The 109,077-nt window shown below is 72.1% G+C and carries 113 protein-coding genes and 1 riboswitch (1 of these 114 running past the window's edge); of the genes, 48 read left to right on the forward strand and 65 right to left on the reverse strand.

Features of this window, described 5'->3' with window-relative positions:
• The first annotated feature begins 13 nt into the window (after positions 1-13).
• The 4 genes from OG406_RS02595 to OG406_RS02610 all read left to right on the forward strand — a co-directional run bounded on the left by OG406_RS02595 (position 14) and on the right by OG406_RS02610 (position 2,723).
• Positions 14-841: an alpha/beta fold hydrolase gene (locus OG406_RS02595; protein WP_329183672.1), complete on the forward strand. Its 828-nt coding sequence runs from the start codon at positions 14-16 to the stop codon at positions 839-841.
• The gene (locus tag OG406_RS02600; protein WP_164375735.1) at positions 825-2,081 is read left to right on the forward strand and encodes a PP2C family protein-serine/threonine phosphatase; all 1,257 of its coding nucleotides are present in this window, start codon (positions 825-827) and stop codon (positions 2,079-2,081) included. The genes OG406_RS02595 and OG406_RS02600 overlap by 17 nt, the downstream gene beginning before the upstream one ends.
• Positions 2,078-2,434 (forward strand): STAS domain-containing protein, encoded by a 357-nt coding sequence (locus OG406_RS02605; RefSeq protein WP_329183674.1) that lies wholly within the window; start codon positions 2,078-2,080, stop codon positions 2,432-2,434. The genes OG406_RS02600 and OG406_RS02605 overlap by 4 nt, the downstream gene beginning before the upstream one ends.
• 133 nt (positions 2,435-2,567) lie before the next feature.
• On the forward strand, positions 2,568-2,723 hold the full coding sequence (locus OG406_RS02610; RefSeq protein WP_179165558.1) for a DUF6131 family protein: 156 nt from the start codon (positions 2,568-2,570) through the stop codon (positions 2,721-2,723).
• Here OG406_RS02610 and OG406_RS02615 read toward each other — a convergent pair.
• The 3 genes from OG406_RS02615 to OG406_RS02625 all read right to left on the reverse strand — a co-directional run bounded on the left by OG406_RS02615 (position 2,714) and on the right by OG406_RS02625 (position 4,710).
• Positions 2,714-3,931, reverse strand: coding sequence for an RNA polymerase sigma factor (locus OG406_RS02615; RefSeq protein ID WP_329183676.1), 1,218 nt, complete (start codon positions 3,929-3,931; stop codon positions 2,714-2,716). The two genes, OG406_RS02610 and OG406_RS02615, sit on opposite strands and share 10 nt — an antisense overlap.
• An 8-nt stretch (positions 3,932-3,939) precedes the next feature.
• On the reverse strand, positions 3,940-4,347 hold the full coding sequence (locus OG406_RS02620; protein ID WP_266852192.1) for a YciI family protein: 408 nt from the start codon (positions 4,345-4,347) through the stop codon (positions 3,940-3,942).
• Between the two features lie 177 nt (positions 4,348-4,524).
• Positions 4,525-4,710: a CsbD family protein gene (locus tag OG406_RS02625; RefSeq protein ID WP_081224446.1), complete on the reverse strand. Its 186-nt coding sequence runs from the start codon at positions 4,708-4,710 to the stop codon at positions 4,525-4,527.
• A gap of 316 nt (positions 4,711-5,026) precedes the next feature.
• On the opposite strand from OG406_RS02625, the gene OG406_RS02630 reads away from it, so the two are divergent.
• Positions 5,027-5,791 carry an SDR family NAD(P)-dependent oxidoreductase gene (locus tag OG406_RS02630; protein WP_164375732.1) on the forward strand — a complete coding sequence of 255 codons (765 nt, stop codon included), beginning with the start codon at positions 5,027-5,029 and terminating at the stop codon, positions 5,789-5,791.
• A 64-nt stretch (positions 5,792-5,855) separates the two neighbouring features.
• Here the strand turns inward: OG406_RS02630 and OG406_RS02635 are convergent, their stop codons facing one another.
• Together OG406_RS02635 and OG406_RS02640 are read right to left on the reverse strand one after the other, a co-directional pair.
• Positions 5,856-6,464, reverse strand: coding sequence for a TetR/AcrR family transcriptional regulator (locus OG406_RS02635; RefSeq protein ID WP_329183678.1), 609 nt, complete (start codon positions 6,462-6,464; stop codon positions 5,856-5,858).
• Between the two features lie 120 nt (positions 6,465-6,584).
• Entirely contained in the window at positions 6,585-7,016 is a 432-nt protein-coding gene (locus tag OG406_RS02640) for an ATP-binding protein (protein WP_266619129.1), read from the reverse strand.
• A 213-nt stretch (positions 7,017-7,229) separates the two neighbouring features.
• Here OG406_RS02640 and OG406_RS02645 point away from each other — a divergent pair, with 213 nt between their 5' ends.
• On the forward strand, positions 7,230-7,604 hold the full coding sequence (locus OG406_RS02645) for an STAS domain-containing protein (RefSeq protein WP_266619127.1): 375 nt from the start codon (positions 7,230-7,232) through the stop codon (positions 7,602-7,604).
• 33 nt (positions 7,605-7,637) lie between these two features.
• On the opposite strand, the gene OG406_RS02650 is transcribed toward OG406_RS02645, so the two are convergent.
• The 6 genes from OG406_RS02650 to OG406_RS02675 all read right to left on the reverse strand — a co-directional run bounded on the left by OG406_RS02650 (position 7,638) and on the right by OG406_RS02675 (position 13,227).
• Positions 7,638-8,255, reverse strand: coding sequence for a TOPRIM nucleotidyl transferase/hydrolase domain-containing protein (locus OG406_RS02650; protein WP_329183682.1), 618 nt, complete (start codon positions 8,253-8,255; stop codon positions 7,638-7,640).
• A gap of 133 nt (positions 8,256-8,388) precedes the next feature.
• Positions 8,389-9,351, reverse strand: a complete 963-nt coding sequence (locus tag OG406_RS02655) for a virginiamycin B lyase family protein (protein WP_329183684.1) — start codon at positions 9,349-9,351, stop codon at positions 8,389-8,391.
• A 237-nt stretch (positions 9,352-9,588) separates the two neighbouring features.
• On the reverse strand, positions 9,589-11,100 hold the full coding sequence (locus tag OG406_RS02660; protein ID WP_266850226.1) for an MFS transporter: 1,512 nt from the start codon (positions 11,098-11,100) through the stop codon (positions 9,589-9,591).
• A gap of 237 nt (positions 11,101-11,337) precedes the next feature.
• Positions 11,338-11,658 carry an NIPSNAP family protein gene (locus OG406_RS02665; RefSeq protein WP_164375723.1) on the reverse strand — a complete coding sequence of 107 codons (321 nt, stop codon included), beginning with the start codon at positions 11,656-11,658 and terminating at the stop codon, positions 11,338-11,340.
• Positions 11,659-11,834: 176 nt separating this feature from the next.
• Positions 11,835-12,755 carry an SGNH/GDSL hydrolase family protein gene (locus tag OG406_RS02670; RefSeq protein WP_329190619.1) on the reverse strand — a complete coding sequence of 307 codons (921 nt, stop codon included), beginning with the start codon at positions 12,753-12,755 and terminating at the stop codon, positions 11,835-11,837.
• A gap of 256 nt (positions 12,756-13,011) precedes the next feature.
• Positions 13,012-13,227: a hypothetical protein gene (locus OG406_RS02675; RefSeq protein ID WP_081224452.1), complete on the reverse strand. Its 216-nt coding sequence runs from the start codon at positions 13,225-13,227 to the stop codon at positions 13,012-13,014.
• Between the two features lie 158 nt (positions 13,228-13,385).
• Between OG406_RS02675 and OG406_RS02680 the strand changes: the two genes are divergently transcribed.
• Complete coding sequence (locus OG406_RS02680) at positions 13,386-13,943, forward strand: pyridoxamine 5'-phosphate oxidase family protein (RefSeq protein WP_329183686.1); 558 nt, start codon at positions 13,386-13,388, stop codon at positions 13,941-13,943.
• A gap of 58 nt (positions 13,944-14,001) precedes the next feature.
• Here OG406_RS02680 and OG406_RS02685 read toward each other — a convergent pair whose 3' ends face one another.
• From OG406_RS02685 to mgrA, 10 genes are all read right to left on the reverse strand, one after another.
• Complete coding sequence (locus tag OG406_RS02685) at positions 14,002-14,370, reverse strand: hypothetical protein (protein WP_329183688.1); 369 nt, start codon at positions 14,368-14,370, stop codon at positions 14,002-14,004.
• Between the two features lie 3 nt (positions 14,371-14,373).
• The gene (locus OG406_RS02690) at positions 14,374-14,589 is read right to left on the reverse strand and encodes a hypothetical protein (protein ID WP_081224455.1); all 216 of its coding nucleotides are present in this window, start codon (positions 14,587-14,589) and stop codon (positions 14,374-14,376) included.
• Between the two features lie 300 nt (positions 14,590-14,889).
• Positions 14,890-15,498, reverse strand: coding sequence for a sigma-70 family RNA polymerase sigma factor (locus OG406_RS02695; protein WP_266850233.1), 609 nt, complete (start codon positions 15,496-15,498; stop codon positions 14,890-14,892).
• Positions 15,499-15,719: 221 nt separating this feature from the next.
• A complete protein-coding gene (locus OG406_RS02700; RefSeq protein ID WP_267049688.1) occupies positions 15,720-16,409 on the reverse strand; it encodes a hypothetical protein in 690 nt (229 codons plus the stop codon).
• Positions 16,410-16,541: 132 nt separating this feature from the next.
• Positions 16,542-17,072 (reverse strand): copper chaperone PCu(A)C, encoded by a 531-nt coding sequence (locus tag OG406_RS02705; RefSeq protein ID WP_323179370.1) that lies wholly within the window; start codon positions 17,070-17,072, stop codon positions 16,542-16,544.
• Positions 17,073-17,080: 8 nt separating this feature from the next.
• Entirely contained in the window at positions 17,081-19,399 is a 2,319-nt protein-coding gene (locus tag OG406_RS02710) for a heavy metal translocating P-type ATPase (RefSeq protein ID WP_329183692.1), read from the reverse strand.
• A complete protein-coding gene (locus OG406_RS02715; RefSeq protein ID WP_164375716.1) occupies positions 19,399-19,665 on the reverse strand; it encodes a hypothetical protein in 267 nt (88 codons plus the stop codon). Before OG406_RS02715 ends, OG406_RS02710 begins: the two co-directional genes overlap by 1 nt.
• Positions 19,666-19,968: 303 nt before the next feature.
• The gene (locus OG406_RS02720) at positions 19,969-20,628 is read right to left on the reverse strand and encodes a DUF5134 domain-containing protein (protein ID WP_329183693.1); all 660 of its coding nucleotides are present in this window, start codon (positions 20,626-20,628) and stop codon (positions 19,969-19,971) included.
• Positions 20,629-20,686: 58 nt separating this feature from the next.
• Positions 20,687-22,156, reverse strand: a complete 1,470-nt coding sequence (locus OG406_RS02725) for a PepSY-associated TM helix domain-containing protein (protein WP_329183694.1) — start codon at positions 22,154-22,156, stop codon at positions 20,687-20,689.
• Between the two features lie 297 nt (positions 22,157-22,453).
• Positions 22,454-23,503: an L-glyceraldehyde 3-phosphate reductase gene (gene mgrA, locus OG406_RS02730; protein ID WP_329183696.1), complete on the reverse strand. Its 1,050-nt coding sequence runs from the start codon at positions 23,501-23,503 to the stop codon at positions 22,454-22,456.
• Positions 23,504-23,744: 241 nt separating this feature from the next.
• Here mgrA and OG406_RS02735 point away from each other — a divergent pair, with 241 nt between their 5' ends.
• The 4 genes from OG406_RS02735 to OG406_RS02750 all read left to right on the forward strand — a co-directional run bounded on the left by OG406_RS02735 (position 23,745) and on the right by OG406_RS02750 (position 26,977).
• Positions 23,745-24,464: a DinB family protein gene (locus OG406_RS02735; RefSeq protein WP_329183698.1), complete on the forward strand. Its 720-nt coding sequence runs from the start codon at positions 23,745-23,747 to the stop codon at positions 24,462-24,464.
• Between the two features lie 91 nt (positions 24,465-24,555).
• On the forward strand, positions 24,556-25,131 hold the full coding sequence (locus OG406_RS02740) for a DUF6197 family protein (protein WP_329183700.1): 576 nt from the start codon (positions 24,556-24,558) through the stop codon (positions 25,129-25,131).
• 225 nt (positions 25,132-25,356) lie between these two features.
• Complete coding sequence (locus OG406_RS02745; RefSeq protein ID WP_329183701.1) at positions 25,357-26,358, forward strand: ArsR/SmtB family transcription factor; 1,002 nt, start codon at positions 25,357-25,359, stop codon at positions 26,356-26,358.
• A 199-nt stretch (positions 26,359-26,557) separates the two neighbouring features.
• Positions 26,558-26,977, forward strand: coding sequence for a CBS domain-containing protein (locus tag OG406_RS02750; protein ID WP_164375711.1), 420 nt, complete (start codon positions 26,558-26,560; stop codon positions 26,975-26,977).
• A 46-nt stretch (positions 26,978-27,023) separates the two neighbouring features.
• Here the strand turns inward: OG406_RS02750 and OG406_RS02755 are convergent, their stop codons facing one another.
• Positions 27,024-27,650: a sugar O-acetyltransferase gene (locus tag OG406_RS02755; protein WP_329183703.1), complete on the reverse strand. Its 627-nt coding sequence runs from the start codon at positions 27,648-27,650 to the stop codon at positions 27,024-27,026.
• A 500-nt stretch (positions 27,651-28,150) separates the two neighbouring features.
• Positions 28,151-29,425, reverse strand: coding sequence for an MFS transporter (locus OG406_RS02760; RefSeq protein WP_329183705.1), 1,275 nt, complete (start codon positions 29,423-29,425; stop codon positions 28,151-28,153).
• Between the two features lie 78 nt (positions 29,426-29,503).
• Here OG406_RS02760 and OG406_RS02765 point away from each other — a divergent pair, with 78 nt between their 5' ends.
• The 3 genes from OG406_RS02765 (at position 29,504) to OG406_RS02775 (ending at position 31,542) form a co-directional block, all read left to right on the forward strand.
• A complete protein-coding gene (locus OG406_RS02765; RefSeq protein ID WP_081224469.1) occupies positions 29,504-30,061 on the forward strand; it encodes a TetR/AcrR family transcriptional regulator in 558 nt (185 codons plus the stop codon).
• Between the two features lie 177 nt (positions 30,062-30,238).
• Entirely contained in the window at positions 30,239-30,610 is a 372-nt protein-coding gene (locus OG406_RS02770) for a BlaI/MecI/CopY family transcriptional regulator (RefSeq protein WP_329183707.1), read from the forward strand.
• Positions 30,607-31,542 carry a M48 family metalloprotease gene (locus OG406_RS02775; RefSeq protein WP_329183709.1) on the forward strand — a complete coding sequence of 312 codons (936 nt, stop codon included), beginning with the start codon at positions 30,607-30,609 and terminating at the stop codon, positions 31,540-31,542. The genes OG406_RS02770 and OG406_RS02775 overlap by 4 nt, the downstream gene beginning before the upstream one ends.
• A 57-nt stretch (positions 31,543-31,599) precedes the next feature.
• Here OG406_RS02775 and OG406_RS02780 read toward each other — a convergent pair whose 3' ends face one another.
• The 6 genes from OG406_RS02780 to OG406_RS02805 form a co-directional block, all read right to left on the reverse strand.
• Positions 31,600-32,508: a TauD/TfdA dioxygenase family protein gene (locus OG406_RS02780; RefSeq protein ID WP_329183711.1), complete on the reverse strand. Its 909-nt coding sequence runs from the start codon at positions 32,506-32,508 to the stop codon at positions 31,600-31,602.
• A 451-nt stretch (positions 32,509-32,959) separates the two neighbouring features.
• Positions 32,960-33,331 (reverse strand): DUF2255 family protein, encoded by a 372-nt coding sequence (locus OG406_RS02785; protein WP_164375704.1) that lies wholly within the window; start codon positions 33,329-33,331, stop codon positions 32,960-32,962.
• A 209-nt stretch (positions 33,332-33,540) separates the two neighbouring features.
• Complete coding sequence (locus OG406_RS02790) at positions 33,541-35,076, reverse strand: CYTH and CHAD domain-containing protein (protein WP_329183712.1); 1,536 nt, start codon at positions 35,074-35,076, stop codon at positions 33,541-33,543.
• A gap of 114 nt (positions 35,077-35,190) precedes the next feature.
• Positions 35,191-35,988, reverse strand: coding sequence for an SDR family oxidoreductase (locus OG406_RS02795; RefSeq protein WP_164375702.1), 798 nt, complete (start codon positions 35,986-35,988; stop codon positions 35,191-35,193).
• Positions 35,989-36,090: 102 nt separating this feature from the next.
• Positions 36,091-36,627, reverse strand: coding sequence for a VOC family protein (locus OG406_RS02800; RefSeq protein WP_388647574.1), 537 nt, complete (start codon positions 36,625-36,627; stop codon positions 36,091-36,093).
• A gap of 57 nt (positions 36,628-36,684) precedes the next feature.
• Complete coding sequence (locus OG406_RS02805; RefSeq protein ID WP_327407814.1) at positions 36,685-37,701, reverse strand: phosphotransferase; 1,017 nt, start codon at positions 37,699-37,701, stop codon at positions 36,685-36,687.
• A gap of 507 nt (positions 37,702-38,208) precedes the next feature.
• On the opposite strand from OG406_RS02805, the gene OG406_RS02810 reads away from it, so the two are divergent.
• Positions 38,209-38,814 (forward strand): hypothetical protein, encoded by a 606-nt coding sequence (locus tag OG406_RS02810; protein ID WP_164375701.1) that lies wholly within the window; start codon positions 38,209-38,211, stop codon positions 38,812-38,814.
• 180 nt (positions 38,815-38,994) lie between these two features.
• Here the strand turns inward: OG406_RS02810 and OG406_RS02815 are convergent, their stop codons facing one another.
• On the reverse strand, positions 38,995-39,798 hold the full coding sequence (locus tag OG406_RS02815; RefSeq protein ID WP_329183716.1) for a DUF427 domain-containing protein: 804 nt from the start codon (positions 39,796-39,798) through the stop codon (positions 38,995-38,997).
• A gap of 179 nt (positions 39,799-39,977) precedes the next feature.
• On the opposite strand from OG406_RS02815, the gene OG406_RS02820 reads away from it, so the two are divergent.
• On the forward strand, positions 39,978-40,775 hold the full coding sequence (locus OG406_RS02820; protein WP_329183718.1) for a class I SAM-dependent methyltransferase: 798 nt from the start codon (positions 39,978-39,980) through the stop codon (positions 40,773-40,775).
• A gap of 49 nt (positions 40,776-40,824) precedes the next feature.
• Here OG406_RS02820 and OG406_RS02825 read toward each other — a convergent pair whose 3' ends face one another.
• From OG406_RS02825 to OG406_RS02840, 4 genes are all read right to left on the reverse strand, one after another.
• Entirely contained in the window at positions 40,825-41,757 is a 933-nt protein-coding gene (locus OG406_RS02825; protein WP_329183720.1) for a hypothetical protein, read from the reverse strand.
• Between the two features lie 218 nt (positions 41,758-41,975).
• Positions 41,976-42,425, reverse strand: coding sequence for a response regulator (locus OG406_RS02830; protein ID WP_081224483.1), 450 nt, complete (start codon positions 42,423-42,425; stop codon positions 41,976-41,978).
• Positions 42,422-44,032 (reverse strand): sensor histidine kinase, encoded by a 1,611-nt coding sequence (locus tag OG406_RS02835; protein WP_404122351.1) that lies wholly within the window; start codon positions 44,030-44,032, stop codon positions 42,422-42,424. Before OG406_RS02835 ends, OG406_RS02830 begins: the two co-directional genes overlap by 4 nt.
• Before the next feature lie 53 nt (positions 44,033-44,085).
• The gene (locus OG406_RS02840) at positions 44,086-45,303 is read right to left on the reverse strand and encodes a PP2C family protein-serine/threonine phosphatase (RefSeq protein ID WP_404122353.1); all 1,218 of its coding nucleotides are present in this window, start codon (positions 45,301-45,303) and stop codon (positions 44,086-44,088) included.
• 235 nt (positions 45,304-45,538) lie between these two features.
• Between OG406_RS02840 and OG406_RS02845 the strand changes: the two genes are divergently transcribed.
• Positions 45,539-46,213, forward strand: coding sequence for an alpha/beta fold hydrolase (locus tag OG406_RS02845; RefSeq protein WP_329183725.1), 675 nt, complete (start codon positions 45,539-45,541; stop codon positions 46,211-46,213).
• 453 nt (positions 46,214-46,666) lie between these two features.
• Positions 46,667-47,557 carry a glycoside hydrolase family 19 protein gene (locus OG406_RS02850; protein WP_329183726.1) on the forward strand — a complete coding sequence of 297 codons (891 nt, stop codon included), beginning with the start codon at positions 46,667-46,669 and terminating at the stop codon, positions 47,555-47,557.
• Positions 47,558-47,678: 121 nt separating this feature from the next.
• On the opposite strand, the gene OG406_RS02855 is transcribed toward OG406_RS02850, so the two are convergent.
• A complete protein-coding gene (locus OG406_RS02855) occupies positions 47,679-48,227 on the reverse strand; it encodes an HAD domain-containing protein (protein WP_329183727.1) in 549 nt (182 codons plus the stop codon).
• 177 nt (positions 48,228-48,404) lie between these two features.
• Complete coding sequence (locus OG406_RS02860) at positions 48,405-48,920, reverse strand: hypothetical protein (RefSeq protein WP_329183729.1); 516 nt, start codon at positions 48,918-48,920, stop codon at positions 48,405-48,407.
• A 402-nt stretch (positions 48,921-49,322) separates the two neighbouring features.
• Here OG406_RS02860 and OG406_RS02865 point away from each other — a divergent pair, with 402 nt between their 5' ends.
• The gene (locus OG406_RS02865; RefSeq protein ID WP_266850254.1) at positions 49,323-49,742 is read left to right on the forward strand and encodes a VOC family protein; all 420 of its coding nucleotides are present in this window, start codon (positions 49,323-49,325) and stop codon (positions 49,740-49,742) included.
• Positions 49,743-49,833: 91 nt separating this feature from the next.
• Here the strand turns inward: OG406_RS02865 and OG406_RS02870 are convergent, their stop codons facing one another.
• The 7 genes from OG406_RS02870 to OG406_RS02900 all read right to left on the reverse strand — a co-directional run bounded on the left by OG406_RS02870 (position 49,834) and on the right by OG406_RS02900 (position 55,468).
• Positions 49,834-51,753, reverse strand: a complete 1,920-nt coding sequence (locus OG406_RS02870; protein ID WP_329183731.1) for a glycoside hydrolase family 5 protein — start codon at positions 51,751-51,753, stop codon at positions 49,834-49,836.
• Between the two features lie 132 nt (positions 51,754-51,885).
• On the reverse strand, positions 51,886-52,467 hold the full coding sequence (locus OG406_RS02875) for a sugar O-acetyltransferase (protein ID WP_329183732.1): 582 nt from the start codon (positions 52,465-52,467) through the stop codon (positions 51,886-51,888).
• Between the two features lie 75 nt (positions 52,468-52,542).
• On the reverse strand, positions 52,543-53,277 hold the full coding sequence (locus OG406_RS02880) for an endonuclease (protein ID WP_329183733.1): 735 nt from the start codon (positions 53,275-53,277) through the stop codon (positions 52,543-52,545).
• 32 nt (positions 53,278-53,309) lie between these two features.
• The gene (locus OG406_RS02885) at positions 53,310-53,651 is read right to left on the reverse strand and encodes a DUF6343 family protein (RefSeq protein ID WP_329183735.1); all 342 of its coding nucleotides are present in this window, start codon (positions 53,649-53,651) and stop codon (positions 53,310-53,312) included.
• 98 nt (positions 53,652-53,749) lie between these two features.
• Positions 53,750-54,184 (reverse strand): hypothetical protein, encoded by a 435-nt coding sequence (locus OG406_RS02890; RefSeq protein ID WP_329183737.1) that lies wholly within the window; start codon positions 54,182-54,184, stop codon positions 53,750-53,752.
• A gap of 116 nt (positions 54,185-54,300) precedes the next feature.
• Positions 54,301-54,594: a DUF5133 domain-containing protein gene (locus OG406_RS02895; protein WP_329183740.1), complete on the reverse strand. Its 294-nt coding sequence runs from the start codon at positions 54,592-54,594 to the stop codon at positions 54,301-54,303.
• A gap of 31 nt (positions 54,595-54,625) precedes the next feature.
• Positions 54,626-55,468, reverse strand: a complete 843-nt coding sequence (locus tag OG406_RS02900; protein WP_266620437.1) for a SigB/SigF/SigG family RNA polymerase sigma factor — start codon at positions 55,466-55,468, stop codon at positions 54,626-54,628.
• Positions 55,469-55,866: 398 nt separating this feature from the next.
• Between OG406_RS02900 and OG406_RS02905 the strand changes: the two genes are divergently transcribed.
• From OG406_RS02905 to OG406_RS02920, 4 genes are all read left to right on the forward strand, one after another.
• A complete protein-coding gene (locus OG406_RS02905) occupies positions 55,867-56,484 on the forward strand; it encodes a DNA polymerase ligase N-terminal domain-containing protein (protein ID WP_329183741.1) in 618 nt (205 codons plus the stop codon).
• 189 nt (positions 56,485-56,673) lie between these two features.
• The gene (locus OG406_RS02910; protein ID WP_329183743.1) at positions 56,674-57,234 is read left to right on the forward strand and encodes a (2Fe-2S)-binding protein; all 561 of its coding nucleotides are present in this window, start codon (positions 56,674-56,676) and stop codon (positions 57,232-57,234) included.
• Positions 57,231-58,223: an FAD binding domain-containing protein gene (locus tag OG406_RS02915; protein ID WP_329183744.1), complete on the forward strand. Its 993-nt coding sequence runs from the start codon at positions 57,231-57,233 to the stop codon at positions 58,221-58,223. Before OG406_RS02910 ends, OG406_RS02915 begins: the two co-directional genes overlap by 4 nt.
• A gap of 47 nt (positions 58,224-58,270) precedes the next feature.
• Positions 58,271-60,367, forward strand: a complete 2,097-nt coding sequence (locus tag OG406_RS02920) for a xanthine dehydrogenase family protein molybdopterin-binding subunit (protein WP_329183746.1) — start codon at positions 58,271-58,273, stop codon at positions 60,365-60,367.
• A gap of 267 nt (positions 60,368-60,634) precedes the next feature.
• On the opposite strand, the gene OG406_RS02925 is transcribed toward OG406_RS02920, so the two are convergent.
• Positions 60,635-61,429, reverse strand: coding sequence for an RNA polymerase sigma factor SigF (locus OG406_RS02925; RefSeq protein ID WP_329183747.1), 795 nt, complete (start codon positions 61,427-61,429; stop codon positions 60,635-60,637).
• Positions 61,430-61,645: 216 nt separating this feature from the next.
• On the reverse strand, positions 61,646-61,978 hold the full coding sequence (locus OG406_RS02930; protein WP_329183748.1) for a DUF6479 family protein: 333 nt from the start codon (positions 61,976-61,978) through the stop codon (positions 61,646-61,648).
• 256 nt (positions 61,979-62,234) lie between these two features.
• On the opposite strand from OG406_RS02930, the gene OG406_RS02935 reads away from it, so the two are divergent.
• Entirely contained in the window at positions 62,235-62,423 is a 189-nt protein-coding gene (locus OG406_RS02935; RefSeq protein ID WP_164375518.1) for a hypothetical protein, read from the forward strand.
• Entirely contained in the window at positions 62,420-62,689 is a 270-nt protein-coding gene (locus OG406_RS02940; protein WP_267049647.1) for a DUF4190 domain-containing protein, read from the forward strand. Before OG406_RS02935 ends, OG406_RS02940 begins: the two co-directional genes overlap by 4 nt.
• 37 nt (positions 62,690-62,726) lie before the next feature.
• Here the strand turns inward: OG406_RS02940 and OG406_RS02945 are convergent, their stop codons facing one another.
• Both OG406_RS02945 and ligD read right to left on the reverse strand, forming a co-directional pair.
• Positions 62,727-63,005, reverse strand: coding sequence for a hypothetical protein (locus OG406_RS02945; RefSeq protein ID WP_329183750.1), 279 nt, complete (start codon positions 63,003-63,005; stop codon positions 62,727-62,729).
• 253 nt (positions 63,006-63,258) lie between these two features.
• Entirely contained in the window at positions 63,259-64,188 is a 930-nt protein-coding gene (gene ligD / locus OG406_RS02950; protein WP_329183752.1) for a non-homologous end-joining DNA ligase, read from the reverse strand.
• 343 nt (positions 64,189-64,531) lie between these two features.
• Between ligD and OG406_RS02955 the strand changes: the two genes are divergently transcribed.
• The 8 genes from OG406_RS02955 (at position 64,532) to OG406_RS02990 (ending at position 72,967) form a co-directional block, all read left to right on the forward strand.
• On the forward strand, positions 64,532-65,560 hold the full coding sequence (locus tag OG406_RS02955) for an MDR family NADP-dependent oxidoreductase (protein ID WP_329183753.1): 1,029 nt from the start codon (positions 64,532-64,534) through the stop codon (positions 65,558-65,560).
• Between the two features lie 77 nt (positions 65,561-65,637).
• Positions 65,638-66,015 carry a MerR family transcriptional regulator gene (locus OG406_RS02960; protein WP_267049644.1) on the forward strand — a complete coding sequence of 126 codons (378 nt, stop codon included), beginning with the start codon at positions 65,638-65,640 and terminating at the stop codon, positions 66,013-66,015.
• Positions 66,016-66,239: 224 nt separating this feature from the next.
• Positions 66,240-66,350: riboswitch (SAM riboswitch) on the forward strand.
• 35 nt (positions 66,351-66,385) lie between these two features.
• Positions 66,386-66,505, forward strand: a complete 120-nt coding sequence (locus OG406_RS02965; protein WP_323178221.1) for a putative leader peptide — start codon at positions 66,386-66,388, stop codon at positions 66,503-66,505.
• Between the two features lie 286 nt (positions 66,506-66,791).
• Positions 66,792-68,414: an ABC transporter substrate-binding protein gene (locus tag OG406_RS02970; protein ID WP_267049643.1), complete on the forward strand. Its 1,623-nt coding sequence runs from the start codon at positions 66,792-66,794 to the stop codon at positions 68,412-68,414.
• 8 nt (positions 68,415-68,422) lie between these two features.
• On the forward strand, positions 68,423-69,382 hold the full coding sequence (locus OG406_RS02975; protein ID WP_267049642.1) for an ABC transporter permease: 960 nt from the start codon (positions 68,423-68,425) through the stop codon (positions 69,380-69,382).
• Entirely contained in the window at positions 69,379-70,326 is a 948-nt protein-coding gene (locus OG406_RS02980; protein ID WP_164375526.1) for an ABC transporter permease, read from the forward strand. The genes OG406_RS02975 and OG406_RS02980 overlap by 4 nt, the downstream gene beginning before the upstream one ends.
• The gene (locus OG406_RS02985) at positions 70,323-72,146 is read left to right on the forward strand and encodes a dipeptide ABC transporter ATP-binding protein (RefSeq protein WP_404122052.1); all 1,824 of its coding nucleotides are present in this window, start codon (positions 70,323-70,325) and stop codon (positions 72,144-72,146) included. Before OG406_RS02980 ends, OG406_RS02985 begins: the two co-directional genes overlap by 4 nt.
• Positions 72,143-72,967 carry a DUF1684 domain-containing protein gene (locus OG406_RS02990; protein WP_327407836.1) on the forward strand — a complete coding sequence of 275 codons (825 nt, stop codon included), beginning with the start codon at positions 72,143-72,145 and terminating at the stop codon, positions 72,965-72,967. The genes OG406_RS02985 and OG406_RS02990 overlap by 4 nt, the downstream gene beginning before the upstream one ends.
• Before the next feature lie 135 nt (positions 72,968-73,102).
• Here the strand turns inward: OG406_RS02990 and OG406_RS02995 are convergent, their stop codons facing one another.
• Complete coding sequence (locus OG406_RS02995) at positions 73,103-73,417, reverse strand: WhiB family transcriptional regulator (RefSeq protein ID WP_164375529.1); 315 nt, start codon at positions 73,415-73,417, stop codon at positions 73,103-73,105.
• A 270-nt stretch (positions 73,418-73,687) separates the two neighbouring features.
• Complete coding sequence (locus tag OG406_RS03000) at positions 73,688-74,386, reverse strand: YoaK family protein (protein WP_329183760.1); 699 nt, start codon at positions 74,384-74,386, stop codon at positions 73,688-73,690.
• Between the two features lie 326 nt (positions 74,387-74,712).
• Between OG406_RS03000 and OG406_RS03005 the strand changes: the two genes are divergently transcribed.
• The 4 genes from OG406_RS03005 to OG406_RS03020 all read left to right on the forward strand — a co-directional run bounded on the left by OG406_RS03005 (position 74,713) and on the right by OG406_RS03020 (position 77,156).
• Positions 74,713-75,945, forward strand: a complete 1,233-nt coding sequence (locus tag OG406_RS03005; protein WP_267049639.1) for a low temperature requirement protein A — start codon at positions 74,713-74,715, stop codon at positions 75,943-75,945.
• A 105-nt stretch (positions 75,946-76,050) separates the two neighbouring features.
• Positions 76,051-76,308 carry a hypothetical protein gene (locus tag OG406_RS03010; protein ID WP_164375532.1) on the forward strand — a complete coding sequence of 86 codons (258 nt, stop codon included), beginning with the start codon at positions 76,051-76,053 and terminating at the stop codon, positions 76,306-76,308.
• A gap of 292 nt (positions 76,309-76,600) precedes the next feature.
• Positions 76,601-76,957, forward strand: coding sequence for a PRC-barrel domain-containing protein (locus tag OG406_RS03015; RefSeq protein ID WP_164375533.1), 357 nt, complete (start codon positions 76,601-76,603; stop codon positions 76,955-76,957).
• A gap of 25 nt (positions 76,958-76,982) precedes the next feature.
• Positions 76,983-77,156: an HIG1 domain-containing protein gene (locus OG406_RS03020; RefSeq protein WP_203661881.1), complete on the forward strand. Its 174-nt coding sequence runs from the start codon at positions 76,983-76,985 to the stop codon at positions 77,154-77,156.
• A gap of 69 nt (positions 77,157-77,225) precedes the next feature.
• Here the strand turns inward: OG406_RS03020 and OG406_RS03025 are convergent, their stop codons facing one another.
• From OG406_RS03025 to OG406_RS03040, 4 genes are all read right to left on the reverse strand, one after another.
• A complete protein-coding gene (locus OG406_RS03025) occupies positions 77,226-78,728 on the reverse strand; it encodes a pyridoxal phosphate-dependent decarboxylase family protein (protein WP_164375534.1) in 1,503 nt (500 codons plus the stop codon).
• A complete protein-coding gene (locus tag OG406_RS03030) occupies positions 78,725-80,092 on the reverse strand; it encodes an MFS transporter (protein ID WP_164375535.1) in 1,368 nt (455 codons plus the stop codon). The genes OG406_RS03025 and OG406_RS03030 overlap by 4 nt, the downstream gene beginning before the upstream one ends.
• Positions 80,089-80,748, reverse strand: a complete 660-nt coding sequence (locus OG406_RS03035) for a TetR/AcrR family transcriptional regulator (RefSeq protein WP_164375536.1) — start codon at positions 80,746-80,748, stop codon at positions 80,089-80,091. The genes OG406_RS03030 and OG406_RS03035 overlap by 4 nt, the downstream gene beginning before the upstream one ends.
• Positions 80,749-80,974: 226 nt before the next feature.
• On the reverse strand, positions 80,975-82,198 hold the full coding sequence (locus OG406_RS03040; protein WP_164375537.1) for a serine hydrolase domain-containing protein: 1,224 nt from the start codon (positions 82,196-82,198) through the stop codon (positions 80,975-80,977).
• 316 nt (positions 82,199-82,514) lie between these two features.
• Here OG406_RS03040 and OG406_RS03045 point away from each other — a divergent pair, with 316 nt between their 5' ends.
• Together OG406_RS03045 and OG406_RS03050 are read left to right on the forward strand one after the other, a co-directional pair.
• Positions 82,515-83,855, forward strand: coding sequence for a PP2C family protein-serine/threonine phosphatase (locus tag OG406_RS03045; RefSeq protein WP_164375538.1), 1,341 nt, complete (start codon positions 82,515-82,517; stop codon positions 83,853-83,855).
• A gap of 181 nt (positions 83,856-84,036) precedes the next feature.
• Positions 84,037-85,038, forward strand: a complete 1,002-nt coding sequence (locus OG406_RS03050) for a zinc-binding dehydrogenase (protein WP_164375539.1) — start codon at positions 84,037-84,039, stop codon at positions 85,036-85,038.
• A gap of 15 nt (positions 85,039-85,053) precedes the next feature.
• Here OG406_RS03050 and rox read toward each other — a convergent pair whose 3' ends face one another.
• Positions 85,054-86,478, reverse strand: coding sequence for a rifampin monooxygenase (gene rox / locus OG406_RS03055; RefSeq protein ID WP_329190623.1), 1,425 nt, complete (start codon positions 86,476-86,478; stop codon positions 85,054-85,056).
• A gap of 524 nt (positions 86,479-87,002) precedes the next feature.
• Between rox and OG406_RS03060 the strand changes: the two genes are divergently transcribed.
• Positions 87,003-88,814, forward strand: coding sequence for an arabinofuranosidase catalytic domain-containing protein (locus OG406_RS03060; RefSeq protein ID WP_329190625.1), 1,812 nt, complete (start codon positions 87,003-87,005; stop codon positions 88,812-88,814).
• A 117-nt stretch (positions 88,815-88,931) separates the two neighbouring features.
• Here OG406_RS03060 and OG406_RS03065 read toward each other — a convergent pair whose 3' ends face one another.
• On the reverse strand, positions 88,932-89,747 hold the full coding sequence (locus OG406_RS03065) for a hypothetical protein (RefSeq protein ID WP_329183770.1): 816 nt from the start codon (positions 89,745-89,747) through the stop codon (positions 88,932-88,934).
• Between the two features lie 246 nt (positions 89,748-89,993).
• On the opposite strand from OG406_RS03065, the gene OG406_RS03070 reads away from it, so the two are divergent.
• Positions 89,994-91,388 (forward strand): PhoX family protein, encoded by a 1,395-nt coding sequence (locus OG406_RS03070; RefSeq protein ID WP_329183772.1) that lies wholly within the window; start codon positions 89,994-89,996, stop codon positions 91,386-91,388.
• A gap of 86 nt (positions 91,389-91,474) precedes the next feature.
• On the opposite strand, the gene OG406_RS03075 is transcribed toward OG406_RS03070, so the two are convergent.
• Positions 91,475-92,212, reverse strand: a complete 738-nt coding sequence (locus tag OG406_RS03075) for a YoaK family protein (RefSeq protein WP_329183774.1) — start codon at positions 92,210-92,212, stop codon at positions 91,475-91,477.
• A 159-nt stretch (positions 92,213-92,371) separates the two neighbouring features.
• Between OG406_RS03075 and OG406_RS03080 the strand changes: the two genes are divergently transcribed.
• Positions 92,372-92,794 (forward strand): hypothetical protein, encoded by a 423-nt coding sequence (locus OG406_RS03080; RefSeq protein WP_164375543.1) that lies wholly within the window; start codon positions 92,372-92,374, stop codon positions 92,792-92,794.
• 51 nt (positions 92,795-92,845) lie between these two features.
• Here OG406_RS03080 and OG406_RS03085 read toward each other — a convergent pair whose 3' ends face one another.
• Positions 92,846-94,441 (reverse strand): glycerol-3-phosphate dehydrogenase/oxidase, encoded by a 1,596-nt coding sequence (locus OG406_RS03085; RefSeq protein ID WP_329183777.1) that lies wholly within the window; start codon positions 94,439-94,441, stop codon positions 92,846-92,848.
• Positions 94,438-95,046 carry a TetR/AcrR family transcriptional regulator gene (locus tag OG406_RS03090; protein ID WP_267049637.1) on the reverse strand — a complete coding sequence of 203 codons (609 nt, stop codon included), beginning with the start codon at positions 95,044-95,046 and terminating at the stop codon, positions 94,438-94,440. Before OG406_RS03090 ends, OG406_RS03085 begins: the two co-directional genes overlap by 4 nt.
• An 84-nt stretch (positions 95,047-95,130) precedes the next feature.
• On the opposite strand from OG406_RS03090, the gene OG406_RS03095 reads away from it, so the two are divergent.
• Positions 95,131-96,720 carry an FAD-binding oxidoreductase gene (locus OG406_RS03095; RefSeq protein ID WP_329183779.1) on the forward strand — a complete coding sequence of 530 codons (1,590 nt, stop codon included), beginning with the start codon at positions 95,131-95,133 and terminating at the stop codon, positions 96,718-96,720.
• A gap of 92 nt (positions 96,721-96,812) precedes the next feature.
• Positions 96,813-97,694: a diacylglycerol kinase family protein gene (locus OG406_RS03100; protein ID WP_266619016.1), complete on the forward strand. Its 882-nt coding sequence runs from the start codon at positions 96,813-96,815 to the stop codon at positions 97,692-97,694.
• Between the two features lie 34 nt (positions 97,695-97,728).
• Here OG406_RS03100 and OG406_RS03105 read toward each other — a convergent pair whose 3' ends face one another.
• Together OG406_RS03105 and OG406_RS03110 are read right to left on the reverse strand one after the other, a co-directional pair.
• A complete protein-coding gene (locus tag OG406_RS03105; RefSeq protein WP_164375548.1) occupies positions 97,729-98,682 on the reverse strand; it encodes a L,D-transpeptidase in 954 nt (317 codons plus the stop codon).
• Positions 98,683-98,895: 213 nt separating this feature from the next.
• Positions 98,896-100,347 carry an MFS transporter gene (locus OG406_RS03110; protein ID WP_329183782.1) on the reverse strand — a complete coding sequence of 484 codons (1,452 nt, stop codon included), beginning with the start codon at positions 100,345-100,347 and terminating at the stop codon, positions 98,896-98,898.
• A gap of 410 nt (positions 100,348-100,757) precedes the next feature.
• On the opposite strand from OG406_RS03110, the gene OG406_RS03115 reads away from it, so the two are divergent.
• Positions 100,758-102,677 carry a CASTOR/POLLUX-related putative ion channel gene (locus tag OG406_RS03115; RefSeq protein ID WP_329183785.1) on the forward strand — a complete coding sequence of 640 codons (1,920 nt, stop codon included), beginning with the start codon at positions 100,758-100,760 and terminating at the stop codon, positions 102,675-102,677.
• A 244-nt stretch (positions 102,678-102,921) separates the two neighbouring features.
• On the opposite strand, the gene OG406_RS03120 is transcribed toward OG406_RS03115, so the two are convergent.
• Complete coding sequence (locus OG406_RS03120) at positions 102,922-103,092, reverse strand: DUF5670 family protein (RefSeq protein ID WP_329183787.1); 171 nt, start codon at positions 103,090-103,092, stop codon at positions 102,922-102,924.
• A 298-nt stretch (positions 103,093-103,390) separates the two neighbouring features.
• Between OG406_RS03120 and OG406_RS03125 the strand changes: the two genes are divergently transcribed.
• Positions 103,391-104,179, forward strand: a complete 789-nt coding sequence (locus OG406_RS03125) for an SAM-dependent methyltransferase (RefSeq protein WP_081224532.1) — start codon at positions 103,391-103,393, stop codon at positions 104,177-104,179.
• Positions 104,180-104,240: 61 nt separating this feature from the next.
• Here OG406_RS03125 and OG406_RS03130 read toward each other — a convergent pair whose 3' ends face one another.
• Positions 104,241-104,639, reverse strand: a complete 399-nt coding sequence (locus OG406_RS03130) for a DUF4440 domain-containing protein (RefSeq protein WP_267049633.1) — start codon at positions 104,637-104,639, stop codon at positions 104,241-104,243.
• 83 nt (positions 104,640-104,722) lie between these two features.
• On the opposite strand from OG406_RS03130, the gene OG406_RS03135 reads away from it, so the two are divergent.
• On the forward strand, positions 104,723-105,073 hold the full coding sequence (locus tag OG406_RS03135) for a hypothetical protein (RefSeq protein ID WP_164375553.1): 351 nt from the start codon (positions 104,723-104,725) through the stop codon (positions 105,071-105,073).
• Between the two features lie 109 nt (positions 105,074-105,182).
• Here the strand turns inward: OG406_RS03135 and OG406_RS03140 are convergent, their stop codons facing one another.
• Together OG406_RS03140 and OG406_RS03145 are read right to left on the reverse strand one after the other, a co-directional pair.
• A complete protein-coding gene (locus OG406_RS03140; protein WP_329183790.1) occupies positions 105,183-105,800 on the reverse strand; it encodes a phosphotransferase-like protein in 618 nt (205 codons plus the stop codon).
• Positions 105,801-105,925: 125 nt separating this feature from the next.
• Positions 105,926-106,744 (reverse strand): alpha/beta hydrolase, encoded by an 819-nt coding sequence (locus OG406_RS03145; protein WP_329183793.1) that lies wholly within the window; start codon positions 106,742-106,744, stop codon positions 105,926-105,928.
• Positions 106,745-107,103: 359 nt separating this feature from the next.
• Here OG406_RS03145 and OG406_RS03150 point away from each other — a divergent pair, with 359 nt between their 5' ends.
• Positions 107,104-108,168: an Lrp/AsnC family transcriptional regulator gene (locus OG406_RS03150; RefSeq protein ID WP_329183795.1), complete on the forward strand. Its 1,065-nt coding sequence runs from the start codon at positions 107,104-107,106 to the stop codon at positions 108,166-108,168.
• 581 nt (positions 108,169-108,749) lie between these two features.
• On the opposite strand, the gene OG406_RS03155 is transcribed toward OG406_RS03150, so the two are convergent.
• Positions 108,750-109,077 carry the final stretch of a DUF2470 domain-containing protein gene (locus OG406_RS03155; RefSeq protein ID WP_329183797.1) on the reverse strand. Its footprint extends 377 nt past the window's final position, so the window shows 328 of its 705 coding nt (coding positions 378-705); its start codon lies beyond the right edge, outside the window; its stop codon occupies positions 108,750-108,752.

Consider the following 109,077-nt stretch of genomic DNA (forward strand, 5'->3'; position numbering starts at 1 on the left):
CGAGGATGTGCCCGTGGACGTACGGCGCAGGAACCATGTGACCGTGACCGGACGAGCCGGCGCCCCGGTGGTGGTGCTGGCGCACGGTTTCGGATGCGACCAGAACCTGTGGCGGCTGGTGACACCGGCCCTGGAGCGCGACTTCGCCGTCGTCCGCTTCGACCACGTCGGCGCGGGGAACTCCGACCTGGCGGCGTGGAGCGAGGAGCGGTACGCGACGCTCGACGGATACGTCGAGGACGTACTGGAACTCTGCCGCGAGCTGGCCCTCGGGCCCGTGACGTTCGTCGGGCATTCGGTGAGCGCCATGATGGGCGTACTCGCCGCCGCCCGGGAACCCAAGGCGTTCGCGGGACTGGTGCTCCTCGCACCGTCACCGTGTTTCGTCGACGACCCGGAGACCGGGTACCGGGGCGGATTCAGCGCCGGGGACATCGAGGAGCTGCTCGAGTCGCTGGAGGCGAACTATCTGGGCTGGTCGGGTGCGATGGCGCCGGTCATCATGGGCAATCCCGAGCGGCCGGAGCTGGGTGAGGAACTGACCAACAGCTTCTGCCGTACGGACCCGGGGATCGCCCGGGTCTTCGCCCGGGTGACGTTCCTGTCCGACAACCGGGCCGATCTCGCGTCGGTGGCGGTGCCGACGCTCGTGGCGCAGTGTTCCAGCGACGCGATCGCCCCGCCGGAGGTGGGCGCCTTCGTCCACGCGCGGATCCCCGGCAGCCGCCTCGTCACGCTGAACGCCACCGGCCACTGCCCGCAGCTCGCCGCCCCCGAGGAGACCGCCGCGGCGATCACCGCGTTCGTGAAGGGGCTGCCGGACGATGGGCCAGGCCAGTGATCATGACGAGTGCGGCACGGACGGCGGACCGGTGGACGAACAGGCCCAGTTCTCGGCCCTCCTGGAGGACAGCGCCGAGGACCTGTACGAGCACGCGCCCTGCGGCTACCTGTCCACCCTGTTGGACGGCCGGATCGCGAAGGTCAACACGACGCTTCTGAACTGGCTCGGCTACCGGCGCGACGACCTGCTGGGCCGCAAGCACTTCTCCGACCTGCTCACGGTCGGGGGCCGGCTCTACCACGAGACCCACTTCGCGCCCCTGCTGCGCATGCAGGGTGAGGTGAGCGGCATCGCGCTGGAGCTCAAGGCGGCCGACGGTTCACGGCTGCCGGTCCTGGTCACCTCCACCGTGAAGACGGGCAGCGACGGACAGCCCCTCCTGATCCGTACGACACTCTTCGACGCCCGTGACCGCCGCGCCTACGAGACCGAACTCCTGCGTGCCCGCACGGAGGCCGAGCAGGAACGCGAGCGCCTGCAGAAGCTGGCCACCACGCTGCAACAGACCCTGCTCCCGCCCGCGCTCGCGAACGTGCCCGGTCTGGAGGTCTCCGCGTACTACCACATCGCGTCCGTCGACCAGGTCGGCGGCGACTTCTACGATCTCTTCCCACTGGCCGCGGGAACCTGGGGCCTCTTCATGGGCGACGTGTGCGGCAAGGGCGCCGCCGCCGCGGCCGTCACCTCCCTGGCCCGCTACACCCTGCGCGCCGCCGCGGTGTACGACCCCGACCCCGCCGCCGTCCTGGACAACCTCAACACCGTCCTCAACCACGAGTACAACGGAACCGACCCGCGCTTCTGCACCGTCGTCTTCGGCCTGCTCACCCCGGACCACGAGCGCGGCGGGTTCCGCATCACCCTGGCCGGCGGCGGCCATCCCCCCGCACTGCTCATGCGCGCCGACGGCACGGCCGACATCCTGCCCACCCCCGGCGGCCAGCTCATCGGTGCGCTGCCCGACGCCCATATCGCCACCACCGCCGTGCACCTGGCCCCCGGCGACACGCTCCTGCTGCACACCGACGGCCTCACCGAGGCCCACACCGACGCCGTCGGTGGCCGGTACGGCGACGACGCCCTGCTCGGCTTCGCCCGCGCACTCGCCCCCACCACCGCAGCGGACAGTATCGACGCGGTCCGCGACCTGCTCGACACCTTCGGCACCGGCGTGGACGACGATGCCGCGGTCCTCGCCATCCATGTGCCCCGACCCCCCAGTGAAGAGCAGCAGTGACCCAGCATCTGACCCTCCACACCCGTACCACCCCCGAGGGCGCGGTCATCGAACTCGCCGGCGAACTCGACTTCCACACCGCCGACCAGGTGCGCGCCCAGCTGATCGGCCTCGACCTGCCCCCGGGGGGGCAACTCGTCCTCGACCTCGGCGGCATCACCTTCTGCGACTCCACCGGCATCACGGTGCTCATCGCTGCCCGCAACCACGCCCTGGCCACCGGGGCGGGCATCGCGCTGGCGGCCGTCCCCGACCTCGTCGGCCGTATCTTCCGCATGGTCGGCCTCGACGAGGTGTTCCCCTCCCACCCCACCGTCCAGGCCGCCGAGGCCGCGTGGCGCCCCACCGGCTGAGAGCGCCGACGGCCACCGCGTCGGCCCAGCGGTGGTCCTGGGGTGAACCCGGTGTGTTTGCCTCGCCACGGTGCGGGCACCCGGGGCTCAGATTGGGGCGCCCCCGGACGACGCCCCGTCATGGGAGGACGCCATGATCATCCTTGGAGTCATTCTGCTCGTCGTCGGTCTCGTGGCCGGAATCGGGATCCTGTGGACCATCGGCGTCATCCTGGTGGCCGTCGGTGCCCTGCTCTGGATCCTGGGAGCGGTGGGCCGTGAGGTCGGCGGGCGTCGCCACTACTGGTGACGGTGACCGCCCGTTCGATCGTGACCGTGGTCTTCTGCGTCGCCCGCGGGATCCGCTGAGCGACCGCGAGCCCCCATCGCGTTGAGGCGGGCCGCCTGACGGGTCAGATGGTCGCGCTCGGCGAGGTTCGTCGCCTGGCGGGCCGCCTCGGTGTACAGCCGTGCCGCCGTCTCCGAAGCGCCGTCGCGCTCATGGAGATAGGCGGCCACGGCGGTGTGGCGCGGGAGCGTGTCGTCGAGGCGCGCGAGTGCCGCCAGACCCGCGCGCGGGCCGTCGGCCTCGCCGACGGCGACCGCGCGGTTGAGGCGGACGACGGGGCTGCCGGTCAGCCGGGCGAGTTCGTCGTACCACTCGACGATCTGCACCCAGTCCGTCTCGCCCGCCGACTGTGCGTCCGCGTGGAGAGCCGCGATGGCGGCCTGCGCCTGATACTCGCCCAGCCGGTCACGGGCGAGGGCGAGCTGGAGGATCCCGATCCCCTCGGCGATCATCGTGGTGTCCCAGCGAGTGCGGTCCTGTTCGGCGAGGGTCACGATGCCGCCGTCGGCCGCCGTGCGGGCGGGGTGTCGGGCGTGGTGGAGCAGCATGAGGGCGAGCAGGCCCGCCACCTCGGGATGGTCGATCGCCGCTGCGAGCTGCCGGGTGAGACGGATGGCCTCGGCGACGAGGTCCACGTCTCCCGAGTAGCCCTCGTTGAAGACCAGATAGAGGACGCGCAGCACGGTGGCGACGTCGCCGGGCTGGTCGAACCGGACGCCCGAGACCGTGCGCTTGGCCCGGCTGATGCGCTGCGCCATGGTCGCCTCGGGGACGAGGTACGCCCGGGCGATCTGGCGGGTGGTCAGGCCGCCGACGGCCCGCAGGGTCAGCGCGACCGCGGACGACGGCGTCAGCGAGGGGTGTGCGCACAGGAAGTAGAGCTGGAGCGTGTCGTCCACCGCGGGCACGGTGCCGGGCGCCGGTTCCTCGTCGACGGTCTCCTCGCGCCGACGGCGGGCGGTGTCCGCCCGGGTCGCGTCGAGGAACTTGCGCCAGGCGACGGTGACCAGCCATCCCTTGGGGTCCCGCGGCGGATCGGCAGGCCAGCCGCGGACCGCCTCGATCAGCGCGTCCTGCACGGCGTCCTCGGCCGCCGCGAAGTCGGCTCCGCGGCGGACGAGGATGCCGAGCACCCCGGGGGTGAGGCTCCGGAGCTGGAGCTCGTCCATGTCCCGGGTCACTCCGTGACGGTGGGGTGCACACCCAGGAAGGGGCGCAGCTCCAGCCACTCGTGGATGGGCTTTCCGCCTGCTCCCGGTGCGGCCGACAGTTCACCGGCCAGTTCGACGGCGCGGTCGTAGGAGTCGACGTCGATGATCATCCAGCCGGCGATGACGTCCTTGGTCTCGGCGAACGGGCCGTCGGTGACCGGCGGTCGGCCCTCTCCGTCGTACCGCACGAACGTCCCCTCGGGGGCGAGTGCCTGCGAGTCGACGAACTCCCCGGTCGTCTCCAGCCGTGCGGCGAAGTCGTTCATGTACTGCACGTGGGCCGTGATCTCCTCGGGAGTCCATTCGGACATCGGTACGTCGTTGGCCGGGGCCGGGGCGCCGCGGTAGTGCTTGAGCAACAGGTACTTGGCCATCGCGCTCTCCTCCGTGCTGGTGCGAACCATTGTGGTCGCAGTCACGGCTGGGACGGAGCGGACCACGGGTTCTCGACATCGCCGGGCCGGAACTTCTCTCCTCGGCCGGCGGAGCCGGCAAAAGGGCGCCCCTCGATCCTGGTCGAGGGGCGCCCTTCCGTCCGCGGGTGGTGCCGACTATCGCTCGTCGCGGAGTGAGTCGCGGGCGCCGGCGGCCTTGTCCTGGGCCTTCTCGGCGACGTCACGGACGTTGCCCTTGGCCTGGTCGGTCTTGCCCTCGGCCTGCATGCGGTCGTTGCCGGTGGCCTTGCCGACCATTTCCTTGGCCTTGCCCTTGGCCTTGTCCATGGAACTCTTGCCCATCATCACTCCTTGGTTGGGGGTGGTACGCCAGCCACGCTAGGGAGGGTCCGGGCACCTCGCATCCGGAGCGGGGCGCCCGGCCCGCCGCCCCGGACGCACCCGTCCCCGCGCCCGGGAGGCCCCATCCGGCGCTCCGTCCCCCGACGCGGGCCGGGATTCGGCCTGGCCAGGGCCTCTCCGGTCTGGACTTGCCGGTCCATTTTCTGAGTCGTACGTTGACGCGAGTGCCCTGGATGTCAGGGCCTCGTTCGGCCGAAGGCGCTGAGCCGTTCGGCCGTCCGGGTTCATGGTGAGAACGAACGCGATGGAGTGGATCATGTCGATGCGGCTTGAGGGCAGGACCGCGCTGGTGACCGGAGCGACCAGCAACATCGGGCGGGCGATCGCGGAGGCCTTCGCCGCCCAGGGGGCGCACGTAGCCGTTTCCGGCCGGAGCGCCGAGCGGGGCGAGGAGGTCGTCGAGGGGATCCGCGCACGCGGCGGGCGGGCGGACTTCGTGCGCGCGGATCTGGACGGGAGTGCCGCGGCCTCGCGCGCCCTGGCCGAGGAGGCGACGCGGGTGCTGGGCGGCCGGATCGACGTCCTGGTCAACAACGCCGGCATCTACCCCGCCGACTCCACGACGGCGACCGACGAGAAGACCTTCGACCAGGTCTACGCGGTGAACGTGAAGGCGCCGTTCTTCCTGACGGCGGCCGTCGCCCCCGCCATGGTGGAGGCCGGTGGCGGTTCGATCATCAACCTGGGTTCCTGGATCGCCCGCCTCGGCATTCCGATCGGCGCCCTCTACAGCTCCACCAAGGGGGCCGTGGAGACGCTGACCCGTGCCTGGGCGGCGGAGTTCGGGCCGCAGGGGGTCCGCGTGAACGCCATCTCGCCCGGCGTGGTGCTGGAGCCGGCCCCGGGTGAGGAGCATCCCGCCGAGGTCATGATGAAGGGCACTCCCGCGAACCGGATGGGAACCCCCGAGGACATCGCGAGTGCCGCCGTGTACCTGGCGGCCGACGAGTCCGCCTTCGTGCACGGCATCGTGCTCGACGTCGACGGCGGCCGCACGACTGCCGCCGTCATCGCCGCCTGACCTTCCGCGCGCACGACTCGACGCCGCCGACGCGGAAGGGTCCTGTCGACCGACGGCACGCAGGTCACTCCGCGGCGCGGCCCGCGTGCCTCAGGTCGTCGATGCCCTGGTCGAGAGCGGCGCGCAGATGGGTGGACTCTCCCGTGGACAGCAGGATGGACACGCCTCCCTGGATCGCGGCCAGCAGCGACGCGGCCCGCCGGTCGACATCGACGTCGGCGGGCAGGCTGCCGGCCGCCTGGAGCGCCCTGACGCCGGCCGCCAGGCTCTCCTGCCAGCGCCGCATCAGCTCGATCACGATCGCGCGCGTCCCGGGAGTCGAACGTCCGATCTGAAGGAAGAGCGACCCGAGCGGGCACTGGTCCCCCTGCTCCTCGTACCGCCTGACCACCACGTCCCGCCATAGGCCCCAGGCTTCCCACGAGTCGAGGCAGCTGAGATAGGGCTCCTGGTCCTCCAGGACCTGCTCCGCCTCGAACCGGGCGACCGCGACGAGGAGTTCGTCCTTGCCCGTCGGGAAGTAGTGGAAGAGCTGGCTCTTGCTGGAGCGGGTCCGCGCCATCACGTCGTCCAGGGTGGCCGAGGCGACCCCCTTCTCCCGCAGCACCTCGGCGGCGCCCTCGACGATCCGGCTCCGGGTCGCCCTTCCCTTGGCCGTCAGCTCACCGCGCATGCGTCTACCTCCGACGAATGGACCACATGGTCCATTGTACGGACCGACGGGTACGTGCCCCGACCGTCACCGAGAGCCCGGCCACGGTCCGCGGTACGCCACCCGCCGTGGACCCACCCGCTACGTGAGGGGGCGGTCCACCAGGTCTCCGCCGGGCACGTCCCGCAGCGCGATGCGTGCCGTGATCCGCTTGCCCACCGGCTCGCGCTGCACCTCGAAGCTGTCGGCCACGGCCTTCACGATCTCCAGGCCGTGCTGCCCGACACGGTCCGGATCGGCCGCCCGCGCCACCGGCAGCACCGGGTCGCTGTCCCACACCACGACGTCCACCATCGCCTCGGCGATGCGCAATTCCATGAGGACAGGGCCGGGAGCGTACTTGCGGGCGTTGGTGACCAGCTCGCTCACCACCAGTTGCGCCATGCCGAGAGCGCGCGCCGAGACCGGCAGGCCGAGATCCGTCTGCGCTCGGGCAAGAAAAGCCGCCGTCAGATGGCGGGCTTCGGCGATACTGCCTCCCTCACCGTCCAACGCGACGGTCTGCCGCAACACCGGTGCACTTGGCACCTCATCGTCTTCATTTCCGGGAACTGGCCCCAATGCATTCAACTTTCGACCCCGTGTACAGCGCCTGGTGCGTGTACCCGCCCACTTGCATTACACACCCTTGGCCCCGGGCATGAACCAGGAGGATGCTCAGCTCCGTACCATCGGGGTGGCCATCAACGTACGTCCCGGCCCAAAGCGAGCGCAGTCGAGGAAACGGTGACAGAGACCGATAAAACAGCACAGGACAGTCGGCTGTCCGTGGACTTCTCCACGGCGGACGGCGTCCGGATCGTCGCCCTGCACGGCGAGATCGACCACAACAGCCGCGGTCTCCTCGGCGAAGCCCTGCTCCCGTCCGCGGACGGGGAGACACCCCGGACCGTCGCCGACCTCAGCGACGTCACGTTCATGGACTCCAGCGGGATCAACATCCTCATCGTCGCCCACCGGGCGTCCGAGGAGGCGCGGGGCTGGCTGCGCCTTGCCGCCCCGCAGCAGACGGTGCTGCGCGTTCTGCAGCTCGTCGGCGTCGACACCGTCATCTCCTGCTACGCCACGGTCCAGCAGGCCCTGGAGGACACGGCCGACTGACCGGATCCCGGGGAGCCGACGGGCCCGGAGCGGTCAGAGGCTGCTGAACAGGTCGTCGAGAGGGGCGGGGACGCGGTCGGGATCGAGGGCCTCGACAAGGACGCGGCCGTACTGGATCTTGCGTCCCGACTTCGTGCCGAAGAAGCGGCGCAGCCGCTGGTGGGCGGCGCGGTCCCGCTGCGCGGGCTGCCGCAGGAAGGTGACCAGGGGGCGCTGGTCTCCTTCCGCCCGGACGAGCTCCTCCACCCGCGTCACGCCGAGCGCGCGGATCAGCTCGTCCTCCAGATCCGCCGCGCAGACGAAGATGCCCTGTTGCCTCGCGCCCGCCGCCTCGAAGGCGCGGGCGTAGTAGCCGCGCTCCGCCTCGTCGCACAGCCCTACGAGGCGCAGGCCCAGGCCGGGCGGGCCGAGGAGCCGGGCGAAACGACCGACGCTCATCGCCCCGCCCATGGACAGGACACAGACTCCCTCGGCCGCCAGATCCCGCCCCCGGATCGCGGCCAGCGCGTCGACGGCAGCGACATCGCTCAGACCTTCGAGCAGGACGACGGTCCTGACGGACAGCCGTTCCGCCCACTCGCGCGCCTCGTCACCGGGGCCTCCGGCCGCCCACGCGGTGACGGCTTCCCGGAACGCCCCCATGTCGGTCACGGGACGAGTCTGCGCCCTTCGCGTCGTGGACGGTACGGAATTTCCGCGGAGCCGTCGACCGGGCGCGCCGACCGAGGACCGTGCCGGAACCTCGATTCCCCGCCCGGACCGCGGTCGGCCGCCATGACGTCGTTCACGGCCGGCCCGGACGCCTGCCCGCCGGCGGGAACGCGAGACCGGTCGGCGTGTTGAGCCCCGTCGAGGGGAGGGCGACCTGCCCGCCGCCCGTCTCCCGGACACGGACCACGCGGTTGTTGAAACCGTCGGCGACGTAGAGGCCGCCGCGGCCGTCGAGGGCGAGGCCGAGCGGGTCGCTCAGGCCGTCGGTCCGCACCGTGGTCTGCGCGCCGCCGCGCGCGGACACCTTCACGACGCGGTTGTTGCCGCTGTCCGCGATGAAGAGGTCACCGGCCGCGTTCAGGGCCAGTCCGGTGGGCTGGGACAGGCCGTCGGTGGGAACCGTGGTCTGGCCGCCACCGTTCGCGGCCACCTTGACCACCCGGTCGTTGACGAAGTCGGAGACATACAGGTCGCCGCCCTTCGCCAGTGCCAGGCCCCAGGGGTGCAGGAGACCCGTGGTGGGGACGGTCGTCTGACCGCTGCCGTCCGCGGGCACCTTCACGACGCGGTCGTTGAAGCTGTCGGCGATGTAGAGGTTGCCGGGCGCGTCGACGGCGAGGCCCAGGGGGCGTGACAGGTCGGTGGTCGGGACGGTGGACTGCTCCCCGCCGCTGGCGGCGAGCTTCAGCACCCTGTTGTTGCCCGTGTCGGAGACGTAGAGGGTGCGGTGGGTGTCGAAGGCCAGACCGGTGGGGCGGACCACGCCGTCGAGGGGGACGGTGGTCTGGTCTCCCCCGCCGGCCGGGAGCCGGACCACACGATTGTTGCCGTAGTCGGACGCGTACAGCGCCGACCTGACGGACGGACGGGGGTTCTCCTTCGCCGTGCCCGCTGCTGTCGCGCCGGCCGGTCCGACCGGCAGGGCACACAGGGCGAGGACCCCTGCGGCGGCCGCCAGCCGGCGGGCCCAGCGCCGGGTGCGACCGCCGGTGGGCGAGGCCTCGTGTGTCGCTTGTTCCGCTGTCGTGCGCTTCACGGTGCACCCATCTGTTCTCGACGGCCGGCGCGTCGCCGGGGCCGTCTGCGGAGACGCTTGCCGCCGCCAGGACGTACGTCGGCAGGGCCGGTACGACGAGGGGGCACCCGGGAAGTGCCGGGAGCCCGCGCGGCAACTGCGGCCGCACGGTGGGCCGCATGATCGATGCCTTCCCATCCGCCGCCCCGCATCCCGGGCCTGTCGCCCGCTCGGCCGACCCGCGCCCGCGCCGCGGGGTCACGCCAGAGGGGTCGCCGGACTGTCGTCGCCCCCGGCCTGACCGGCCGAGACCTGGTACAGCTCCTTCGACGTGGTGATCAGCTCCTGCCGTTCCTCGCGGGAGCCGACCATGGGCTGCGATCCGTCGAGGGGCACCTGGGCGCTCTCCGGCATGAACTTCACGGTCACCAGCCCGATCACGCCGGCGACCATCAGGTAGTAGGCGGGCACGAGGTCGTTGCCGGTGACGTTCACGAGTGCCTCGGTGACGAGCGGGGTGGTGCCGCCGAAGGCCGCCACGGCGAAGTTGAAGCCGATGCCCATCGCCGCGTACCGGATGGCCGTCGGGAACAACGCGGGCAGGGTCGCGGCGCTCGGCGCGGCGAAGAACGCCAGCAGCGTGGCCAGGATCAGCACCCCGCAGAGCGGCGGCCAGAAGCCGTCCATCTTGATCAGCTCGAAGGCCGGGACGGCGAGCAGGATCATGGCGACGGCGGAGAACCCGTAGATCGGGCGCCTGCCGACCCGGTCACTGAGGCGTCCGATGAACGTGATGAGGACGACGATCCAGACCATGCCGATCAGCACCAGGAGGTCGGCGCGGCCGCTGGAACGGTTCAGCGTCTCCGTCTGATAGGTCGGCAGGAAGCCGGTCACCATGTAGTTGGTGACGTTGTACAGCAGCACCAGGCCCATGCAGATCAGCAGCGGACGCCAGTGGTCCTTGATGATGGACTTGAACTCGGTGCCCGCGGACTCCTGCGCGAGGCTCTTGTCGTGTTCGTCGAGCTGCTGCTGGAACGCCGGAGACTCCTCCAGCTTGAGTCGCATGTACAGGCCGATCACACCGAGCGGGCCGGCGATCAGGAACGGCAGCCGCCATCCCCACGCGATCATCTGGTCGTCGGTGAGCGCCAGGTTCAGGACGGTGACGAGGGCGGAGCCGAGCGCGTAGCCGACGAAGGTGCCGAAGTCGAGCCAGCTGGAGAGGAACCCGCGGCGCCGGTCGGGTGAGTACTCGGCGACGAACGTGGTGGCGCCGCCGTACTCGCCGCCGGTGGAGAAGCCCTGCACCATCCGGGCGAGGAGCAGCAGGATGGGCGCGGCGATGCCGATCGTCGCGTAGCTCGGGATGAGGCCGATGACGAAGGTGCCCAGCGCCATCATGATCATGGTGGTGGCGAGCACCTTCTGCCGGCCGAGGCGGTCGCCCAGCGGGCCGAAGACGAGACCGCCCAGGGGGCGGACGACGAAGGCCGCCGCGAAGGTGGCGAACGACGAGACGACCTGTGCGCCCGGGGACGCACCGGGAAAGAAGACCTTGCCGATCGTGGCGGCGAGATAGCTGTAGACGCCGAAGTCGAACCACTCCATGCAGTTGCCCAGCGCGGAGGCTCCGACCGCCCGGCGCAGCAGCGGCCCTTCGACGACCTGTACGTCGTCCTTCCGGAAGGCCCGTTTGTTGCGGCGCAGCCGGCGGGTGAGGTCCTCACGCACCTGCAGTGGCAGCCGGCCCACCGCTTTCGACATCTGAACCGGGCTGGGACGACCGGACCTGCCTCCGGACGCTGACTCGCCCACACCGCCACCCTCTTCCGTGCTTTTCACTCCTGCGAATACTGCGGCGGACACTTCTCCACCGCACGGCAACCCGCCGCGAAGATCGCACCTACCCCGGGAGCGGCACGTAAACAGCGGCTGGGTGCTTCGGTCCTCGCACAGAGGGAGTTCGCGATAGCGATCCGCCGTCCGCCCAGCCGGATCGCGCTAGTCCGCGGTGGGCTCGGGATCCAGGGGACGCAGGAAGCGGCGTTCGTAGCGCTTGATGCACCGCGTCCGGCGGGCCAGTTCGAAGGCTTCCTGGCATGCGGGGTCGGTCGCGCTGTCCGTCCGGTACCGCTCGTAGCGGGCCAGGTCCGGGAAGGAGAACAGGGCGTAGGCGATGTCGCTGTCGCCCTCGCTGGGCAGGAAGTAGCCGTGGTGCGTGCCGCCGAACCGGTTGACGAGGGTGATCCAGCGGCGGCCGTACTCCTCGAAGTCGTCGAGGCGGTCGGGGTCGATCTCGTACTTCAGGTGAACAGTGATCATGTGGCTCATACTGTCTGGTCGCCGACAAGCCCTTTCGCCCGAGGGCCTCACTCGTCCCGGCTGTCCGTGCGCTGCGGACACGGCCCGGCGTCCGCCCCGGGCCGGGACGGGCGCCGGATTCCGTGCCGGGTGCCGTACGCACCCGTACGGCCTGCCGGTCGCGGCGGATCAGCGGATCAGCGGTGTCCGGCGCCCCGGGCGAGCGTCTTCATGAGGGCCTGGGCCATGGCCTCCTCGCCCTTGGCGTTGGGGTGGGCGGGAGCGGCCGGCGCGGTCGGACGCAGCGGCTCGATCCAGCGGTCGGCAGGCGCCTTGCACATGTCGTGGCCCACCGTCGGGCCGTACGTGTCCACGTAGTCGGCCCGGTTCAGCAGTGCCACCGCGCGCAGCATGATGTTGAGGTGCTTCTCGGTGTCGCGCAGGTACGGGAAGTCCTTCGCGGCGAACGGGACGGTCGGGTAGCAGCCGGTACCGTCGTCGGGAAGCAGGTCCGGGTAACCGACGACGACCACGCGCGCGTGGGGTGCCTTGTCGTGCACCGCCCGCAGCACACGCGCGACCTTGGGGGCCGTCTGGAGGATCTTCAGCGTCAACTGGTCATAGCCCGCGGCCCCGTAGTACTGCTGACAGGGGTTGCCGGCCAGGTCCTTCGCGCTGAGACCGGCGCAGGTGCCGATGATCGAGCCGAAGCCGACGTCGTTGCCGCCGATCTGCACGGTCACGAGGTCGGTGTCCCGCTTCACCGCGTCCAGTTGGGGTCCGTTGGTTCCCTGCGCCTGCCACATCTCGGCGGTCGTCGCACCGCCGCAGCTGACGTCCTTGAACGACGTGACCTTGCGCTGGTTCGCCGTGATCGAGGGGTAGTTGTGGTCGGACCGGGCGCAGTTGGCGTCCACCTGTGTGGGGATCAGCGGTCCGGAGGTGTAGGAGTCGCCCAGCGCGACGTAGTTGGAGCGGGGTGTTCCGTGGTGCTCCCCCGCCGTGGCGGAGGCCGTTCCGGTGGCGCCGGCGGTGAGCGCGCAACTGCTCAGTACCGCAAGCGCCATGGCGGTGCGGCGCTTCGATATGGCCTCGCCCGGACGCGTCCGTTGCAACATCATGCCCCTCCCCTGAAGCCCTGACAGTCCACGGATCGGGCAACGGCGACCACGGCGCATGGGTCGTTCGACGGCACCGGGCCGCTCGGCGGCTCGTGCCCGGCGGACTCAACCCCGCCTGTATACCGGCCAGTAGGCCGTTAGACCAGCGGTCGGGCGAACTCTGCTCGCACAAAGGCACGCAGGAATCCGGCGGGGTGACTTCCTGGCACACGTGCGCGTCGGCCCCTTGGTCACCTGTCGTGACCGGTCCGCGTCAGTGGTCCCAGACCCCGGGCCCGCCGCCCCGCCACTCGATCCAGTCCGCGGTCCTGACGTCGGAGGCCTCGATGTCCTCCATGCCGGCCCGGCGCAGGAACTCGGCGATGTCGAGGAACGTGTAGGCCATCCCGACGAAGCCCTGGTGGAGGCGCACTCTTCGGCCGCCGTCCGCGGTGGGCGGGTAGACGACGACGGGCTGATCGCTGGACATGCACCCAGGGTGCGGGCGCCGGGGACCGCGCGCATCCGGAGTGGCGGCGCCCGGCGGTCGCACGGCGTCCGATCGGGTGCACCACGGACCCGGGACGGGCGCGGCGATGAGTTCGGTCGGGCAGATCGGTCGATATGACAGAGAGGAAGGGAGTTCCCATGCCGACGCAGGAACCCGCACAGCAGCCCGTCACCGAGCTCGACGCCCGGTACAGCTCCGCGCTCAACCCGCGCCCGGGTGCCGAGGAGGTCGCCGCCACCGACTGGGCCGAGGCCCGGCGGGAGCTGGGGACCGCCGAGATCTTCTGGTTGTCGACGGTGCGGCCCGACGGCCGGCTGCACGTCACTCCCGTGATCGCCGCCTGGCACGAAGGGGTGCTGTACTTCTCCACCGGCCCGGCCGAACAGAAGGCCAAGAACCTCGCCCACCACGGACACTGTGCGCTGACCACCGGGACGAACTCGCTCGCCGAAGGGCTCGACCTCGTGATCGAGGGCACGGCGGAACGGGTCGCCGATCCGGCGGTTCTCGAAGAGGTGATCACCGCGTACGAGGGCAAGTACGGAGCGCACATCACCTCGCCGGAGGGCACCTTCCACGGTATGAGCGACGCGTTCCGCAAGGGGGACGTGGCGGTGTTCGCGGTGGCACCGTCGACGGCGTACGGCTTCGGCCGGGACGACGGGGTGTTCACGCACACGCGATGGTCGTTCTGAGCGGGCCTTCGTGGCGGCTCCGATCCCGTGTCGCTCCGCAGTCCCGGAGCGGGCCGGGTCAGTCGTGTGGGGACGACGGCCGATCGGTCGGTACGGAGCAGGACGCCGGACGACCGGACATCGGGGCGCGGGACGCCGGTGCGCGGGACGTCATGGCGCGTGACGTCCCGGGGCCTGACGTCACGCGGCCGACGAGCAGCAGGAGCAGTCCGTTGACCAGCAGCCCGAGCAGGCCACCGATCACGGCTCCCGTGGTGTCCGCGATCACCGCGCCCAGCCAGCCGTAGCCGCCGGCCAGCACCGCCACGGTGGCGGCCGGCACCGGCCAGGCGATGCCGGTCCCGCTCCTGTACCGCGTGGTCCGCCGTCCGGGCTGCTCGTCCCAGGGCCACACCGGCGTCTCGGTCCCCCGCCCCGTGAGTGCCATCGGTCAGGCGGTGGCGATGCCGTCCAGTTTTCCGGCCTTCGCCTCCTCCACCAGGGAGGCGAACTGGTCGACGCTCATCTGGACCCGCTGACCGAAGTCGTCGGTGAGCAGCACCCGGCGCTCCGCCGGGGCGCCCGGGTCGACGAACAGCTGCGGGCAGCCGCAGTCGCAGTTCCCGCAGAACGTCGCCAGGGGCTCCAGGCCGGTGAGGTCACTCATCGTCAACTCCCTTTCGCAGGGCTCGCGGCCGCGGGTACGTCGATCACCTGGGGCCAGTGGCTGCCCTGGGCATACCCGGAGCCCACAGCGCCACGCGCCGCCGTTCGGGGCGCCGGGAGCACGGTCGGCCGCGCTCATGCGCCCGTTCACCCCCGGTGCTTCCGCTCCCCCGTGCCGCACGGGAACCGGACCGGTCGACCGGGCGACCACCTGGGGAGGGCGTGCGCCCTCGGGCGCCCCACGCGGAGCCTGGGTCCGACCGGCGGCCGGCGCCCCCGCGAGGAGGCGCCGGCTCTCACGTCATGCGGCGGTGACGGCAGGGCAGTCCGCCTCGGCGAGCAGGCGTTCGAGGGTGGCCCGGGCCCGTCCCACCCGGGAGCGGACCGTGCCGATGGGGCAGCCGATGAAGCGGGCCGCGTCGTCGTAGGAGAGGCCCACGATCCGCGTCAGCACGAACGCCTCTCGGCGTTCGTCGGGCAGCGCCTCCAGCAGGTCGAGCAGCGCGACCCCGTCGTCGAAGCCGGGGAGACCGCAGGGCTGCGCGCGTTCCATGACCGCCTGCCAGTCGTGGGTGTCGGCCTGCCGGGGCCGCGCGGCGGCACGGCGGAAACTGTCGGCGACCGCGCGGCGCGCGATGGACAGCAGCCAGGTGCGCGCCGAGGCCCGCCCCTCGAAGCGAGGCAGGCTGGCGAAGGCCCGGACGAAGGTCTCCTGGGCCAGGTCCGGTGCGATCTGGGGGTCACCGCTGAGATGGGCGACGTAGCGCAGTACGTCGCCGTGCAGCGCGCGGACGAAGTGGTCGGCGGCGTGGGGGTCTCCGTCGCGCGCGGCCAGTGCCCAGGCGGTGGCGGAGGCGTCCGCAGCGGCGCGCGACGTGACGCGGGGAGCGGGCAGGACAGAAGTGATCACGTGATGTCCTTCTCGAGGTCGTCCGGGGCCGACGTCCCGTGACGAGGCGTGGCGCTCCGGCCCATGGGGTGCGCCGTACGCGATGGGTACGGCGATGCCCGGAGCTCGTGGCCCGCGTTCGACGAACGGGACGGACGCGGTGCGCGGGCCGTCAGGGAGATCCGCCACAGGAGGGGGCGGGGGACGTCGAGCAGGGGTGAGCCCCGGTGGATCCGGCTGTCTCAGGCGACAGCGGTACCCACGGGCGGTCCCCGGGAGGTGACGGTGTAGCAGAGAAGGAAGCGGGCGAGGGAGGCCCGCGGCGCGGGGGCGCGGCGCGCGCGGACGGGCGGCCGGCCGCCCGGCACGGGCAGCGCCAGCAGCATCCGCAAGGGGGCGGCCAGTCGAGCGGCCGCGGCCCGCAGGAGACGGAAGACGGCGCGCTCGCCGTACGCGAGCCACAGTCCGCACAGGGCCGCGGCGAGGAGGTGGGCGGCCAGCATGCCGAGTGCGCTCCCGCCCGTGCCGACCATGGTGTGCGCGTGCGGCGCACCGCCCGTGCCGTGTGCCATGCGGCCCATGGACCCCATGTCCATGCGGCTCATGTCCATCGGCCCCATGTCCGTGCCGAACCCGTCGGCCGGAGCGGACGACGCGGCGGAGGTCGGCGTGGAGGTCGGCCGGCCGGCCAGTGCGAACATCTCGTGCAGCGCGGCCTGGGTGGTGACCACGACCGTGACGATCAGCGCGCGGCCGCGTTCACGGCCGGCCAGGAACCAGCCGGCCCCCGCGGTCGCGACAGCGCCGGCTGTCATGGCCCAGCCGGGGACGGCGGAACCGGACATCATGACGTGGCCGAGGGCGGCCAACACCACGCAGGCGGCGGCGAACACACCCGCCCGCAGCGTGCGGCACCACCCTCCGACAGTCATGACGCGCCCATCTTCGCACCCGGATCCGGTCGACATCAGGTGGTACGCGGGCGGGTGCGGGACCACCTCACGGGGCTGACGGTGGCTCATGTCACAGGAGACTGCCGGGAACTCGCGGGGTGTCGGGGACGACTACGAGAACGAGGCCGTGCCGGGGCGGACCACGACGGCGAACACGTCGATCCTGCCGCCGCGCCGGAAGTCGAGGGTGAAGGGCACGAGATCGCCGGGACGCCATCGGGCGGTCCCCGCGGTGACCGTGAGATCCACTCCATCGGGCGACATCGCGAGGGCCGTGCCCTCCGGTATCGCGACCGACTCGATCGTCTCCCGGTAGGCCGCGCCGCCGCCCGTCATCCGGTGCCGGGTGAGCGTGGCACCGCCCCGGACGTCGGGCGAGGTGACGCTCAGCAGCCGGTCGGCCGAGCCGCCGTCGTTGCCGATGCGGAAGAACACCGCGGTCTCCGGCACACCGGCCGACGGCATCAGCAGCCGTCCCTCGGTGACGGTGACGTGCGCGGGCCCGCCCGCCTCGCCGGTTCGTACCCAGGTCGTCAGGAACGCCAGGGTCACGCTGCAGGCGGCGACGGGAACGAGGACCGCGAGGGCGGCATCCCTCAGGCGTCGCCGGTCGTCTCCGAGGGCGGCCGTCGGACGGGGCACCAGGCTCCTCATCGCACACCGGCCCCTACAGGTCGGGGTCCTTGGCCGCGGCGGGCGGAGGCGTGTCCGCGGCGGGCCGGGGCGGGCTGCCAGGCGCGCAGGCGAAGGCTGTTGCCCACCACCAGGACCGAGCTGGCGGACATCGCGGCGGCGGCGACCATGGGATCGAGCAGCCCGACCATGGCGAGTGGCACGGTGACGACGTTGTAGCCGAAGGCCCACACCAGGTTGGCCCGGATCGTCCCCAGCGTGCGCCGGGCGAGCAGCACCGCGTCGCCGAGGGCCTCGATGTCCCCGCGGACGAGGGTCAGGTCGGCGGCGCCGATCGCCACGTCCGTCCCGCCGCCCATGGCGATGCCGAGGTCGGCGCCGGCGAGCGCGGCGGCGTCGTTCACACCGTCGCCGACGACCGCGACCCGTCCGCCCTCCTCTTTCAACCGGCGGACCAGAGCGGCCTTGTCCTCCGGGGAGCAGCGGGCGTGCACCTCGTCGATGCCCAGCGCTTCGGCCACCGCTCGCGCGGGCCCCTCGCGGTCGCCGGTGGCGAGGACCGGGCGGATTCCGAGCCGCCGCAGCCGGTCGACGGCCCGGTAGCTGCCGGGCCGTACGACGTCCCCGACGGCGATCAGCGCCTCGGCCCGGCCGTCCACGAGAACCAGGACGGGCGTGTGCGCCGCGGCCTCCGCGACCGCGAGGGCGTCCGCGAGATCCGGCGCCAACTCGCCCTCCGGCAGCCGTACCTGGACCGTACGGCCCTCCACCCGGCCCCGCACCCCCTGTCCCGGAGTCGCGGTGAAGCCCGCGACGGCCGGAAGAGTCGGGCCGTCGGCGGCACGACGGGCGTGCGCGGCGACGGCCCGGCCCAGGGGGTGTTCCGAGCCCTGTTCCACGGCCCCCGCCAGCCGGAGCGCGGCCTCCTGGCCGATGCCGTCGGGTGTCGCGGTCACCCGGGCGACCGTCATGTGACCGGACGTCAGAGTGCCGGTCTTGTCCAGGACGACGGTGTCCACGTGCTGGAGGGCTTCCAGCGTCCGCGGTCCGCTCACAAGCACGCCCAGCTGGGCTCCTCGGCCGGTCGCCGCCATCAGGGCCGTGGGGGTGGCCAGGCCCAGCGCGCAGGGGCAGGCGACGACGAGCACCGCGACACACGCGGTGATCGCGGCCTGTGGATCGGCCCCGGCACCGAGCCAGAAGCCGAGGACGCTCACCGCGACGGTCAGGACGACCGGCACGAAGACCCCGGCCACCGCGTCGGCGAGCCGCTGCGCACGGGCCTTGCCGGCCTGCGCGTCCGTCACCAGCCGGGTGATCCGGGCGAGCTGGGTGTCCGCGCCGACGGCGGTGGCCCGTACGAGGAGCAGACCGCCGGCGTTGACGGCCCCGCCCACCAGGGCCGAGCCGGGACTCACCTCGACGGGCTCGCTCTCCCCCGTCACCAGGGACAGGTCCACGGCGGAACCGCCCTCCGTCACCCGGCCGTCCGTGGCGACCCGCTCACCGGGGCGCACGACGAAGACCTGGCCCACCCGCAGCGCCTCGACGGGGATCGACCGCTCGCCGTTCGCGTCGCGCACCGACACCTCCTTGGCGGCCAGTTCCGCCAGGGACCGCAGGGCCGCTCCGGTGCCTCGGCGAGCGCGTGCCTCCAGGAACCGGCCGGTGAGCACGAACAGCGGGACGCTCACCGCCGCTTCCAGGTAGACGTGCGCCGTCCCGTCCGACGCGGAGGGCAGCAGGCTGAACGGCATGCGCATGCCGGGGTCGCCCGCTCCCCCGAAGAACAGGGCGTAGGCCGACCAGGAGAAGGAGGCGACGACGCCCAGCGAGACAAGGGTGTCCATGGTGGCCGCGGCGTGCCGCAGCCCTCGTACCGCCCGTTCGTGGAACGGCCAGGCGCTCCACACGGCGACCGGGGCGGTCAGCGCGAAACACAGCCACTGCCAGTTGCGGAACTGCAGGTCCGGTGCCATGGAGAGGGCGAGAACGGGCAGGGCCAGCAGGGCGGTGACCAGCAGTCGTTCGCGCTCGCTTCGGGACGTGGCCTCCGCGGGGTCGGGGCCGGAATGCTCCGCCGGTTCGTCCTCGCGGACGGGTGGCACGGGCAGGGCGGCCTGGTAGCCGGCCTGTTCGACGGCCGTGACGAGGTCGTGCGGTGCCACGTCGTCGGGGTGGCTGACACGGGCGCGGCCGGTGGCCAGGTTGACGGTCGCGGTGACGCCGTCGAGCTTGGCGAGCTTCTTCTCCACGCGACGGACGCAGGCCGCGCAGGTCATCCCGCCGATGGTGAGATCGGTGAGCGTCAGGGCGGTGGTCGGTTCGGCCGTCATCACCCACCGTGCCCGTGGGTCGTCCCCGGCATGTTCTCCATGCCGCCGTCCCCGTCGTCTCCGCCACCGCCGGTCCCGTCACCGGTGCCCGACCCGGTCCGCGTGCCGTGCAGACCGGGCGCGACCGGACCTGCCGCGGACCCGACGGCGTACGACGCCCAGAACGCCAGCGCGAGCAGCAGCAGGAAGCCGGCCAGCGCGGGCGGAATCACGCCGGTGCGCGGAATCGCTCGCGCGGCGCGGGGCGGTTGTCGGGACTCGGCCATGGTCGGCCTTCCTGGTTGTCTCGAACCCTTGGGCGGCATGCGGCGGTTGATCGGCCGCGCCGGTTGAGAAGTCGGACGGAAGGGGCACCGAGTTCCGACGACGAATTATGACGTGCGTCACACACGCCACGGGTGTCTCACGCGCCCGGCGCCGGCCGGTGCGACCAGGCCGTCGCGCGTGGGCCCGCGCGTGCCGGACGCCTCCGTCGCGCGCGGGCCCATCAACCGGAGTGAGCTCCGCCTTATCCGGTTCCCTCGCGGGTCTCCGCCGCCCGCGTCAACGACGCGTGACCGCGGGCCGGTTCAGAGGAGCAGGACGAACATCGTCGCCATGCCGAGGGCCATGGCCGCGTGACACGCGGGCCCCAGTGCCGCTTCGCCGCCGCCCGGCACCGGGCCCGCCGCGGTCGCGGTCGCGGGAACAGCCCGGGCCCGGTCGAAGGCCTGCGTCAGCCACCACAGCGCGAACCCCACCGACGCCAGGGCAAGGACTCCCGCCGCCGCCTTCGGGCCCGTGTCGGTGAGCGTCATGGTGGCCGCCCCGGCGCTCCCCGACATGTCCATTCCCGGCATGCCCTGCATGGCGCCGCCTCCCCCGGCCCCGTCGCCCATGTCTCCGGAGTCCATCAGCGTCACCATCCACGCCATGGCCCCCATCAGCACCGCTTGGGCCAGCGCGCCGGGCAGCCCCTCGCGTCGGGTCCCTTCGCCGCCACGGAACGGCGCGGCGCACACGAACCACAGCGCGCCGGCCACGAACACCACGATCTGCGGTCCCGCCGCGAGGTCCATGCCCCACGGCCAGACCATCGCGATCATGGCGAGCCCCATGGCGGTGTGCAGGGCGTGGTCCACGCGATCGGCCCTGGTGGCACCGGGTATGACGGCGCGCCGGAACCCGTGGGCCGTCGTCAGGGCGAACACCAGGGTGAGGGTCCAGCGCAGTCCGCTCGCCGCGATCACGCGTCGACTCCTGTCTGCCGTACGGCGTCGGTGTCGTGTCCGGGTGCACGCTCGCCCGTCACGGTCGGCCGCCCGAAGGCTGCGCGACCCGGCGACCCCGGACGACTCCCGTGACGAGGTCGACGACGAGGAACGCGGCCAGCGGAACACCGAACAGGGGCAGGGCCCAGCCGAGCGCCACGACGGCGACGACACCGACGGCCAGGCCCGCCGACGGCACACCGCGCCAGGCGCCACGGGCCGGCGGCGCACCGAGGGCGGCACGGCGGTCGGCGCGGGTGGGCCGGCGCTGCCACCACATGCGGTAGCCCCAGATGATCACGCAGATCAGGCCGACGGCCAGGACGGCCAGCAGCACCTGGTTGGCGAGGCCGAACAGGGTGCCCATGTGAACGTTGATGCCCCAGCGCGTCAGCTTGGACAGCAGCGGCCAGTCGGCGAAGTCCACCCGGTCGACGACCTCGCCGGTGGAGGCGTCGACCGCGAGGCTGTCACGACCGACCGGCCACAGGTTGCGGGTCTGCGAGACGGTCCATGCCGTGGCGTCGTCCTGGGGTACGGCGATCTCCACCGGGCCGTCCAGGCCGTCGTCCCTCGCCGCGTCCAGGACTCGTTCCACGGACGCGGGATCGACACTCCCCGTCTTGTGGGCGTCCGTCCCGCCCTCGTCGTGGTCATGGCCGCCCGCCGCACCGGCCGGGGAACCCGACAGGCTGGTGGACACTCCCGGGGTGCCGGACCGCAGGGAGTCCAGCGCCTGGGAGAAGTGCTCGCCCGCGAAGCGTGACCAGGTCAGACCGGTCGCGGAGAGGGCCAGCAGACCGACCGCGAGCCACACGCCCGTCACGGCGTGCAGGCTTCTGGTGCGCCGTACCCCCGGCTTGGCCGTCCGGTCCGGCAGCAGCAGTGGCCGTGCCGTCCGGCTTCCACGCTGTCGGCGCCACCAGAGGACCAGCCCGCCGAGGACCAGGATCCACAGCCAGCTGGCGGCGAACTCCGAGTAGTACCGGCCGGCCGTGCCCAGGTGCAGGTTTCGGTGGAGGTCGTCCAGCCACGTCGTCAGCGGAGTGCTGCCGTACCAGGTGGTCAGCTGCCCCGTCACCTCGTCCGTGTACGGGTCGACGTAGACGGTGTGCGCCTTCTCGCCAAGTTCGGGCAGTGCGAAGTCCACCTGCGTGGTCGCGTCGCCCGTTCCCGGACGCACGGCGATCAGTGTGCCGGTGGGGTGCCGGGCCCGCGCGGCTGCCACCTGTCCGGCGAGCGGCCTGGTGCTGTCGCCGGTGTGGGCGACGCTCAACTCCCTGTCGTAGACGAACGCGTCGAGCTGCGGCGTGAAGGTGTAGAGGAGGCCGGTCACCGCGGCGACGAGCAGGAACGGCGCCACCAGGACACCGGCGTAGAAGTGGAGCCGCACCAGGAGCGCGCCGAGGCCCGTCCGACGCCCCGCCGGTGCGGGCGGTCGTACCCCGGACTCCGGTCTTTCGGTGCCCGCGCCGGGCAGGTCGGGTATCTCGGAGCTGACGGACATGGTCGGACCTCGCTCTGTCGGCGGCGCACAAGGCGCCGTCAGCGTGCAGGGCAGGGCGGCGTCCGCCGACGACCCGCCGCGACGACGCCCTACACCGGCCGCACTTCGGCCGCTGCCCTCAGACAGTCGCGCGGAGGCACGCGCGAGTTCCCGGACCGGTCCACGTTCCTTTCCGATGCCCCGCACCGACGCGTGGTGCCCCCGTACGCGTACGTACGGGGGCACCAGGGGCGAAGGAGCGTCGGAGCCGTTCGACCCCGCCGCCTGCTCGTTCGACGGTGGGGGCGGATCGGCGGGTCAGCTGTCGAGGGTGCCCTGGCGGGCGTCGCTCCACAGGTCGACGCTGAAACTGCCGACGGTCAGCTCGTCGATCTCGCGCAGTTCCTCGTCGGAGAAGTCGAGGTTGTCGAGCGCCGCGACGTTCTGCTCCAGTTGTTCGGTACGGGAGGCGCCGATCACCAGGGAGGTGACCCGCTCGTCGCGCAGGGCCCAGGCGAGTGCCATCTGGGCGAGGCTCTGACCGCGCCGGCCGGCGATCTCGTTGAGGGCCCGCAGGCGGCGCAGCGTCTCCTCGGAGAGCCACCCCGTGTCGAAGGACTTGTCCTGGGCGGCCCGCGAGTCCTTCGGGACACCGTCGAGGTAACGGCCGGTGAGCAGCCCCTGCGCGAGCGCGGTGAAGCCGATGACACCGAAACCCTCGTCGTCGGCGGCGTCGAGGAGACCGTCCGTCTCGACCCACCGGTTGAGCATGTTGTACGAGGGCTGGTGGATCAGCAGCGGCGTGCCCAGTTCCCGCAGGATGGCGGCCGCCTGGCGGCTGCGCTCGGTGTCGTAGGAGGAGATGCCGACGTAGAGCGCCTTGCCCTGGCGGACGGCGGTGTCCAGGGCGGTCATCGTCTCCTCCAGCGGCGTGGTGGGGTCCAGCCGGTGCGAGTAGAAGATGTCGACGTAGTCCAGGCCCATTCGGCTGAGGGACTGGTCCAGGGAGGCGAGCACGTACTTCCGGGAGCCGCCGCCCTGACCGTACGGGCCGGGCCACATGTCCCAGCCGGCCTTCGTGGACACGACCAGCTCGTCGCGGTACGGCTTCAGGTCCTGCCGCATCAGCCGGCCGAAGTTGATCTCCGCCGAGCCGTAGGGCGGCCCGTAGTTGTTCGCCAGGTCGTGGTGCGTGATCCCGAGGTCGAACGCCCGCAGGGCGATCTCCCGCTGCGTCTCGAACGGCTTGTCGTCACCGAAGTTGTGCCAGTACCCGAGGGACAGGAGCGGCAGGTCGAGTCCGGAGCGGCCGGTGCGCCGGTAGCGCATGGTGCCGTCGTAGCGCTTGGGATCAGGGACGTGGCTCATGATGTGTTCTCCGCCGGCGACAGGTATGGGGCCCTTTTCGCTGATCGAAAGGGGTACGGGTCAACTCTGCGCCGCCTTTGTGGCGAAGTCCAACCGCTCGGTCCGCTGCGATTCAGCGGTGCGGGCCATGAATCGCGGGGCCGCCTCCGCGGAGGGAAATGGGTCGCGCCCCCGTGCCGTGAGCCGTTAGGTTCCGCCCTGCCCTGTGTGGGGCACGACGCGACCGCGGAAGGGGCCGGACATGGGGACCGAGGGCACGCGCATGGATCGCCTGGGCCTGTTGTTGGAACAGTTCGACAAGGCGAGGGAGGCGGCCCAGGTACGGCTCACGGGACTCGGCGACGAGGAGTACCTGTGGGAACCGGCGCCCGGAAGCTGGTCGCTCCGCCCCCGGGCCGAGGCGACGACGCCCAGGGCGTTCGGGCCGGGCGCGTGGGTGATGGATCTGGGGGCGGCGGACATCCCGGCGAGCGAGTACGCCGAGGTCGCTCGGCAGGCCGCGGACGGGATGACCGTCGACAAGATCGCCGAGGACTGGAGTGTGAGCGTCGAGCGGGTGCGGGAGGTCCTCGCCCACACCGGCGAGCCGGAGCCCGACGAGACACCGGTCACGACCATCGCGTGGCGCATCGCCCACCTGCACTTCCACTTCCAGGGCGGCTGGGAGTGGACCTTCGGCGAACGGCGCCGGGAGCCGAAGGAGCTGGTCGACTTCACCCCCTCCGCGGCCCTCGCGCTCGAACGGTTCTGGGCCCTGATCGACCGCTGGCGCGACAGCGTCGGCACCCTCACGGAGGAACAGCTCGACACGGTCGGCTTCTCGCAGTACCCGTACGGCTCCGATCCCGACGATCCCTACGTCTCCGTCCTGGCCGGGTCCAACCTGGAGTTCATCCACCACATGGCCGAGATCGCCCTGCTCCGCGACCTGTGGAGGGCCCGCCCGACGACCGGCGAGTAGGCCGGCCCGAGTTGCGCGCCGGGCCGCTCCGTGCCCTGCGTCACCCGTCCGGCGGTGCTGGGCGCGGGCGTCCGGCTGGAATCCATCCAGCATGCAACTCACCACGCGCACGACACCTGCCCCGGTCCCGACAGATCCGCCCGGCGGCGCCCCGCCGCCCTCCGGGGGAGGCCCCGAACAGGGCCGCCTCCAGGCGCTGGAGGCGCGGATGGAGGCCGTCAAGCGGCACATGGACACCCGGCTCACGCTGGCGGCGGTGGCCTACGAGGTGAACACCGCTCACCTCGACACGGTGCCGGTCGACTGGTCCCGGATCACGACCGCGCCCGTTCCCGCCGCGCCGGCCCGAACCCCCGGCCCGTACGCGACTCCGGTCGCGTCGCTCCTGCACCGGGCCTCCCTGCGGCTACGGGAGGCCGGCTGGTGCGCGGGAGCGCTGGTCGACGAGGACGGGGCCCTGTGCTCACAGGGTGCGATCCGCCGGGAGTCGGGCGGCGACCGCCGGCTTGAGGCGCAGGCCATGGAGGTGCTGCTCGAGGCGATCCGCCGGAGGTTCGGCCCGTCGGTGGAGTCGGTGCCCACCTTCAACGACGCCTGGGCCGACGGCAGCGAGCCGACCCGCATGATGGAGCGGGCGAGTGTCCTGGCCGACGCGCGAGGAATCTGAACCGGCCCGGTGGGCACGGGCGTTCGCCGTGTCCCGACCTTCACCATGACCAACAGCGTTACGGGTACAGGCACGAGCACGGGCACCGGCTGGGCCGACCACGTCTGTTCGCCGGTCCCGGCGTCACGCCGGTCCCGACATCTCTGGCCTGATTGATCGTTGCGCGGATCGCCGCCCTGAACCGACACTGCTGTGCGTACAGCGGCACAGCGAACGGGGCACTCGGTGAAGCGGATCCATTTCACTGCCGAGGACCTCATGCGGACCCGCGTGGCGCCCACCATCGGTGTGGCGGCGGAGACGTTCGACAGCGTGCGGATGCTGATGGACCGCGGCGGCGGTCTCGCCTTCCGGCGCTGGCAGGTGGCCGTCCGGGGCCGGCTGCGCGAACAGGCGCTCCCGCTGGCCGCGTTGATGCCGTCCCGAGGGCCGCTTGTCGACGTGGTGAGCCTGGCCGGCCGTTCGGCGTCCATCGACGAGGCGGTGGAGCATCTGCTCGGGGCACCGCGCGATCTGGTGCGCATCGAACTCGAGAACATCGACTTCCGCCCCGCGCACCGGTCCTTCGCGCGGAACCTGGTGGACGGCGACCGTGAGGCCCGGCTCCAGGTCGCGTCGGCCCTGCGCGCCTGTCACGGCCTGACCGTCGCGCCGTACTGGGCCGGCGTGCGCACCCATCTCGCACAGGCCCGTGCCGCGTACGTGGGGTCGCTGGCCGAGGGGGGCGTCGACCGTCTCCTCGCGTCGCTCTGCGGACCTCTTGTCCGCTGGCGGCCGCCGGTGCTCGAGATACGGCATCCACGGGACGAGGACGTGCACTTGGGGGGCCGGGGTCTCGTCGTCGCACCGACCTTGTTCTCCTCGCAGGAGATAGAACTCCTCCAGGCGCCGCTGGACCCGGACCAGCCCCCCGTCCTGGCCGTCCCGAGCGTGCGTGACGCGCTCGACGGCACGACCTTGTGGGAAGGGATCGGCGAACCAGGCGCCGAACCGCTCGACGACCTGCTCGGACGCACCCGGGCGGCGGTGCTGCGGGCCACCGTCGTGGGGTGCGGAACGACGGACCTGGCCCGGCGTCTGAAGATCTCGCCGGCGACCGCGAGCCACCACACCTCCGTCCTGCGCAGGGCGGATCTGATCGCCAGCCGGCGCGACGGCAAGACGGTCGTCCACACGGTCACCCCGTTGGGCCTGGCCCTGCTGGACCCGGGTTCGCGGCTCGTCTGAGGGAGTTCAGGGCGCCTCCGGCGGCGTGCGGCCGGGACTCCGTCGGCGCCGGTCCCGACTGCCGACGCCGTCCGGGGGCACTTGTGCTCTTCGAGGCACAGGCCGACCGGGTCCAGGCGGGACAGTGAGCGACGAAGTCGAGGGGGCCGGAGGGCTGTTGGAATCGAAGAGACCTGTCTTCATGGCGAAAGGCGATGCGATGACCGAGGCAGTGCGCGACGTGATGACCGGTCCCCCGCGGTCGGTCTCGCCCCGGACTCCCGTCACCGAGGTCGCCCGGTACATGCGCGACGAGGACATCGGCGCCGTGCTGGTCACCGAGCGCGGGCGGCTCCGCGGTGTCGTCACCGACCGGGATCTGGTGGTCCGCGTGATGTGCCACGGCGGGAACATCGACCAGGTGACGGCGGAGCAGGCGTGCAGCGACGTGCTGGTCACCGTCTCCCCCGACGACGACCTCGACCGGGCGATCGGCCTCATGCGCCAGCGCGCCGTCCGGCGCATCCCCGTCGTCGACGACGGCCACCCGGTCGGCATCGTCACCCTCGGGGACATCGCCGTCGAGAGCGAGCCCGACTCCGTCCTGTCCGCCATCACCAACGCCGCGCCCAACGAATGACGGACGAGAGCCGCCGGTGACGCGTGTGCGGGCCCCGTAGGCCGTCTCAGCCGTCGAGGGCGCCGGCGGTGCGTGTCCTCAGGTCCTCGTCCGTGACCCGGCGGAGCACCCGGCACGGAGTTCCGACGGCGACGCTCATGGGCGGAACGTCGCGGCTGACGACACTGCCGGCGCCGACGACCGATCCGTATCCGATGCGGACGCCGGGCAGGACGACCGCGTTGCTGCCGATCCAGACCTTGTCCTCGATCACGATCGGTTCCGAGAACCGGGCGAAGTCCACGCGGCGCGCGGGGTGGACGGGGTGTCCTGTCGCGGTCAGGGTGACGCTGGGCGCGATCATGACGCCGTCGCCGATACGGATGTCCACGTCGTCGACGAACGTCAGGTTCACGTTGCCGAAGAAGTCGTCTCCGATGTGGACGTTGCTTCCGAACCCCGCGTGAAACGGCGGCAGCAGGACCGTGCGCTCCCCCACGGACCCCAGGACGGCGAGGAGCAGGGCCCGTCGCTTGTCGGGCTCACTCGGCGGTGTGTGGTTGTACGCGAAGATCTCGTCGGTGCGACGGCGAGCGTTCTGGAACGCCGCTTCGGACTCCGTGTAGACACGTCCCTCGGCGATGCGGGCCAGGACCTCTTCCTCGTCCTTCCGCGATCCAGCGGAACTCTCCATCGGTCCGACCTCCCGGTGCACGATACGACGCTCTCCTCACCAACTCCGGCCGCGAGCGTACGTGTTGGAGAGAGTCAGGCGCATCGGCGTTACGGACGGCCGCCGGACGCCTTCGCCGTCCCGTCCGCCGCACCGCGTCCGTCGGTCACCGAACCTCCACGGAATGGGCTCCATGATCACGGCGGCCACGGGGCACCCGCCGGTCGACGTCGACCGAAGGGGGGATGGCGGTGATAGTGGTCGCTCTCCTGTTGCTGCCGGCCCAGGGAGCTCTGCTCTACGCGATGGACCGCCTCGAAGACCGGGTACTCAACGCCGCGCCGACGCACACGGCGCGCCATGGGCGCTCTCGACATCTTCGCCTGGTCAAGGGTGTGAAGGCGGGCGCTGCCGCGCCTGAAGGGGAGAGGCGGAGCGACCGACGGCGCGACGCAGCCTGACATCCGCCGGGCAGGCGGACATCAGGCTGCGCGTCCCGCTTCACGCCCCGCCGGGCTCCGTCACGCCTGCGGGCAGGTGCCCCGGGCCGGCGTGCGCTGCGAGCGGAGCCACTGGGCGAGCAGGGCGAGGGCGGCGAGGAAGGCGACCGTCGCGGCGTAGACGACGGAGGTCTCGTGCAGCCCGGTGTGGGTGACGGCGATGCCGGCGATCACGGCGGGCACGCTGAAGGAGATGTAGGAGATCACGAAGGCGACGGAGAGCAGTTCGCCCCGTTCGGCGGGGGCGGCTATCCGGGCCAGGGTGCCGAAGCTGGCGAGGGCTGAGGCGCCGAAGCCGACGCCCGCGATGACGGTGCCGAGCGCCGCCAGGGTCAGGGAGTGCTCCTCGACCCCGGACAGGGCGACGGCGGTGCCGGCGAGCAGGAGGCTCGCGCCGAGCGCCAGGGTGCGCCCGACGGGCCAGCCGCGGAGCGCCAGTGCGGTCAGGGACGCCGGCACGGTCAGGAGTGTGACGACCAGCCCGCCGACGACGTGGTTGGAGAGTCCGAACAGTCCGGCGGCCACCGACGGTCCCAGCGAGAGGTAGAGGCCACCGAGGGCCCAGCTCGCGACGAGGATCGGCACGAGTCCCAGCAGGTCGGCCCGCAGGTGTGCGGCGACCTTGAGGCGGGGCTGCAGGGAGCGGGCGGCGCCGGGGCGGCGCAGCGAGGTCTCGGGAAGCGCCAGGAGCAGCGCCCCGGCGACGACCAGGCCGGCCAGCAGCAGCGCGTACACGAGGCGGGTGGGGTGCGGCCCGTACTGGACGAGGAATCCGCAGCCCAGGGCGCCGAGTCCGAGCCCGAACGTGGGGGCGGCGCCGGTGACGACGCCGGCCCGGTGTGGGGCGTGGGCCGGGTTGAGGTCGGCCAGTGCGGCTCCGAGGGCGGTCATGGCGGCGCCGGTCGCGATGCCCTGGACCAGGCGCGCGACCATCAGCAGGCTGATGTCGTCCGCGGTGAGGAACAGGACCATCGACACCGCTTCGAGGGCGATGGCGGACAGCAGGACCGGGCGGCGACCGAGGTGGTCGGAGAGCGCGCCGAGGACGAGGAGCGCCGCGATCATTCCCAGGACGTAGACCGCGAAGACGGTGGTGAGGGTGGTCGCCGAGAAGTGCCATTCCTGCTGGTAGACGACGTAGAGCGGGGACGGCGCACTGGATGCGGCCATGAAGAGGACGAAGACGACGGCCAGCGCGGCGAAGGCGGCCGGCCGGCCGAGCTCGCGTCGGCCGCGAACGGGCGGGGCGTCGACGGCGAGCGAGCTCTTGCTCTGGGGCGGGGCGGAACCGGGCATGGCAACTCTCTCCAAACGCAGCGATCAATGCGTTAACGACGCTAGCACTAACGCAGCGATCAGTGCGATAATTCCGTCATGGTTGACGTTTCAGCTCAGGTACGCCCCGGTGGCCGCTCCGCGAAGGTGCGGGCCGCCGTCCATCGCGCCGTCGGAGAACTCCTCGCGGAGGAGCCCTCGGAGACCCTGACGATCCCGGCCGTCGCCGCCCGCGCCGGCGTGCACGCCACGACCGTCTACCGGCGCTGGGGCTCGGCGGCGCAGTTGCTGAACGACGTCGCCACCAGCAGGTTCAGCGGTGATGTGGTCGTGCCGGACTCCGGTTCGCTCGGCGGCGACCTGGAGCGCTGGATGGAGGACGTGGCGACCGACCTCACGGACCCGGACACGCTCGCGCTGATGCGCGCCACGATCGGCTCCGGCCCGGAGGGCGGCTGCGCCTGCACGGCGGACCGCCACGAACAGCTCAGCGCCATCATCGAGCGCGAGCGTTCCCGGGGCGGCGAGGCGCCGGACGTCGAGAGCGCGGTGGACTCCCTGCTGGGTCCGCTCTACTACCGGGCGATCTTCAGCGCACGACCCGCTTCGCCCGACTGGGCACGACGGCTCGTGGACTCGTTCCTCGCGGCGTCCTGACCGGTCATGGACCCCCGGGCCGCGCCGGGCGAACGGTCTGCGTGATGCATCCCCCACAGGCCGACGGCCGGGCGAAGCGGGGCGATCCGTCCTCGGCGGTCCGCCCGGCGAGCCGAGCGTCTACCATTTTGTAGTCGGCGCATGGTGCCGCAGGCGACAGCGGGGAAGGACGAAGCGATGACGGACTCGGACAGTGAGCGCAGGCCGGCGGGCGAGCTGGAGGCCAGCGTGCTCGCGGCCCTGTGGGCCGCGGGGAAGCCGCTCTCGGCCGCTCAGGTCAGAGCCGCCATTCCGCAGCCCCTGGCCCGCACGACCGTGGCCACCCTGCTCGTTCGCCTGCACGAGAAGGGCGCGGTGGGACGCAGCCCCGCCGCACGCGGGTACGCGTACTTCCCCGTCGCGGACTCACACGGCCTGACCGCCCGCAGGATGCACCGCGAGCTCGACCAGGACGACGACCGGAGCATGGTGCTGGCGCGCTTCGTCGAGCGCCTCAGCCCCCACGACGAGGCGGAGCTGCGGCGTCTTCTGGAGGGGGGCGGCCGGTGATCGCTCTCCTGCTCGTTCCGCTCGTGCTGCCCTTCGCGCTGCCCCTGCTGGCCCGGCGCGTCGTCGACCGGGTCCGTCCCGAGACCGCCCTGTGGACCCTCACCTCCGCGTCCGCGGCCCTGGCCGTCGGGGTGCTGGCCTGTCTGGGCGTGCTGCTGCTCCCCCTGGCCCTCTCCGTCCCCGCCGTCGCCGGTCTCGCGCATCTGGTCCACCCGCTCGACGCCGGGCCTACGGCCCTGGTCATGGCCGTCTCGGTCCTCGCGGGCGGCGCGCTGGCCGTCCTGTGCGTCACCGCCGTCCGCAGAGCGCTGTGGGAGGTACGTCGTCTGCGCGCGGCACATCTCGACGTCGCCGGGGTCCCGGAGGCCGGCGGCGTCTGTGTCGTCGACGACACCCGGCCCGACGCCTACGCCCTGCCCGGTGGCCGTCGCGGTGCGGACCGGATCGTGGTGACCACCGGGATGCTGCGCGCGCTGACGCCCGGCGAGCGGAGCATTCTGCTCGCCCACGAGCGCGCCCATCTTGCCGGACGGCATCATCTCTTCCTCGCCACCGCCCAGCTGGCCGGCTGGTGCCACCCCGCGCTCGCGGCCGTCACCCGTCAGGTGTCCTTCGCCGCCGAGCGCGCGGCGGACGAGGCCGCGGCGCGCTCGGCGGGCGACAGGACCCTGACCGCGCACGCCGTGGGACACGCCGCGCTGGCCACCACCCGCGCACGCGCGGCGCTGTCCAGCGTCACCCCGGGTGCCGTCGGCGGACCGGTCCCCGCGCGCGTGAAGGCTCTCCTGACCCACGCACCCGTCCGCCGTCTGGCGCCCGCGCTGCTGATCGTCGCGACCGTGATCGGCCTGGCCGGCAGCTCCGCCCTGGCCGGGGCCGTCTCGGTGCACCGCGGCGTCGAGATCGCCCAGGGCGAGCATCCGTCGGACTGACACGGGCGGTCCCGCCGGGAGCGGGGAGCCACCGGCTCCGTGCCCCGAGGGCCGGGGCTATGGCGCGGCAGAACCGACGGGTACGTCGCCGCGCAGGGTGATGCGGTGCATGACGCGGTGCTGGTCGCCGTAGTCGCGGTTGGCGTAGTGGGAGGTGGCGCGGTTGTCCCAGATCGCCACGTCGCCGGGCTGCCAGCGGTGGCGGACCGTGTGCTCGGGCTTGGTGAGGTGCGCGTACAGGATGTCGAGGATGCCGCGGCTCTCGTGCTCGGAGACCCCGGCGATGTGCGAGGTGAAGCCCGGATTCACGAACAGCCCCTTGCGGCCGCTCTCCGGGTGGACGCGCACGACGGGGTGCTCCACCGGGACCAGGTCGGTGAACACCTCCCCCTCCCACAGGTTTCCGCGGCCCTTCCGCTGCTGGGCGAGGTAGTAGCCGAACTCGCGGCTGCCGTCGTGCACCGCGGTGAGCGGGTCGATCAGCGCGCGCACTCCGGGCGTCAGTGACTCGTAGGCCAGCTGGCTGTCGGCCCACGAGGTGTCGCCGCCGCGGGGCGGGAGGACCACAGCACGCAGGACGGAGACGGCCGGGGGACGGCGTACGAACGTCACGTCGGTGTGCCAGACGTCGGCGAAGCCGTTGTCCTGGCTGTCGAGGGAGTACACCTCGTCGGGCACGTCGCCCGAGTCGTGGACCGGGTGGCCGACGGTCAGCTCGCCGAGTCGTCGTCCGAAGTCGATCTGCGCGCGGTCGTCGATGTCCTGGCCGGGGAGGAAGAGCACCTTGTGCGTGACCAGAGCGGTCCGCAGCGCCGCGACCTGGTCGTCGTCCAGTCGGCCGAGGTCGACGTCGTACACCTCGGCGCCGAAGCTCGGCCCGAGCGGGACGACGCGCGGTCCGGCGCTGTCGCCCCGGTGCGGTCGGATCGGTTCTGCCTCGTGCGCCTGCTCGCTGATGACGGTCATGCCGTCGCTCCTTCCATCGGGTCGGTCTCTCGGACGCTCGCTGAGGAGCACCGCGCGGAGTCCTGGGAGGGCGGCCTCGTTCACCACGGGTGGGGGGACGAACGCCGCGACGCGTGGTGGCCGCGACCGCAGCCGGCGGGAGGTCGCCACGGCCGCCGCGGGACGCGCGACGGCGGCGGGATCGAGGCCCGCCTCGGCCGGGAGGTGTCCCGGGTGGGGCTGCGGCGCCTCAGACGTGGAGGATCAACAACACGAAACGGCGCGGCGGCACAGGTCGACGACCAGACGGCGCACCAACATTTCGTGGATCACGAGGAAAGTTGTACAGCAGCCGGACGGCATCGCACCAGGAGCCGTCCACGCTGTGGAACGGCGGTGACGCCTCCGACGATCCGGACGGGGGGCCCGCGTTCGTACGGTCCGCGCGGGTGCCGATCGGCCCCGCGGGGCCTCAGCGGGGATCCAGCCGCAGGGTGGAGGTGCGGGCCTGCTCAGTGAGGACGGTGTCGATGATCGTCGTGTAGTGCCCGTACTTGGCACGGTAGGCGGCGTCCACATCGGCGTACTCGCCCGACCCGGCCTCGACGAACGTGACGTCCTTCCGGACACCACCCGCCTCGACGACGCCCTCGTGGCGGGACTGCGTGCCGCGGTACCAGGGACCGTCGGTGCCCTTGACCGAACGGACGTAGAGCTGGTCGCCGACGCGGACCACCCACATGGTCACCGGGGTGCGCAGGGTGCCGTCGGTGCGTTCGGACTGCAGGTCCAGCTCCTCGGCGGCGCCGATCTTCCCCACCTCGGTGTCGTTCCACTTCGTCATGCGCGTTCCCTTCCCGGTCGTACGCGGTCGCACGGACGGTGCCGTCGAGGCGTCGGCCGCGACATCTGCGGCGGCCGTCCCGTCCTGCCGGTCCCACCGTCGCCCGCGGCCGAAGGGCTCGCCAGCGGAAGCGCGCCATCGCCACGCGGCCCGGCGCGCGATCCCCGGTTCGCGTGAGCCGAGCCGGGTCGTACAGGAGAGGCCGTGGGTCAGCCGCGCAGCTTCTCGGGCCGGGCCGCCCCGCGCACACGGGCCCACGCCTCGGGAAGCCGACGCTCGCGGGACCTCGCCGAGGCCCGCTCCTGGCCGTACAGGAGGCCCCACGTGAACCCCGGTTCCCCGGCCGAGTGCGCCGAGACCGCCAGGTCTCGCAGCAGGTCACAGGTCACCACGCTGTCGTGCTGGGCACCGCTGACCTGCTGTACGGTCTTGGCGCGTCCGCCCAGACGCGCGGCCGGCTTCCCCAGCGCGGGGCGGGCCGCTTCGGCGGCGTAGCGCAGCCTCTTGGCGGCCTTGCGGGCGTCGTGGATCGCGGCGTCCCGCTGCGGGCCGGGGGTCATGTCGAGAGCGGGCTCCATCCGGGCCGCGAGCCGGTCGTACTCCTTCAGGAGTGCCTTACGCAGGACCTTCCCGGGGTCACCTGCCGCCTTGGCGCGCAGTGGCGGGGCGTCGGTCAGGGCCCGCAGGTTCTCCAGGAGCTTCAGGTAGCGGGGCGAGGCGAGCGTGTCGAGGGTGCGGCGACGGGCCTCGGTGCGCTGCTCCGCGTCCCACGTCTGCAACCGCGCCCCGACCGGGCCGAGGACCAGTTCGCCCGGCAGTTCGCTCACTCCGGTGGTCAGCCGCTCGCGGAGAACTTCGTGATCGCGTTCCACGCCGAGTTCGTTGGCGAGCCACTTCAGGTCCTGCCGGAGGGCGTCGGTGGCCTCGCGGTCGAGCACGGAGCGGTAGGAGCGCAGGCAGCCGCGCAGACGCCGGGCCGTGGTCCGCATCCGGTGCACGGAGTCGGGCCGTTCGCGTCGCACCGCGGGGTCCAGGTCCGTGAGGGCTGCTGCCAGCCGGTCCACGTAGGCGAGTACATGGTCACCGGCCGATTCCGGGGCGACGTCGGCGCGCGGGTTCCTCGTGCCGTCGAGGAGGGACGTGGTCTCGCGCAGTCCGCGGCCCACCTTGGAGGGGCTCTCCGCGCGCTCGACGCCGTGCTCGCGCAGCGCTTCCTCGACGGCGTCCAGCAGGGCGGGGTCCCCGTCCTCGGCCAGCTCGACCTCCATCTCCCGCCACGTCGCGCGCCCGCCGCCGTCGAGCAGCGCCTCGGCGGACACCTCGTCCACGCTGAGTTCGGCGAGGACGGCGCCCTCGGCGTCGAGCAGGTGATGGAGGGAGCGGGTCGAGCGGATCCGGATCACCGGGCGGAGCGGCGCGCCGCGGGTGCGGGAGAACGCGAGGTCGCGCAGTTCCTCCGGGACCTCCTCCGAGGACAGGGGCGCCTGGATCTCCTCGCGGCTGTCGCCCGGCAGGGGCAGCTTCAGATGCCAGCCGGCGTCGGTGCCGCCCGTCCGGCGCCGCAAGGACGCGCGGCTCCGGGAGAGGCGCAGGTCCTCGGTGTCGTAGTACACGGCGTCCAGGTCCTGCACCCCCTGGTCCACGAGCTCGGAGACGGGGCCCACACCCGCCAGCTCGGGCAGCCAGGAGACGCCCTCGGCGGGCGGCGCGTACTTGCGTTCTGTCTCGCGGGTCGAATGGGCCATACAGATCGCGTAGACCTATTCGCGGGGATCAAACCCGTACGTACGTCCGTTTCTGGGCTGTGGTGCGCGCGCTGCCGCCTCGTCCGGGGCGTGCGGAGCGTTCACCCCCGCCGTCTACCCGATGCCGCCGTTGCTCTGAACGAGTTGGCCGTTGATCCATCCTCCGTCGGGCGAGCAGAGGAAGGTCACGAGGTGCGCGCAGTCCTCCGGCAGTCCGAGGCGGGCAAGGGGGGTCGCGGCGATCAGGTCCGTCTTCTGGTCCTCGGTCATCCAGCCGGTGTCCGTCGGCCCCGGATTGATCGCGTTGCAGGTGACGCCCAGGGCGGCGAGTTCGCGGGCGGCGGCCAGGGTGATCCGGTCCATGGCGCCCTTGCTCGCTCCGTACGGCAGGTTGCCGGCGGTGTGGTCGCTGGTCAGGCTGATGATCCGACCGCTCCCGTGCTGCCCCCGGAAGCGAAGCCCGTACTCACGGATGAGCAGCCACGTGGCCCGCGCGTTGACGGCGAAGTGCCGGTCGAAGCTCTCCACGGTCGTGTCGAGGAGCCCGGAGTCGACGGACTCGCAGTGACAGAGGATCAGCGCGGTCACGTTCCCCCGCTCGCGCTCGACGGTGTCGAAGAGGTGAGCGGGGACGGCCGGGTCGGACAGGTCCGCCTCGACCGCGAGGGTTCGCGCCCCGAGCGCCGCCGCCTGCTTCTCCAGTTCCCCGGGCGCCTCGGCCTCCACGCCCCACTCCATCCGGGCGTCGTACGGAGTCCAGTACGTGAAGGCGACGTCCCAGCCGGCCCGCGCGAGGTCGAGCACCACGGAGGCGGCGATGCCCGCGGAGCGGCTCGCCCCGGTCACCAGAGCCAGGGGGCGCCCCGACTCTCCCGTGCCCTGCCGGCTCTGCTCGCGCGTCACGTCGGTCATGATCTCCATGCTGGCAGGCGCGGCTGCGCGGTTCACCCGGATTCCTCAGGGGACCCGGTCCGATCGAGACGCCGGGAGAGCGGCGGGCCCGGTGCGACGACGTCAGACCCTCGGCCTGACCGGTGCGCTGCCCTGTCCCCGGGCCCGGCCGCCGAGTTCCGCGTCGAGCGTCTCCTGGGCCACCCGCATCGCCCGGGCGTAGACCGGTTCCTGAAGTCGCTTCCACATCACGTCCTCGGGGACGTCCTCGAGGTGGCTGACCACCCACCAGATGGTGCCGAAGGGGTCCTTGACGCGTCCGCCGCGCTGTCCGAAGGCGTCGTCGGACAGCGGCGTCACGACCTCGCCGCCGGCTGCGACGGCCAGGGTCATCGCCGTGTCGGCGTCGGGGACGAAGACCCGCAACAGGCTCGGCAGCGTCGGCCAGTCGGTGTGCCGGTCGAAGGCGAGGACGACGGTGTCCCCGATCCGGATCTCACCGTGGCCGATCAGACCGTCCTCGGTCGTCACGCGGCCGAGCTCCTCGCCGCCGAACGCCCGGGTGACGAAGTCGAGGAACGCACCCGTGTCGTCGGTGACGACCCACGGCGCGACGGTGGTGTAGCCCGCCGGAGCGGCGCTGCTGTGCTCGGACGTCACGATGCGTCTCCCACCTGTCGGTAACGGCTTCAGCGGTGACGATAGGTGGGCATTAGGTCAGATCCTGTCCCCCTGGGCCGCGGGCAGGAACGCCAGCGCCTCACGGAGGTTGTGCTCGGCGATTCCCCGCATGACGTCCCGCTCGGGAAAATCTCCGTCCAGGAGGCGCAACGGCCCGGCGACGAGGGACAGGTGCATCGCCAGGGTGTAGAAGGTCTTGCGATGTTCGTCCAGGTCACCGCCGCTCAGCCCGGCGTAGTGCTCGCCGAAGCGCAGCCGGAGGAAGGCGTGTTCCCACTCGACGTCGAAGAACATCAGGCCTTCGATGTCGATGAGAACGGGTTGCCCGTCCCGGTCCACCAGCACGTGATCCGGGCCGAGTTCGCCGTGGACGAGTCCGTAGCGCGAGCGCGTGGCCACCCTCGCCGCGAGGTCGCCCACGACGCTGCGCAGTCGATCGTGGGACGCCGCGATGCGCGGATCCCTGGCGGCCGCCTCGGTCAGATCGTCGAAGGCTCGGTCCAGAACGACCTGTTCGCAGGAGGCTCCGTCGGAGGATCCACCCCCGTCGACGAGAGCGACCTTCCCGAAGCGAGGCCCGGCATGCCCCCGCATCACGCCCAGCACCTCCGCCAGTCGGGCCATCGCGGGGGCTGCCCTGGCCGGGTCCCGACGGAGCAGGGACTCCAGATTGTCCCCGGGCACGTCCTCGACCACCGCGAGGTCCGCCGGACAGAGGCTCCCGCTCCGGTCGGCCAGCAGCAACTGGGGCGTACGGATGCCGAGTTGGCGGAGATTCCGGTGGGCGGCCTCGAAGAGGTCGAGGCCGGAGGCGGGCGAGAACGGGTCCTCGACCCGGTCGGCGCCGGCGCCCGTGGCGGGCCAGTAGTTCTCGGACGCGTCCCAGATGTAGACGACGGCGGTGGAGTCGTCGTCGAGGTCGAGGCGGTACACGCCCTTCTTGCTGCCTCCGCGCAGACGTGAAACGCCCCTGAGGCGCCGCCCGTTGCCGAAGACCGCCCGTGCGACGGCATCCAGGTCGTCCCGGGTCACCACCCTGCGTACGGCGTCCATGTCCCTCCTCCCCCGCCGCCCGTCGTCGGCGCTCGGGGCAGCCTACCGACGCCGACGAGCGTGCCGGCCGACCGCCGGCGACCGCCGGGCCGGCCGATCCGCGGGATGATCGCGGCCGACGCCACGAACGGGACGGGTACCCGTGACGCGAGGGGGCACACTCTCCCCGACAGGCGCACGGGACCGGGCGGGAGCGGCGGGACATCACGGTGAGAACAGCTCGGTCCACCGGGTGCGGCACCGGCCCCACGGGGTCCGGCGACCTGCTCGGGCGCGGGGCAACGGGGCTTTCTCCGCGTACGACGCTCAGCCGACGGACGTCTGTGTCCCCCGGTCGACGGAGGACGCGACCGGTCCTGGGCGCGCGTACCCCGATATCGTCCGCGCGTCCCACGTACCGTCAAGCAACCCGCCGTCCCTCGCCGCCACCCACCGCACGCACGACCGCCGAGCCACCCGGCCGGAGTCGGCCTTCATCGATGTCACCGTCGGAACAGGAGCACGTCCATGCGTCTCTACGCCCAGACCCCAGCGCGCCGGGGTCGTCAGCTGATCGCGGATCTGATCGCTCTGCTCCTGATCGCGATCACGGTGAAGTTCGCCCTGGTCGTCCGCGACGCGATCCTGACGCTGGCCGAGCCCGGGCGGAAGGCCGAGAGCGCGGGCGACAGTCTTGCCTCCGGTCTCGACGACGCCGGCGACGCGGCCTCGAAGGTCCCGTTCGTCGGTGACTCGTTGAAGAAGCCGCTCAAGTCCGCGGCCGACGCCGGCACCAGCCTCTCCGATGCCGGGCAGTCGTTGCAGGACACCGTGGGCCATGTCGCCACGCTCACGACGATCGCCCTGATCGTCCTCCCGACCGCCGTGATCCTGGTGCTGTGGCTCGTTCCGCGGATGCGCTGGATCCGGCGTACCGCCACCACCCGTCGCCTCCTCGACGCCCCCGGCGGCGCCGACCTCCTCGCCCTGCGCGCGCTCACCGGGCCGCAGCGGCCGCTGTCCGCGATCCCCACGCCGCCCGGCGGCCTGGCCGACGCCTGGCGTCGCGGCGATCCGGATGTCATCGCCGACCTGTCGACGCTGACGCTCCGAAGGGCGGGCCTTCGGCCCTGACGGGCGCGGCGAACGGGCGGCGGAGCCGAGCGCGTCCCGGAGGGGGCACGGAGCATCCGGGCTCCCTCCGGACCAGGTAGGCGGCGCAGCGCCACGCAGCGTAGACGAGGGCAGAGGCCGTCCTGGCGAGCAGAGGCCGACGGAGGCGAGTACCTCGGAGGGGCCGCCCACGGCGAAGTCCTAGCCGGGGCGCTTCGACGTGAACGGGGTGACGGGTCGGTCCAGGCGTTCGCCGTCCACGGTGATGTCGACCGCCTCGTTGTAGAAGGCGAGGAGGTCCTTGACGGCGGCCACAGCGGGCAGCGGCTCCGGGTAGCTCCAGACGAGGTCCGCGGGCTCGTCGCCGTCGCCCGGCCAGGCCCAGTACGTGGCGGTGCCCTTGTACGGGCATCCCGTGCTCAGGTCGCTCGGCCGGAGCAGGTCGAGTCGGACGTCCTCGCGGGGCAGGTAGTAGCGGGTCGGGAGGCCGGTCTCGAAGAGCAGGACGGGGCGGTGCGTGTCGGCGACGAGGGTGCCGTCGATCTCGACCTGGACATGCCGACTGCTGGGGACGGCGTCCACACGCTTGTACGGGTCACGGGGGTGGATGAAGATCTCTTCCTCCTCTTCGTACCAGTGCTCCAGGCCCCTTCCGGCGCGCCGGAACCATTCGAAGGCGATGTGCCCGGCAAGGTCGTCGGCGGCGAACGTCCAGGCGGCGTTCTCCAGCAGCTCGCCGTCCAGGTCGACGTCGTAGAAGATCCGCGATCCGGTGTGGGTGCCCGCGCGGGGGTTCTTCGCCGGGCGGAGGAGGTCCTCCCGGACGTCCGCGCGCGGGAAGGCGTAGAGCGGGACCGGCACTCCCGGCTCCCAGACGAGGACGGGGTGTCTGCTGTCCACGACGGTGATCCCGCCGGTGCGGCCGCGCACCCAGCGCTCGCTGGGCGCCCACAGAAGGCCTTCCGGGGTGGTCCTGACGTCACGCGCGGCGGGGATCGCGGTCATGAGCGGCTCTCCTTCGGACGGGGCTCACCGGCTCACTCCCACCCTGCCACGGGTCGGAGACCGGAGCAGAGCGTCGGCGCAGGGACCGTGCCGGGAGGCGTTCCCGTTGCCGTCGAGCGTCGCCTCAGGTGTCAACTGAGGCCTGCCGTACGGATCATGCGACCAACTAGGCTGCGGCGATGGAACACGCAGCCGACGTGCCCGAGAGGCTCACCCGGCCCCTGGACCAGGGCCCGGTGAACGACTACGACCGCTTCGCCGAGGCGTACGCGGCGGAGAACGAGAACAGCCTGGTCAACGCCTACTACGAGCGTCCGGCGATGCTGGCCCTGGCGGGAGACGTGACCGGCCGTCGGGTGCTGGACGCCGGCTGCGGCTCGGGCCCGCTGTCCGCCGCCCTGCGCGACCGCGGTGCCGTCGTCACCGGTATCGACGTCAGCGCCGGGATGCTGGCGCTGGCCAGACGGCGACTCGGTGACGACGTGGCCCTGCATGTGGCCGACGTGAGCGAGCGGCTGCCGTTCGCCGACGGCTCGTTCGACGACGTGGTCGCCTCGCTCGTGCTGCACTACCTGGAGGACTGGGGGCCGGCGCTCGGCGAGCTGCGGCGCGTGCTCAGGCCGGGCGGCCGGCTGATCGCGTCGGTGGAGCACCCCTTCGTGGCCTACACGTTCCAGGATCCCCGGCCGGACTATTTCGCGACGACGAGCTACAGCTTCACCTGGACGTTCGGCGGGCAGTCGGCGCCGATGACGTTCTGGCGCAAACCGCTGCACGCGATGACCGGGGCCTTCACCGCCGCCGGCTTCCGTCTGACCGCCCTCGACGAACCGCAGCCCGACCCGGCGGCGCGGGAGCTGTTCCCCGACGCCTTCCACGACCTCGCGACCAGGACCACGTTCCTGTTCTTCGTCCTGGAGGTCCCCCTGCCGACCGACGGCTCGGACGGCGGACCGGCGGCGGGTTCCCGTCCCTGAAGCAGCCGACGACCCTGAGACAGCGGACGAGCCCCTCCCGTCGCGCCGCTCAGGCTCCCGCCAGCGTCACCGTCCCCGAGGCCACGACGCGCCCCTCGGCCGTGACGGCGAAACGCGCCCCGTTCTCCTCAGGCGCCACGTCGATCACCGCGCCCCGGCAGGGCACCGGGCCCCTGAGCTGGGCGGCAAGGCCGACCACGGCGGAGGCGGGCCGTCCCTGGTGGAGCAGAGCCGCCTGCCGGCCGGCTTCGAGCACGGCGTGCAGGGGCAGCTCACGCGGCCGACCGGGGAGCAGGACCGGATGGGCGGGGTCACGGGGAAGGATCACCAGGCGACCCTGCGGTGCTCGCGCCAGCAGCACGTCGGGGTCGGCCGCCGCCCCCACGGCCGGAGCGGCGGGATGCAGCAGGCTCGTGAGCGTCCCCTCCCCCGGCTCCGGGGCCGGGGGCGAGGCGGGGGCGAAGACCATGGCGCACACACCGAATCGCCTGCCCGCGTGGAAGTACTCGGCGGTGATCCGGTAGCCGGTCAGTCGGCCGGCGCGCACGGCGACGTCGCTCGTCGTGACCCGCACGGTGACGTCGGTGGCGCCGCCCGTCTCGACCGGCTGCGTCTTCGGATCCGTCCCCAGGGCCACCGACGTGGGCCGCAGTGGGGCGGTGCCGGTGGCCGGGAGGAACCGGCCCTCCGCGAGGGCGGCGAGCTGGCGGGTCGACTCGACGAGGATCAGCGGGTGATGCGTCACCGCGAGGACGTGTTCATTGAGCGGATGCCAGCGCGGCCACTGGCAGACGGCCTCGAAGGAACGGCTCCCCGCGCGGCTCAGGGAGACGACGAGCAGCGCGGACATGGACGAGAGCCCGAGATCGCGCCATTGCGGCGGGGCCTCCGGCACCCGCACCGGCTCTCGGGCAGCCTCGGTGCGGGGCATGGCGTACGACTCCTGCGCCGAGCCCGCCTCGATCGTCGCGGTGGCCTGCATCAGTGCCTCCTCGATGAGAACGAGGCAGGACGCCGTGCTCGCCGTCTCCGCCCGTCGCGTGGTGGATCCACTGACCAGCTTTTCGGCAGCGGGCGGCCGGGCGGATGCGGGGCACGCCCGACGGGTTGTGATCGCGGGCGCGGTCCGGCCGTCCGACAGGCCTCACGAGGGCCTCCGGGCCCGAGCGGGCCTCACGCCTCAGCCGATCGACGGCATGCTCAGCCGTTGTGGCGTGGCAGGCGGACCACCTGGACGAAGAAGTCGTCGATCTGGCGTACGGCGGCGATGAACTGGTCCAGGTCGACCGGCTTGGTGACATAGGCGTTGGCGTGGAGCTTGTAGCTGCGCAGGATGTCCTCCTCCGCCGCCGAGGTGGTGAGGACCACGACCGGGATGTGCGAGAGCGCCGGGTCCGACTTGATCTCCTCCAGGACCTGCCGGCCGTCGTACTTGGGCAGGTTGAGGTCGAGCAGGATCAGGTCGGGCTGCGGGGCTCCGGTGTGGGCGCCGCGCTTGTAGAGGAAGTCGAGCGCCTCCTCGCCGTCCCGGACGACGTGCAGGGTGTTGCCGATCTTGTTGTCCTCGAACGCCTCCCGGGTCATCAGCTCGTCGCCCGGGTCGTCCTCGACGAGGAGGACGTCGATGGGAGTGCCTGAGGGAGTCGTCATATAAGGGCCTTGTCCTCGGAGTGCGGGGGAGTGCCGTCCGCCGGCTGGGCGGCGGGCAGGGTGAAGCAGAAGCGTGTGCCATCGGTGTGACTGGTGTCGAGCCAGATGCGGCCGCCGTGGTACTCGACGATCTTCTTGCACAGCGCGAGGCCGATGCCGGTGCCGCCGTACGAGTCGCGGCTGTGCAGCCGCTGGAAGATGACGAAGACCTTCTCCTCGAACTCGCCGGGGATGCCGATTCCATTGTCCGTGACGCTCAGGCGCCAGGCGCCGGAGTCGTCCGGATCGCGCTCGCAGGTGATCCGGACGTGCGGTGCGCGGTCGGGGCGACGGAACTTGACGGCGTTGCCGATGAGGTTCTGCCAGAGCATCGCCAGGAGGGTCGGGTCCCCGACGATCTCGGGCAGTTCGTCCGGCCGGTCGACGCTCGCGCCGCTCTCGGTGATCGCGCTGTCCAGGTTGGCCAGCGCCTTGGTGAGGCCGAGGCCCAGGTCGACCGGGAGGCGGGCGTCGTTGACCCGGCCCACGCGGGAGAACGTGAGCAGGTCGTTGATGAGGACCTGCATGCGTTTGGCACCGTCGACGGCGAAGTCGATGTACTGCTTGGCGCGGTCGTCCAGCTGGTCGCCGTAGCGCCGCTCCAGCAGCTGGCAGAAGGAGGCCACCTTGCGGAGGGGTTCCTGGAGGTCGTGCGAGGCGACGTAGGCGAACTGTTCGAGTTCCGCGTTGGAGCGGCGCAGCTCGACGGCCTGGGCGTCCAGATCCGCGGTCTGCCGGGCCAGGATGTCGCGCTGCTCGCGCGAGGAGTCCAGTTCGTCGACGATCCGCCGGCGCATGCCCTCGACGTCCGCCGCCACCGCCCGCAGGTCCACCGGACCGCCGCCGGTGATGGCGTGGTCGAACTCGCCGCGCGCCACCCTGCGGGTGGCGGTCTGCAGCGCTTCCAGCGGTCGCGCGACCAGGAGCCGTACGAGGAACGTGAGGGCCACCCCGGCCAGCAGGAAGGCCACGACCATGCCGATGAGCACGGCGTCGCGGACCTTGCGGGAGTGGTCGAGTCGCCGCTGACCGTCGTCGACCGCCGCCGCGAGTCCGGCGTTCTGCTTGGCCGCGGCCTTGCGGATCTCGTCGAAGGCCTTCTTGCCGCGTTCGGCGGACGCACGGTCGATGGTGCGCGGCTCGCCCGGCGTGACGCGGGCGACGAGGGGCTCGGCGTAGGTGCGCCGCCAGGTGTCGGCCCGCTTCTCGACCGTGGCGAGGTCGGCGACGAGTGCGGGGCGGTCGCCGACCAGGCTACGGACCCGGCCGGCGGCCCGCGCCTCGTCCTTCTTGCCCTGCTGGTAGGGGTCGAGGAACTGGCGGTCGGCCGCGATGGCGTAGCCGCGGACACCGGTCTCCTGGTTGACGAGGGAAGCCTGCAACCGGTACGCCTCGGTCTGCGCGGGCTTGATGTCCCGCAGCATCTGGTCGGTGACCGTGGCCGTCTGCTGGAGCATCACCGCGCCGATCACGGCGCCCACGAGCACCAGCAGGGCCATCAGGCCGAGCACGAGCCGGAACCAGCCCTGCACCGTCAGCCGGTGTCCGGCCCACCGCTCGCCGGTCATCTTCGCCATCCCATCCTCGGAGCCACTCTCTTGCCGCACGCTTTCCACGCCGGTCACCGCCAGCGCAGGTAGAGCACGGCGACGTCGTCTGCCAGGCCGCCCTGGTGCTCGGCGAGCCGTTCGGCGCGCTCGATCAGGCCGTCGACGAAGGGGGCCGGGGCGAGAGCGGCCAGCTCACGCGCGACATCCAGCAGCCCCTCTTCGCCCAGGCGCTCGATGCCGCGTCCGACGCGCCCTTCGAACAGCCCGTCGGTGAACAGGACGATCGCGGCGCCCTCGGGGACGGTCAGTTCCTCCACGGGCCAGCGGGCCCCTCCGGGAACGATCCCGAGGGCGGGCCCTCCCCGGACCTCCACCCACTCGACGCCCTCGTCGCCGACCAGCAGCGCTCCGGGATGACCTGCCCGCACCATGCGGACGCGGCGCTCACCGGGACCGATCGAGAGGATGACCAGGGTGGCGAAGACTCCCGCCTTGGCCCGCTCGGCCAGGAGGATCTCCTCCAGGCGGCCCACCTGGTCGGCGCCGGTGACGCCGCTGAGCACGAGGGTGCGCCACGCTATTCGCAGCGCCACGCCGAGCGCGGCCTCGTCCGGACCGTGTCCGGAGACGTCGCCGATCATCGCGTGCACGGTGCCGTCGGCGCTCTGCACGATGTCGTAGAAATCACCGCCGAGCAGGGCGTGCGCGCGGCCGGGACGGTAGCGGGTGACGACTTCGACGTCGTCGCCGCGGAGCAGCGGGCGCGGCAGCAGCCCGCGCTCCAGGCGCGCGTTCTCCCGCGCCTGCATCTGGCTAGCCTGCAATGCCACGGCGTTCTGCTCGGCCTGCTTGCGCTGGATCGCGTAGCGGACCGCACGTCCGAAGAGTTCCGGCTCGACGCGGCCCTTGACCAGGTAGTCTTGCGCGCCCGCGGTGACAGCGGCGAGCCCGGTCCCTTCCTCGGCGAGACCGGTGAGGACCACGATGGCGACGTTCTCGGCCCGCTCACGGATCCGGGACACGGCTTCGAGACCCTGGGCGTCCGGCAGGTGCAGGTCGAGCAGCACGCAGTCCGGTACCTCGGAGGCGAGCACGTCGCAGGCCTCGGCCATCGACCGCACCCATCGCAGCCGCATCCCGAGCGCGCTGTCGGCGACCAGTTCCTCCACGAGCAGGGCGTCACCGGCGTCGTCCTCGACGAGGAGGACCGACGGCTGTTCCACCCCCCAGGCCGCTGCACGGTCCAGCGCGGGAGAAACCACGCCGGCAGCCCCTGGCTGCGACGTCATCATTGAGAGAACCCCCCACCCACCACCATTCCGCCGCTGCCTGACGGATAACTCCGCGAGCATACTCAGGCTCGCGGCGAAGCACCTCATGGGGAGAGTCACTCACGTCGGGCGAGGTGCGCCGGCGGCCGGCAGCAGGTGTGACGTGCCTCTCGGACAAGGGTGCCGGACACCGATGAGTCTCGTCGTCCGCGACGGTCCGAAGAGTGCGAGAGTGAAGCGGACGGAAGCGAGGGTGACCGTGTTTGTCCTGATTCCCGGTGCCGGTGGTGCGGCCTGGTACTGGCACCGTGTGGTGTCCGAGCTGCGCGCCCGGGGGCACGAGGCGCTCGCCGTCGATCTGGACGGCGCGGACGAATCCTCCGGGTTGCCCGAGTACACCGACGCGGTGGTGGCGGCGATCGGCGGTCGTGGCGGGGTCGTCCTGGTGGCCCAGTCCATGGGCGGCTTCACGGCGCCCATGGTGTGCGCCCGCGTCCCGGTCGGCCGGCTGGTGTTCGTCAACGCGATGATCCCGCTGCCGGGCGAGACACCCGGGCAGTGGTGGGGTGCCACGGGATCGGAGGCTGCCCGGGTCGCGGCGGCCGAGGCGGGTGGGTACTCGACCGAGATGGACCTCGACACCTATTTCCTGCACGACGTCCCGGCGGAGGTCGCCGCGGGCGGGGCCGAGCACGAACGGCCGGAGGCCGAGATCGCCTTCGGCCAGCCCTGTGCCGTCGAGCGGTGGCCGGATGTGCCGACCCGGGTGCTCGCGGGCGCCGAGGACCGGTTCTTCCCGGCGGAGTTCCAGCGCCGGGTGGCCCGCGAGCGTCTCGGTGTCGACGTCGAGACCGTCCCGGGCGGTCACCTGGCCGCGCTGTCGCACCCGGGGCCTCTCGTCGACCGTCTGCTCGGCCGGACACCCTGACGGGCGGACCGCCACCCCGCACCTCCCTCGGCTCCCCCTCCCCCCGACGGCCACCATGAACCCGCCGCAGGGCGGTCCGGCAGGCCGACCGCAGCGATTCGTATCCATCGCGCGCGAACGTCGTTGAAATGGTCGTCGCGCTGCCACCCCCGAGGACGCGCGACAGGTGAGGGCCCGAAATCCCCGCCCGGTCTCGGGCCCTCACTCCTCTCCTCCGTGCCCCTTCGCAGGTCGCGGCGGTCTCCTCGCGGCGCCTTCGCCCATGGCTTGCCAACGTTGTCGTGGATGACTGGTCTACACCCTTGACTGGTACAGACCAAAGCGGTTGAGTGTGGCAGCACACCCCCCACCGCGGCCGCTCCGGAAGCCGTGGCGCCGGCCAACATCGGCGCGTGCACGCGAGGTTGATCCTTGCCTTCCGGTGCGGCCCTGCCGTGCAAAGGAATTGCTCCTGTGTCGAAACGACGCGTGTCTTCCCTCTTGGCCGCCCTCCTGATCGGAACCGCGGCACCCGTGCTGCTGCCGGCCACCGACGCCTCCGCCGCGTCCTGTTCGAGCTACCCGAGCTGGGTGGCCGGCACGTCGTACGTCACCGGCAACATCGTCCGGTACACCGACGGCAAGGCCTACATAGCGGAACACGACAACCCGGGCTACGACCCCGTCATCAGCACCTGGTTCTGGGAGCCCTACGCCTGCGACAGCGGTCCGACCAACCCCTCCGAGGGCTTCGTCGTGAGCGAGTCGCAGTTCAACCAGATGTTCCCGAACCGGAATTCGTTCTACACCTACAGCGGGCTCAAGGCCGCGCTGAGCGCCTACCCCGGCTTCACCAACACGGGCAGCGACACGGTCAAGAAGCAGGAGGCCGCGGCCTTCCTCGCCAACGTGAACCACGAGACCGGCGGGCTGGTCTACGTGGTGGAGCAGAACACCGCCAACTACCCCACGTACTGCGACTGGAGTCAGTCGTACGGGTGCCCGGCGGGCCAGTCGGCGTACTACGGGCGCGGCCCGATCCAGCTCAGCTGGAACTTCAACTACAAGGCGGCGGGCGACGCCCTCGGCATCGACCTGCTGGGCAACCCCTGGCTGGTCCAGAACGATTCGGCCGTGGCCTGGAAGACCGGTCTCTGGTACTGGAACACGCAGTCGGGCCCCGGCAGCATGACCCCGCACAACGCGATGGTCAACGGAGCGGGCTTCGGCCAGACCATCCGCAGCATCAACGGGTCGCTGGAGTGCGACGGCAGGAACCCCTCGCAGGTGCAGAGCCGCGTGGACGCCTACCAGCGCTTCTCGTCGATCCTCGGCGTGACCCCGGGCGGCAACCTCTACTGCTGATCCGGCACGTGGGATCGCTCCGGCGTCACACCTGACCCACCGCTTCGGCGCCCGCCGACCTCGACGAAGGCCGGCGGGCGCCGTCGCGCGAACACGATGGGACGACGATCACGCCAGGGGCCTACCGCCCGCCCCTTTCGCTCGCTTCCCGTCGCAGCCAGTCCTCAAGGGTGACGAAATCCCTTTCGGTGAGGCCCTGTCGGGGATCGACACGGTGGAGCAGGGCCGCCCCGCGATGGCGTTCGTCGACCCAGGCCCGGTCGACGTCGGTGATCTCGTCGTCGACCCAGACGAAGGCCCGTCCGGCCGCCCGGTCCACAAGGGCGCGCGTCTTCCAGTGCAGCCCCCTCCGCTCGTCCTGCTCGTCGACGGCGGACGGCTCCGGCCAGACCATCACGGGCAGCTCCGGCAGACCGAGAAGCGGTGCCACGCAGGCGTTCGCGTCGTCCATCCAGGTCGTCGCCCAGATCAGTTCGCACGGAAGGGCGGCCAGCCGACGCCCGTGCTCGGGATCGATCCGGGCGAGCAGGGGGTTCGCATGTCCGCCCGCGTACGTGAGGCCGTGCTCGTGGGTCCGGTACGACGAGGGCGCGGCGCCGAAGGGGATGAGGGGTCCGTCGACGTCGAGGAAGAGGAGTGGGTGGGGCGGCTGGGGCGGGGAACCGGGCATGGCCGCAGGTTAGTGGCGCGGCCGGGGCGCAGCGGCGTGGCCCGTCGTTCGGGGGATGTCGACGGGCCACGCCTTCTTTCACGGTCCCACGGACAGGACGAATATGCGCGCATTGCGGGCAAACCGGCTATCCCGTCCCGTGCGGGACACCATGGCACCCGGACCGCGGCCGTGAGGTCAGGAGACGGCCACCACCACGTTGAACCACGGGGTGCTGAGCGATCGCAGCAGGGAGTCCAGCTTCTGGAGGTCGAGTCGGTAGGTGCCGGCGGCCAGGACGCCGCCACCCGGCAGGGGCCCGAGCGGCAGGTGGCGACCGTTGGCGACGCCGGAGCGGTTGTACGTCCACAGCCCCGCGCCGGTGTGCATGACCGTGTACGGCCCCCTGCTGAGGGACGGGTTGACGGCGGACCGCTGGCCGGCGCTGAGGGCGAAGGACGCGCCCGCATAGGAGGGGACACGAGCGGGACGGGTGAGAGTGAAGCTGAAGTACCGGTTGGCGTAGCCCGCGCCGGACGTCAGTGGCGGGCAGTTGACGGCGACCACGGTCCTGCCGGTCACGTTCCCCAGGGCGAGGCGGTGACTGTAGGAAACGTTGCCGGGGAGACGGCGGCAGTCGTAACGGTAGGTCGCCGCCGAGGCCGGTGCGGCAAGCACCAGCGTCGAGACGACGGCGGCCGCCGCCGGACCCACCCGGCGCACCTGTCGGGCGAGGTACGCCCTGGTCAGTGGCCTGTGTGCGCACCCCCTTCGCAGGCCCGGACACCCCCGGGCCCCTCGTGAACACGGGCGTGCGAGGACACGCCCGCCCAACCGACGCGGTGCGCGGGGCAAGCCGCCACCGGCGGGTTCGTGGCCGACCTTAGGCCGGTGGCCCGCGGCCCGTCGGGCGGTGATCGATGCTCTGACGGAAGAGATCACTCTTGGCGTTGCGTGAGGAGGTCCGGCACGACAAGAACCGGGATTCGCCCCCTCCTGACTCCGGGAGACCGGCCTCCCGGATGCGGAAGGGAGGGGCTCGGCGCGGATGCCCGTCGGGAGGGAGGTCCGGGGCTACTGTGCGGTCCTGACGAACCGTCACGAAAGGATCTTGCTGTGGGCTCTCGTCTCAACCCCTACATCAGCTTCTCCGGTGATGCCAGGCAGGCCATGACCTTCTACCAGGACGTCTTCGGCGGTGAACTGACCGTGCACGAGTTCGGCGCCTTCGGCTCCGACGCGCCTCCCGGGTACGCCGACAAGGTCATGCACGGCATGCTGGAGGCCCCGAACGGCTTCGTTCTCATGGGGGCCGACGTCCCGCCCGGCATGGAGCGGCGCACGGGCAACAACTTCGCGGTGAGCCTGAGCGGCGACGACGCCGGTGAGCTGAGCGGCTACTGGGAGAAGCTGTCCGCGGGCGGCACGGTGGCGGTCGCGCTGGAGAAGCAGATGTGGGGCGACACGTTCGGCATGTGCACGGACCGCTTCGGTGTCGACTGGATGGTCAACATCGCCGGATCGCCCGGCGCCTGACGCCTCCCCGCGGAACCGGCTCGGGGTGTGCGGTGCGGCCGGCGAAGTCCCACCGCACACCCCGTTGCTCCTCGCGACAACAGGCCGGAGATCAGCTCAGCTTCCGGCACAGCAGAGCGGCAGGGCCCGGGCGCGATCCCAGGCGCGTGGTGAAGGCGATTCCGGCCGCGTACTCGTCGTCCGCGCACTGGCCCTTGTAGTCGCCGGAGGCGAAGTCTCCGCCGGAGGCACTGGCAGGCCGGTTGTCGGAGCGGTCGAACCACACCGTTCGCCCGGCTCCCGCGAGCGCGTGGGCCGCCGGTACGCAGAGCGCGGCAGACGTCCGGCCACCGCGGCGGCTGTATCCGACCAGGAAGTCGCCGGCCGGACACTGGAGTTTGGTGTAGCCGGACGCCCAGTCGCCGCCCTGGGGAACATGGCGCTCGTCGGTGACGACGGTCTGGGTGTCCCCCGCCGCGCGGAGGTCGCCGGCGGTCACGTCGGTGCACAGCGCGCGCACCCCGCTGTGGCCCAGCCCGATCAGCCGTTCACCGTCGGGACAGGCGGCCTTGGACGCACCGGAGTCCCAGTCGCCGCCCGCTCGCACCCGGAGTGACTGCACCTGGTCGCCGTGGTCGGTGGCGAGCATGTCCCAGCCGGGAACCGGAGCGACGGAGCCGGTGCGCGACGGTGCGTTCATGAGTCTGTTCCACGCGGCCGCGCGCCAGTCGTCCTGGTCGAGGACGCCGTGGCGGTCGCCCGCCGTGCCGTACCGCAGGAGCGACCAGTCGTCGTGCCCGTCCCAGCCGACGAGGGGCCAGTAGGCGAAGTCGGCGTCGTGGTCGGCGAAGTAGTCGGTGATGTTGCCGAACCATGCGCGGGCGGCGGTTCCGGTCTCGCCCGCGCCGATTCCGAACTCGCTGATCCACACCGGCGCGGTGAAGTGCTGGTTCGCTTCGTCGGAGACGAAGAACGCCTGGTCATGCAGTACTTGGGCGAGTTGGTCGCGCGTGAGGTCCTGATAACGGGCGTCGTGGGTCTCGCCGATGCCGGTGGCGCCGCTGTGCCGGGGGCCGGTGTAGCCGTAGAAGTGGGCCGAGTACACCAGTTTGTGCGGGGCGACGAGGGTATGGGACAGGGTACGGGCGGGGGTGAGGGTGGGACGGCCGTGCGGGAGTCCGTCGACCGGCAGGCCGGTCCAGTTGATCCCTTCGATGACGACGAGGAGGTCGGGGTCGGCCTCGGTGAGGATGCGGTCGGCGGCGAGTTGCGCCGCCGCGTACCAGTCGTGGGCTTCGCCCAGGCCCCAGTTGGGGTCGTCCAGGACGTCACGGCGGACCTCGTTGTAGAGGTCGGCGCCGACGACCCGCGGGTCGTCGGCGTACCGTCGGGCCATGAAGACCCAGTCGTCGGTCCACTGCTGGGTCGACTGACCGCTGTTCCACCGCTCGTTGCCGTCGATGCCGCAGCACCAACGCGACGTGTTGGTGTGGTTGTTGAGGACGACCGCGAACCCGCTCCGGGTGAGGGCGGTGACGACGGCGTCGTAGACCTGCAAAGGTGTCTTTCCGCGGAGTTCCGGGTTGGCCGTGACGGCGACGTCGGGGACGGGCGCGGTCGCGTGGATCATCTCGTTGGAGAACGGCAACCGGACGCTGTTGATGCCGAGTTGGCGGAAGTCGCCGAGCAGGCGGGGCAGGGGTACGCGGTCCAGCCCGAGGGGGATGCCGTGGGAGTTCTGGCCCGCGTGGTGGTTGGCCGGGTCGTCGGTGCTGCCGCTTCCCGTCCAGGAGCCTTGCGCGCCGTCCCAGTTGGCCGACTTCATGCGGAAGCGCTTCCCGTCGGCGTCGACGACGTAGCGCCCCCGCGTGGACAGCGGTGGCTGCCAGGTGTCGGCCGTCGCCTCGACGGCCGGAGCCGCCGATGCCGCCGAGGAGACAGCGGGGGCGGCGACCGCCCCGGGAGCGGTGGCGAGCAGCAGAAGTACCGCGCTCGCTAATGTCAGGTACTTGCCAAACCGAAGTGTGGGCATCGGACCTCGGGTGCCTGGAGGGGGGTGGGCGCCCGAGCCTAGCGGGACGACCCGGCCGGGGCGATGGTGCTACCCGGACGCGGGGACGGTACCGCGATACGCCTACGGGCCTACCCGTGCGCACAGCACGCCTCAGAGCTCGCGCACCGGACGTGCCGGGTTGCCGACGGCCACGACATCGGCGGGGATGTCCCTGGTGACCACCGCTCCGGCGCCGATGACGCTGTTGTCGCCGATGGTCACACCCGGGCACACGATGACTCCGCCGCCGAGCCAGACGTTGTTCCCGATGGTGATGGGGCGGGCGGCTTCGAGCTTGTCCCGGCGCGGCTGCGGCTCCAAGGGGTGCGTGGGGGTGAGGAGTTGGACGTTCGGGCCGAGCTGGCAGTCGTCCCCGATGATGATCGGCGCCACGTCCAGCGCGGTGAGGTGGTAGTTGACGAAGGTGCGTGCCCCGATGGTGATGTTGCTGCCGTAGTCGACGTACAGCGGCGGTCGCAGGTCGACCTCCTCGCCGACGGAGCCGAGCAGTTCGGCCAGGATCGGCCGGGAGCCGACGGCGTCCTCCAGGTAGGCGGCCTGGTAATGGGCGGCCAGGCGCATGGCGCGCTGCTGTCGCTTCGCGATCTCCGGGTCGTCGGCGATGTAGAGGTCGCCCGCGAGCATGCGTTCCAGGTTCGAGCGGGGATCGTCGGCGAAGTAGTCAGGCGGCATGCGGACGAACGTACACGCCGGGGGCCCTGCCGAAGGAGAGCGCCTCGGGTGCTCCCGGCGCCCGGGCGGGCCCGGTCAGGATGCCTCGGCCGCCGCGCGCACCTCGTCGGCGAGTGCCTTGTCCAGGGCGGCGTGCACGAGTCCGTCGGCGAGGCGGGGCAGCTCGTCCGCGGTGACGAGGCCGCTCAGCCTGCGCGGCGAGACGGGCAGCCCGAGCCTGCGGGCCCCGTCCTGCGCCTTGCCGTCGATGTACGGCGCGAACTCGGGCCACACGCCCTGCACGGCTCGCAGGAAGATGTCGGCCCCCGTCGGCCCGATACCGGGGACGTCCTGCAGGGCCTTCTTCGGGTCCGCCTCTTCGCGCAGTCGGCGCAGGTCGCCTCCGTAGCGCTCCAGCAGCAGGTCGGCTCCCTCGCCGAGCTGTGTCGAGGTCCGCTCGTCGTAGCGCCGGTAACCGCCTTCCCCGAGGGCGTCGACGCGTTGCTGCCAGGAGGCTTCGGCCATGGACCGCGCGTCGCGCAGGCCGGCGGCGAACAGGGCCCTGGCCGCGGCCACCGCGATGTCGGCCCTGATGCGCGCACTGAGCAGCAGGGCGAGGACGAGGGTCTGATAGAGGGGCGCCGGTGTGTCGCGCAGGCGGATGCCGGCGTCGGCCGCATACGTGCGCGGCTGGAGTTGTAGCAGGGCGCGCGCCAGCGCGGCGTCGGACGGAGCACTCGACGTCTTGTCGGACCTCGTGCCCGCCTTGGTCTTCGTTCCGGTCTTCGACTTCGTGTCGGTGTTCGACTTCGTGTCGGTCTTGGTGCTCATGGTCGGGCTCCTGACGGAGAGACGCCGAGAGTTCAGGGCCGGCGGGCCGTCCGTTCCCGTCGTCGGCGCCGGGTCACGACCAGCAGGTCCACGGCCGCCAGCAGGGCGAGCGCGGCACACACCGCGGCGAGCACTACAAGGGCACCACTGCTCGGGGTGTCACCGGGGCCGGACGTGCCGGCCCACACGCCGAACAGCACGGCCGCCGCGACGAACAGGGGCAGGAAGATCCCGGACAGCAGAAGGCGCAGGCGCAGCGGACTCCGGGCGGTACGCGGTTCGGTACCCGTACGCGGCGTGTGTCTGCCGACGACGCCCGAACGGGACCGGGGGACGGGCTCGACCGGCCGTCCTTGGTCGTCGTCCGCCACCATGCGCCTCCTCAGCCCGGCCAGGGTGCTCGCCCGCCTCGTCGTCCTTGTCGCGTAGCCCTCCCTCGCCATACCAAACCGGCACCGGCCCGACATTTTCCTCAGGTGGTGGTGTGATCCGGATGCCCGCCCGTCCGGCGCTTCTCCTTCAGCTCGGCCTCGAACAGGTGGTCCACTCCGTCGGCGAGTTCCCCGCGGATCTCGGCCTCGACGTCCTTGAACGGTTCGTAGTACGTGGCGTTGTAGGCCTCGACGATCTGGAACGTCCAGTGGCCGGGGATGACGTTGCGTCCCACGATGTCCCGCTCGACGCGGTCGGCCCATGCGGCGTGGCCCGCTTCGCGGAGCAGCCTCACCGCACGGTCCAGTTCGAAGTCGGCGCCTCCCGTCAGCTGATGGAACGCGTACAGGTGCCCGCGGGCCCGTTCGGTCGTCTCCAGCGCCTTCGACAGCGCCCCGAGGGCCTCCACCGTGGCGTCCGAGACACCGCTGGGGCGCTGGTGCACGGGGGTGTCGCCCGTGTCGTGTTCGTTCATGGATCCATGGTGTCCCGATCGGCGCGGTCCTCACCTGCCGACGCCCGATCGGGCCCCTGTCCCCTGCGGCTACGGCCCGACGGCCCACCGGCCGTCCCGGTGACCGTCGAACGCGCTCACAGTGGGGTGCGCTCGGCCTCCCGGGGAAGGGCCGCCGTCGCCCGTGCGGCGGGGCCCGCCGTCACGGTGCGGCGGACGTGGACCGGTGGGGCGGCCGCCGTCGCCAGGTAGGCGTGCGCCCTCGTGAGCGCGTCGGCGATCTCGCGGGTTCCCGTGGACACGCAGAGCGTGTACGCGAGGTCCCGCAGCCGCGGGCCGGGGGCCGTGACCCCGGCGAGCGTCTCCTCGGCCAGGAGCGTCTCGTACTCCTCGACGAGCCGGTGCAGGGCGGTGGGGAGGGGCATCAGCATCGGTGCGGCTCCTTGCGTGCGGACGACGGTGTCATGAGGTGGACCGACTGCGGGAGAACTGCCCGAGGGCTTCGTCGCGGACCTGGGCGCAGCTGCGGGTGATGAGGCGCGACACGTGCATCTGAGAGATGCCGAGGCGGTCGGCTATCCCACTCTGCGTCATGTCCTCGAAGAAGCGCATGTACAGGATGGCCCGCTCCCGCTCCGGCAGCCTGCGCAGTTCGTTCTTGGCGGCCTCGCGGTCCACGACGACGTCGAACGAGGAGTCGGACTCGCCCAGCGTGTCACCGAGGCTGTATCCGTCGTCGCCGGTGGCGAGTTCCGCGTCCAGGGAGAGCGTGCTGAAGCTCTCCAGTGCTTCGAGGCCGGCGGCGACCTCCTCCTCGGTGAGTCCCGTGTGGGCGGCGAGCTCCGCCGGAGTGGGTTCCTTGGTGCCGGGGCGCTCGAGGAGGTCGCGGCGTGCCACACGCACCCGGTTGCGCAGGTCCTGAACCCGGCGCGGTACGCGCAGGGCCCACATCCGGTCCCGGAAGTGGCGCTTCACCTCGCCGGTGATGGTGGGCACCGCATAGCTCTCGAAGGCGCCCCGGGCCGGGTCGAACCGGTCGACCGCCTTGACCAGCCCGAGCGCCGCGACCTGGCGCAGGTCCTCCATGGCCTCACCGCGGTCGCGGAAACGGCCGGCGATCCGATGGGCCATGGGCAGCCAGAGGGCCACCAGCTCGTCGCGTACGGCGTCGCGCTCGGGGCCGTCGTCCAGCGCCACCAGCCGCTCGAAGAGCGCGGTGGCCTCGGGGGAATCATCATGGTGACGGCGCGCCGCCACGGAGAGCGGGACGGAGGCGTCGTGCGTCTGCGGACGGGCGGTGGTCATGTGTGTGGGCACGCGGATTCGCTCCTGAACGGGAGTCTCAGGACACGCCCGGGACGTACTCCGGGCGCGACCCGATCGGAAGTCTGGGTCACCGCGCGAGGAGTTGTCCGGCCCACGACGAGGTCGCAGCCGGCCAGGGAGATCCCCGCGCGGCTTGCGCCTCCAGTCCGAAGCACGAACGTCCGGGTTCCCCGGCGTCCCACCCGCAAACGCCGCGTTCGCCTCCGAGGACGGGCCGTGCTCGGTGGCGCGCGTTCCGCGAACGCGTCACCGCGACTCCCCCACGCGGCCCCGGCACCCTTTGTCACCGGCGCGGGGACAGGCCCGGGGGGGTACTCCGAACGGGACGGCGTGGGCACCTGAGGGCCAGGGGCCGTCCGCCGGAAAGGGAGCAAGGGATGGCTGACCACGACGCCTTGGGGCGCTATCGCGGCAAACGCGACTTCACTCGGACCGGGGAACCCCGGGGCGGCGGAGCGGGCGGGGACGAGGAGCCGCACTTCGTCGTACAGATCCACGACGCCCGCCGCCTGCACTTCGACTTCCGCCTCCAGGTCGGGGATGTACTGAAGTCCTGGGCCGTCCCGAAGGGACCTTCGACGGATCCGAAGGACAAGCGGCTCGCCGTGCCCACCGAGGACCATCCTTTGGAGTACGAGGACTTCGAGGGGGTGATCGCCCGGGGCGAGTACGGCGGCGGAACGGTCATCGTCTGGGACCACGGCACCTACCGGCCGCGCAGCCACGACCGCCGCGGCAAGCCCGTACCGTTCGACGAATCCCTCGACCACGGACACGCCACCTTCTGGCTCAACGGTTCGAAGCTGCGCGGCGAGTACGCCCTGACCCGGTTCCGCGGCGGCGAGGACGGCGGGGACGAGGAGGCCTGGCTGCTGGTGAAGGCGAAGGACGACCACGCCGAGACCGGCCACGGGACGCCCGACCCGCACCGCGCCCGCTCGGCACACAGCGGACGCACGCTGCGCCAGGTCGCGGACGAGGCCGCGGAGTCATAAGAGACCTCCGCGCCACGCCGGCCCGGAAGCAGGGTCTGCCGCCGTCCGGACCGGTCCCGAGCGGCGCAGCCTGTTCGGCCGTACGCCAATGGCCCGGAAAGTGTGGTTTGTGCCAACCTGAACACAGCACCGACCGGGTGAACGGCACGGGCCGTCGTCCGAACGTCCCTCACAGAGGCGAGGCCTGACATGAATTCCGGCTCGGCACGCGGCACAGCCCCTCCGCCCGACCGTCATGAATCGGAGATCACCCTGCGGGTGAACGGCGCACCGCACACGCTCACCGTCGACCACCGCTCGGTCCTCCTGGACGTCCTGCGTGAGCGTCTCGGTCTCGTCGGCGCGAAGAGAGGGTGTGATCACGGCCAGTGCGGCGCCTGTACGGTCCTGGTCGACGACCGGCGGGCCAACAGCTGTCTGCTGCCCGCCGTGGCCCAGGACGGGTGCCGGATCACCACGATCGAGGGGCTGTCCGGGGACTCCGAGGATCTGCATCCGCTGCAGCGCGCCTTCGTCGACCGCGATGCCCTGCAGTGCGGTTACTGCACCCCGGGCCAGATCTGCAGTGCCGTGGGCGCGCTCGGCGAGGCGGAGGCGGGGCATCCCTCGCACGTCACGGACCCGGCCTCGCCTTCCGGCCGTTCGGTCCCGATGGGCCGGGACGAGATCCGTGAGCGGATGAGCGGAAACCTCTGCCGGTGCGGCGCCTATCCGCACATCGTCGAAGCCATCGAGGACGTGACCCGGTGAAGCCTCTCGGATACGTACGTGCGGGCAGTGTCGAGGAGGCCGTCGCGGAGTTCACCGCCCGTCCTGGGGCGCGCTACCTCGGAGGCGGCACCAACCTCGTGGACCTGATGAAGCTGGGTGTGGAACGCCCCACCGCCCTCGTCGACATCAGCAGACTGCGTCTCGACACGGTGGAGGAGACCGCCGACGGCGCGCTCCGCGTCGGGGCGACCGTCCGCAACAGCGATCTCGCCGCTCATCCGCTGGTCCGCGACCGCTACCCGGTGCTCTCGCAGGCGATCCTGGCAGGCGCTTCCGGGCAGCTGCGCAACATCGCCACCACCGGGGGCAACCTCCTCCAGCGCACCCGCTGTTCGTACTTCCAGGACACCGGCAAGCCGTGCAACAAGCGGGAGCCCGGCAGCGGTTGCGGGGCCAGGGAGGGCGTTCACCGCGAGCACGCGGTGCTCGGCCACTCCCCCGAATGCATCGCCACCCATCCCTCGGACATGGCCGTCGCGCTGGCCGCCGTCGACGCGCGCGTCGAGCTGTTCGGAGCCGACGGTGCCCGCACGCTCCCGGTCACCGAGTTCCACCGGCTGCCCGGCGCTCACCCGGAGCGGGACACCGAGATCCGGCCCGGCGAACTCATCACCGGTGTGGTGCTCCCCGCCGACACGGCCGGGGTGCCGTCCCTGTACCGCAAGGCCCGCGACCGGGCGTCGTACGCGTTCGCTCTCGCGTCCGTCGCAGCCGTGCTCCGGGTGGAGGACGGCATCGTCCGGCACGCCGGAATCGCCTTCGGCGCCCTGGCCCACCGCCCCTGGCGTGCCCGACGCGCCGAGGAGGCACTGCTCGGCGCCGCCGCCACGGAGGACGCCTTCGGGCGGGCCGTGGACCTCGAACTCGAAGCGGCCCAGCCCCTGCGCGACAACGCCCACAAGGTGCGTCTGGCCCGCAACCTCGCCGTGGACGTCCTGAACCGGCTCGCCGCGCCCGCCATCGCCTGAACCGGCTCCGGAGCACTCCCGGCCCCGGCATCACAAGGAGGACCGTCATGGCCCACACCGACCCCGTGCTCGGTACGGCAGCCGAACGCCGGGAGGGCCCCGACAAGGTGAGGGGCCGGGCCCGTTACGCGGCCGAGCACAGCGCCGCCGGCCGCGCGTACGGCCGCCCGGTGCCCGCCACCGTCGCGAGCGGTTCGGTCCGTGCGATCGACACGGCGCCGGCCCTGGCCGTTCCCGGCGTGCTCGCGGTGCTCACGCCCGAGGACGCCCCCCGGCTCGCCGAGGCGGACGACCCCACTCTCTCCGTCCTGCAGAACTCCGACGTACCGCACCGCGGCTGGCCGGTCGCCCTGGTCGTCGCGGAGACGATCGAGGCCGCCCGGGCCGGCGCCGCGGCGGTGCGGGTCGCGTACACGACGCGGGACCACGACGTCACGCTCACGGACGGCCACCCCGCGGGGTACTTCCCCGAGGAGGCCAACGGCGGCTATCCGGGACAGCGGGAACAGGGCGACCCCGAAGGCGCGTTCGCGTCCGCTGCCGTCCGTGTCGACGCGGCCTACCGGGTGTCACCGCTGCACAACCACCCCATGGAACCGCACGCGGCCACCGCGCGCTGGGACGACGGCCGCCTCGTCGTGCACGACTCCAGCCAGGGCTCCACGGCCGTAGGTGCCACGCTGGCCGGACTGTTCGGGCTCCGCGAGGAGCAGATCACCGTGACGGCCGAGCACGTCGGCGGCGGCTTCGGCTCCAAGGGCACGGCACGCCCGCACGTCGTGCTCGCCGCGATGGCCGCACAGCGGACCGGACGGCCTGTCACCGTCGCCCTGCCGCGGCGCATGATGCCCGCGCTGGTCGGCCACCGGGCCCCCACCCTGCACCGCCTCCGGCTCGGCGCCACCGAGGACGGCGTGCTCACCTCTCTCACGCACGAGGTCACCACCCACACCTCCCGCATCAAGGAGTTCGTGGAGCAGGCGGCCGTACCGGCGCGCATCATGTACGCCTCGCCCAACAGCCGCAGCACGCACCGCGTCGTGCCGCTGGACGTTCCGAGCCCGTCCTGGATGCGCGCCCCCGGGGAGGCACCGGGCATGTTCGCCCTGGAGTCGGCCATGGACGAACTCGCCGTGGCCCTCGGCATGGACCCTGTCGAGCTGCGGATCGTGAACGAACCGGACACCGAACCCGACAGCGGCCGCCCCTTCAGCAGCCGGCATCTCGTCGAGTGCCTGCGGGACGGCGCCGAGCGTTTCGGCTGGTCGCGGCGGGACCACCGGCCGGGCAGCCGCTCCGAAGGTGCCCTGCTGCTGGGATCGGGCGTGGCGGCCGCCACCTACCCGGTCCTCGTGTCGCCCTCCACGGCCGTCGCGCGAGCACGCCCCGACGGAACCTTCTCGGTCGGTCTCAACGCGACCGACATCGGCACCGGCGCCCGGACGGTGCTCGCGCAGATCGCGGCCGACGCGCTCGGCGTCCCGCTGGCCCGGGTCGACACCGAGATCGGGAGCAGCGACCTGCCGTCGGCCCCGCTGGCCGGCGGTTCCTCGGGCACCGCGTCCTGGGGCTGGGCCGTCCACGAGGCCTGCACCCGGCTGCGCGCGTCCCTCGCGGAACGTTCGGGACAGGTGCCCGCCGAGGGTCTCGCGACGCGGGCCGACACAGCGGGAACCGCGGACGCGGACAGCGCCTACGCGCGCCATGCCTTCGGCGCCCACTTCGCGGATGTCGCGGTGGACACGGTCACCGGCGAGGTCCGGGTGCGCCGGCTGCTCGGCGTGTACGCGGCCGGACGCATCCTGAACGCCCGTACCGCCCGGTCGCAGTTCATCGGTGGCATGACCATGGGGCTGGGTATGGCCCTCACGGAAGGCAGCACCATGGACCCCGTCTTCGGCGACTTCGTCGAGTCGGACCTGGCGGCCTACCACGTGCCCGCCCACGCGGACGTGCCGGCGATCGAGGCGCACTGGATCGACGAGGAGGACCCGCACCTCAATCCGATGGGCAGCAAGGGCATCGGGGAGATCGGGATCGTCGGGACCGCGGCGGCCATCGGGAACGCCGTCCACCACGCCACCGGAACCCGGTACCGCGAACTGCCGCTCACCCCGGATCGGGTGCTGGCCGGTCTGAGATGAGCGAAAGCCCCGGTGCCCGCCGCGTGCGGGCCCGGTGTCCACACCGTGCAGGACCGGACGGGCCGGGCACTCCGGCACATCCTGATCGTCCGGACTGGTTTGGACAGGGCTCAGCCCGGTAGACCGCAGTGAGGTGGGTTGCTGGCCAACCGCTCCCGGGAGGGTTCGGCAGTGAGCCCGCCACCGGCCGCCCGATCGGCATCATTGGCGGGCGGCCGGCCACCTTCTTCCCGCTCTCGGCGGCAGTTCCGGCGGAGTGGAACGGGCTCAGGCGTCGTCCGACATGACCTGGTCGCGCAGTGAGGCACAGCAGTTGCTGATCAGACGCGACACGTGCATCTGCGAGACGCCGAGCTCCTCGGCTATGCCGCTCTGCGTCATACCGCGGAAGAACCGCAGGTAGAGGATGGTCTGCTCCCGTTCGGGAAGCCGCCTCAGGGCCGGTTTCACGGCTTCGCGGTCGACGACGAGGTCGTATCCGGCGTCGGTCTCCCCCAGCGCGTCCGCCAGCGAGTAGCCGTCGTCGCCGTGGGTGAGCTCCGCGTCCAGCGACAGGGCCGCGTAGCTGTCGAGCGCCTCCAGGCCGCTGCCGACCTCTTCCTCGGTCAGCCGTGTGTACGCCGCGATCTCGGCGACTGTCGGCTGCCGGCCGGTGTTCGCCGCCGCGAGGTCCTTGATGGCCGCACGTACCCGGTTCCGCGCCTCCTGGACGCGGCGCGGCACATGCATGACCCACATGTGGTCGCGGAAGTGGCGCTTGATCTCGCCCGCGATGGTCGGCACCGCATAGCTCTCGAAGGCGTTGCCCCGATCCGGGTCGTACCGGTCCACGGCCTTCACCAGCCCGAGGGCGGCCACCTGGGTCAGATCCTCCAGGGCCTCGCCCCGCCCTCGGTAGCGGCCGGCGATGCGCTCCGCCATGGGCATCCAGGCCCGCACGATCTCGTCCCGCAGGACGTGCCGTTCCGTGCCCTCCGGGAGTCGCGCAAGCCGCTCGAACGCGGCGTCGGTGTCGGGGGCGTCGTCGTGCGGTCGACGCTTCACAGTGCTTGTGGTGATCATGTGCTGACAGCTCCCTGAGAGGTTGCTGACGGGACAGAACACCGTGGGGGGCCACAGCACAGCACCATCGGGACACACCCGCACTGCGGAGCTCAGCGCTCCCACGGACGTGCCTCCTGTCCGAAGCACTGAACTCCAACGTACATCTTTTATGACCTATATAGCCCCCTTCGGGACGGTCGTCACCAAGCGTGGCGATACGGTGGCCGCCAACGGCTACCGCTCGGACTCCCAGCGAGGGCGCTCCTGCCGATCGCTCCGCCTGCTGCCCGAGGCCTGGACCTGGCGCGGAGTGAGTCGCTCGCTCTTGTCCGCGGCCCGGGGTACCTCGCTCGACTCCCGGATCTCGCTGGTCTCCCGCACCGGGCCGGTCTCCGGCAGCCGGGGCTGCTCGGCGGGTGTGGGCGGGAGGGACTCGCGGCGGCGGGTCCTGATGCCCAGGCGGACGGCCCAGACGAGGGCACCCGCGACGATGAGGCCGCCGACGAAGGCACCGAGTGTGCCGTAGGCCGCGTTCGACAGGGCGATGTCCCAGTATTTGTCGTTCATGGTGACCCGGGTACCCGCAGTCGTGCGGTGAAGACTCAGAAATCTCTCGCGTCCCTGCCCAGGCGCACCTCTCGCGCCGGTGCGGCGCCGCTTGCACGCCCGCGGCCCGGCTTCCCGCAACACGTGGGCGGGGGCGGCCGGTTCAGGTCACTCCTCGGCCGACCGGCGGGACAGGCGTTTCCCGGTGGACGCCCGGGGCACCCGGGGCTCCGGCGATCGCCCGTCCGTGATGCCCCGCGAATCCAGAAGGAGACACATGCTCTTCCTCGTCGCCGCGCTGCTCCTCCTCGGCGTTGTGGTCGGTGCCGCAGCCCATCTGCCGTTGCCGGTCACGCTGGTGGCGGCCGTGGCCATCGGCTGCTGGCTGCTCTTCTACGGGCTGCGCAGGCACCGGATCGGCACGTCGCAGAACACGACCTCCTACCGGGGCGGGGAGGCGCGATGAGCCAGTCCACCCAGGAGGCGACGCGAACCCGGTCCCGGCGCGACCCGTACAGCCTCGCCGTGGCGTCCTTCATCCTCGGCCTGGTCGGCCTGCTGGTCTTCAACATCGTCCTCGGGCCGACCGCCGTCGTCCTCGGCCTGGTCGCCCTGCACCGCGGCACGCTGCATCGCCACCGCGCCTACCTGGGGATTTTGCTCGGGGTCGCCGACCTGGTCGTGCTCGCCGCCGTCACGGCGGCCGACAACAGCGTCGCCTGGCACATCTGAGGCGGGCGCCCTGGCCGGCCGGTCCGCGGACCACGCCTCAGGGGGCGTCCCCCGCCCAGTCGAAGAACATCGGGTCCCCGGGACGCGGGTCGTACAAGGCCCGCGCTCCCGGGCCGAACTGGCCCAACTCCGTCTCCAGCGCCACGCCGCCGGATATCTCGTCCGGCGTGCGGCCGGTGATGTCGAGCAGCAGACCGTCCAGCGGTCCGCCCACCAGCTCCGCGTAGTCCCGGCCGCGCTGCGGGCCCTGACGGGGGTCGTCGTGGTCCGCGCCGTAGACCCGGCCGCGCAGCAGCTGTTCGTCGTCCTTGTCCATGCCCTCCACCATCGCAGCCGCCACTGACATCGCGAGTCGTGCCGGTGTCGACACGACCCGTCCCCGCCGCCGTCCGACGGCACGGGCGGCACGTCCGGGCGCCGCTCTCCGCAGGGGACATGGCCCCTCCGGGTGCACACCCTCGCTGCTCCGATCGGGTGAAGCGCGGGCGCCCGGTCCGAGGGCTCTTTCCGGGCGACGGAGGGGTCCGGATTCGCCCACCGCGCGTCTGTCCGCCGGTCCCGTCGGGGCATCAGCCGCGCAGTGCGGCGAGCCGGCGCCCGGCGGGGCCGAGGCTGCGGCCGCGGTCCAGCAGCCCCTCCCAGGGTTTGGTGCGTGCCTGCTCGACGGCGTCGGCGATGGTCCAGCGGCGGGCGTCGAGGTCCGGATCGTCGAGTTGGCTCCAGGAGATCGGGACGGCCACGGGCGCGCCGGGCTTCGGGCGGACGGTAAAGGGCACCACGACGGTCTGCGCGTACGCGTTGCGCTGCACGTCGAGATAGAGCCGGTCGCCGCGGTCCTTCTTGCGGGCGGCGGTGGTGAGGCGGTCGGGGTGCGCCTCCGCGAGGGTCTCGGCGACGTCCTTGGCGAACGCGCGGACCTCGTCGAAGTCCTGGTGTCCGTCGAGCGGCACGACGACGTGCAGGCCACGCGAGCCCGTGGTCATCGGCGCCGAGGGGAGCTTCAGCGCGTCGAGAAGTTCGCGCACCGCCCGGGCCGCTTCGCGCACGGCGGCGAAGTCGCCCTCCGTCGCCGGGTCGAGGTCGATGACGAGCCTGTCGGGACGTTCGACGTCGCCCGCCTTCGACAGCCAGCGGTGCAGGGTGAGGCAGGCCTGGTCGGCGAGGTAGACGAGGGTCGCGGTGTCCCCGCAGACGGGGTGGAGGACCGTGCCGCCCTCCTTGCGCACCTCGACCCGCTCGATCCAGTCCGGGTAGTGGTCCGGCGTGTTCTTCTGCATGAAGCGGGGACCGTCGATCCCGTCCGGGTACCGCTCCAGCATCAGGGGGCGGCCCCTCAGATGGGGCAGCATGAAGGGGGCGACGGCGCGGTAGTACGCGACGAGGTCCCGCTTCGTGTACTCCTTGCCGCTCCCGCTCGCCGGGAAGAGCACCTTGTCCGGCCGGTGCAGGTCGAGCGTGCGGCGACCGACCCGCACGGTGTGGGTGCCGGAGCCGGCCATCGCGCCATCCTTCCGTCGACGTTCGGGCGGCGCGAAAGCCGCCGTACCCGCTCTCCACGCAACACCGCGGACGGACGTCCTGCCACGGGAACGGACGCACGACTCCGCGTTCCGCCCGGCCGACGGCCGGTTTCCGAGCGACCGGTCCATGGCGCCGTCCGTGCGCGCGGGTACCCGGCTGCCACGCCCCGTAACGCGCGCACCGCGGCCCATGGGGCCGGGCCATCGGGCTTGCCCTTGACCCGCACGTCAGGGTTTAGCGTGCCTCGGCCGGTGGGGCGATGGTCCACCCGACGTACGCACCGGCTCGCCTCTCGCCCTCGTCCGGACCCGGAGTCGCCCCATGGCCGTTCAAGCACCGCCCACCACCCGCGAGATCCACCTAGTCGGCGCGCCCGTGGGGTTGCCGGCGCCGGAACACTTCGCCGTCGTCGAGACAGCGCTGCCCACACCGCGGGCGGGCCACGTCGTCGTCCGCAACCGGCACTTCCTCGTCTTTCCAGGGTTGCGGACGCTCATCGGGGGCGAGGTCGAGGGGGTCCCGTTGCCGCCCGTCCACGTTGGCGACGCCCTGTTCGGACCCGCCGTCGGGGAGGTCGTCACCGCGGGCGCCGGCAGCGCGCTGCGCCCCGGCGACCTGGTCTCTCACCTGCAGGGCTGGCGGGAGCACGCCCTGCTGAGCGACGACGACTGCGTGCCGCTGAGTGACGTGCTGGACGACCCCGTCGCGTTCCTGTCGTCCGGGGCCGCCGCGTACGCGGCGCTCACCCGGCTCGCCGGCGTGCGTCCCGGCGACACCGTCCTCGTCACCGGAGCCGCGGGAGCCGTCGGGAGTCTCGCGGGCCAAGTGGCCCGCCTCCTGGGCGCCGAACGCGTCGTGGGCACGACCCGCTCGGCGCGCAAGGCCGAACGGCTCACGGCCGAACTCGGCTACGACGCGGTCGTGGTCCCGGGCACGGCACCGCTCGCCGAACAGCTCGCCGCCGCGGCGCCCGACGGCATCGACGTACTCCTCGACACCGTCGGCGGCGAACAGTTGACCGCGGCCGTCGGCGCGGCACGGCGGGGCGCGCGGTTCGCGTTGGTGGGCGCGCTCTCCGGGCAGCTGTCGGCCGACCGCGACGGCACCACCGCGCCCGCGGAGGTCGACACGTTCCGTGTCATCACACTGGGGATCACGCTGCGGGGACTCAGCAGCTCAGATCTCGGTGAAGCGGCCGAGGAGTGGAACACGCGCTTCGGGGACTGGCTGCGCTCCGGTGAGATCGTCTTCCCCCACGTCCGGATCGCGGGCATTGATCGCGCGCCCCGGGCGTTGCAGGAACTGTTCGAGGGGCGGCACATCGGAACCGTCGTCGTGGACGTCACGTAGCGGTCGGCTCCGCGGGACCGTGGACTCCCGCGTCCTCGAGGGTCGTCGACGCGGCACCGGGTGAAAGCGGGGAGCGGATGCGGATCGGGGATGCGGCGGCAGCGGCCGGCACGACAGCACGTGCGCTGAGGTTCTACGAGGAGCGCGGGTTGCTGCCACCAGCGCGGCGCACGGCGGCCGGGCAGCGTGAGTACGGTCCCGGCGACGTCGCCCGGGTGAGGGTGATCCGGGACCTGCTCGCCCTCGGCCTGACGGTGGAGGACCTGTGCGGCCTCGCCGACCGCATCCCCCTGCTCGTCGACGACCCGCGCAGACGGTGTTCCGGCGGTACGGACAGTCCCGGAACCAGCGTCGTCCACCGCCGACTGGCCGCGCTGGACGCCGAGATCGACCGTCTCACCCGGCTGCGCACCCGTCTGGCCGCTCGGACCGGCCGCACGACCGACCGATCCTGAGCGGCACGTCGGACGGCGGCGGCGCGGTGGGTGCCGCCTTCGCGATCGGTCACGACGGCCGGTGTCCGGCCCCTTGGGGACCGCGCCAAGGCCCGCACGATCAGGGCCAGTTGTTGCGGCCGCATGAAATCCCTCGGCCCGACGTGCTGCGGCTGCTGGGCCGACGCCCTTCGCCGCGATCTCGTCATTGACGGATCGGAGAATCGATTCGTACGATCGCGACCGGCATTGAGTGTCAGCGTCAAGCCCTGGCTCGCTGACCGGCAACCCTCCTCCGCGGTGGGGTGCTCCAGGTGAAAGCCCGGCGTGGTCGCCCGACCCCGCAAGCGCGAACCCGCCCCGGCAGGGGGCCGAGACAGGGAGGCCCGGCGTGCGGAACGACAGCAGCGACCTGAGCGCCTCGATCGCGGCCGCGGCGATGTTCTCCGGGTTCTCGCGCCGCCGCCACATCGACCTGGAGCGCTCCGCCAGCTGCCTGTGTCGCGGCTGACGACACGCTCGGCCGGCCGACGCACGTAGTCGGCTCCTTCCTGAGGCTGCGAGCAACAGCCCCTGTTCCCCCCGGCGTTGTGAGGTCGGCGTACGCACCGCGCACGCGCCGTCGACGCACCCCTTCCCCGCCCGGCCGGGCCCCGACGCTTCGTCCGGGCCCGGACCCGAGCCACCGAACCGACTTTGTCGTCCGATCGGTGCCGCCCGTCCACGGCTGCGCCGTCCCGCTTCGCCCTGTCCGCACCGGACCGGCGCAGCGACTCTGGAGTAGGAGAACCCCTTCCGTGACATCCCACCCGGACACCCGATCCGCCCGATGGACGGCAGCCGCCGCTGTCGTGACGAGCGGCATCCTGCTGAGCGGCTGCTCGTCGAGTGACGGCACCGGTTCGAGCGGCACCGACGGCCGGGCCAGGTCCGGTGGCACGCTGACCTTCGCGGTGGGGTCCGACGCCGGGTGCGTGGACCCGCAGCAGGTGGGCAGCAACGACAGCATCTACTCGGTGCGCCAGGTCGTCGACTCGCTGACCGACCAGGACCCCAGGACCGGCAAGATCGTGCCCTGGCTGGCGAAGAGCTGGGACATCAGTTCCGACACGACGACGTTCACCTTCCACCTGCGGTCGGGCGTGACGTTCAGCGACGGCTCCCGGCTGACCGCCCAGGTGGTCAAGGACAACTTCGACGCCGTACCGAAGCTCGGCGCCCTGGCCACCCTCGCCCAGGGCTACCTGAGCGGGGTGCGGAACACCGAGGTGGTCGATCCGAGCACCGTCCGGGTGACGTTCAAGAAGCCCAACGCACAGTTCCTCCAGGCCACTTCGACCCACTCGCTGGGCATCGAGTCGTCGGCGAGCGTGAAGCTGAGCCCGCAGGAGAAGTGCAGCAAGGGAGTGGCCGGCTCGGGGCCCTTCACGCTGTCGGACTACGTACAGAACCGCTCGGTCACGTTGAGCAAGCGCGCCAAGTACGCCTGGGGTTCATCGCTGTGGGCCAAGAAGGGCGAGGCGTACCTGGACAGACTCGTGTTCAAGGTCGTGCCCGAGGCGGGCGTGCGGAGCGGGAGCCTGCAGTCGGGTCAGGTCGACGCGATCGGCAGCGTGGGCAAGGCCGACGAGACGGCGCTCAAGGGCGGTGCGGTGAACCTGCAACGCCGGGCCAACCCCGGCGTCGTGTTCAACCTCGGCCTGAACAACTCCCGCCCCCTGCTCAAGGACGCGAAGGTGCGGCAGGCCCTGCAACTCGCCGTCGACCGGCAGCAGATCGTGGACGCCGTCTTCCCGACGGGAACCGAGCCGGCCACCAGCGTGCTGGCGCACACGACACCGAACTACGCGGACCTCGGACCGGACCTGTCCTTCGACGCGGCGAAGGCCAAGTCGCTGCTGGACGCCGCCGGATGGAAGACCGGGAGTGACGGCGTCCGGTCGAAGGGCGGCACCAAGCTGCGTCTGACCGTCAAGTGGTTCGCCAACGCGGCCACCAACCAGCCGGCGCTGGAGCTGATCCAGCAGCAGCTGAAGGCGGTGGGCGTGGACGTCGTGCTCAAGCAGCTCCAGATCACCCAGTTCGCCCCGACGCTCCAGTCGGGCGACTTCGACGCGGTGTGGGGCAACGTCACGCGGGCCGACCCGGACATCCTGCGCAGCTCCTACTCCACCGAGCTGGCCAACTTCTACCACCTGCCCGCGAGTCCGCTGGACACCGCGCTGAACCGGCAGGCGGCGACCGCCGATCCTGACCGGCGCGGCGAACTGGTGAAGACCGCGCAGGAGTTGCTCATCCGGAAGGCGTACATCATTCCGGTGGTGGAGCTGGAGACCCAGTTGGGTGTGGCGAAGAAGGTGCACAACCTCGACTTCGACGCCTCCAGCCGCGTCCAGCTGCACGACACGTGGATCGGCTAGCGGCCGGCATGCGTCGCTATGTGATCAAACGTATCGCGCAGGCGGTCGGGGTGCTGTGGGCGGCCTACACGGTGTCGTTCCTGGTGCTGGACTACCTGCCCGGTGATCCGGTCTCGGCGATGGCCGGCGCCGGAGCCGACTCGGGGCAGGTCGACCCGGCTCAACTCGCCGCCCTGCGACACCAGTACGGCTTCGACAGGCCCGTGCCGGTCCAGTACGCCGAGGCGCTCGGCCGCGCGGTGCGCGGGGACTTCGGGGACTCCGTGTCCACGGGCCGCCCGGTCACCTCGTCGCTCGGCGACGCCCTCCCGCAGACCCTGCAACTGACGGGCGCGGCCCTGCTGCTGGCCGTGCTGCTCGGGGGCGGTGTCGCCCTGCTCGCGACGTACACCACTCGACGCTGGCTGCGGCAGCTCCTGCTGTCGCTGCCCCCGCTGGGGGTGTCCGTCCCGACGTTCTGGGTCGGCCTGCTGCTGGTCGAGGTCTTCTCCTTCCGGGCGAGGCTCTTTCCCGCGTTCGGCAACGACGGGCTGCGCGGGCTGGTGCTGCCCGCCGTGACGCTGGCGATCCCGACCGGCGCACTGGTCGCGCAGGTGCTGGCGAAGAGCCTCCTCACGGCGCTGGACCAGGCCTATGTGGAGACCGCGCGGGCCAAGGGCGCGGGACGGGTGCGGATCCATCTGCGGCACGCGCTGCGCAACGCGTCGCTGCCCGCGCTGACCGTCGTGGGGCTGCTGGCCGGACAGCTGATCGCCGGCTCCGTGGTGGTCGAGACGGTGTTCTCCCGGGACGGCCTGGGGCGGGTGACCGCCGCCGCGGTCGCGGCCCAGGACATCCCACTGGTCCAGGGGGTCGTGGTGTTCGGGGCGCTGATCTTCGTGTCCGCCAACCTGATCGTCGACCTCGTCTATCCCGTGCTGGACCCGCGGATCGTGGTCCATTCGAGGAGGAGGGTGAGTCCCGCATGAGTCAGACCCTTGCCGAGGACGTGGCCTCGGGAGCGGCCACCGGCCTCGCCCGAGCGGTCGATCCCGGCCCGGGGACGGGTACCGAACCAGGTCCGGAGGGTCCCGGCCCCGGCGCCGGACGTCGGCGGCTCCTTCGCTTCCTGGTGCGCCGGCCCGGGCTGCTGGCATCGGCACTGGTGGTGGTGCTGATCGTCCTCGCGGCCTTCTGGCCCGAACTGTTCACCTCACGGGACCCGCTGCACGGGGTGCCGTCGGAGAACTTCCGCGCCCCTGACGGCGCGCACTGGTTCGGCACCGACGAACTGGGACGCGACGTGTTCTCCCGTGTCGTGCACGGCGCCCAGCTGTCGTTGAAGGCGACGCTGCTCGCGGTGGCTGTCGCGTTCGTCGTCGGCGGGCTGACCGGGCTCGTCGCCGGGTTCGTGGGCGGCTGGGTCGAGGACGTGCTGATGCGTGTCGTGGACGTCCTGCTGTCCATCCCCTCGCTGTTCCTCTCCCTGGCGCTGGTCACGGCGCTGGGCTACGGGACGGTGAAGGTCGCCGTCGCCGTCGGGATCGCGAGTGTGGCCGGGTTCGCCCGGGTGACCCGGGCCGAGGTGCTCCGGGTCCGGCAGGCGGTGTTCGTCGAGGCGTCGCGGTCGTGCGGCGCCCGCTGGTACACGGTGCTGGGCCGGCACGTCCTGCCCAACGCGGTCGGCCCGGTGATCGTGCTGGCGACGCTCGACTTCGGTGCCGCCGTACTGGCCGTTTCGTCGCTGAGTTTCCTCGGCTACGGAGCACCGCCCCCCGCCCCGGAGTGGGGCACGCTGATCGCCGACGGCCGCAACTACATGGCCAATGCCTGGTGGCTCACCGCTCTGCCGGGTCTGGCGATCGCGGCCACCGGGCTGGCCGCCAACCGCATCGCGCGGGCGCTGGACGGCGAATGGTCCCGGCAGCGATGAAAGCCCTCCGCACGACACGGACCCACGACGCCGAGACGAGCACCGCCGTGACGAACACGCCCACGCCGAACGACCACGCGAAGGACCGACCCGCCGCCGAACCGCAGGACGAGGGCACCCCGCTGCTCCGCGTACGGGGCCTGTCGGTCTCGTACCGGACCCGCGGAGGCACCGTACGAGCGGTGAGCGGGGTCGACCTCGACGTGTGGCCGGGCCAGGTGACGGCGGTGGTCGGGGAGTCGGGCTCGGGCAAGAGCACGACGGCGCACGCGATCACCCGACTGCTGGCGGCGAACGGGAGCATCGACGCCGGGACGATCCGCTTCGGCCGCCACGACGACCTCACCGCGCTCTCGGAGCGCGAACTGCGGGCCGTACGCGGCACGAGCATCGGCTTGGTGCCCCAGGATCCGACGGTGTCGCTGAACCCCGTCAAGCGCATCGGTGAGCAGGTCGCCGAGGTGCTGCGCATCCACGGCCTGGCCTCACGACGCTCCGCCGCGTCGGAGGCGGTCGGCGTTCTGGAACGCGCCGGAATGCCCGACGCGGCCACCCGCGCCCGGCAGTACCCGCACGAACTGTCCGGCGGGATGCGCCAGCGTGCCCTGATCGCCATCGCCATCGCGGGCAGGCCCCGGCTGATCATCGCCGACGAGCCGACCAGCGCCCTGGACGTGACCGTGCAGCGCGTCATCCTCGACCATCTGGAGCACCTCGCACAGGAGTCGGACACCGCGGTCCTGCTGGTGACGCACGACCTGGGCGTCGCCGCCGACCGGGCCGGGCGGATCGTCGTCATGTCCCAGGGCCGCGTCGTGGAGGCCGGCCGCACCGCCGACGTGCTGGAGAACCCGCAAGACCCCTACACCAGGCAGTTGTTGGCCAGTGCCCCGAGCCTGAACACCGCCCGCCCCCGCGTCACGGTCACCGGGGCCGCCCCGTCCGCGAGCCCTGCCGACACACCCCTGCTCGAACTCCACAACGTCGTCAAGGAGTTCAGGCTGCCCGCCGCCCCCGAGTCGCCGCGCACCCTGCGCGCGGTCGACGACGTCAGCCTCACACTGCGCCGAGGCCGCACGCTCGCGCTGGTCGGCGAGTCCGGCTCCGGGAAGTCCACCACCGCGCGGCTGGCACTCCGGCTGACCGATCCGACCGACGGGCGGGTCCTGTTCGACGGCGAGGACGTCACCGACGCCCGCGGTTCGCAGGCCAGGCAGCTCCGCAGGCGCGCCCAACTCGTCTACCAGAACCCGTACGCCTCACTGGATCCCCGGTTCTCCGTCGGCGAAGTGATCACCGAGCCGCTGCGGGCCTTCAAGGTGGGGGACGGTGCCTCCCGTCGGGCCCGGGCGCGCGACCTGCTCGACCGGGTCGCCCTCCCCGCCTCGATGCTCGGCCGCCGCCCGGCGGAGCTGTCCGGCGGGCAGCGCCAGCGCGTGGCGATCGCCCGCGCGCTCGCCCTGTCGCCCGACCTGGTCGTGTGCGACGAACCGGTGTCCGCGCTCGACGTGTCCGTCCAGGCCCAGGTCCTCGACCTGCTCGCGGAACTGCAGGCCGACACCTCGGTGGCGTACCTCTTCATCTCGCACGACCTGGCCGTCGTACGGCAGATCGCGCACGAGGTCGCGGTGATGCGGTCCGGTCGTATCGTCGAGACCGGTACCACCGAGGAGCTGTTCGCCGACCCCCGTCACGACTACACCCGCGAGCTGCTGGCCGCGATCCCCGGCGGCCGGCACTCCCTCCCCGCCGCGCCCTCCGTCGCCCGGCAGACCCCGCCCGAGGGCGACTCCGTCGACCTGATCAAGGAGCACATATGACCGTGCAGGACAGTCCGACAGACCTCCACGCCTTCACCGAGGCCTGGCAGGAGTGGCACAGCCGTCAGGAGGCCCGGCTCGCGGATCCGCACGGCTTTCTGGCGATCACCGGTCTGCACTGGCTCAGCGAGGAGCCGCAGCGCTTCCCCGACGCTCCCGGCGCCTGGCGGACCGGCGCGGACGGGGTGACGGTGGTCCTCGGCGAGGGCGAGGAACTCGTTCTCGGCGACACGACCGTGCGGGGCGAACACCACTTCGGGGTGCTGCCGGAGCGCAGCAGCGTCAACGCCGTCTGGGGCGACGCGGTGATCGAGGTGGCCAAGCGCGGCGGGCACGACATCATCCGTCCCCGGCACCCCGACACGCCTCTGCGGGCCGCGTTCACCGGCACACCCGCCTACGCTCCGCATCCGCGCTGGACGGTGACCGGGCGCTACGAAGCGTTCGACACACCACGTCCGACGACGGTGGGAGCCGCGGTCGAGGGTCTTGAGCACGTCTACGACGCGCCGGGAAGGATCAGCTTCGAGCTGGACGGGCAGGAGTTGGCACTCACCGCGTTCCCCGGCCATGCGGCCGGCAGCCTGCTCGTCCTGTTCACCGACGCGACCTCGGGCGTCACCACGTACGCCGCGAACCGCGCCCTCGCCCTGGACCCGCCGGCCGAGGACGGCACGGTCGCCCTGGACTTCAACCGGGCCGCGAACCTGCCCTGCGCGTACACGGACCTGGCCACCTGCCCGCTGCCTCCGGCGGAGAACCGGCTGCCGCTGGCGATAGATGCCGGCGAGAAGATCCCCTACGAGCGCGGCGGGTCATGAGCCGCGCCTGACCTCAGGGTGCCGGTGCCGCTCCGACGACGGGGCGGGCGCCGGCGCCCCGCGCGGTGGACGGCCGGACAACGGGCGGGCATCAGTACCCCGCTCGTGTGGCCTCCGCGCGGACGGGCGCGGACCTCAACTCGCCCTGGACCCCGTCAGCACCACGTCCCGCCCGGCCCGCTCGTGTTCCACCCGGGCCGTCTCCAGGAGCCGTCGCCAGGAGGTGACCGTGGGGCGCCGGCGGAGCAGGGCCCGGCGTTCGCGTTCCGTCATGCCGCCCCACACGCCGTGCTCGATGCGCTGGTCCAGCGCATAGGAGAGGCACTCGGTCAGAACAGGACAGCCACTGCACAAGGCTTTGGCGCGGTTCTGCGCCGCACCCTCGACGAACAGCTCGTCAGGGTCGGCCTTGCGGCACAGCCCTCGGTCGCTCCAGTCGGTGCTCGCCATCTCGTGATGCCGTCCTCTCCCCTGGCCCCGCGCCTGCTAGTTGCCCCCTTGCCGTGAGCAACAGGCATATGACACTACGCCTTTCGAGGATCGTCACTCTATCTGCAGTCCGTCACCACACCTTCGGGTGATCGAAGCTTGCCTCCGGCACGCGAAAGCGCTAAAGAAGCTCATCCCGGATCAAACAACGCCGGAAGATCGGCAGAGGACGACGCGGCGAGGTGCTGGATCCGATTGATCCCGATCCTCAGCAGCCCGTTTCCGACGGTCTCAGCGGTCGGAACGGAGCTTCTTCCCCGAAGTGGCGCGCACGACGACCACCAGAGCCGCCGTCACGAGCACGGCGGGGATCGCCGGCGCCCCGAGACGGGCCCAGCGGACGGCGAGACCACCGAGGGCCGCGCCCACGGGGATGAGGGCGACGATCAGGGCGACATGCCGGTCGAACGTACGGCGCTGCACGACGTCAGCGACCAGTCCGGTGAGGGCCCCGGTCATGTACGCCGTCGTCTCGGCACCCCCGGTCACGATCCGGACGCCGCCGTTCTGGCATCCCATGGCCAGCGAACTGGCCGCCAGCAGCGCCGCCCGTTGCGTCGCTCCCGGCTCGCCGCCCACGCCGAGCCAGAAGATCCACACCCCCCACAGCAGCACGCACTCGGCCATGAGGGCGGCCCGCACTCCCCCGGTCCGGTGACGCCGTCGTCCGAGCCCCACCGCAGCCCTGCTGCCGAGCACCACGCCCACCACGTAGGCGACGATCGCCAGCGCCGCGAGGCGGGTCGTCCCGGGATGCCCGCCGCCGAGGCCCAGCCCGAGCAGGGCGAGGTTGGCGGTCATGACGCTGGTGAACACCCCGCCGAGCACCAGGAACCCGACCGCGTTGACGCAGCCCGCGGCCGCGGTCAGCAGGTACTGCGCCGTCCGGTCCAGCGCCGGGGCGGAGGTGTGGCCGCGATCGGCGGGCATGGCTCCTCCGTTCGCCGCTGCGTGTGCCGTCGTTCGCCGCCGGGGCGGGCCCGCGGACGTCCGGCAGCGGTACGGCGGGAGCCGCCGGGCCTCCCACGGTATAGCCGCCGTCGGAAGGGCGCCCGGTCGGCGGCGGGTTCGCGCGGCGGCGGTTCCCCGACCGGGCGTCGGCGCCACGTCCTCGCGGAAGGGCCGCGCCCGGTGTGACCTGGCTAGGGTTGGGGTTCTCCTCGGCACGCCGGACCCGCCGGGGCGGGTGTGCGGACGGACATGGTGGGTGCGCCATCCGGCCGACCGGCCGTTGTCGTGAGAGCGCAGGGAGCGTTGTGAACGAGGTATCGACCGCCCGGCCGGAGCCCGAGGCCGAACGGCACGCCAGCTGGCTGGAGTTGTTCTTCGACCTGGTCGCCGTGGCGGGCGTGGCCCAGATCGCGCACCTGCTGCACGGCGAACCGGGTCTGCCGGACCTCGGCATGTACGCCCTGTTGTTCCTGGCGCTGTGGACCGCGTGGATCTGCTTCACCCTCTACGGGAACGTGGCCGGGGAGGGCACCCATGCCCGCACGGTGCTGGCCGCGATGTTCGGGATGGCGGTGATGGCGGCCGCGGTGTCCGGCGTCCACGACGGTGACCACGGTCAGGCCAGGGCCTTCGCCCTCGCCTACGTCCTCATCCGGCTCCTGGCCAACCGGGCGTGGGAGTTCCGCCGCGAGATCCTCGTCGACTGGCCCGCCGCCCAGATGTCGCTCGGCGTGATCCCGTGGATCGTCTCGCTGTGGGTGCACGAACCCGCCCGCTACTGGCTGTGGGCTCTGGGCATCGCCCTCGACCTGTACGTCACCTTCAGCGTCTCCGCCCGGGACATCGTGCAGAGCCGCGAGGCCCACCGGCGTCGGGAGGCCCGCCGTTCGCACGGCAAGGACGAGACGCGCCCCCCGCGCCGCGACGAGGGGCCCGTCTCGCTCGCCGCGGCGCAGGCCGACCACCTGAGCGAGCGGCTCGGCCTCTTCGTGATCATCGTCCTCGGCGAAGGGGTGGCGCAGATGATCGACGCCGCCTCCGAGACCGAGTGGACCAGGAAGCTCTACGCCTTCGCCGTCGCCGGGTTCTTCCTCCTGGTCTCCCTGTGGTCGTTGTCCTTCCGGCACGGCTACGCGGGCGTGCCGCACCTGACCGCGCAGTCGCTGCCCGCCCGGGCTGCACTCCCCCTGCACTGCTTCGTGTCCGGCTGTCTCGCCGCCCTGGCGGCCGGCCTGGGCGCGGCGGTCGAGCACCTGCACTCCCTTCCGTCCGGCACCCGATGGCTGCTCTGCTCGTCGCTGGCCGGGTACTTCCTGCTCAGCGGCGTCGCCACGCTGCGGCACGCGGCCCGGGAGCGCCGCTGGCTGCTGACCGTCGCCCTGCCGTGCACCGCGCTGCCCCTGCTGGTCGCCGCCTTCGGGGCCCGTCTGGCGACGGTGAGCGTGGTCTGGCTGCTCGTGGCGATCACGATGTGGCCGACGTACTACGAGAGCCGACGGGCGAAGAGCGCGCGGGCCGCCGCCGCCTCGACGACATGACGCCACGAGGAGGGCCGAATACGGGAGGACACCGGACTCCGGGGCGGGTACCTGCCCCGTGCGCCTCTCCCACGACCGGTGCGGGAAGGACTTAAATACCGTCACATGACTACCGAACCGCAGAGCTTCACGATCCTGCTGGTCCCCGAGCACCTGGCGGACGGGGGCGGTACGGCCCCCGAAGAGGCCGCGGTGCGCTCCGCGGTCGTCGAGGCGACCGGTGAGATGGGTGAGACGGGCTATCCCCGTTACGCGGGGCAGGGCTTCGTCGCCGACATCGACCCCCGTACACGGGTCGTGGAGGGCGTCCTGGTCGACGGTTCGGAGCTGGACTACGGAATGGCGGCCGTGGTCGCTTCCTGAGCAGCACGGTGGCGGCCCCGACCGACCGGGCACGTGGCCGCCCGACGAACCCCGCCCGGCAGACCATTCCCGTACCGCTCGACGTATGGCCCGGCGCCCCGCGCAACCGGAGCACCACCCCGGTGAACCGCACGCGACTGCGCCCCGGCGACCCGTCCCCGGCCGTACCGACCGAGGACATGGCCCCACCGGACGTCCCAGCACGTCAGCCCCTGCCCACGGGCAGGACTACAGAGGCGACGCAAGGGCATCAGGCCTACGATCGGGGGTACTCCGACTGTGGAGGTTCAAGATGTTCGAGGCAGGTGACATCCGCGAATGGCGTGGCCACGACGTGGTGGATTCCGGTGGCCACAAAATCGGCATGCTGGAGTCGGTCTACGTGGACACGGCGACCGATGATCCGTCCTTCGCCACGGTGACGGTGGGCATGCCCACTCGGCGCCGCCTGGTGTTCGTCCCGCTCGACGGCGCGACCGTCGGCCCCGGGTACCTGAAGGTCGTTCACGACAAGAATCTCGTCAAGAAGGCTCCCTCGATCGACACGGACGGCGTACTGCCCGCCGAGGACGAGCCGGGAGTCTTCGCGCACTACGAGCTCGCGTACACACCGGGCGCGAAGGGCGAGCGTCGCCTCGCCCGCCGTTGAACCGCCGAAGCCGCCTGGAGACCCGATGAGCCTGTTCCTCTTCCTGATTCTCGTAGCCGTCGTTCTGGGCATCATCGGCGTGGTCGTCCACGGCCTGTTCTATCTGCTGGTCATCGGATGCGTCGTGCTGCTCGGCGCACTCGCCTACGGCGCGATGCGCTTCCGCCGCGGCGGCCGCAGGCAGCGCATCGCCCGCTGACCGGCCACCTCGCCCTCCCGCCTCCGTCCGGGCCGCGACCGACTCGTGTCGGCGCGGCCCGAGTTGCGTTCAGCCTCCCAGGTACGGGCTGTACAGCGCGGACAGGAAGCGGGTGACGATCACCTCGCGGGTGGCCGGCGGGAGGGCGTCCAGGAGACGGTTGACCGGCGCCATGCGGGACGCGTCCTCGCCGGTGAGGTCGACGCCCGCGGCGGGCAGGAGCGCGGCGAAGGAGGCGTTGTCCAGCGCGGTCAGGTCCACCTGCCCGAGCAGGTCGACGATGTCGGCGGGAGGCGTCGGGGGGCCGAGGGGACGGACGACGTCGACGCAGGCGCGCAGGACGGCGAGGAGGCCGTCGACACCGTCCTCGCTGACGCCGGTCAGCGTCAGGTGCAGGTTGGCGGGGAGGCCGTCGAGACTGAGTTGGGGCTGGAGGAAGTAGCCCCGGGCACGGGTCTCGTCGGCGAGGGCGAACAGGTCGAGCGGGGCCCCGGCGGCCGGGTCGGTGCCGATCGCGACGAGGGTGGCGTCCGGGGTGCCGAGGACGGTGAGGCCGTCGATGGCCTCGACTCCGGCGATCAGCCGGCGGGTCGCGGAGAGGGCGGCGCGGCCGAGTTCGCGGTATCCGTCGGCGCCGAGCGACTGCAGCGTGGCCCAGGCTCCGGCGAGCGGTCCGGCCCCCTTGCTGCTCTGGATGGTGGAGTTGACGACCGTGTAGCCGGGCCAGGTGGCGCAGGCGTAGTAGGCGCCGAGGCGCATCGCCTCGTCGCGGAACAGCAGGACCGAGGCCCCCTTGGGCGCGTAGCCGAACTTGTGCAGGTCGCACGAGAGCGAGGTGACGCCCGGGACGGACAGGTCGAAGGCGGGTATCGCCGCACCGGCCTCCGCGAGCCAGGGCAGCAGCCAGCCGCCGACGCAGGCGTCGACGTGGCAAGGGATGCCGCGGGCGGCGGCGTCGGCGGCGATCTCGGCGACGGGGTCGATGACTCCGTGTGCGTAGGACGGCGCGGAGGCGACGACGAGGACGGTGTTCTCGTTGCACAGGGCGGCGGTCGCGGCGGGGTCGGCGCGATAGGTCGACGGGTCGACCGGTGCGCTGCGTACGGTGACGCGCAGGTAGCTGCCGGCCTTGTGGAAGGCGGCGTGGGCGGTGACGGGGACGACGATCTCGGGGGCGAGGATGTCGGGGCGGGCGTCGCGTGCGGCCTTGACGGCCAGCATGATCGACTCGGTGCCGCCGCTGGTGAAGATGCCCGGGGTGGTGTCGTCGCCGCCGAGCCGGCAGGCCGTCGCGCCGACCACCTGGCGTTCCAGGGCGACGATGCTCGGGAACGCCGTCGGGTCGAGGCCGTTGACCTCCATCATCGCCACGTAGGCCTGTTCGGCGGTGTCGCGGACCTCGGGGCGCCCGCTGTCGTAGACGTACGCGGTGGTGTGGCCGCCGCGGGTGGGCAGGTCGGCCGCGGTGAGGACGGCGAGTTCGGCGAGGAGCTCGGTGCCGGGGCGGCCCGTCTCGGGCAGGCCGGGGTGGGCGGAGCGCGGGGTGGTGGAGGCCTGCTGAGGAGTCGTCATCGGGTGGTTTCCGTTTCTTGCGGGGCGCGACGGCGGCCGTAGGCGCGCAGGGCAGGCAGGGAGAGCAGCATGAGCAGGGCGGGGACCAGGCTGAAGCCGAGGAGGATGCCGGTCCGCGCGGTGGCGGTCTGGGCGACCGGGTGGTCCAGGGTGGAGGACACGAAGCCGGTGGCGGCGAGGGCGATCGAGTAGGCGCCGGGTCCGGCGGCCAGGCCGAAGGTCTCTCCGGCCGTCCAGAGCCCGGTGAACGCGCCGGACTGCACCTGGCCCGTCCTGGCGCTGTCGGCGTGCACGGTGTCGGGCAGCAGGGCGAGGGGAAGGACCTGGAGGGCCGCGTAGCAGATGCCGAGCAGCGCGCAGAGGGCGAGCGTCGCGGTGACCGCCGCGGTGCCGCTTCCGCTGCCGGCGGCGGGCAACAGGGCTGCCGCGCCGAGGGCGTAGCCGCAGGTGGCGACCGTGAGGCAGCGCAGTCGGCCCCAGCGTCCGGCGGCCTTGGCCCACAGGGGGACGGCGACGGCGCTCGGCGCGACCAGGCAGACGAAGAGCACCGAGGTGAGGCCGTAGCCGCCGAGCCGGTAGGTGGCGACGTACGGTGCGGCGGCCAGCATGATGGCGACGGCGGCGGCCTGGAGGACGAACGAGGCAAGGAGTGCGAAGAAGGCGCGGTTTCCCCGTGCGGTGCGGAACGCCGCGACCAGGCCGAGGGGTTCGGGTCCGGGGTGTGAGCGCACCCAGCGGGTCCCGAGGGCGGGGACGAGCAGGACGGCCGCGATGACCAGGCCCACGGTCAGCGCCATCACCGCGTACCCGGTCCGGCCGCCGCCCGCGGCGCCGACCAGGAGGGGAGCCGCGCCGCCGGCTATCAGGATCCCCAGGGTCAGGAAGACGATCCGCCACACCATGATCCGGGTGCGGGCCGCCGGGACGGAGGACATCTCGGTGGGCAGGGCGACGTAGGGCACCTGGAAGAGGGCGAAGGCGCTGGCGGCCAGGACGAAGGTGACGGCCACCCAGATCGCCGCGCCGCCGCCGGTCGTCGGCGAGAGGAACATCGCGGCGAAGGCCGCGGGAAGGGCGAGTGCGCCGGCGACGAGGAGCCGGGTCCGTCGGCCGGTGCGGACGGCTTCCCGGTCGCTGGCCGCGCCGACGAGGGGGTTGAAGACGGCGTCCCACGCCTTGGGCAGCGCGACGACCAGGCCGGCGATTCCGGCGGGGACGGCGAGTGCGTCGGTCATGAAGTAGAGCAGCAACAGGCCGGGGACGGTGGCGAACAGGCCGGTGCCGACGGAGCCGAGGCCGTAGACGAGGAGCCGTCGCCGGGTGAGTTCGCCGGCGGCTGCCGTAGGGAGCGCGACGGTCGTCATCCGTGCTCCGGGTCGTTCGGTGCCGGGGTGCCGAGGCCCAGATCGCGCAGGACGAGAGCGCGCAGGTGGGCGCGGAAGCGCGGGACCTCGGCACGGACGGCGGAGCGGCAGAAGCCGTGCGTGCTCCAGAGCACGGTCCATACGGTCATCTCGACGTCGGCGGGCACGGCGGACACGTCCGGCAGTGCGGCCAGGGCCTCGCCGACCGTGTCGCGGACGGAGTCGATGAGGGGGCGCGCGTAGGACGCCTCCAGGTCGGCGAACTCGGCGGCGTCCGCGAGCCAGCGGCGCATCCACAGGGCGGGGATGTGCGGCTGGTCGAGGCAGAAGTCCAGGTACCGGTCGACGAGTCCGGTGACGGCCGCGGCCGGATCGGTGGGGGCGAGCGTCCGGAAGGTCCGCAGCGCGTCCGCCAGTACCCGTTGTTCGGCGAGGTGGGCGCGCAGCATGACCTCGCGGTACAGGTCCGGCTTTCCGCCGACGTGGTAGGCGACGGTGGCCATGTTCAGGCCGGCTTCCGCGGCGATGCGCCGGGTGCTGGTGCCGTCGTATCCGTGGTCGGCGAAGAGGGCGGTGGCGGCGGCGACGATGCGTTCGCGGCTGGCGTCGGAGGGCGCCGGTGCGGCGGCCGGTGAGGCGGGTGGCGACTCGGGCATGGCGGGGAGACTACGCGGCCGGGACCTCTCAATCAATCGATTGATGGAGACAGGTTCGACGACCTCGGCGCGGGCGGCCTGTACGGACGACGGCCCCCGCGGGCGGGGCGGCCGAGGGGCCGCCCCGCCCGAAGGGGCCGCTGGGCACCGGACTCACCGATCCGGCGCTCGGTCCGAGCCGGGGCCGGCACCGCGGGGTGGGCGGACCGGCCTCGGCTCGTCCGTGTCACCGGGTCTGCGGCGACAGTGGCTTGAGGGCGACCGAACCGTCGTAGACGTTCTTCGGGGTGATGACGCTCGTGACCGCCCGGGCGAGGAGGGTGGACGGCTCCTGGCCCTGGTACGTGATGTCGGTGTTGATCAGGATGACCAGGGTGGCCTTCTGCGAGGGCAGGTAGACGGTCACGCTCTCGTAGCCGGGGATGGAACCGTTGTGCCCGATCCAGCCGTTGGCGTTGAAGATGCCGAGGCCGTAGCTCAGGCCCGGGAAGCCGGTCGGCAGGGTCTTCAGCCGCTGCGCCTGGGTCTTCGGGCTGAGCAGCTCACCGGTGGCGACGATCTTCGCCCAGCGCCGCAGGTCGTGCAGGTTCGAGATCATCGCACCGGCGGTCCAGCCCCAACTGGGGTTCCAGTTGGTGGAGTTGGTCACCTCGCCGTTCAGTGTCTGGTTGGTGTAGCCCTGCGCGTGCGGCTTGGGGAACCAGGCGTTGCTCGGGAGCAGCGTGTGGTGCAGGTGGGACGGGTGGAGTACCTGCTTGTCGATGAAGTCGACGGCGCTGGTGCGGGCGACCTTCTCGATCACGAGCCCGAGCAGGATCAGGTTGGTGTTGGAGTACTGGAACTGTGTGCCGGGCGCGAAGGTGTTCTTGTGCTTGAAGCCGTAGGCGAGCACCTGGCGCGGGGTGAACGAACGGCTCGGATCGCTGAGCAGGGTGTGGATGAAGTCCGCGTCGGCGGTGTACGGGAACAGGCCGCTGCGCATCTCGGCGAGTTGGCGCAGGGTGATGTGGCGGCCGTTCGGAACGCCCCGTACGTACTGGGAGATCGGGTCGTCCAGGCCGAGGCGGTGGTCGTCGACGAGCTTGAGCAGCGCGGTGACGGTGAACGTCTTCGTCTCGCTGCCGATCCGCGAGTAGAAGTCGGTCCTCATCGGCTTGCGCGTGGCGGTGTCGGCGATGCCGGTCGCGCGGACGTAGCAGCCCTTGCCGGGCATCCACACCCCGACGACGACGCCGGGAATGGAGGCCTGCTTGCGGACGTCCGCGACGGCCTTGTCCAGCCGGGCGTTCGTCTTCCGGCCGAGACCGCCCTGCGGGCAGTCGACGCCGTCCGGCCGGTCGACGGCCGCGGTGCGGGGGGCCGCCGTGGCGGGCACCACCGCCATGGGGGCCAGCACCGACGCCGCGAGCACTGCTGCGGCGACGAGTCGGCGGGAGGGGGTACGTCGCATGTCGGGGCACCTCTTCCAGTTCAGGGGTGAGAGCTGTGGGGGCAAGCGTCACCATCCGGCCCGTGGGTGGAGCCTCCGGCCGGTCCGCGTACCGTCGAGTCCACTCGTTCGGAGCCAGGTGGGCGGCCGGTTGCGGTCCCCGTCGGCGGGCCCACATCTCGGGACGGCCACAGCTTCTGCCTCTTCGGGCGGCGGGCCGATGGCGGTGTGCGCGGGGCGATACTGTTGCCGTGCGTCAAATGTCTTGGCGCCCGGCGGTCCGATCGCCGTCGTCGCGCCCGTGGGACACGGGCGTGGGGGGACAGGGGAACGCCGGATGCAGGATGTCGAATTCGCCGCTGGGCTGCGCCCCGACGGTCTGCCGGCGGCGTTGTCCGATCCGAGGCGACTCGCCGCGGTGGAGGCGACCGGCCTGCTGGACACCGGTCCCGAGGAGGCCTTCGAGGACCTGGCGCGGCTCGCCGGAGCGGTGACCGGCTGCGGACGCGCCTTCATCACGCTCGTCGACGACCACCGCTCGTTCTGGAAGTCCTGTGTCGGCGTGCCGGCCCAACGCGTGAACGAGCGGCAGAGTTCCGTACGGGACAGCCTCTGCTACTTCCTGGTCGGGCTGGCCGGGGATCCGTTCGTCGTCGAGGACGCGGCGTCGGATCCACGGACCCGTGACCACCCGGCGGTCGTCCCGATGAAGATCGGCGCCTGGGCGGGGTATCCCATCCTCGGGCCGGGTGGGCACGTGCTGGGCAGCCTGTGCGTGATCGACGACAGTCCGCACGTCTGGCGGCCCTCGGAGCTCGGCTCCCTCGCGACCATGGCCCGCGCGGTGAGCAACGAGATCAACATGCGCACCTCGCTGGCGACCGTTCAGGACGCCCTCGCCACCGCCCAGGAAGCGCTGGAGCAGTCCAACACGCTCGCCCGCAGCCTGCAGGACAGCCTGCTGCCTCCGACCCTCCAGCAGGTGCCGGGGCTGGAGGCGGCCGCGTCCTATCTGCCCGCGGCCGGCGGCACGACCGTGATCGGTGACTTCTTCGACCTCTTCCACGCGAAGGGGCCCTGGTGGTGCACGGTGATGGGTGACGTGTGCGGCAAGGGCGTCGAGGCGGCGAAGGTCACCGCCCTCGCCCGCTACACCCTGCGCGCCGAGGCGAGCCAGCACCTGTCGCCGGCCACCGTCTTCGAGCACCTGAACTCGGCGCTCATCGAGCAGCGCAAGGGCGAACGGTTCCTGACCGCCGTGTACGCCACGTTCCGCCTCACGCCGGGCGGTCTCTCCGGCCGGCTCTGCACCGCGGGCCATCCCCCGGCCCTGATCCGCCGGGCGAACGGCCGCGTGCAGGAGGTCGGCCGGCACGGCAGCCTGCTCGGTGTCCTGCCCCATGTCGCCCTGGCCGACGTGCGGTTCCGGCTGGGTCCGGGCGACGCCCTGCTCCTCTACACCGACGGCGCCACCGACGCCCGCGCCCGCCGTACCGCGGCACCTCGCGAGCGCCCGATGTTCGGGGAGGACGCACTGGCCGCGGCCCTGGCCGAGTGTCACGACCTCGACGCGCAGGGCATCATCACCCGCCTCGGTTCGCTGCTCGCCGAGCACAGCGGCAACTGGGCGAGTGACGACACCGCCCTGCTGGTGCTGCGGGTGCCCGAGCGGGACTGAGCGCCGCCCGGCGGGAGCCTCCCGGGACCGTCGACCCTTCGGCCGCGGGAACGCGGTGCGGAGGGTGGCGGGGCACGCCTCAACGGGCGCGATCTCGGGGGAAATCGGGAATGAAGTCGCCGTGGCCGGGTGTTGACCACCCCCGTCCGACTCTCCTGCCTCCGGGAAGAAGGCCAGGCCCATGACGTACCCGCCGACCACGATGCGTACCGTCCGGCTCACGGGCCCCGGGCCCGTGGACAACCTGCGCCTCACCACCCTGCCGCTCCCTCCCGAGCGGGACGGCTGGGTGCGGATCCGGGTCGAGGCGTTCGGGCTCAACCGCTCGGAGCTGAAGCTGCGACTGGGCGTGAGCGTGGGGGTCAGCTTTCCGCGCGTACCGGGGATCGAGGCCGTGGGCACCGTCGACTCCGCTCCGGACGGCTGCGGGCTGGTGCCCGGCCAGAAGGTCGTGGCGATGATGGGCGACATGGGACGCACCTACGACGGGGGCTACGCCGAGTACACGTCGGTGCCGTTGTCCCAGGTCATCCCCGTCGACACCGATCTGCCCTGGGAGGTGCTGGGTGCCCTGCCGGAGATGGTGCAGACCGCGTACGGCTCGCTGACCGTCGGACTGGACCTGCGGCCCGGCCAGTCCGTGCTGATCCGCGGCGGCACCTCCTCGGTCGGTCTGGCGGCCGCCGCGCTGGCCGGCTGGCGGGGCGCCACCGTGCTGTCCACGACCCGGCGCGCCGACCGTCTCGGTCTGCTGAAGGAGCGCGGCGTCGACCACCCGATCCTCGACACCGGTGAGGTCGCGCCGTCGGTGCGCGCGCTGTATCCCGGCGGGGTCGACGCGGCTCTCGATCTCGTCGGCACACCGACTCTTCCCGACACCCTGCGCGCGGTGCGCGTGCACGGGACGGTCTGCTTCGGCGGCAGCCTGTCGAACCAGTGGACGGTGCGGGACTTCTCCCCGAACGAGTACCTGCCGAAGGGGGTACGGCTGTCGGGCTATTTCGGCGACGCGGGGGACCTGCCGCGGGAGGTGTTCCAGGAGATCCTCGACGCGGTCGCGGGAGGCCGGCTGGACTTCCCGGTGGACCGCGTCTACGACGGCCTCGAGCAGGTGGCCCGGGCGCACGACGACATGGAGCACGACCGCGCCACCGGCAAGCTCGTGGTCCGCGTCCGGCACTGAGTGCGGCGAGCCCGCTCAACGGGCGGCGGCGCCGAACCACTTGGGCAGGTGGTCGACCAAGTCCCGCTGGTCCTCCCCGGCCCACGCCACATGGCCGTCCGGCCGCAGCAGCACGGCGGGCACGTCCAGTTCCTCGCTTCCGTCGACGATGTGGTCGACGCGGTCCGCCCAACCCTCCACGGAGAGAAGGCCGGTCCGGTCGAGCAGCAGGCCGCGCCCCTCGTGGGTGAGCGAGTAGAGGCGCCCGCGCTTCAGTTCCAGGTCCTTCATCCGCCGGCCGATCAGCGCGTGCCCCTCCCCGAAGTCGTAGCGGACGTCGACGGCGGTGATCATCCCGGTCACGTACCGGTTGACCTCCTCGAAGTCCATCAGCCGGTCGAACAGTGCCCGCAGCGCCGTGGCGCCGGCGTCGGTCCCGAGCAGGGTGATCTGCGCGCGGGTGTTGTCCAGCACGCGGGCGCCCACCGGGTGCCGTTCGTGGTGGTAGCTGTCGAGCAGCCCTTCGGGCGCCCAGCCGTCGACGGCGGCGGCCAGCTTCCAGCCGAGGTTGAACGCGTCCTGGACGCCGAGGTTGAGCCCCTGTCCGCCGGTCGGCGGGTGGATGTGCGCGGCGTCTCCGGCCAGCATGACCCGGCCGACCCGGTAGCGCTCCGCCTGCCGGGTCGCGTCGCCGAACCGGGACAGCCAGACCGGCGAGTGCACGCCGAAGTCGGTGCCCGCGACGGCGCGCAGCCGCTCCTTGAACTCCTCCAGGGTCGGGGCCGTCGCGCGGTCGGACACGCCCGCGGCGGGCACGACGACGCGGAACGTGCCGTCGCCGTTGGGGATGGTGCCGAACCTCAGCTGGGTCCTGCGGACTTCGGCGACGACGGCGGCGACCGTAGCCGGGTCCTCGGCCATCTCCATGTCACCCAGGAGTGTCTCGACGGTCGCCGGCTCGCCGGGGAAGCCGACGCCGAGGAGCTTGCGCACGATGCTCCGGCCGCCGTCGCACCCGGCCAGGTAGTGCGAGCGCAGCCGCGTGCCGTCCGCCAGCTCGACGGTCACGCAGTCCGCGTCCTGGCTCAGTCCGACGACTTCACTGCCGCGCCGGATCTCGGCGCCGAGTTCGAGGGCACGTTCGTGGAGCAGCCGCTCGGTGACCGGTTGCAGGGTGGACAGACCGTAGGGGTGGGCGGTGTCCAGCCGCTCCGGCCACGGTTTCGCGATGCCGCCGAAGAGCCCCCCGGCCTGGAACTTCTCGCTGACCGCGAGGAACCGGTCCAGCAGTCCGCGCTGGTCCATCACCTCGACGCTGCGGGCGTGCAGCCCGCGTCCGCGGGTCTCCTTGGTCGGTGCGGTCAGCTTCTCGAGCACGACCACGCGTACGCCGTGCAGGCGCAGCTCCGCGGCCAGCATGAGGCCGGTCGGCCCGGCACCGACCACGATCACGTCCGTCAACAAGATCCCGCACACCTCCGACAGAGCAATGAATCAGGTATTCGACCGAGGGCGCAAAACGGCACGTTCCGGGGTCGGTCGAGGATTGTGCCGCAGGTGGGGGGCCTTGCCGCAAGGCCCCCCGTGCGCTATACGTTGAGAGTGGAAAGGGGTGAGCACTCCCCCGTTCCCCGCGGGTGACCACTCCCCCGCTCGCTCGCCCTCCACAACCACCCCCGGGCCTCTGCGTACCCTCCAGCCGGCGCGCCCGGGCACAGGTCGACGGGCCGACGACCCCCGTAAAGCCACAGGTTCAGACACCGAGAAAAGGTCGACCAAAAAGAAAAGCAACAAATATTGACGCAATCGACCAGCGCGCGTAACTTCCGACCCAGTCGTCAGGCGGCCCGAACTCGGCTGCCCCGAGGGCGAGTTGTAGCTCCATCCTCCACCTGGGAGCACATATGCGCAGAAAAAGATCTGCCCTCTCGCGTCTCTTCCCCTGGTCGGCGGCCTCGCCGACGTCTCGACTGCGCCGGGCACTGATGTCCGTCGCCGCCGCCACCGGTCTCCTGGTCACCGTGATCGTCGGACTTCCCGGCGTCGCGCAGGCCGCGGGATCACAACCCTGCGACATCTACGCCGGCGCGGGCACTCCCTGCGTCGCGGCGCACAGCACGACCCGGGCCCTGTTCTCCGCGTACAACGGCCCGCTCTACCAGGTCACCCGCGCGTCCGACGGCGCCACCGCCGACATCGGGCTGCTGTCGACGGGCGGCTACGCCAACGCCGGTCAGCAGGACGCCTTCTGCGCCTCCACCACGTGCAGCATCTCCAAGGTGTACGACCAGACGTCCCGGCACAACGACCTGTTCCCCGGTCCGGCGGGCACCGCCGGGATGGGCGCGGACCGGGGCGCCGACGCGAGCGAACTGTCCGTCACGGCGGGCGGCCACAAGGTGTACGGCATCTGGATCTCCCCCGGCGTCGGCTACCGCTCGCACGGCGCCGCGTCCGGCACCGCCGTCAACGGCCAGGCCGAAGGTGCCTACATGGTGGCCAGCGGCACCCATGTCGGGTCCGCGTGCTGCTTCGACTACGGCAACGCGGAGGCGACCCCGGCCGACACCGGCAACGGTCACATGGACGCCGTGTCCATCGCGACCACCTGCTACTTCGCCCCGTGCAGCGGTTCCGGACCCTGGATCGAGGCCGACCTGGAGAACGGCATGTTCCAGGGCGACAACGGCTCCAACACCGCGAACAAGGGCAACAACAGCGCGTACGTGACGGCCGTCCTCAAGAACAACGGACAGACGACGTACGCCCTGAAGGGCGGCAACTCCCAGTCGGGCGGCCTGACGACGTGGTGGGACGGGGCCCTGCCGTCACGGGGCGGCTACCGGCCGATGCAGCAGGAGGGCGGCATCATCCTGGGCACTGGCGGTGACAACAGCAACTGGAACATGGGCACGTTCTTCGAGGGCGTCATGGTCTCCGGCTATCCGACCGACGCCGCCGAGAACGCCGTGCAGGCGAATATCGTCTCCGTCGGTTACGCCGGCCAGACCAACGTGCCGAACGGCCCGCAGGGAACCATCACGGGGCCGGGCAACCAGTGCGTCGACGTCGCCGCGGACGACACCGGGGTGAACGGCGCCGCCGTCGCCCTGTGGAACTGTCAGTCGTACGCCGAGGACCAGCACTGGTCGCACTTCGCCAACGGATCCCTCGTGACCATCGGCCGCTGCCTGGACATCGTCGGGAACGGCACCGCCAACGGCGCCCAGGTCGAGCTCTGGGACTGCAACGGGGTGGGCGGCCAGAAGTGGGTGCAGCGCGCCGACGGCTCGCTGTTCAACCCCCAGTCGGGCCGCTGCCTGGACTCGCCCGACGGCGCCACGGCCAACGGCACCCGGCTGCGGATCTGGGACTGCAACGGGTCCGCCGCCCAGAGGTTCACCGTCAACGCGGGCGCGCCCGTCGTGGGTCCGGGCGCCACCTGCGCCGACGTGGCCGGCGACGACAACGGGTCCAACGGCACCGCCGTACAGCTGTGGGGCTGTCAGTCGTACGCGGTCGACCAGCACTGGTTCCACAGCTCGGACGGCCGGCTGCACACGCTGGGCCGCTGCCTGGACATCGTCGGGAACGGCACCGCCAACGGCACCCAGGTCGAACTCTGGGACTGCAACGCGGCCGGCGGTCAGGTCTGGCAGCAACAGACGGACGGATCGCTGCGCAACCCGCAGTCGGGCCGCTGCCTGGACTCGCCCAACGGCACGACGGCGAACGGCACCCGCCTGCAGATCTGGGACTGCAACGGAGCCGCCGCCCAGAAGTTCGCACTGGGCTGACCGGCGCCGGTGCACCTCGGTCCGGCCGGACCTCCTCGCTTCCGGCCGGACCGTGCATGTCCCCCCACGAAGCCCACGACCCGTCGGCCCGAGCCGCTCGGGTCCGGGAAGCGACCGTCAGGGTGCGCGGCTCGGTTCGACGTCGGTCTCGTGTTCCGTGCCGGAGGGTGCGAGGGGGTCGGCGTCGCGGTCCCAGTTCAGGGCGGCGATCGTGGCGGGGACCGCGACCAGCGCCGAGACGATCACCGTCATGACCACCGCGGCCCAGGTGTCCCAGAGACGGCCGGCGAGGATCGCCGTACCGATCGGCACGGCCACCACCCCCACGGCCTTCGCCACGCCGAACCGGACACGGGGCGCGACGGGGCGGCCGGCGGTGAGGCGACGGGCCCGCCGCGCGCTGCCGAAGGCCGCGAGCAGGGCGAGGACCGCCGACCACACACAGACCAGGGTGAGTCCGACGAGGACCGCGGCGTCCTCGTCCGGCAGACCCGGGAGCGTCTCGCGGACGCCGTCGTGACCGACCGCGACCCGGACATCCCGCCAGGTGGTGACCTCCACCGTGTCGCCCGGCTCGATCAGTTCGGACAGGTCCCCGTGCGCGTCGAGGTCCAGCGGCCGATCGGCGGGGGCCGGAACCGGTGGCTTCAGCTCGACGCGGAAGACCGTCGTCCTGCCGCTCCTGGCCGAGCCGGCGGACCACACCGTCCCGCGGATGGTGCGCAGGCAGTCGGCCCGGGCAGGCTCCCGGCCGTCACCGCGGCACGGCTTCGCCTCCAGGAATGCGCGTTCGGCAGCGACCCGCTCCGGGACGTAGGCGCCGGGCCCCGCGGCCGCCGCCAGCAGGGCCACGCCCAACAGGGCCCAGGCCACGGCGTGTCGCCACGCCTGTCGCACCCGGGCCGCCACCCACCACTCGTCCACCGTCCGCACCGTCGCTCCCCCCGTTCCCCTGTTCTCGCGAGCATTCAGCCAGTCGTCCCGATGCTCGCGGCAGGGCGGATTCCGGCAGCGTCCTGTGCGGCCCGCCTGCCGGAATCTTGCGAATGGGTGTCGGATGTCCTCGCCATGCCCCCTGGGAGGCGAGTGACACGGAGGGCCGGAGTGGTTCCGGCGGCCTGCGCGGCGTGCTACACACAGCGGGGTCACAGTCCTGTCCGCCAACAGGAAGGTCGCACCATGTCCCAGGACAGCCGTTCCACGACACGACGTCAGGTGATGGCCCGCACAGCGGCGTTGGGCGGCGCCCTCGCCTTCGCCGGGAACCTCACTGAACTGTTCGCCGGAACCGCAGCCGCACAGCCCCTCGGCCACAAGAGCTACGGACCCCTGATCCCCGACCCCAACGGTCTCCTCGACCTCCCCGCGGGATTCCGCTACCGCGTGCTGTCCCGCGAGGGCGACCGGCTCCGTTCCGGCGAGGGCCTGGTGCCCAGCAACCACGACGGCATGGCCGCCTTCGCCGCACGCTCCCGGACCGGCCGGGACCGGGTCCACCTGGTCCGCAACCACGAGAACCGCGTCACGGCGAAGATCCCCGTCCCGACCGTCGAGGGCCTCACGTACGACCCCATGGGCAAAGGAGGCTGTACGTCCCTGGCGTTGGACGAGCGCGGACACGTCCTCTCCGAGCGGGTCGCCATCGCCGGAACAGCCGTCAACTGCGCCGGGGGGCCCACCCCTTGGGGCACCTGGCTGACCTGTGAGGAGACCGAGGACCAAGCGGGCACGAACGGCTACACCAAGGACCACGGGTTCATCTTCGAGGTCGATCCGACCGACCCGCACCGCACGGGAGCCGTACCGCTCACCGCCATGGGACGTTTCCAGCACGAGGCCATCGCGGTCGACCCGCGGCGCGGCATCGTGTACGAGACCGAGGACGCGTTCCTGAAGCCGTTCGGCCTCTTCTACCGCTTTCTGCCCGACAGGCCGCAGGGCGGAATCGGTTCACTGCGCGCGGGAGGCCGCCTGCAGGCGATGCGCGTCCCGGGCGTGGCGGACCTCTCCACGATCCAGGAGACCGGTGCCACCTTCCGTGACATCGAGTGGGTGGACGTACCGGATCCGCTGGCCGCGCAGACACCCGTCCGGTTGCAGGACTTCGGCCCCCGAGGCATCACGCACGCGCAGAAGCTGGAGGGCTGCTACTGGGGCGGCAGCTGCGTGTACTTCGTCTCGTCCTTCGCGCACAGCACGGACGGATCGGCGGCCGACCACTACGGACAGATCTGGCGCTACGATCCGACGGCGCGACGGCTCACCCTCGTGATCGTCTTCGGCCCCGGTACCGATGTACAACTGCCCGGCGAGTCACCCGACAACATCTGTCTGGCGCCGAGCGGAGGCCTCATGGTCTGCGAGGACGGCAACGGAGCGCAGCACGTCTTCGGGGTGACCCGGCGCGGGGAGGTGTACGCCATGGCGCGCGGCGCGCAGAACATCGGCACCCCGGAGGCTCCGGAGTGGGGCGAGTTCGCGGGGGTCACGTTCTCCCCGGACGGCCGGACGATGTTCGTGAACTGCTACACGCCCGGGACGACCTTCGCGGTGACGGGCCCCTGGCACGACTGACCCACGTTCCGGGGCCTCCCCGGCGCCAGGTCGTCTCGCGGCCGTGCATGATGCACGGCCGCGAGGCGGGCTGTCCGGCACACCGGTCAGCCGACCAGTTCCGGGGCGAGCAGGCCCTGGCGGGCGAGCACCACGTTGAGGCCCGCGACGATCAGCACGGCCGCGGCGAGGGCGAGCAGGGCGTGTCCCGTCCCCCACGGCGTCATCAGGGCTCCGAGCACACCGCCCGCGAAGATGCCGACGACGGTCGCGAGGAGGCGGACGCGGATCGTGCCCCGGAGCGGAGTCGAGGGAACGGCTCCGGCGAGTCCGTGGATGAGACGGACCAGGGACATCTGGGCCAGCTGGGTGGGCATTCCGGGGACGGCTGCGCGCAGCGCGGTGTCGGCGCGCAGCCCCATGGCGAAGGCGACGATGGCGATGACCAGGTAGTCCGGGTCGTCGGTGAGGGAGCCGGAACCGTGCCTCCAGAGCGCGGTCAGGCCCGCGAGTCCGAGGAGCGCCCCTTCGATGGCGAGGGCCGCGGCGAACCAGTGCCGGCGCCGTGCGACAAGGCCGGTGGTGACCAGGGCCCCGGCCGCCGCGCCCAGGACGAAGGCGGCCAGCGCGGAGGCGGTGCGGCCGACCGTCACCTGGCCCTCCCCCGCCACGGCGAAGGCGAGGAACAGCACGTTGCCCGTGGCCAGCGCGGTGAAGACATGTCCCATGGTCAGAAAGCTGACCGCGTCGACCGCGCCCGCGAGGACGGTGAGGGTGGTCATCACGACGGTCTGCTGCCGTTCGCGACGGTCGGCCGGGAGCGGTGGTCCGGATTCTTCACGCATGCGGTCAGTCTCGGCACACCGGCCCCTCGGCCGGCCGGTGTCGGTCCCGACACGCGACAGGCGTGCCGCCAATGGTGGCCGACCGCGATGTCAGTGGCCCCTCCTAGTCTGATCTTCCCTCGGTCGATCGACCGCTGAACGGTGAGGAGATACAGCGACATGGGTGGCGACTGCTGGACTCAGACGGGCCCCTACCAGCCGGACCTGGCAGCCGCGTTCCGCCGGGCCCAGGAGGAGCAACTGGCGCAGGACGACCACGGATTCCCCGGCCTGACGGTGGAGGAACTGTGGCGCGACCCGGACTGGCACGAGTACGTCTTCACGGGCGGTACGGGCACGGTGCTGGACCAGCCGGGCATGATCGACGCGGCCGACCGCTCCAACGACGGTCCGTACATGCGCCCTCTGACCGACGAGGAGATACGGGCGTTCGCCCCGGACGGGCGCCCGACGGTCGAGGTGTGGAGGGCCGCTCTGGACGACGACCGGCTCTTCCCGGACCGGGCGCAGGGCAGATGCACGGTGCTGTACACGGACGGTGAGCCGACGCACATCGCCTATTGGGGAGTGACGGCGGACTGAACCTCGGGCGGGTGTGACGGCACGTCCGCCCGGAGGTCCGGCCTCGGCGTGTCAGACGGGCTGTGCCGCGGTTTCAAGTGCCTCGCGGGCCGCCGCCGTTGCGGCTTCGCGGTCCAGGGGCACGAGCCCGATGCGGGTACGGCGGTCCAGCAGGTCCGCCTCGTCCAGGGCGCCCTCGTGCCGGGCGGCCCAGAGGAGCGCGGCGCGGGTGACGGGGTTGCCGGGGACCACGGGCTCGTTCAGGCGGGGGTCGCGTGCGCCCAGCGCGTGGACGGCGGGAGCCTCGGTGCCGTAGCGGCGGATGAGGTGGCCCGGGGCCGCCAGGGAGCCGAGACGGTGCGGTGCCGCCGCCCCGACGAGGGGCAGTGAGGCGGTCGGTGAGGGGCCGGCGCGCAGACTGCGGGCCGCGACGGCGGTGTCCACGGCGTCCTGCGCCATGCGCCGGTAGGTCGTGAGTTTCCCACCGACCACGGTGACGACCCCGTCGTCCGAGGTGAGCACGGCGTGACGGCGCGAGATGTCGGAGGTGCGCGCGGTCTCGCCCGACCGGGTCGGCGCGGTGTCGAGGAGGGGGCGCAGTCCCGCGAAGGCGCCGACGACGTCGGCACGCCTGACCGGGGTGTCCAGGGCGGAGCCGAGGACGTCCAGCAGGAAGCCGATGTCCGACTCGGGGACCTGCGGCACGTCCGGCAGGTCGCCGTCGACGGGTTCGTCGGTCAGGCCGACGTACACCCGGCCGTCGTCCTGGGGCAGGACGAGGACGAAGCGGTTGGTCTCCCCGGGGATCGGGATGTGCAGGCCGGCGGGCAGCGGCCCGAACAGGTCGGCGCGCAGGACGAGATGGGTTCCGCGCGAGGGGCGGATGCGGATGCCCTCGACCAGCTCGCCGGCCCAGACGCCGGACGCGTTGATCACGGCGCGCGCCCTGATCTCGCCCTGTTCTCCGGTGAGTTCGTCACGGACGCGGGCACCGGTGCCGCCGATCTCCAGGGCCCGCACCCGGGTGAGGACGCGTGCCCCGTGGGCGGCCGCGCTGCGGGCGAGGGCGGTGACGAGGCGGGCGTCGTCGGTGACCCGGCCGTCCCAGGACAGCAGGCCGCCGCGCAGGCCCGCGGGGCGGACGGACGGTGCCAGGTGGCGGGCCTCGACGGCGGAGAGCCGGCGCGGTGCGGGCAGGGTGGCCCGGGCGGTCCGTGCCGCGAGGCGCAGCGTGTCGCCGGCCCGGAACCCGGCCCAGGCCAGGGATGCCTGGCCGCGTGACACGAGCGGGGTGAGGGGGAGGACGAAGGGCTGGGCGCGCACCAGGTGGGGCGCGGTGCGTTCCATCAGCACCCCGCGTTCGACCGCGCTCTCGTGAGCGACGTCGAACTGTGCGGAGGCCAGGTAGCGCAGGCCGCCGTGGATGAGCTTGGAGCTCCAGCGCGAGGTACCGAAGGCGAGGTCGTGGGCGTCGACGGCGACGACGCTGAGGCCGCGGGCCGCCGCGTCGAGGGCGACTCCGGCGCCGGTGGCTCCGAGTCCGACGACCAGCACGTCGACCACGTCGCCGTTGACCGCTTCGGCCAGCTCACGGCGGCGGCGGGCGGCGGAGAGGGACGATCCGGGAGCGGGTCCGGCCGGGCCGGACGGGCTGCTTGCGGGGCTCATGGCGTGAGGGTCCTCTCCAGAAGGGTGCGCAGTTCGTCGAGGAAGGCGGCGCTGGTCAGCTCGGGGTCGTCCTCGTCCGTCATGGTCCGCAGGGACAGGGTGAAGGACTGGACCACGAGCAGCAGCGCGCGGGCCTGCCGGTCGACCGGGGCGCGCCGCACCGATCCGTCGGCGTGCCCTTCCTTCAGAGCGTCGGCCAGGAGTCCGAGCAGGGCCTCCTGGCTGGCTCCGCGCCGGTCCAGTACGTACGGCAGGAGGAGTTCGGGATCGACGTCGATGATCTTCCGGAAGAGCGGGTGGGCACGGAAGGCCTCGATGCCGGCGACCAGTCCGTCGACGATCAGGGTGCGTGTCCGCCCGTCCGACCGCGGCTCCGGCATGGCACCGGTCGCCACGTCGATCCACTCACGGGTCATCAGGTCGCCGACCAGGGACCGCACGTCGGGCCAGCGGCGGTAGAGCGTCATACGGGAGACGCCCGCGCGGCGAGCTACGTCCGTCAGCGTCGTGCGCCGCACCCCGACGGCCAGCACGCAGTCGCGTACGGCGTCGAGGACAGGGTCGCTGTCCGACCGGTCCGAGTGGTTGTGACGAATAGGCGCCATGTGTAACAGTGTAACGCCCTGGGCGGCCGTGCGGGAGACGGCGCGAAGCGAACCGACCGATGACGACCGATGAGGACGACGTTCATGGACATGCTGTGGAGTGGCTGGGGCGACCCCGCCAAGGCGGCGCCGCTGCCCGACTCGGTGACCGGCCTGCTGCGGGATCTGCTCGGCGTCAAGCCGCGTGACACCGACACGCCCGTGCTGGCGGAGATCTCCGTCGCCGAGCCCCCGCCGGCCGCCGCGCTGCGCGCACTGGCGGAGGCGGTGGACGGCGAGCAACACGTGCTCACCGACACGGAGAGCCGGATCCGGCACACCCGTGGAAAGTCCACGCCGGACCTGCTGAGGATCCGCGAGGGCGACACCGAGGACGCGCCCGGGGCCGTGGTCCTGCCGGGCAGCCACGACGAGGTCCTCGCCGTGCTGCGCGTGTGCGCCGAACACGGCCTCGCCGCCGTTCCGTTCGGCGGCGGCACCTCCGTCGTCGGGGGCCTCGCCCCCGAGCGCAGCGCCTTCGTCGCCGTCGACCTGCGCCGTATGAACGGTCTGGTCGACCTCGACCCCGTCTCCCGCACCGCCACCCTCCAGCCCGGTCTGCGCGCCCCCGACGCGGAAGCCCTGCTGGCCGAACACGGTTTCACCCTCGGACACTTCCCGCAGTCCTACGAGTGGGCGACCATCGGCGGATTCGCCGCGGCCCGCTCCAGCGGTCAGGCGTCCGCCGGATACGGCCGCTTCGACGAGATGGTCCTCGGCCTGACCGTCGCCACCCCCGAAGGCACGCTGGAGGCGGGCCGCGCGCCCCGCTCGGCGGCCGGACCCGACCTGCGCCAGCTGATCCTCGGCTCGGAAGGCGCCTTCGGCGTCATCACCGCCGTGACCGTGCGGGTGAAGCCGCTGCCGCGGAGCCGGATCTACGAGGGATGGCGCTTCGCCTCCTTCGAGGAGGGCGCCACCGCCCTGCGCCGCCTCGCGCAGGACGGACCGCGCCCCACGGTGCTGCGGCTGTCCGACGAGACCGAGACCTTCGTCGGTCTCGCGCAGCCGGACGCGATCGGTTCGGCCGAGGCCCCGGCGGACGCCGGGTGCACGGCGATCGCCGGATACGAGGGGACCGAGGCCGACACGGCGTACCGCCGCGAGCAGGCGGCCGAGGTCCTGCGCGCGGCCGGGGGCACCTGCCTGGGAGTCGAGCCCGGCGAACGCTGGGCCCACGGCCGCTACTCGGCGCCCTACCTGCGGGACTCCCTGCTCGACGCGGGCGCCTTCGCCGAGACCCTGGAGACCGCGACCTTCTGGTCACGCGTCCCCGCGCTGTACGCGGCCGTCCGCACCGCGCTGACCGACACCCTCACGGCGGCCGGGACCCCGCCCCTGGTCATGTGCCACATCTCGCACGTGTACGAGAACGGCGCCTCCCTCTACTTCACCGTGGTCTGCGCCCAGGGCGAGGACGCCGTGGCCCACTGGGCACCGGCCAAGGAGGCCGCCAACGAGGCGGTGCTGACCGCGGGCGGCACGATCAGCCACCACCACGGGGTCGGCACCGACCACCGCGACGCGTACGTCCGGGAGGCCGGCCCCCTGGGCATCGAGGCGCTGCGGGCCGTCAAGCGGCGCCTGGACCCCGACGGCGTCTGCAACCCCGGGATCCTGCTGCCGGTGGACTGACCACACACGCTGCGCCCTTGCACCGTTTCCCCGTTGCGCCTTTTCCCCGTTTCCCCGCTCCGTCCCCCTCTTCACCACCCGGAGGCACACCGATGCGACAGTTCACCGCCGTCGTCAATCCCACTGCGGGCGGCTCCACGGGGGCGGCGGCACTGCTCCAGCTGGCCCGCCTCCTCCGGGAGGCCGGCGCCGGGCTCGACACCGAGTACAGCCGCAGCCTGTCCCACGCCCAGGATCTCGCGCGCGCCGCCGGCGAACGGGGCCGGATCGTGCTCGCCGTCGGCGGCGACGGGATCGCCGGAGGCATAGGGGGCGCGCTCAGCGGGACGGACACCGTCCTGGGGCTGGTGCCGGCGGGGCGCGGCAACGACTTCGCCCGCGCGCTTCAACTGCCCACCAGCGCGGCCGAGTTGGCTCGTGTGCTGCTCGACAACGAGCCGCGCCGCGTGGACACCATCGAGGTGGAGTCGGCGGTGCATGCCCGCACGGTGGTGCTGGGCAGCGTGTACGCGGGTGTCGACGCGCTCGCCAACCGGCACGCCAACCAGGCTCGGTTGCTGCGCGGTGCGGCCTCGTACTACGCCGGCGGTCTGCGCGCGGTGACGGCGTGGCGTCCCGCGTCGTACCGGGTCACCGTCGACGGGGTGGAACACCCGCACCGCGGCTATACGGTCGTCGCGGCGAACTCCGCTTACTACGGCTCGGGACGTGTCATCGCCCCGGCAGCGCGCGTCGACGACGGCCTGCTGGACGTCGTCATGATCCGCGAGGCGCCGCGGCGCCTGTTCTTCACCCTGATGAACGAGCTGAAGACCGGCGCCCACGTCGACCGGCCCGAAGTGGTGATCCTGCGGGGCCGGGAGATCCGTATCGAAGCCGACCGGCCGGTGCCCTACGGTGCCGACGGGGAGGTCGAGGCCGTCCTCCCCGTCACCGCCCGGGTGCTGCCCGGCGACCTGGCCATGCTGTTCTGACCGGCTCCGCGACACGGAGCCGGTCAGCCGCGCGTCATCCGGCGGTGACGGCTCCGGTCGCGCTGCCCGCCAGCCACTGGTCCCAGCTGAGGTTGAAGGAGGCGTAGCCGTTGTCGGCCGGGGCCTTCGCCCGCGGGGATCCCGTGACGGTGATCGGGTCGCCCTGCTTGACCTGGCCGTAGAACCACTTGGCGTCCGAGATCGACAGGTGGACGCAGCCGTGCGAGCCGCGGGCGCTGCCGCTGCCCGGGTTCGGGTCGCCGGTGGAGTAGTGGACGTACGTGCCGGACTGGGTGAGGTGGACGTCCCACGGGAGGGTCAGGTCGTAGTAGTCAGGACTGCCCTTCGTGCAGCTGATGCCGACGCTGCACGAGGTCATGTGGACCTTCTCCTGCTTGTCGATCACCGCCATCGTGCCGTTCCACGTGGGGTACTGGGGGCTTCCCGCGTTGATCGACAGGGTCCGCACGGCCTGCCCGTTCTTCGTGACCTTCATGGTGTGGCCGGTGGCGGAGACGTCCGCGCGGACGTCGTCGCCGACCGTGAAGTCGTGCACGTAGGACCGGGTGCCGTAGCGGCCGTTGCCGTTGGCGACACCCTTCAGCTCGGCGTCGATCTTGATCTTCGTCCCGGAGGCCCAGTACGTCTTGGGCCGGAAGTCGGCGCGCCGGTCGCCGAACCAGTGCCAGGCGCCCTCCATCGGCTGGGACGCGGTCACCTTCATGTGCTTCTCGATGCCGGCCCGGGCCTTCTGGGCCACCGGGTTCGTGAAGATCACCGAGATCGGCATGGCGACGCCGACGGTGGTGCCGGACTGCGGCGTGATCGTGTCCAGCAGCATCGGTGGGCCCGCGGGCTTCGACGGCGACGGCTTCGCGCTCACCGAGGGTTTCCCGGTCGCGCCCTTCCCGTCGTCGGAACTCGCCTTCGGGGACCCACCGCCACAGGCGCTGGTGCCCGCCAGCACCGCCACCGTGACGAGTGCCATTGTTATTCCGCTGCGTCGCTTCACTTCTACCCCGGCTCGTGGTCGTGCTTGCCTCACTGCTCTCTTGGACCCTGTCCGCCTGCCCACGGTTGCAGTCCGCATGTAAAGCGTGATTCAAAACCGGCCACGCGCGGTCGGTGCCGCGGCTTGTCCGTCGTCCGCACGCCCTCGTCGACCGGGTGCCTTCGCGCGGGTCCTGGGCCGTGCGTGGCCTCAACGGGCGGCGCCGGGAGTCGTCTCGACCTCGTTCGGCACCGGGTCGGCCGTGGGGGAACCGCCATGGGAGCGGATGAGGGGTACGAGGAGTCCGGCGCCGGCCACCGCCAGCACGGCAGCTGCCCTCAGGACGCCCTCGATCGCCGAGCCGTCCGACGCCGCCCCGGCGGCCGAACCGCTGAGCGCCTCCAGAACGGTCGCCGCCACCGCGACGGCCACCGCTCCCCACAGCACCAACGACGTCAGGACGAGCCCCGACGCCGCCGCGAGCCGCCCGGCGGACACGTACGACTGGGTCGCCACGTTGGTGAGTGCCCAGCCAAGTCCCAGGCCCACGCCGACCACCGCGAACACGGCGGTGTAGAGCGCGAGCGGATCCGCCCAGGTCAGGGCGAACAGCCCCGCTCCGCTCAGCACGAGACCCACCGCCATCAACACCTCCGGGCGTCGGCGGCGCGCGAGGTGTCCGGACCAGAAGCTCGCCGAGCCCGCGCCCGCCGACAGGGCCAGGAAGACGAGCCCCGAGTTGAACGGCGACAGCCCGCGGGCCTGTTGCAGGTACAGCGCCGACAACACCGCCACCAGGCAGTAGACGATGTTCGACACCGTGCCCGCCGCCGTCACCGTCACGAACGGCCTGTTGCGCAGCAGGGAGAGGTCGATCAGGGGTTCCGCCGTGCGCCGCTCGACGTACACGAACAGGCACAGCAGGAGCGCGCCCGCGACGAAACAGCCCACCGTGGCCGCGGAACCCCAGCCCCAGTGCGCCCCCTGGTCGACAGCGAGCACGGCCGCCGTCAGACCACCCGCCAGCGTGACCGCGCCGGGCAGGTCCATGCCCCGCGCGGCTCCTTCGTCCCTGGTCTCCTTCACACAGCGCAGCATCAGCAGGGCCGCCGCCGCGCAGAACGGCACGTTCAGGAGGAACACCGCACGCCAGCTGACGTGTTCGGCGAATGCCCCGCCCACGAAGGGACCCAGCGCGGTGCCGACCGCGCTGAAGGCCAGGACCGTCCCCACGGCACGGCCCTGCCGGTCGTCGCGGAAGTGAGAGGTGACCACGGCCACGGTGACGGGGAAGATCAGTGCCGCCGTCATTCCCTGGACCACGCGCCCCGCCGTCAGCCAGGCCGTGTTCTGCGCGAGGCTGCACACCACCGACACCACGGCGAAGCCCGTCAGCCCGCAGACGATGACCCGCCGTCGGCCGTAGAGGTCGGCGGCCCGTCCGCCCACGATCATCAGCGCGCCGAGGGTGAGCATGTAACCGCTCACGAGCCACTGCAGGTCCGTCGTCGGTGTCCCGAAGTCGCGGGCGATGACCGGCAGCATCAGGTTCAGCGCGAACCAGTCCATCTGCACCAGGAGCATCGAGATGGAGGCGGCCGCGATCACCGCTCGGTCCCTGCGCGAGAACAGCCCCGGCGTCCGGCCTGCGGGTCCGCTCACGACGACCATCCCCTGCCACGGGTCTCCCTTTCAGCCTGCGTGCGCCGGGAGGGCCGCGCAACCGAGGGCGCCGCAACCGGCGGGCGAGGGTGTCCTGGTCGTACGACGTGCGGCGCAGGTCGTACGACCAGGGGCCCGGGATCCGGAACCGTGGGCCCGCGGTTCACACGCCGCTGCCCGAAAGAATGAATCGGTTCCGGATTCCAGCGTGTCCGGACCGCGAAGACCGCACTGTGCATATGCGGCCCGTCGGCATCCCGTGCCCGCGGGCCGGGGAGCGGCCGGGTCGGGTCGCGTTCCGGTGCGATGTGGGGGTGGGAGTGGAGCGGGAAGGGCAGCGGCCGGTGCCGTTACCTGGCCGGTTGCGGTATCGGTTCGACCGTACGCTGGCACGCAGTACGGCCAGGTTGATGGGCTGGCTGGTGGTCTCCTGCCTGGCCGTCGTCATCCCGGTGAGCGCGCTGCTCGTGTGGACGGACCCCGCCGCGCCGCGGTCGCTCGTGGAGCGGCTGGAGGCGGTGTGGCGCACGAGCGCGCAGACCCTGCGCCTGGGCGAGGCGAGCGGCACCCCGCTGCGGATGGCGCTGTCGGCCGTACTCGGTCTCGTGGCGTTGTTGTGCGTGTCGACGCTGGTCGGTGTGATCACCACAGGCCTCGAGAAGCGGCTGACGGAGCTGAGCCGTGGCCGGTCGACGGTGCTGGAACAGGGGCATGCCGTGGTCCTCGGCTGGTCGGACCAGGTGTTCACGGTGGTGGCCGAGTTGCTGGCCGCGCAGACCGCACGGTCCGGGCGTCGGGCGCAGCCGGTCGTCCTGCTCGCCGACCGGGACAAGACGGAGATGGAGCGGGCGCTGGCGATCCACGTCGGTGCGGCGGCGCGCGGCCGGGTCATCTGCCGCAGCGGACCGGCCAGTGATCCCGCCGTCCTCGCGCTGGTCAGCCCCCAGACGGCCCGTACGGTACTGGTGCTTCCCTCCGGCGAGGCCACCGGCGACGCCGAGGTGCTGCGGATACTGCTGGCGCTGCGCACCGTCCTCGGGGAGGACGCACAGGGACCGCCGGTGCTGGCCGCGGTGAGTGACGACCGCTTCCGGGCACCGGCCCGGCTGGCCGCTGGACGGCACGGAACCGTCCTGGAGTCCGACACCGTCACCGCGCGCCTGATCGCCCACTGCGTCGGCCGGCCGGGCCTCTCCCTCGTCCTGCGCGACCTCCTCGACTTCGCCGGCGACGAGTTCCATCTCACCGACGCCGTCGCCTTCGAAGGACGGCCCTTCGGCGCGGCCCTCCTGGGCCACGCGAACGCGTGCGTGGTCGGGCTGTTCACGGCGGACGGACGTACGGTGCTCAATCCCGCGCCCGAGACCGTCGTCGAACCGGGAAGCCGGCTGATCGTCGTCGCACGGGACGAGGACTCCACCCGGAGCGAGGACTGCAGACGGCTCGTGGACCCCTCGGCCCGCGCCGTGGCGGTGGCGCCTGCCGCGGACGCGGCCCGGCTGCTCCTGCTCGGCTGGAACCGCCGTGCGCCCCTGGTCATCGCCCAGTTGCGGGACACCGCGCGCTCCGGTTCGGTGCTCGACGTGGTCACGGAGGGGGCCGTGCCCGGGGCCGAGAGGACCGTGCCGGGCCCGAGCCGGGAGCCCGGACCGCCCGACACGGCGGACGCCGCCCGGCTGGAGGTGCGGTTCCGGTCGGCCGCGCTGTCCCGGCCCGAGACCCTGCTCGGGCTCGACCTCGCCCCGTACGACGCGGTGATGGTCCTCGGGCCCGACGCGGGCAGCGGACCCGACCGGCCCGACGACTGGACGCTGGTCACACTGCTCGGCCTCCGGCTGGTGGAACAGCGCACCGGCCGGGACGTGCGGGTGGTCACCGAGCTGACAGACGACCGCAACAGGCCGCTGGCGCCGCTCAACCCCGGCTCCGACGTCATCGTCAGCGGTGAACTCACCGGCCTGCTCATGGCGCAGATCGCGCAGAATCCGCATCTGGCCGCCGTGTTCGAGGAGTTGTTCTCGGCGGAGGGCAACACCATCTGCCTGCGGCCGGCCGGGGACTATGTCCGGGTGGGCACCACGGCGACCTTCGCGACCGTGGTCGCCGCCGCGCGCGACCGCGGCGAGTGTGCCATCGGCTACCGGCGGCGCGACCAGTGGGCGCTCTCCCCCGCCCACGGCGTGTGTCTCAACCCGCACAAGGGGGAACGGCGCGAGTGGGGCGCCGAGGACCAAGTGGTCGTCGTGGCGGTCGAGTTCACGGGCGCCGCTGCTGACGGCGGTGGTCTCGGGGCGCAGGAGGAGCGGGTCGGGCGACAGCGGACGCCCTGAACGGTCCGGGACGCGCGTGACCGGGGGCCCGCGACACCTTGGAGGTCGCGCGGTTCCCGGCGCGCGGGTGGCGGGCCTCCGGCCACACACCACTCCTATCCCACAGCGCGGGCGGGAACGGCGCGGCGTTCGCGCATTCACAGAAGGGGGCACACCCCTTCACGTTCGGGGCACACCGAAGCCGAGGGCCCGGACGTGTGTCACGTCCGGGCCCTCGGCCCACTCAGGTGGAGCTGCCGGTGACCTACCAGCGGTACCAGCGGCCGCGTCCGCCGCTCGGACCGGCGGAGCGCATCACGAAGCCGAGCAGCCAGACGGCCAGAACGACCACCGCGACGATCCACAGGGCCTTCAGCGCGAAGCCCGCGCCGAAGAGGATCAGGGCGAGAAGAAGAACAAGAAGCAGGGGAACCATAGTTATCGACCTCCAAGGCTTCGAGTGCCCGGGAATGCTCGCCACATGGGTTGTTTTTCTTGCGAACTTGAGGGCACTCAAACGCGTTCGGTCCTGTGCTCGGGACACACTCGGGCCGCACCGGACGTCCCGAACCGGCGGGCGAGCAGCCGAAGCGGGACGAACGGCTACCGCGAACGTCACGCAGCCGAGTTCACCGTCCGGACTCAACTCCCCTTGTGCACCGAACACATGGCACATCCGAGTAGGATGATCGAACACTCGACCTGCCCTGCTCACTGGTGCGATGGGAGCTACCATGACGATCGATCCGCAGCCGTTCCCGCCGATCGACACCAGCAAGGCACACCCCGCGCGGGTCTACGACTGGCTGTTGGGCGGCAAGGACAACTACCCGGTCGACGAGGCCGTGGGAGAGAAGCTGCCGCCCGAGGCCAAGGACGCCGCCCGGCAGAACCGCCAGTTCATGCACCGCGCGTCCGCCTGGCTCGCCCAGCAGGGCATCGACCAGTTCCTGGACATCGGCACCGGCATCCCCACCGAGCCCAACCTGCACCAGATCGTCCAGGGCATCGTGCCGACAGCGAGCGTCGTCTACACGGACAACGACCCGATCGTGCTGCGGCACGCCGAGGCCCTGCTCGTCAGCAAGCCCGAGGGCGCCACCGACTACATCCAGGCCGATGTCCGGCAGCCGCAGGACATCGTCCAGCACGCCCGGCACATACTCGACTTCACGCGCCCGGTCGCGATGTCCCTGATCGCGCTGATGCACTTCATCCCCGACGAGCAGGACGCCCACGGCATAGTCCGCAACCTGATCGCCACGCTCCCGTCGGGAAGCTACCTGGTGCTGTCGCACGCGTCGTCCGACCTCTATCCCGAACTCTCCGCGCAGGTCACGGCCGAGTACGCCAAGGGCGGCATCAAGCTGGGGTTCCGCACCCGGGGAGAGGTGGAGCGCTTCTTCGACGGCCTCGACCTCGTGTCGCCGGGCCTGGTGACCGCCACCGAGTGGAACGCGGCGAACGAGGCCGTGACGCCCGAGGAGAGCGGCATCTACGCCGCGGTCGCCCGCGTTCGCTGAACCGCTGAGGAGATGTCCGGCCGCCCACCTCCCACGGGGGGGGCGGCCGGTCGCTCCCCGATCAGGGCGCGTCGTACCAGGAGAACGCGGCGATCCTCCAGCCCTCCGGGGTACGGACGAACTGGATCGCCTTGGTGCCGCCGCCCTCGAAGGGCTCGCCGTCCAGGACGCCGGCCTTCCGGTACTCCCCGAACCGCGCCGCGACGTCTCCGGCGATGTCGGTCCGTTCCGAGGTCTCCCACTCGTGGAACTCCGCCAGCCGGCCGTCGGCCAACAGCCGTTCACGCGGTTCGACGAACTCGTCCACGGTGTAGGCCGTGAACTCCGGCCCGGTCTTGACGATCACCCCGCCCGGGATGACCAGCCGACGGATCCGGGCCACATCGGCTGCCGTGCCGCCCCGGTTGTCGAAGGCCCCGAAGAACTCGGCGGTCAGCGCGTCTATCTCCTTCTTGGACATGACGGGACAGTACATCCAGTGCGCCGGGACGCGGAGGCCGGAGCGGCACATCGCCCTCGCGAACGGCCCGATAGGTTGCCCGTATGCCTTCTGTACTCGTGGTCGGTTACGACCCGCACGCGATCCCCGGCATCGACGCGGACCCTCTGCGCCAGGCGCTCGACGCGGAGTTGGCCCGGTTCGGCGAGCACGGTGTCGACGCGGCCATGACGCTGATGGTGTTCGACGAGACGGCCGAGCCCACGCTGATCGCCTCCCTGACGAGCAGGCCGTGGGACGTCGTGGTCGTCGGCGGCGGGATCCGCAAGGCCGAACCCCTGCTCCCGCTCTTCGAGTTGACCGTGAACCTGATCCGGCGCCACGCGCCCCGGGCTGCCATCGCGTTCAACACCAGCGGCGGCGACAGCGTCGAAGCGGCCCGGCGCTGGCTGTGAGCAGGAACCGTCCGACGGAACGAGGAGGGACCCGCGGCCCGGGCGTCGGCGTCGGCGTCGGCGTCGGCGAAAACCTTCGCGCACCGGGGGCCCCCGGTCCGCGCCGGCTTCAGTCCCGCAGGGACAGCGTCCGTCTCAGGGTCTCGAACGCCGTGGGGCGGGGCCGGTGCGGCAGGAAGCCCTGGATGCGGCGGGCGCACTCCGAGGGCGTGTGCACGCTGGTGTCGACGTCGATGTCGTGCGGTCCGTGCGCGTGCACCTGCGCGTACTGAAGGGCAGCGAGACCCGGCGAACGGTCACCGCGGTCGGCTTCACGGCGGTTCAGCTCGGGAAGGGGGCAGCGGACCGCGACCAGGACGGTGTCCTCGGGGACGAGCAGGTCCAGGAGGTCGAGCAGACGCCAGCGGCGGCTCAGGGGGTAGTCGACGACCAGGTTGTTGCCGCCCGCCGCCATCCCGGCCACGGCGCGGTGGAATCCCTTGGCCGTACGGTCGATCTCGGCCTGGAGTTCGCTGTCAGGGATCTGCCGGCCGCCGCGCAGGGCGTGGAAGGCGTCCACCGGCATGTGGAACCACGTTCCTTCCAGCCGGTCGAGCAGCGCGCGGGCGATGCTGGTCTTGCCTGAACTGGACGTGCCGTTGAGCAGGATGACCGTGCCTCCGGCCGCCGTTTCGGGGATACGTGCGTGGAGCGCGTCCGCGATGTCCGGAGCCTCTTCGGTCGCCATGTGGCGCCCTCCCTTTCCGGCGCGGGCCGTCGCACCGCCTGAGCCGCCTGAACTGCCAGCCTGATCATCTCAACCCGGTCGGCTCGACACGCGCGGCGCCCACCCCGCCCGGCTTCGCCCCCTGCTCACGTACGACCTCTTCCCTCCCGTACGACGTCGGTGGCGGCGAGGTGTTTCCGCAGGAACGCGACCTCCGCCTCGACGGCCTCCTCGTGCGCCTCCAGGAAGGGCGCGTAGTGGCGGCCTTCGAGGTGCAGCACCTCGGCGTGCGGCGCCTTGCGGGCGGCTTCGAGGGCGGGGCCGGGAAGCGTGCTCCGGTCCTGGTCGCAGACGACCAGCAGCACTGGACACCGGATCCGGGAGGCGTGGAGGCCGGGCCGGTATCCGCCCATCTGGAGCGCGATCCGTGCGGCGACGGTCTGATCCCAGTCGCTGTAGCGGTGCTCGGGGTCGAGCGCGCGGTCACCGTCCATGGCGTCGGGCGTGGTGAGCGAGGCGACGTCACCGCGCACTCCGGCGGTGGGGATCAGCAGCGGAGGCCTGCCGAGGAGACCGCCGAGCGCGTCCGCGACGGCGCGGCCGGTGAGGCGCAGGAGCGCGAGAGGGGTCATGGCGCGCAGCGCGTTGGGAGCGAGCGCCCGGCCATCGACGACCGGCGACTGCGCGATCACCGAGGCCAGGCCCGGATGGTCGGCCGCGACGCGGAGGATGTGGCCGCCGCCCAGGGAGAAGCCCCAGAGCGAGATGCCGCGGGGGTCGACGTCGGGCAGATTGGCCGCGAAGTCGATCGCGGCCTGCCAGTCGGCGCGTTGCTCACCGAAGCGGACGACCTGGCGGGGGGTGCCGCCGCTCTCCCCGAAGTGCCGGTGGTCGAAGGCCAGGACGGCGAAGCCGGCGTCGTTGAACCGTGCGGCGAAGCGGTCCGACGCGGGTTCCTTCGTCACGGCGGTCCCTCCCGCCATGATCACGCAGCCGCCGTTGGTCCCCGGGTGGTACCAGGCGGCGCAGGAGGTGTCGCCGCTGGCGAAGCGTACTTTTTCGCGTTGACCGGATGTGGGCACTGGGGCCTCCGTGGGTGAGTCGGTCCGTCGTTCTGGGGACTCTGTCGGTTCTCGTGCGGTCGCTCGGCTCGCGCGGACTGCGTTCGCTTCTCTCGCGGACTGCGTTCGGGCTTCTCGCGGGCTCGGGTCTCCCGCTTGCCCACGTCTCGTCGGGGACGGGGCGAGGTGCGTGACATCCATGCTTGGGCCGAGGTCCCGAGGACGGGCCGCGCGCGGCGCCAAAATGAGCGAAACTTGCCTCCATGGCACCCGTAGCGGCGGATTCCGTACTGAGTACCACCGACCGGCGGCTGGTGGCTGCCCTGCAGTGGGACGGCCGCCTCACCGCGGAGCGGGCGGCCAAGGTGCTGGACCTCAGCCCCGCGACGGTGAGGCGGCGTCTGCACGCGCTCACCGCGGACGGCACCGTGCGCGTCGTGATCTCACCGGTCGCGCGACCGCGCAACGGAGGTTCGGCAGGGGCCCTGTTCCTGCGGATCAGGGTGCTGCGGGGAAAGCTCGACACGATCGTGGCCGCGCTCGCGGCGCGCGAGGACATCCCGTTCATCGACGTCACCACCACGGGGGACGAGATCTTCGCGGTGGCCCGTACGGAACCGGGGTCGCGCGACCCGCTGGTCTTCCGGCAACTGCCCTCCACACAGGCGGTCACTTCCCTGGAGAGCGCCACCATCCTGCACGTCTTCCGGCTCACCTCGGAGTGGCGTCACGACGTCCTGACGCCGGCCGAGCGCGCGGCGCTGAGCCCGGCCGAACCCGACCCCGGGCCGCTCGCCGACGGGTCGCCGGGGCCGTACGGCGTCGACACCGATCCCCTGGAGCAGTCCCTTCTCGACGCCCTGACGCCCGACGCGCGTCTCTCCGCCGCCGCCCTGGCTGCGGGCACCGGTCACCCGGAGACGACGGTCCGTCGACGGATCGCCCAACTGACCTTGCAGGGAAGGCTGGTGACCCAGGTCCTGGTCGATCCCCGCCGTATCGGCCTGCCCATCGAGGCGAAGCTCCTGCTGCACGTGGCTCCCGATCATCTGGCCGCCGCGGGACAGGCGCTGGCCGATCACCCCGCGGTGCACGGCGCGTTCGCGACCTCCGGTCTCTCGAACCTGCACGCGGCGGCCTACTTCCCGGACCTGGCCGCCCTCTACGCCTTCCTCTCCCGCGACCTGGTCGGTCTGGGGATCACCCACGTCGAGACGGCCCTCGTCGGCCGCGCCGCCAAACGCACGCCTCCGCTGGGTCCCGTACCGCCCTCCCCCGCCGTCACGCGGCGCCGCCGACCGGCTTCCGCGGGGCAGGGCAAGGGCTGAGAACCAGCACGCGGTAGTCGTTCCCTCCGGAGGGCGGCGTCGCACCGCGATGGCGTCCATGCGGGTGGCGTATGGCCCGGTGGCGACCCCCCGGGGGCATGAGCCGCGTTGTTCAAGTACCTGTCCACGATCACCCCCGAGAGGACGTCTCGTGCGCCGAACCCTGTTCCTGTCCGTCTGCGCTCTCGTCGCCGCCGCGGCGACCGGATTCTTCACCACCAGCGCCATCCGCAACCGCTGACACCGAGGCACATACCGCCCTCGGCACCATCGCCACCGCCACCGGGTGACACCTGGGTGGGACAGCCCGCGGCCGTCCCACCCGGCCCGAACCCGACGGCCCAGGTCACAACCGCTCTTCCCGGCAGACCCGCCCCCGGCCCTCGGGCAGGCCTGCTCTCGGGAAGCGCTGGCCCCCTAACGCGAAGCGCCACCTCGATGCCGGCCTTTGGGCCGCGGCACGCCCCCCGGTATACCGCGAGCGCCGCCCGATCGCGGGTCCGCGCGACATCACTCCCCGCCGCGGCCGTCTCCTCCAGCGGCCCACGTCGGCGGGGCCCGAGAGCACCCGCGTGCACGCCTCAGGTCACCAGGCGGCCCGTGTGGGAGAGGCGGCGGGCCTCGGACAGGAGCGCGTGGATCTGCGGTCCGACGTGGTCGATGTGCTGGACCGGGGTCTTGAAGGGGAGGCGGACGTCGCGGTGGGTGCGCCGGTACTCGAGACGCAGGGTCAGGCCGTAGCGGTCGACGCCGGCCGGGAGCGCACGCAGCACACCGCCGTCGGGGAGCGGACGGACCAGACGCAGGAGCAGGGGCACGAGTTCGGCGTGCTCGTCGACGAGGTGTGTCAGCATGCCGGCTTCGCTCGTCGCCAGCGGATCGAGTTCGGTCGTCTCCAGTTCGTGGAGG

Origin of the sequence: Streptomyces sp. NBC_01428 (assembly GCF_036231965.1) — a bacterium.
Lineage (GTDB): Bacteria > Actinomycetota > Actinomycetes > Streptomycetales > Streptomycetaceae > Streptomyces.

What these genes read in the sequence shown, in the direction of transcription:
- OG406_RS03120 (WP_329183787.1), bottom strand. Translation starts at nt 103,092, where the DNA reads ATGGTTCCCCTGCTTCTTGTTCTTCTTCTCGCCCTGATCCTCTTCGGC.
- OG406_RS02945 (WP_329183750.1), bottom strand. Translation starts at nt 63,005, where the DNA reads ATGGACAAGGACGACGAACAGCTGCTGCGCGGCCGGGTCTACGGCGCG.
- OG406_RS02995 (WP_164375529.1), bottom strand. Translation starts at nt 73,417, where the DNA reads ATGGCGAGCACCGACTGGAGCGACCGAGGGCTGTGCCGCAAGGCCGAC.
- OG406_RS03115 (WP_329183785.1), top strand. Translation starts at nt 100,758, where the DNA reads ATGGGCTGGCTGGTGGTCTCCTGCCTGGCCGTCGTCATCCCGGTGAGC.
- OG406_RS03090 (WP_267049637.1), bottom strand. Translation starts at nt 95,046, where the DNA reads ATGGCGCCTATTCGTCACAACCACTCGGACCGGTCGGACAGCGACCCT.
- OG406_RS02805 (WP_327407814.1), bottom strand. Translation starts at nt 37,701, where the DNA reads ATGGACGCCGTACGCAGGGTGGTGACCCGGGACGACCTGGATGCCGTC.
- OG406_RS02770 (WP_329183707.1), top strand. Translation starts at nt 30,239, where the DNA reads ATGACGGACTCGGACAGTGAGCGCAGGCCGGCGGGCGAGCTGGAGGCC.
- OG406_RS02620 (WP_266852192.1), bottom strand. Translation starts at nt 4,347, where the DNA reads ATGGCCAAGTACCTGTTGCTCAAGCACTACCGCGGCGCCCCGGCCCCG.
- OG406_RS03125 (WP_081224532.1), top strand. Translation starts at nt 103,391, where the DNA reads ATGACGATCGATCCGCAGCCGTTCCCGCCGATCGACACCAGCAAGGCA.
- OG406_RS02680 (WP_329183686.1), top strand. Translation starts at nt 13,386, where the DNA reads ATGCCGACGCAGGAACCCGCACAGCAGCCCGTCACCGAGCTCGACGCC.
- OG406_RS02840 (WP_404122353.1), bottom strand. Translation starts at nt 45,303, where the DNA reads ATGACGTCGCAGCCAGGGGCTGCCGGCGTGGTTTCTCCCGCGCTGGAC.
- OG406_RS03040 (WP_164375537.1), bottom strand. Translation starts at nt 82,198, where the DNA reads ATGCGACGTACCCCCTCCCGCCGACTCGTCGCCGCAGCAGTGCTCGCG.
- OG406_RS02935 (WP_164375518.1), top strand. Translation starts at nt 62,235, where the DNA reads ATGCTCTTCCTCGTCGCCGCGCTGCTCCTCCTCGGCGTTGTGGTCGGT.
- OG406_RS03010 (WP_164375532.1), top strand. Translation starts at nt 76,051, where the DNA reads ATGACTACCGAACCGCAGAGCTTCACGATCCTGCTGGTCCCCGAGCAC.
- OG406_RS02955 (WP_329183753.1), top strand. Translation starts at nt 64,532, where the DNA reads ATGGCCGTTCAAGCACCGCCCACCACCCGCGAGATCCACCTAGTCGGC.
- OG406_RS02760 (WP_329183705.1), bottom strand. Translation starts at nt 29,425, where the DNA reads ATGCCCGGTTCCGCCCCGCCCCAGAGCAAGAGCTCGCTCGCCGTCGAC.
- OG406_RS03015 (WP_164375533.1), top strand. Translation starts at nt 76,601, where the DNA reads ATGTTCGAGGCAGGTGACATCCGCGAATGGCGTGGCCACGACGTGGTG.
- OG406_RS03105 (WP_164375548.1), bottom strand. Translation starts at nt 98,682, where the DNA reads ATGGCACTCGTCACGGTGGCGGTGCTGGCGGGCACCAGCGCCTGTGGC.
- OG406_RS02690 (WP_081224455.1), bottom strand. Translation starts at nt 14,589, where the DNA reads ATGAGTGACCTCACCGGCCTGGAGCCCCTGGCGACGTTCTGCGGGAAC.
- OG406_RS02755 (WP_329183703.1), bottom strand. Translation starts at nt 27,650, where the DNA reads ATGGAGAGTTCCGCTGGATCGCGGAAGGACGAGGAAGAGGTCCTGGCC.
- OG406_RS03035 (WP_164375536.1), bottom strand. Translation starts at nt 80,748, where the DNA reads ATGCCCGAGTCGCCACCCGCCTCACCGGCCGCCGCACCGGCGCCCTCC.
- OG406_RS02900 (WP_266620437.1), bottom strand. Translation starts at nt 55,468, where the DNA reads ATGACCACCGCCCGTCCGCAGACGCACGACGCCTCCGTCCCGCTCTCC.
- OG406_RS02810 (WP_164375701.1), top strand. Translation starts at nt 38,209, where the DNA reads ATGCGTCTCTACGCCCAGACCCCAGCGCGCCGGGGTCGTCAGCTGATC.
- OG406_RS02855 (WP_329183727.1), bottom strand. Translation starts at nt 48,227, where the DNA reads ATGCCCGGTTCCCCGCCCCAGCCGCCCCACCCACTCCTCTTCCTCGAC.
- OG406_RS03030 (WP_164375535.1), bottom strand. Translation starts at nt 80,092, where the DNA reads ATGACGACCGTCGCGCTCCCTACGGCAGCCGCCGGCGAACTCACCCGG.
- OG406_RS02875 (WP_329183732.1), bottom strand. Translation starts at nt 52,467, where the DNA reads ATGCCGCCTGACTACTTCGCCGACGATCCCCGCTCGAACCTGGAACGC.
- OG406_RS02820 (WP_329183718.1), top strand. Translation starts at nt 39,978, where the DNA reads ATGGAACACGCAGCCGACGTGCCCGAGAGGCTCACCCGGCCCCTGGAC.
- OG406_RS03070 (WP_329183772.1), top strand. Translation starts at nt 89,994, where the DNA reads ATGTCCCAGGACAGCCGTTCCACGACACGACGTCAGGTGATGGCCCGC.
- OG406_RS02910 (WP_329183743.1), top strand. Translation starts at nt 56,674, where the DNA reads ATGAATTCCGGCTCGGCACGCGGCACAGCCCCTCCGCCCGACCGTCAT.
- OG406_RS02975 (WP_267049642.1), top strand. Translation starts at nt 68,423, where the DNA reads ATGCGTCGCTATGTGATCAAACGTATCGCGCAGGCGGTCGGGGTGCTG.
- OG406_RS02615 (WP_329183676.1), bottom strand. Translation starts at nt 3,931, where the DNA reads ATGGACGAGCTCCAGCTCCGGAGCCTCACCCCCGGGGTGCTCGGCATC.
- OG406_RS02685 (WP_329183688.1), bottom strand. Translation starts at nt 14,370, where the DNA reads ATGGCACTCACGGGGCGGGGGACCGAGACGCCGGTGTGGCCCTGGGAC.
- OG406_RS02700 (WP_267049688.1), bottom strand. Translation starts at nt 16,409, where the DNA reads ATGACTGTCGGAGGGTGGTGCCGCACGCTGCGGGCGGGTGTGTTCGCC.
- OG406_RS02740 (WP_329183700.1), top strand. Translation starts at nt 24,556, where the DNA reads ATGCAACTCACCACGCGCACGACACCTGCCCCGGTCCCGACAGATCCG.
- OG406_RS03100 (WP_266619016.1), top strand. Translation starts at nt 96,813, where the DNA reads ATGCGACAGTTCACCGCCGTCGTCAATCCCACTGCGGGCGGCTCCACG.
- OG406_RS02920 (WP_329183746.1), top strand. Translation starts at nt 58,271, where the DNA reads ATGGCCCACACCGACCCCGTGCTCGGTACGGCAGCCGAACGCCGGGAG.
- OG406_RS02905 (WP_329183741.1), top strand. Translation starts at nt 55,867, where the DNA reads ATGGCTGACCACGACGCCTTGGGGCGCTATCGCGGCAAACGCGACTTC.
- OG406_RS02835 (WP_404122351.1), bottom strand. Translation starts at nt 44,032, where the DNA reads ATGACCGGCGAGCGGTGGGCCGGACACCGGCTGACGGTGCAGGGCTGG.
- OG406_RS03025 (WP_164375534.1), bottom strand. Translation starts at nt 78,728, where the DNA reads ATGACGACTCCTCAGCAGGCCTCCACCACCCCGCGCTCCGCCCACCCC.
- OG406_RS02930 (WP_329183748.1), bottom strand. Translation starts at nt 61,978, where the DNA reads ATGAACGACAAATACTGGGACATCGCCCTGTCGAACGCGGCCTACGGC.
- OG406_RS02625 (WP_081224446.1), bottom strand. Translation starts at nt 4,710, where the DNA reads ATGGGCAAGAGTTCCATGGACAAGGCCAAGGGCAAGGCCAAGGAAATG.
- mgrA (WP_329183696.1), bottom strand. Translation starts at nt 23,503, where the DNA reads ATGAGCCACGTCCCTGATCCCAAGCGCTACGACGGCACCATGCGCTAC.
- OG406_RS02610 (WP_179165558.1), top strand. Translation starts at nt 2,568, where the DNA reads ATGATCATCCTTGGAGTCATTCTGCTCGTCGTCGGTCTCGTGGCCGGA.
- OG406_RS02925 (WP_329183747.1), bottom strand. Translation starts at nt 61,429, where the DNA reads ATGATCACCACAAGCACTGTGAAGCGTCGACCGCACGACGACGCCCCC.
- OG406_RS02895 (WP_329183740.1), bottom strand. Translation starts at nt 54,594, where the DNA reads ATGCTGATGCCCCTCCCCACCGCCCTGCACCGGCTCGTCGAGGAGTAC.
- OG406_RS03095 (WP_329183779.1), top strand. Translation starts at nt 95,131, where the DNA reads ATGGACATGCTGTGGAGTGGCTGGGGCGACCCCGCCAAGGCGGCGCCG.
- OG406_RS03060 (WP_329190625.1), top strand. Translation starts at nt 87,003, where the DNA reads ATGTCCGTCGCCGCCGCCACCGGTCTCCTGGTCACCGTGATCGTCGGA.
- OG406_RS03020 (WP_203661881.1), top strand. Translation starts at nt 76,983, where the DNA reads ATGAGCCTGTTCCTCTTCCTGATTCTCGTAGCCGTCGTTCTGGGCATC.
- OG406_RS02710 (WP_329183692.1), bottom strand. Translation starts at nt 19,399, where the DNA reads ATGACGGCCGAACCGACCACCGCCCTGACGCTCACCGATCTCACCATC.
- OG406_RS02670 (WP_329190619.1), bottom strand. Translation starts at nt 12,755, where the DNA reads ATGTTGCAACGGACGCGTCCGGGCGAGGCCATATCGAAGCGCCGCACC.
- OG406_RS03000 (WP_329183760.1), bottom strand. Translation starts at nt 74,386, where the DNA reads ATGCCCGCCGATCGCGGCCACACCTCCGCCCCGGCGCTGGACCGGACG.
- OG406_RS02830 (WP_081224483.1), bottom strand. Translation starts at nt 42,425, where the DNA reads ATGACGACTCCCTCAGGCACTCCCATCGACGTCCTCCTCGTCGAGGAC.
- OG406_RS02815 (WP_329183716.1), bottom strand. Translation starts at nt 39,798, where the DNA reads ATGACCGCGATCCCCGCCGCGCGTGACGTCAGGACCACCCCGGAAGGC.
- OG406_RS02780 (WP_329183711.1), bottom strand. Translation starts at nt 32,508, where the DNA reads ATGACCGTCATCAGCGAGCAGGCGCACGAGGCAGAACCGATCCGACCG.
- OG406_RS03150 (WP_329183795.1), top strand. Translation starts at nt 107,104, where the DNA reads ATGGCACCCGTAGCGGCGGATTCCGTACTGAGTACCACCGACCGGCGG.
- OG406_RS03130 (WP_267049633.1), bottom strand. Translation starts at nt 104,639, where the DNA reads ATGTCCAAGAAGGAGATAGACGCGCTGACCGCCGAGTTCTTCGGGGCC.
- OG406_RS03080 (WP_164375543.1), top strand. Translation starts at nt 92,372, where the DNA reads ATGGGTGGCGACTGCTGGACTCAGACGGGCCCCTACCAGCCGGACCTG.
- OG406_RS02880 (WP_329183733.1), bottom strand. Translation starts at nt 53,277, where the DNA reads ATGAGCACCAAGACCGACACGAAGTCGAACACCGACACGAAGTCGAAG.
- OG406_RS02660 (WP_266850226.1), bottom strand. Translation starts at nt 11,100, where the DNA reads ATGTCGAAAGCGGTGGGCCGGCTGCCACTGCAGGTGCGTGAGGACCTC.
- OG406_RS02890 (WP_329183737.1), bottom strand. Translation starts at nt 54,184, where the DNA reads ATGAACGAACACGACACGGGCGACACCCCCGTGCACCAGCGCCCCAGC.
- OG406_RS02785 (WP_164375704.1), bottom strand. Translation starts at nt 33,331, where the DNA reads ATGACGAAGTGGAACGACACCGAGGTGGGGAAGATCGGCGCCGCCGAG.
- OG406_RS02750 (WP_164375711.1), top strand. Translation starts at nt 26,558, where the DNA reads ATGACCGAGGCAGTGCGCGACGTGATGACCGGTCCCCCGCGGTCGGTC.
- ligD (WP_329183752.1), bottom strand. Translation starts at nt 64,188, where the DNA reads ATGGCCGGCTCCGGCACCCACACCGTGCGGGTCGGTCGCCGCACGCTC.
- OG406_RS02940 (WP_267049647.1), top strand. Translation starts at nt 62,420, where the DNA reads ATGAGCCAGTCCACCCAGGAGGCGACGCGAACCCGGTCCCGGCGCGAC.
- OG406_RS02665 (WP_164375723.1), bottom strand. Translation starts at nt 11,658, where the DNA reads ATGATCACTGTTCACCTGAAGTACGAGATCGACCCCGACCGCCTCGAC.
- OG406_RS02985 (WP_404122052.1), top strand. Translation starts at nt 70,323, where the DNA reads ATGAAAGCCCTCCGCACGACACGGACCCACGACGCCGAGACGAGCACC.
- OG406_RS03050 (WP_164375539.1), top strand. Translation starts at nt 84,037, where the DNA reads ATGACGTACCCGCCGACCACGATGCGTACCGTCCGGCTCACGGGCCCC.
- OG406_RS02885 (WP_329183735.1), bottom strand. Translation starts at nt 53,651, where the DNA reads ATGGTGGCGGACGACGACCAAGGACGGCCGGTCGAGCCCGTCCCCCGG.
- OG406_RS02675 (WP_081224452.1), bottom strand. Translation starts at nt 13,227, where the DNA reads ATGTCCAGCGATCAGCCCGTCGTCGTCTACCCGCCCACCGCGGACGGC.
- OG406_RS02795 (WP_164375702.1), bottom strand. Translation starts at nt 35,988, where the DNA reads ATGACCGACGTGACGCGCGAGCAGAGCCGGCAGGGCACGGGAGAGTCG.
- OG406_RS03135 (WP_164375553.1), top strand. Translation starts at nt 104,723, where the DNA reads ATGCCTTCTGTACTCGTGGTCGGTTACGACCCGCACGCGATCCCCGGC.
- OG406_RS03075 (WP_329183774.1), bottom strand. Translation starts at nt 92,212, where the DNA reads ATGCGTGAAGAATCCGGACCACCGCTCCCGGCCGACCGTCGCGAACGG.
- OG406_RS02825 (WP_329183720.1), bottom strand. Translation starts at nt 41,757, where the DNA reads ATGCAGGCCACCGCGACGATCGAGGCGGGCTCGGCGCAGGAGTCGTAC.
- OG406_RS02790 (WP_329183712.1), bottom strand. Translation starts at nt 35,076, where the DNA reads ATGGCCCATTCGACCCGCGAGACAGAACGCAAGTACGCGCCGCCCGCC.
- OG406_RS02870 (WP_329183731.1), bottom strand. Translation starts at nt 51,753, where the DNA reads ATGCCCACACTTCGGTTTGGCAAGTACCTGACATTAGCGAGCGCGGTA.
- OG406_RS03085 (WP_329183777.1), bottom strand. Translation starts at nt 94,441, where the DNA reads ATGAGCCCCGCAAGCAGCCCGTCCGGCCCGGCCGGACCCGCTCCCGGA.
- OG406_RS02600 (WP_164375735.1), top strand. Translation starts at nt 825, where the DNA reads ATGGGCCAGGCCAGTGATCATGACGAGTGCGGCACGGACGGCGGACCG.
- OG406_RS02990 (WP_327407836.1), top strand. Translation starts at nt 72,143, where the DNA reads ATGACCGTGCAGGACAGTCCGACAGACCTCCACGCCTTCACCGAGGCC.
- OG406_RS03140 (WP_329183790.1), bottom strand. Translation starts at nt 105,800, where the DNA reads ATGGCGACCGAAGAGGCTCCGGACATCGCGGACGCGCTCCACGCACGT.
- OG406_RS02960 (WP_267049644.1), top strand. Translation starts at nt 65,638, where the DNA reads ATGCGGATCGGGGATGCGGCGGCAGCGGCCGGCACGACAGCACGTGCG.
- OG406_RS02725 (WP_329183694.1), bottom strand. Translation starts at nt 22,156, where the DNA reads ATGTCCGTCAGCTCCGAGATACCCGACCTGCCCGGCGCGGGCACCGAA.
- OG406_RS02765 (WP_081224469.1), top strand. Translation starts at nt 29,504, where the DNA reads ATGGTTGACGTTTCAGCTCAGGTACGCCCCGGTGGCCGCTCCGCGAAG.
- OG406_RS02735 (WP_329183698.1), top strand. Translation starts at nt 23,745, where the DNA reads ATGGGGACCGAGGGCACGCGCATGGATCGCCTGGGCCTGTTGTTGGAA.
- OG406_RS02715 (WP_164375716.1), bottom strand. Translation starts at nt 19,665, where the DNA reads ATGGCCGAGTCCCGACAACCGCCCCGCGCCGCGCGAGCGATTCCGCGC.
- OG406_RS02980 (WP_164375526.1), top strand. Translation starts at nt 69,379, where the DNA reads ATGAGTCAGACCCTTGCCGAGGACGTGGCCTCGGGAGCGGCCACCGGC.
- OG406_RS03045 (WP_164375538.1), top strand. Translation starts at nt 82,515, where the DNA reads ATGCAGGATGTCGAATTCGCCGCTGGGCTGCGCCCCGACGGTCTGCCG.
- OG406_RS02630 (WP_164375732.1), top strand. Translation starts at nt 5,027, where the DNA reads ATGTCGATGCGGCTTGAGGGCAGGACCGCGCTGGTGACCGGAGCGACC.
- OG406_RS02635 (WP_329183678.1), bottom strand. Translation starts at nt 6,464, where the DNA reads ATGCGCGGTGAGCTGACGGCCAAGGGAAGGGCGACCCGGAGCCGGATC.